The 92,455-nt window shown below is 67.0% G+C and carries 85 protein-coding genes; 38 read left to right on the top strand and 47 right to left on the bottom strand.

Annotated features, from left to right (window positions below; genetic code table 11):
* Positions 1–95: 95 nt before the first annotated feature.
* The 6 genes from FQU96_RS36980 to FQU96_RS36955 all read right to left on the bottom strand — a co-directional run bounded on the left by FQU96_RS36980 (position 96) and on the right by FQU96_RS36955 (position 8,750).
* On the bottom strand, positions 96–2,147 hold the full coding sequence (locus tag FQU96_RS36980; RefSeq protein WP_146546440.1) for a hydantoinase/oxoprolinase family protein: 2,052 nt from the start codon (positions 2,145–2,147) through the stop codon (positions 96–98).
* 150 nt (positions 2,148–2,297) lie between these two features.
* A complete protein-coding gene (locus tag FQU96_RS36975; protein ID WP_146546439.1) occupies positions 2,298–3,023 on the bottom strand; it encodes an ABC transporter ATP-binding protein in 726 nt (241 codons plus the stop codon).
* The gene (locus tag FQU96_RS36970; RefSeq protein ID WP_146546438.1) at positions 3,013–3,780 is read right to left on the bottom strand and encodes an ABC transporter ATP-binding protein; all 768 of its coding nucleotides are present in this window, start codon (positions 3,778–3,780) and stop codon (positions 3,013–3,015) included. The genes FQU96_RS36975 and FQU96_RS36970 overlap by 11 nt, the downstream gene beginning before the upstream one ends.
* Complete coding sequence (locus FQU96_RS36965) at positions 3,777–5,831, bottom strand: ABC transporter permease (RefSeq protein ID WP_146546437.1); 2,055 nt, start codon at positions 5,829–5,831, stop codon at positions 3,777–3,779. Before FQU96_RS36965 ends, FQU96_RS36970 begins: the two co-directional genes overlap by 4 nt.
* Before the next feature lie 138 nt (positions 5,832–5,969).
* Positions 5,970–7,172, bottom strand: a complete 1,203-nt coding sequence (locus FQU96_RS36960; protein ID WP_146546436.1) for an ABC transporter substrate-binding protein — start codon at positions 7,170–7,172, stop codon at positions 5,970–5,972.
* 162 nt (positions 7,173–7,334) lie between these two features.
* Complete coding sequence (locus FQU96_RS36955; RefSeq protein ID WP_146546435.1) at positions 7,335–8,750, bottom strand: short-chain fatty acyl-CoA regulator family protein; 1,416 nt, start codon at positions 8,748–8,750, stop codon at positions 7,335–7,337.
* A 136-nt stretch (positions 8,751–8,886) separates the two neighbouring features.
* Here FQU96_RS36955 and FQU96_RS36950 point away from each other — a divergent pair, with 136 nt between their 5' ends.
* From FQU96_RS36950 to prpB, 4 genes are read left to right on the top strand one after another with little or no spacing between them, the layout of a single operon-like run.
* A complete protein-coding gene (locus FQU96_RS36950; RefSeq protein ID WP_146546445.1) occupies positions 8,887–9,315 on the top strand; it encodes an acyl-CoA thioesterase in 429 nt (142 codons plus the stop codon).
* The gene (locus tag FQU96_RS36945; protein ID WP_146546434.1) at positions 9,312–10,832 is read left to right on the top strand and encodes an MmgE/PrpD family protein; all 1,521 of its coding nucleotides are present in this window, start codon (positions 9,312–9,314) and stop codon (positions 10,830–10,832) included. The genes FQU96_RS36950 and FQU96_RS36945 overlap by 4 nt, the downstream gene beginning before the upstream one ends.
* Before the next feature lie 18 nt (positions 10,833–10,850).
* Positions 10,851–12,023, top strand: a complete 1,173-nt coding sequence (gene prpC, locus FQU96_RS36940; protein WP_146546433.1) for a 2-methylcitrate synthase — start codon at positions 10,851–10,853, stop codon at positions 12,021–12,023.
* Positions 12,024–12,030: 7 nt separating this feature from the next.
* Entirely contained in the window at positions 12,031–12,954 is a 924-nt protein-coding gene (prpB, locus tag FQU96_RS36935) for a methylisocitrate lyase (protein WP_146546432.1), read from the top strand.
* Positions 12,955–13,030: 76 nt separating this feature from the next.
* On the opposite strand, the gene FQU96_RS36930 is transcribed toward prpB, so the two are convergent.
* Positions 13,031–13,987, bottom strand: a complete 957-nt coding sequence (locus tag FQU96_RS36930; RefSeq protein ID WP_146546431.1) for a LysR family transcriptional regulator — start codon at positions 13,985–13,987, stop codon at positions 13,031–13,033.
* A gap of 103 nt (positions 13,988–14,090) precedes the next feature.
* Between FQU96_RS36930 and metE the strand changes: the two genes are divergently transcribed.
* From metE to FQU96_RS36915, 3 genes are all read left to right on the top strand, one after another.
* Positions 14,091–16,382 carry a 5-methyltetrahydropteroyltriglutamate--homocysteine S-methyltransferase gene (metE, locus tag FQU96_RS36925; RefSeq protein ID WP_146546430.1) on the top strand — a complete coding sequence of 764 codons (2,292 nt, stop codon included), beginning with the start codon at positions 14,091–14,093 and terminating at the stop codon, positions 16,380–16,382.
* 135 nt (positions 16,383–16,517) lie between these two features.
* Positions 16,518–17,030 carry a GNAT family N-acetyltransferase gene (locus FQU96_RS36920; RefSeq protein ID WP_146546429.1) on the top strand — a complete coding sequence of 171 codons (513 nt, stop codon included), beginning with the start codon at positions 16,518–16,520 and terminating at the stop codon, positions 17,028–17,030.
* A gap of 35 nt (positions 17,031–17,065) precedes the next feature.
* Complete coding sequence (locus tag FQU96_RS36915) at positions 17,066–18,115, top strand: class I SAM-dependent methyltransferase (protein WP_146546428.1); 1,050 nt, start codon at positions 17,066–17,068, stop codon at positions 18,113–18,115.
* 157 nt (positions 18,116–18,272) lie between these two features.
* Here the strand turns inward: FQU96_RS36915 and FQU96_RS36910 are convergent, their stop codons facing one another.
* Positions 18,273–18,503, bottom strand: coding sequence for a hypothetical protein (locus tag FQU96_RS36910; RefSeq protein ID WP_146546427.1), 231 nt, complete (start codon positions 18,501–18,503; stop codon positions 18,273–18,275).
* 25 nt (positions 18,504–18,528) lie between these two features.
* Positions 18,529–20,148 carry an isocitrate lyase gene (locus tag FQU96_RS36905; RefSeq protein WP_146546426.1) on the bottom strand — a complete coding sequence of 540 codons (1,620 nt, stop codon included), beginning with the start codon at positions 20,146–20,148 and terminating at the stop codon, positions 18,529–18,531.
* Positions 20,149–20,299: 151 nt separating this feature from the next.
* On the opposite strand from FQU96_RS36905, the gene FQU96_RS36900 reads away from it, so the two are divergent.
* The gene (locus FQU96_RS36900) at positions 20,300–21,718 is read left to right on the top strand and encodes a short-chain fatty acyl-CoA regulator family protein (RefSeq protein WP_146546425.1); all 1,419 of its coding nucleotides are present in this window, start codon (positions 20,300–20,302) and stop codon (positions 21,716–21,718) included.
* Between the two features lies 1 nt (position 21,719).
* Here FQU96_RS36900 and FQU96_RS36895 read toward each other — a convergent pair whose 3' ends face one another.
* Both FQU96_RS36895 and FQU96_RS36890 read right to left on the bottom strand, forming a co-directional pair.
* Positions 21,720–22,304 (bottom strand): amino acid synthesis family protein, encoded by a 585-nt coding sequence (locus FQU96_RS36895; protein WP_146546424.1) that lies wholly within the window; start codon positions 22,302–22,304, stop codon positions 21,720–21,722.
* A gap of 255 nt (positions 22,305–22,559) precedes the next feature.
* Positions 22,560–23,720 carry an FAD-dependent oxidoreductase gene (locus tag FQU96_RS36890; protein ID WP_146546423.1) on the bottom strand — a complete coding sequence of 387 codons (1,161 nt, stop codon included), beginning with the start codon at positions 23,718–23,720 and terminating at the stop codon, positions 22,560–22,562.
* Between the two features lie 81 nt (positions 23,721–23,801).
* Here FQU96_RS36890 and FQU96_RS36885 point away from each other — a divergent pair, with 81 nt between their 5' ends.
* Positions 23,802–24,494, top strand: a complete 693-nt coding sequence (locus FQU96_RS36885) for a hypothetical protein (protein WP_146546422.1) — start codon at positions 23,802–23,804, stop codon at positions 24,492–24,494.
* Positions 24,495–24,666: 172 nt separating this feature from the next.
* On the opposite strand, the gene FQU96_RS36880 is transcribed toward FQU96_RS36885, so the two are convergent.
* The 5 genes from FQU96_RS36880 to plsY all read right to left on the bottom strand — a co-directional run bounded on the left by FQU96_RS36880 (position 24,667) and on the right by plsY (position 27,909).
* The gene (locus tag FQU96_RS36880; protein WP_218575019.1) at positions 24,667–25,128 is read right to left on the bottom strand and encodes a GNAT family N-acetyltransferase; all 462 of its coding nucleotides are present in this window, start codon (positions 25,126–25,128) and stop codon (positions 24,667–24,669) included.
* A complete protein-coding gene (locus FQU96_RS36875; RefSeq protein WP_146546421.1) occupies positions 25,125–26,126 on the bottom strand; it encodes an ornithine cyclodeaminase family protein in 1,002 nt (333 codons plus the stop codon). The genes FQU96_RS36880 and FQU96_RS36875 overlap by 4 nt, the downstream gene beginning before the upstream one ends.
* Complete coding sequence (locus FQU96_RS36870) at positions 26,126–26,536, bottom strand: lipopolysaccharide assembly protein LapA domain-containing protein (protein ID WP_146546420.1); 411 nt, start codon at positions 26,534–26,536, stop codon at positions 26,126–26,128. The genes FQU96_RS36875 and FQU96_RS36870 overlap by 1 nt, the downstream gene beginning before the upstream one ends.
* Before the next feature lie 61 nt (positions 26,537–26,597).
* Complete coding sequence (gene ihfB, locus FQU96_RS36865) at positions 26,598–26,942, bottom strand: integration host factor subunit beta (protein WP_146546419.1); 345 nt, start codon at positions 26,940–26,942, stop codon at positions 26,598–26,600.
* A gap of 298 nt (positions 26,943–27,240) precedes the next feature.
* Positions 27,241–27,909 (bottom strand): glycerol-3-phosphate 1-O-acyltransferase PlsY, encoded by a 669-nt coding sequence (gene plsY, locus FQU96_RS36860; RefSeq protein WP_146546418.1) that lies wholly within the window; start codon positions 27,907–27,909, stop codon positions 27,241–27,243.
* A 40-nt stretch (positions 27,910–27,949) separates the two neighbouring features.
* Between plsY and FQU96_RS36855 the strand changes: the two genes are divergently transcribed.
* Complete coding sequence (locus FQU96_RS36855; protein WP_146546417.1) at positions 27,950–28,696, top strand: leucine-rich repeat domain-containing protein; 747 nt, start codon at positions 27,950–27,952, stop codon at positions 28,694–28,696.
* A 21-nt stretch (positions 28,697–28,717) separates the two neighbouring features.
* Here FQU96_RS36855 and FQU96_RS36850 read toward each other — a convergent pair whose 3' ends face one another.
* A complete protein-coding gene (locus FQU96_RS36850; protein ID WP_218575018.1) occupies positions 28,718–29,149 on the bottom strand; it encodes a hypothetical protein in 432 nt (143 codons plus the stop codon).
* 133 nt (positions 29,150–29,282) lie between these two features.
* On the opposite strand from FQU96_RS36850, the gene FQU96_RS42370 reads away from it, so the two are divergent.
* A complete protein-coding gene (locus FQU96_RS42370) occupies positions 29,283–29,459 on the top strand; it encodes a hypothetical protein (RefSeq protein WP_178131007.1) in 177 nt (58 codons plus the stop codon).
* A 138-nt stretch (positions 29,460–29,597) separates the two neighbouring features.
* Positions 29,598–31,370 (top strand): YbaL family putative K(+) efflux transporter, encoded by a 1,773-nt coding sequence (ybaL, locus tag FQU96_RS36845; protein ID WP_146546416.1) that lies wholly within the window; start codon positions 29,598–29,600, stop codon positions 31,368–31,370.
* Here ybaL and FQU96_RS36840 read toward each other — a convergent pair.
* A complete protein-coding gene (locus FQU96_RS36840) occupies positions 31,367–32,212 on the bottom strand; it encodes an RMD1 family protein (protein ID WP_146546415.1) in 846 nt (281 codons plus the stop codon). The genes ybaL and FQU96_RS36840 overlap by 4 nt on opposite strands.
* A 186-nt stretch (positions 32,213–32,398) precedes the next feature.
* On the opposite strand from FQU96_RS36840, the gene FQU96_RS36835 reads away from it, so the two are divergent.
* The 7 genes from FQU96_RS36835 to FQU96_RS36805 all read left to right on the top strand — a co-directional run bounded on the left by FQU96_RS36835 (position 32,399) and on the right by FQU96_RS36805 (position 40,165).
* On the top strand, positions 32,399–33,982 hold the full coding sequence (locus FQU96_RS36835; protein WP_146546414.1) for an ABC transporter substrate-binding protein: 1,584 nt from the start codon (positions 32,399–32,401) through the stop codon (positions 33,980–33,982).
* Between the two features lie 99 nt (positions 33,983–34,081).
* Positions 34,082–35,080: an ABC transporter permease gene (locus FQU96_RS36830; RefSeq protein ID WP_146546413.1), complete on the top strand. Its 999-nt coding sequence runs from the start codon at positions 34,082–34,084 to the stop codon at positions 35,078–35,080.
* Positions 35,077–36,006, top strand: coding sequence for an ABC transporter permease (locus FQU96_RS36825; RefSeq protein WP_146546412.1), 930 nt, complete (start codon positions 35,077–35,079; stop codon positions 36,004–36,006). The genes FQU96_RS36830 and FQU96_RS36825 overlap by 4 nt, the downstream gene beginning before the upstream one ends.
* 111 nt (positions 36,007–36,117) lie before the next feature.
* On the top strand, positions 36,118–37,083 hold the full coding sequence (locus FQU96_RS36820; protein WP_255468779.1) for an ABC transporter ATP-binding protein: 966 nt from the start codon (positions 36,118–36,120) through the stop codon (positions 37,081–37,083).
* Positions 37,084–37,312: 229 nt separating this feature from the next.
* On the top strand, positions 37,313–37,924 hold the full coding sequence (locus tag FQU96_RS36815; RefSeq protein ID WP_146546410.1) for a class I SAM-dependent methyltransferase: 612 nt from the start codon (positions 37,313–37,315) through the stop codon (positions 37,922–37,924).
* Between the two features lie 41 nt (positions 37,925–37,965).
* On the top strand, positions 37,966–38,961 hold the full coding sequence (locus FQU96_RS36810) for an ABC transporter ATP-binding protein (protein WP_146546409.1): 996 nt from the start codon (positions 37,966–37,968) through the stop codon (positions 38,959–38,961).
* 118 nt (positions 38,962–39,079) lie between these two features.
* Positions 39,080–40,165 (top strand): M14 family metallopeptidase, encoded by a 1,086-nt coding sequence (locus FQU96_RS36805; RefSeq protein ID WP_146546408.1) that lies wholly within the window; start codon positions 39,080–39,082, stop codon positions 40,163–40,165.
* Here FQU96_RS36805 and FQU96_RS36800 read toward each other — a convergent pair.
* On the bottom strand, positions 40,162–41,166 hold the full coding sequence (locus FQU96_RS36800) for a LysR family transcriptional regulator (protein ID WP_146546407.1): 1,005 nt from the start codon (positions 41,164–41,166) through the stop codon (positions 40,162–40,164). The genes FQU96_RS36805 and FQU96_RS36800 overlap by 4 nt on opposite strands.
* A gap of 112 nt (positions 41,167–41,278) precedes the next feature.
* Here FQU96_RS36800 and FQU96_RS36795 point away from each other — a divergent pair, with 112 nt between their 5' ends.
* From FQU96_RS36795 to FQU96_RS36765, 7 genes are all read left to right on the top strand, one after another.
* Entirely contained in the window at positions 41,279–41,677 is a 399-nt protein-coding gene (locus FQU96_RS36795; protein ID WP_178131005.1) for a cupin domain-containing protein, read from the top strand.
* A gap of 111 nt (positions 41,678–41,788) precedes the next feature.
* On the top strand, positions 41,789–43,069 hold the full coding sequence (locus tag FQU96_RS36790) for an ArgE/DapE family deacylase (RefSeq protein WP_146546405.1): 1,281 nt from the start codon (positions 41,789–41,791) through the stop codon (positions 43,067–43,069).
* 109 nt (positions 43,070–43,178) lie between these two features.
* Positions 43,179–43,997, top strand: coding sequence for a M48 family metallopeptidase (locus FQU96_RS36785; protein ID WP_146546404.1), 819 nt, complete (start codon positions 43,179–43,181; stop codon positions 43,995–43,997).
* An 88-nt stretch (positions 43,998–44,085) separates the two neighbouring features.
* Positions 44,086–44,877, top strand: a complete 792-nt coding sequence (locus FQU96_RS36780) for an alpha/beta hydrolase (RefSeq protein WP_146546403.1) — start codon at positions 44,086–44,088, stop codon at positions 44,875–44,877.
* Between the two features lie 57 nt (positions 44,878–44,934).
* A complete protein-coding gene (locus FQU96_RS36775; RefSeq protein ID WP_146546402.1) occupies positions 44,935–45,180 on the top strand; it encodes a sulfurtransferase TusA family protein in 246 nt (81 codons plus the stop codon).
* An 88-nt stretch (positions 45,181–45,268) separates the two neighbouring features.
* Positions 45,269–46,468 (top strand): phosphoglycerate kinase, encoded by a 1,200-nt coding sequence (pgk, locus tag FQU96_RS36770; RefSeq protein WP_146546401.1) that lies wholly within the window; start codon positions 45,269–45,271, stop codon positions 46,466–46,468.
* A gap of 40 nt (positions 46,469–46,508) precedes the next feature.
* Positions 46,509–47,102 carry an NUDIX hydrolase gene (locus FQU96_RS36765; RefSeq protein ID WP_146546400.1) on the top strand — a complete coding sequence of 198 codons (594 nt, stop codon included), beginning with the start codon at positions 46,509–46,511 and terminating at the stop codon, positions 47,100–47,102.
* Between the two features lie 122 nt (positions 47,103–47,224).
* Here the strand turns inward: FQU96_RS36765 and FQU96_RS36760 are convergent, their stop codons facing one another.
* The 9 genes from FQU96_RS36760 to FQU96_RS36720 all read right to left on the bottom strand — a co-directional run bounded on the left by FQU96_RS36760 (position 47,225) and on the right by FQU96_RS36720 (position 57,642).
* Entirely contained in the window at positions 47,225–47,764 is a 540-nt protein-coding gene (locus tag FQU96_RS36760; RefSeq protein ID WP_146546399.1) for a YcxB family protein, read from the bottom strand.
* A gap of 9 nt (positions 47,765–47,773) precedes the next feature.
* A complete protein-coding gene (locus tag FQU96_RS36755) occupies positions 47,774–48,619 on the bottom strand; it encodes a UPF0280 family protein (protein ID WP_146546398.1) in 846 nt (281 codons plus the stop codon).
* 7 nt (positions 48,620–48,626) lie between these two features.
* Complete coding sequence (locus FQU96_RS36750) at positions 48,627–50,081, bottom strand: 6-hydroxynicotinate reductase (protein WP_146546397.1); 1,455 nt, start codon at positions 50,079–50,081, stop codon at positions 48,627–48,629.
* A gap of 147 nt (positions 50,082–50,228) precedes the next feature.
* Positions 50,229–53,006 carry a molybdopterin cofactor-binding domain-containing protein gene (locus tag FQU96_RS36745; RefSeq protein WP_146546396.1) on the bottom strand — a complete coding sequence of 926 codons (2,778 nt, stop codon included), beginning with the start codon at positions 53,004–53,006 and terminating at the stop codon, positions 50,229–50,231.
* Positions 53,003–53,860 (bottom strand): xanthine dehydrogenase family protein subunit M, encoded by an 858-nt coding sequence (locus tag FQU96_RS36740; RefSeq protein ID WP_146546395.1) that lies wholly within the window; start codon positions 53,858–53,860, stop codon positions 53,003–53,005. The genes FQU96_RS36745 and FQU96_RS36740 overlap by 4 nt, the downstream gene beginning before the upstream one ends.
* Before the next feature lie 134 nt (positions 53,861–53,994).
* On the bottom strand, positions 53,995–54,438 hold the full coding sequence (locus FQU96_RS36735; RefSeq protein WP_255468777.1) for a MarR family winged helix-turn-helix transcriptional regulator: 444 nt from the start codon (positions 54,436–54,438) through the stop codon (positions 53,995–53,997).
* A gap of 304 nt (positions 54,439–54,742) precedes the next feature.
* Entirely contained in the window at positions 54,743–55,297 is a 555-nt protein-coding gene (locus tag FQU96_RS36730; RefSeq protein ID WP_146546393.1) for a DUF3592 domain-containing protein, read from the bottom strand.
* Entirely contained in the window at positions 55,297–56,481 is a 1,185-nt protein-coding gene (locus FQU96_RS36725; protein WP_146546392.1) for a LanC-like protein, read from the bottom strand. Before FQU96_RS36725 ends, FQU96_RS36730 begins: the two co-directional genes overlap by 1 nt.
* Before the next feature lie 3 nt (positions 56,482–56,484).
* Positions 56,485–57,642, bottom strand: a complete 1,158-nt coding sequence (locus tag FQU96_RS36720) for a CaiB/BaiF CoA-transferase family protein (RefSeq protein ID WP_146546391.1) — start codon at positions 57,640–57,642, stop codon at positions 56,485–56,487.
* 165 nt (positions 57,643–57,807) lie between these two features.
* Between FQU96_RS36720 and FQU96_RS36715 the strand changes: the two genes are divergently transcribed.
* On the top strand, positions 57,808–59,628 hold the full coding sequence (locus tag FQU96_RS36715; protein ID WP_146546390.1) for a PQQ-binding-like beta-propeller repeat protein: 1,821 nt from the start codon (positions 57,808–57,810) through the stop codon (positions 59,626–59,628).
* A 94-nt stretch (positions 59,629–59,722) separates the two neighbouring features.
* The gene (locus tag FQU96_RS36710) at positions 59,723–60,613 is read left to right on the top strand and encodes an MBL fold metallo-hydrolase (RefSeq protein WP_146546389.1); all 891 of its coding nucleotides are present in this window, start codon (positions 59,723–59,725) and stop codon (positions 60,611–60,613) included.
* A 33-nt stretch (positions 60,614–60,646) separates the two neighbouring features.
* Here FQU96_RS36710 and FQU96_RS36705 read toward each other — a convergent pair whose 3' ends face one another.
* Positions 60,647–61,849, bottom strand: coding sequence for a glycosyltransferase family 4 protein (locus FQU96_RS36705; RefSeq protein ID WP_146546388.1), 1,203 nt, complete (start codon positions 61,847–61,849; stop codon positions 60,647–60,649).
* Positions 61,850–61,906: 57 nt separating this feature from the next.
* Positions 61,907–62,686, bottom strand: a complete 780-nt coding sequence (locus FQU96_RS36700; protein ID WP_146546387.1) for an NUDIX domain-containing protein — start codon at positions 62,684–62,686, stop codon at positions 61,907–61,909.
* Positions 62,687–62,859: 173 nt separating this feature from the next.
* Here FQU96_RS36700 and FQU96_RS36695 point away from each other — a divergent pair, with 173 nt between their 5' ends.
* Complete coding sequence (locus FQU96_RS36695; protein WP_146546386.1) at positions 62,860–63,501, top strand: hypothetical protein; 642 nt, start codon at positions 62,860–62,862, stop codon at positions 63,499–63,501.
* A gap of 139 nt (positions 63,502–63,640) precedes the next feature.
* Positions 63,641–64,126, top strand: a complete 486-nt coding sequence (locus FQU96_RS36690; RefSeq protein ID WP_146546385.1) for a hypothetical protein — start codon at positions 63,641–63,643, stop codon at positions 64,124–64,126.
* A gap of 62 nt (positions 64,127–64,188) precedes the next feature.
* On the opposite strand, the gene FQU96_RS36685 is transcribed toward FQU96_RS36690, so the two are convergent.
* From FQU96_RS36685 to FQU96_RS36675, 3 genes are all read right to left on the bottom strand, one after another.
* Positions 64,189–66,525 (bottom strand): xanthine dehydrogenase family protein molybdopterin-binding subunit, encoded by a 2,337-nt coding sequence (locus FQU96_RS36685; RefSeq protein WP_218575017.1) that lies wholly within the window; start codon positions 66,523–66,525, stop codon positions 64,189–64,191.
* Positions 66,526–66,641: 116 nt separating this feature from the next.
* A complete protein-coding gene (locus FQU96_RS36680; protein WP_146546384.1) occupies positions 66,642–67,559 on the bottom strand; it encodes a VOC family protein in 918 nt (305 codons plus the stop codon).
* Between the two features lie 105 nt (positions 67,560–67,664).
* Positions 67,665–68,393 carry a GntR family transcriptional regulator gene (locus FQU96_RS36675; protein WP_146546383.1) on the bottom strand — a complete coding sequence of 243 codons (729 nt, stop codon included), beginning with the start codon at positions 68,391–68,393 and terminating at the stop codon, positions 67,665–67,667.
* Between the two features lie 414 nt (positions 68,394–68,807).
* Here FQU96_RS36675 and FQU96_RS36670 point away from each other — a divergent pair, with 414 nt between their 5' ends.
* Positions 68,808–69,677: a fumarylacetoacetate hydrolase family protein gene (locus tag FQU96_RS36670; RefSeq protein ID WP_146546382.1), complete on the top strand. Its 870-nt coding sequence runs from the start codon at positions 68,808–68,810 to the stop codon at positions 69,675–69,677.
* Between the two features lie 175 nt (positions 69,678–69,852).
* Positions 69,853–70,656, top strand: coding sequence for a 2-oxo-hept-4-ene-1,7-dioate hydratase (gene hpaH / locus FQU96_RS36665; RefSeq protein WP_146546381.1), 804 nt, complete (start codon positions 69,853–69,855; stop codon positions 70,654–70,656).
* A 77-nt stretch (positions 70,657–70,733) separates the two neighbouring features.
* On the opposite strand, the gene larB is transcribed toward hpaH, so the two are convergent.
* The 7 genes from larB to FQU96_RS36630 all read right to left on the bottom strand — a co-directional run bounded on the left by larB (position 70,734) and on the right by FQU96_RS36630 (position 77,652).
* Entirely contained in the window at positions 70,734–71,402 is a 669-nt protein-coding gene (larB, locus tag FQU96_RS36660) for a nickel pincer cofactor biosynthesis protein LarB (protein WP_146546380.1), read from the bottom strand.
* A 2-nt stretch (positions 71,403–71,404) separates the two neighbouring features.
* Positions 71,405–72,190, bottom strand: a complete 786-nt coding sequence (locus tag FQU96_RS36655; RefSeq protein WP_146546379.1) for an adenine nucleotide alpha hydrolase — start codon at positions 72,188–72,190, stop codon at positions 71,405–71,407.
* Positions 72,190–73,392, bottom strand: coding sequence for a LarC family nickel insertion protein (locus FQU96_RS36650; RefSeq protein ID WP_255468775.1), 1,203 nt, complete (start codon positions 73,390–73,392; stop codon positions 72,190–72,192). The genes FQU96_RS36655 and FQU96_RS36650 overlap by 1 nt, the downstream gene beginning before the upstream one ends.
* A 187-nt stretch (positions 73,393–73,579) precedes the next feature.
* Entirely contained in the window at positions 73,580–74,872 is a 1,293-nt protein-coding gene (gene larA, locus FQU96_RS36645; protein ID WP_146546378.1) for a nickel-dependent lactate racemase, read from the bottom strand.
* A 115-nt stretch (positions 74,873–74,987) separates the two neighbouring features.
* The gene (locus FQU96_RS36640; protein WP_146546377.1) at positions 74,988–75,374 is read right to left on the bottom strand and encodes a RidA family protein; all 387 of its coding nucleotides are present in this window, start codon (positions 75,372–75,374) and stop codon (positions 74,988–74,990) included.
* Positions 75,375–75,504: 130 nt separating this feature from the next.
* Positions 75,505–76,101: a VOC family protein gene (locus tag FQU96_RS36635; protein WP_178131003.1), complete on the bottom strand. Its 597-nt coding sequence runs from the start codon at positions 76,099–76,101 to the stop codon at positions 75,505–75,507.
* Positions 76,102–76,209: 108 nt separating this feature from the next.
* The gene (locus FQU96_RS36630; protein ID WP_146546375.1) at positions 76,210–77,652 is read right to left on the bottom strand and encodes a 4-hydroxyphenylacetate 3-hydroxylase family protein; all 1,443 of its coding nucleotides are present in this window, start codon (positions 77,650–77,652) and stop codon (positions 76,210–76,212) included.
* Positions 77,653–78,034: 382 nt separating this feature from the next.
* On the opposite strand from FQU96_RS36630, the gene FQU96_RS36625 reads away from it, so the two are divergent.
* Positions 78,035–78,466, top strand: coding sequence for a response regulator (locus tag FQU96_RS36625; RefSeq protein WP_178131001.1), 432 nt, complete (start codon positions 78,035–78,037; stop codon positions 78,464–78,466).
* Positions 78,467–78,468: 2 nt separating this feature from the next.
* On the opposite strand, the gene FQU96_RS36620 is transcribed toward FQU96_RS36625, so the two are convergent.
* The gene (locus FQU96_RS36620) at positions 78,469–79,401 is read right to left on the bottom strand and encodes a LysR family transcriptional regulator (protein WP_178130999.1); all 933 of its coding nucleotides are present in this window, start codon (positions 79,399–79,401) and stop codon (positions 78,469–78,471) included.
* Between the two features lie 374 nt (positions 79,402–79,775).
* On the opposite strand from FQU96_RS36620, the gene FQU96_RS36615 reads away from it, so the two are divergent.
* On the top strand, positions 79,776–80,180 hold the full coding sequence (locus tag FQU96_RS36615; protein WP_146546372.1) for a PsiF family protein: 405 nt from the start codon (positions 79,776–79,778) through the stop codon (positions 80,178–80,180).
* A 155-nt stretch (positions 80,181–80,335) separates the two neighbouring features.
* On the opposite strand, the gene FQU96_RS36610 is transcribed toward FQU96_RS36615, so the two are convergent.
* Entirely contained in the window at positions 80,336–80,773 is a 438-nt protein-coding gene (locus FQU96_RS36610) for a hypothetical protein (RefSeq protein WP_146546371.1), read from the bottom strand.
* A gap of 117 nt (positions 80,774–80,890) precedes the next feature.
* Between FQU96_RS36610 and FQU96_RS36605 the strand changes: the two genes are divergently transcribed.
* Both FQU96_RS36605 and FQU96_RS36600 read left to right on the top strand, forming a co-directional pair.
* A complete protein-coding gene (locus tag FQU96_RS36605; protein WP_178130997.1) occupies positions 80,891–81,880 on the top strand; it encodes a LysR family transcriptional regulator in 990 nt (329 codons plus the stop codon).
* Positions 81,881–81,992: 112 nt separating this feature from the next.
* Entirely contained in the window at positions 81,993–83,042 is a 1,050-nt protein-coding gene (locus FQU96_RS36600; RefSeq protein WP_146546369.1) for an aromatic ring-hydroxylating dioxygenase subunit alpha, read from the top strand.
* Positions 83,043–83,186: 144 nt separating this feature from the next.
* Here the strand turns inward: FQU96_RS36600 and FQU96_RS36595 are convergent, their stop codons facing one another.
* Positions 83,187–83,906, bottom strand: a complete 720-nt coding sequence (locus FQU96_RS36595) for a DNA-3-methyladenine glycosylase I (RefSeq protein WP_146546368.1) — start codon at positions 83,904–83,906, stop codon at positions 83,187–83,189.
* Positions 83,907–84,090: 184 nt separating this feature from the next.
* Between FQU96_RS36595 and FQU96_RS36590 the strand changes: the two genes are divergently transcribed.
* Entirely contained in the window at positions 84,091–85,833 is a 1,743-nt protein-coding gene (locus tag FQU96_RS36590) for an amidohydrolase family protein (RefSeq protein ID WP_146546367.1), read from the top strand.
* On the opposite strand, the gene FQU96_RS36585 is transcribed toward FQU96_RS36590, so the two are convergent.
* The 4 genes from FQU96_RS36585 to FQU96_RS36570 all read right to left on the bottom strand — a co-directional run bounded on the left by FQU96_RS36585 (position 85,830) and on the right by FQU96_RS36570 (position 90,642).
* Positions 85,830–86,297 carry a lipocalin-like domain-containing protein gene (locus tag FQU96_RS36585; protein ID WP_178130995.1) on the bottom strand — a complete coding sequence of 156 codons (468 nt, stop codon included), beginning with the start codon at positions 86,295–86,297 and terminating at the stop codon, positions 85,830–85,832. The genes FQU96_RS36590 and FQU96_RS36585 overlap by 4 nt on opposite strands.
* A 73-nt stretch (positions 86,298–86,370) precedes the next feature.
* A complete protein-coding gene (locus FQU96_RS36580) occupies positions 86,371–87,138 on the bottom strand; it encodes an SDR family NAD(P)-dependent oxidoreductase (RefSeq protein ID WP_146546365.1) in 768 nt (255 codons plus the stop codon).
* A 119-nt stretch (positions 87,139–87,257) separates the two neighbouring features.
* Entirely contained in the window at positions 87,258–88,880 is a 1,623-nt protein-coding gene (locus tag FQU96_RS36575) for an AMP-binding protein (protein WP_146546364.1), read from the bottom strand.
* Positions 88,881–89,040: 160 nt separating this feature from the next.
* Positions 89,041–90,642, bottom strand: coding sequence for a gamma-glutamyltransferase family protein (locus FQU96_RS36570; protein ID WP_146546363.1), 1,602 nt, complete (start codon positions 90,640–90,642; stop codon positions 89,041–89,043).
* A 329-nt stretch (positions 90,643–90,971) separates the two neighbouring features.
* Between FQU96_RS36570 and FQU96_RS36565 the strand changes: the two genes are divergently transcribed.
* Positions 90,972–92,069 carry a TRAP transporter substrate-binding protein gene (locus FQU96_RS36565; RefSeq protein WP_146546362.1) on the top strand — a complete coding sequence of 366 codons (1,098 nt, stop codon included), beginning with the start codon at positions 90,972–90,974 and terminating at the stop codon, positions 92,067–92,069.
* Positions 92,070–92,455 lie beyond the last annotated feature (386 nt).

Below are 92,455 nucleotides of genomic sequence, written 5' to 3'. Positions count from 1 at the left end.
GAGAAAACTGTTACCCATGTGGTGAGCACAAACTGTTACCCATGTTGCGGCTGAAGACCTTCGGGCACCTCCCCCAACTGCGTTGGGGGAGGAGATCATACGACCTCCAGCACGAGGTTGCCGAGGGTATCGAGGGAGACTTTGTTGCCGGGCTCGACGACGATGGTGGTGTCGAGCTGCTCGATGATAGCGGGGCCCTCGAAGCGCGCGTCGAGCGGCAGGCGGTCGCGCGACAGGATCGGGGTGTCGCGCCAGCCGCCCGGCTCGAACCACACCTTGCGGGTGCCCACCGTCGCGCCGGCCACGTCCTTGGCCTTGTCGCCGCTGGTCAGTGCCCCGAGTTCGATCGACGGACGGCGGCCGATCACGGCGGTATGCAGGTTCACCAGCACGGCGCGGATCTCGGGCAGCTCGACGCCGAAGCGACGCCAATAGGCAGTCTCGAACGCGGCGCGCAGGTCGGGCACCGACACGTCGATGCGCGGCAGCGTCACGGTGAGCATGTGGCTCTGGCCCTGGAACTGCATGTCGGCGAAGTGCAGGCGCGTGATACCGTCGATCGCGACACCCTCCTGCTTCAAGGTCGCCTCGCCCTCGGCGATCTGCGCCTCCAGGATGGCGCGCACGCGGCCCTCGTCGAGCGCCGGCAGCGGCGTGTTGACGGTGCGCACGTAGTCATGGCGCAGGTCGGCCACGACGCAGCCCAGCGCATTGGTGATGCCCGGGCGGGCCGGCACCAGCACCTTGGGGATCGCGAGCTCGCGCGCCAGCGCCACGGCATGCAGCGGGCCGGCGCCACCGAAGGCGAACAGCGCGAAGTCGCGCGGATCGTAGCCCTTGGCCAGGGATACCAGTCGGATGGCGCCGGCCATGCGGTCGTTGGCCACGCGCAGGATCGCCGCCGCGGCCGCCGTCCAGTCGAGACCGAGCTTGTCACCAATGTCGGTCGCGATGCGGGCGCGCACGTGGTCGAGCGACACCGGCGTGTCGACCGACAGCAGGTGGTCGGGATTGAGCCGGCCCAGCGCCAGGTTGGCATCGGTGATAGTGGGCCGCTCGCCGCCGCGGCCGTAGCAGATCGGCCCGGGCCGCGCGCCGGCACTGTGCGGACCCACCCGCAGCATGCCCGACGGATCGACATGCGCGATCGAGCCACCGCCGGCGCCGATCGTGTGCACGTCGACCATGGGCACGTGGATCGGCATGCCGTATTCGAGGTCGAGCTCGCTCGACACCTGCGGCACGCCGTCCTTGATCAGGCCGACGTCGGTCGAGGTGCCGCCCATGTCATAGGTGACCAGATTCTCCTGCCCGCAGGCGCGGCCGGTGTAGGCCGCCGCCATCACGCCTGAGGCAGGACCCGACATCACGGTGTTGACGGCGTGGCTGGCCACCAGACCCGCCGTCACGGTGCCGCCGTTGCCCTGCATCACCAGCAGGTCACGCGCGAAGCCGCGGTCCTTCAGCTCGCCGACCAGACGGCCGACATAGCGGTCGAGGATCGGCTGCACGGCGGCGTTGATGCTGGCTGTGGTGCCGCGCTCGTACTCGCGGTACTCCGACACGATCTGGTGGCCGGCGGTGACGTAGGCGTTGGGCCACACCGTGCGTGCGATGTCGGCGGCGCGCCGTTCGTGGGTGGGGTTGATGTAGCTGTGCAGGAAATGGATCAGCAGCGCCTCGCAGCCGGCGTCGCGCAGATGCTCGGCGGCGGCGCGCACCGCCGTCTCGTCGAGCGCCGTCACCACCTCGCCTTCGGCATCCATGCGCTCGGCCACTTCCAGCCGCAGCTCGCGGGGAATCAGCGGCTCGAAGCTGCCCGTGAGGCCATAGGGCTTGGGCCGGGTGCGGCGGCCCAACTCCAGCACGTCGCGAAAACCCCTGGTCGTGATCAGGCCGACTTTGGCGACCTTGCGTTCCAGCAGGGCGTTGGTGGTGGTGGTCGTGCCGTGCACGATCGCCTGCAAGGCGCGCGGATCGAGTTTCGCCTGCTCCAGCGCCGCGACGAAACCGAAGGCCTGATTGTCGGGCGTGGTCGGCACCTTGGCCAGCGACACCGCGCCGCTCTGCTGATCGACCGCGATCAGATCGGTGAAGGTGCCACCGACATCGATGCCGACGACGATGGTGGGCGCTTGGTGGGTCATTGTATTCCCATGGTCGGGCAGTCCGTCATCCCGAGCGTCGCGAGGGATCTCCCACGGAAGACGCACGGTGCGCCACGCGCAGGAGATCCCTCGCTACGCTCGGGATGACAGGGGCCTGGATGACGATAAGAACGTGGCATGCCCCGGCCCTCACACCGACAGATACTGCTCGCGCACCGCCGGATCGGCGCGCAGGTCATCCATGGTGCCGGCGAAGCGCACCCGGCCCTTCTCGACGATCACGGCATGGTCGGCGACCAGCGATGCGAAATGCAGGTTCTGCTCCGAAAGGATCACGCACAAGCCCTCCGACCGCATGGCGCGGATGGCCTGCGCCATCTGCTCGACGATCAGCGGCGACAGACCCTCCGACGGCTCGTCGAGCAGCACGCAGCGGGGGTTGCCCATCAGGGTGCGCGCGATGGTCAGCATCTGCTGCTCGCCGCCCGACATGCGCCCGCCCGGCCGGCTTTTCATGCGGCCGAGATTGGGGAACAGCTCGAACAGCTTGTCGGGTGTCCAGGTCGGCGCGCCGTCGCGCGCCTTCTGGCGCCCGACCTCAAGGTTCTCCAGCACCGACAGGTCGGTGAAGATGCGGCGGTCCTCGGGCACGAAGCCCAGTCCCAGCCGCGCGATGCGATAGGGCGCCAGGCGATCGATGCGGGTGCCATCGAACACGATCGTACCTTCCGCCGGCGGCACCAGGCCCATGATCGACTTCAGTGTCGTCGACTTCCCGGCGCCGTTGCGACCCAGCAGCGCCAGCACATCACCCACGCGTGCCGTGAGCGCCACGTCGGCCAGGATGTGAGCCCGTCCATAGAAGGCATGCAGGCCGTCGACCTGCAGCAGGGTGTCGCGCGCTTCAGTGGGCATGGCCGTACATCGCGCCGGAGCCGAGATAGACAGCCTGGACCTGCGGATCGGCACGCACCTCGGCCGGCGTGCCCTGCGCGATCAGTTTGCCGCGGTCGAGCACGATGATGCGATCGGCATGGGCGAACACCACGTCCATATCGTGCTCGGTGAACAGCACCGCGACCTGCCGCTCGCGCGCCAGGCGGGCCGCCAGTTCCATGAGCTGCACACGCTCCTTGGGCGCCATGCCGGCGGTCGGCTCGTCCATCAGCAGCAGCTTGGGATCGTTGGCCAGCGCCACCGCCAGCTCGACCCGCTTGAGATCGCCGTAGGCCAGCACACCGCACACGCGCTCGGCCTGGTCGCGCATGGCGACCCGCTCCAACAATGCATCGGCCTCGTCGCGGTAGAGATCGCCGGCGCGCGCGAAGACGGCGCCGATGCGCCGGTGATGCGACAGCAGCGCCATCTGCACGTTCTCGCGCACCGTCATCGACACGAAGGTGGCCGTGATCTGGAAGGTGCGGCCGACGCCCAGCCGCCACACCCGCCGCGGCGGCAGGCCCACGATGCTGCGGCCATTCAGCTGCACACTGCCGCCATCGGGACGCAGCTGCCCATTGAGCATGTTGAAGCAGGTCGACTTGCCCGCCCCGTTGGGCCCGATCAGCGCCAGCAGCTCGCCCGCCGCGATGGTGAAGTGCACGTCATCGACCGCGCGCACGCCACCGAACGCCTTGGAGAGACCGCGCACGTCGAGGACGGTTGCGGTCATATGCCCCCTCCCCGCTCATCACCTCCCCCCTTGCGGGGGAGGTCGGCGGCGCGCAGCGCCGACGGGTGGGGGGTCTGCACACGAGGCACCTGATGTGAGGCACCCCCCTCCCCAGCCCTCCCCCACAAGGGGGGAGGGGGCGTGAGAAGACGCCGCAGGCGGTGCCAGAGCTGGCGGGTACCGCCGACGATGCCTTGCGGGAAGAGCAGCACCAGGGCGAGGATCACCAGGCCCAGCAGCGCGCGCCAGAATTCGGTGCGCCGGGCCAGCTCGTCCTTCAGCCAGGTGAAGACGGCGGCGCCGGCCACCGGGCCGGTCAAGGTCTCGACGCCGCCCAGCAGCACCATCACCAATGCATCCGTCGACAATGCGATCGACGTGAGCTCGGGCGAGATGCTGCCCTTGGAAAAGGCGAACAACGCGCCGGCCAGGCCACCCAATGCGCCGGCCACCGCGAAGGCGAACCACTGCTGGCGCCGCAGGTCGATGCCGATGGCCTCAGCGCGCAACGGCGAGTCACGGCCGGCGCGCAGCGCGTAGCCGAAGGGCGAGAAGAGCAGGCGCCACAGGAAGGCGATGCCGATGCCGCACAGGGCCAGCGCCAGCCAGTAATACGCGCTCTTCGACGCCAGCCAGCCCGACGGCCAGACGCCGATCATGCCGTTGCTGCCGCCGGTGAAGGAGTCCCACTGGAAGATCACCGACCAGGCGATCTGCGCGAACGCCAGGGTCAGCATCGCCAGATAGACGCCCGACAGGCGCACGCAGAACCAGCCGAACAGCAGCGCGAAGCCGCCGGCGACCGCGGGCGCCGCCAGCAGCGCCACTTCCATCGGCAACGCGGCGCGCTTCAGCAGCAGCGCCGCGGCGTAGGCGGCGATGCCGAAATAGGCGGCGTGGCCGAACGACACCATGCCCGAGGGCCCCATCAGCACATGCAGGCTGACGGCAAACAGCGCGAAAATGAAGATGTCGGTCAGCAGCACCATCAGGTAGCGGTCGTGGCCCATCACCAACGGCACCACCGCCAGCAGCACCATGACCGGTGCCCATACCGGCCAGCGCGGCAAGGAGAGCGGCGGCGCGGCCTCGCCGGCGGCGCGCTGCAGCACCGGCGGCCGGCCCAGCAGGCCGTAGGGCCGCGCCACCAGGACAGCGGCCATCACCAGGAATTCGACGACCAGGGTGAGCCGCGAGAACGAAACCTCGAAGCCGAGAATGCTCTGCGTGCCCAGCGCGACGCAGAATGCCTTCACCACGCCGATCAGGATCGCCGCCAGGAAGGCGCCGGGCACGCTGCCCAGCCCACCGACCACGGTCACCACGAAGGCATCGGCGATCAGCGCCAGGTCCAGTCCCAGATGGGCCGGCTCGCGCGGCAACTGCAGCGCGCCACCCAGCCCCGCCAGCATGGACCCAATGAAGAAGACACCGGTGAACAGCCAGGTCTCGTTGACGCCCAGCGCGCCCACCATCTCGCGGTCCTGCGTGGCAGCGCGCACCAAGGCGCCCCACCGCGTGCGACTGAGCGCCAGCCACAGCGCCAGCAGCACCACGGGCGCGATCACGATCAGGGCGAGGTCGTATTGCGGCACGCGGCGGTCGAGGATGGTGACGGTGCCGCTCAGCCCCGGCGCGCGCGGACCCACGAGATCCTCGGCGCCCCACACCGCGAGCGCGATGTCCTTGACGACCAGCACCACGGCGAAGGTGGCCAGCAGCTGGAACAGCTCGGGCGCACGGTAGATGCGGCGCAGCACCAGCACTTCGATCAGCACGCCCACGATGCCGACCAGGACGGCGGCGATCACCACCGCGGCCCAGAAGCCCAGCGGCGTGCGGCCGAAACCGCCGAAGGCGAACAGCTGGGTCGTCAGGCCTTCAAGCAGGGCATAGGCGCCGTACAGGCCCAGCATGTAGAGCGAGCCGTGCGCGAAATTGACGATGCGCGTGACGCCAAAGATCAGCGACAGGCCGGCCGCCACCATGAACAGCGACGAGGCACCGGCCAGACCGTTGAGAAGCTGGGCAATGAAACTGGCGAAGGTCACGGGGTTATTCCCTCCCCCAACGCAGTTGGGGGAGGTGGCCGAAGGCCGGAGGGGGACCGGACGTGGTCTCCGTTACATAGACCACGTGGGGTCCCCTCCGCCCCTTCGGGGCACCTCCCCACTGCGTGGGGAGGAGGATCAGTTCGTGGGCCGCATGCGGCGGATGTCGTCGTCGGACGGCATGGCGTCCTTGCCGTCGACGTAGCGCCAGTTGACCATCACGCCCTTGCCGTCCTTGACGCCGAGCTGGCCGACATAGGCGCCCATGGTCGACTGGTGATCGAGCGGCCGGTAGGTGATGTCGCCGAACGGCGTGCTGTGGGTCAGGCCCGACATGGCGTCGACCAATTTCTCCTGGTCCAGCGCAGCAGCCTTCTTGATCGCCGCCGCCGCCGACATCACGGTCGAATAGCCCACGATCGAGCCCAGGCGCGGGTAGTCCTTGAACTTCGCCTGGTAGGCGGCCAGGAACTTCGCGTGCTCGGCGGTCTTGATCTCGGACCACGGGTAGCCGGTGACGTACCAGCCGCTGGGCGTCTCCTCCTTCAACGGATCGAGATACTCCGGCTCGCCGGCCAGGATGTTGAACACCTCGACGCCCTTGAACAGCTCGCGCTGATTGCCCTCGCGCACGAATTTCGCAAGGTCGGGCCCGAACAGCGAACTGAAGATCGCGTCCGGCTTGGCATCGGCGATCGCCTGCGCCACTGCGCCGGCCTCGATCTTGCCCAGCGGCGTCGCCTGCTCGGTGACGAACGTGGCGTCGGGCTGCTGCGCCTGCAGGAGCTTCTTGAAGGCGGCGGTGGCTGACTGGCCGTATTCGTAGTTGGGGTAGACGATGGCCCAGCGCTTCTTCTTCAGCTTCACGGCGTCGGGGACCAGCATCGCGGTCTGCATGTAGGTCGAGGCGCGCAGGCGGAAGGTGTAGCGGTTGCCCTGGTCCCAGGTGATCTTGTCGGTCAGCGGTTCGGCGGCGATGAACAGCGTCTTGCGCTGCTTGGCGAAATCGGCCACCGCGAGCCCGACGTTGGACGGGAAGGTGCCGATCAGGAAGGCGACGTTCTCACGGCTCAGCAGCTCCTCGGCCACGCGCACCGCATCACCCGGCGTGCCGCCGTCGTCGCGCGAGACGATCTCGATCTTGCGTCCCAGCACGCCGCCCGCGGCATTGACCTCCTCGGCCGCCAGCTCCCAGCCCTTCTTGTAGGGCTCGAGGAAGGCGGGAAAGACCTTGTAGCTGTTGAGCTCGCCGATCTTGATCGGACCGGATTGCGCGCGCGCCGGCAGCGTCAGTCCCGCTGCGGCACCGGCGGCAAATCCGAGGACAGTCCTGCGTTTCATAGTGTCGGATCCCCTGGTTCGAATAAACGCAGATTGACGAGAAAATGACGCACCGCACAAGGCTTACGGAAGATCGTTCGTAAGCAAACGATCTCGCATTCTATCGCTGTGCCGCAATGCCGGTAAAGACCCTACGAAGCGTCGGTGCTCTCCCGAAGGTGTTCATGCCGTCCTGTAGGGAACGAAGCGGTGCCGGTTTTCGTCGATCGCGAGCGCCTTGCCGATCGGCGGGAAGGCACGCTGGGGGCACACGGGCCGCTCGCAGATCTTGCAGCCGGCACCGATCGGCGTCGCCACCCGTGTATGGCCGAGGTCGAGCCCCTTCGAGTAGACCAGTTTGGCCGCGTGCCGCAGATCGCAGCCCAGGCCGATGGAGAATGTCTTGCCCGGCGCGCCGTATTCGCCGTGTCCGCGTGTGACGGTCCGCGCAACCCAGAGGTAGGTGCGTCCATCAGGCATTTCGGCGAGCTGTGTCAGGATGCGGCCGGGGTGCGCGAAGGCTTCATAGACATTCCACAGCGGGCAGGTGCCGCCCACGCGCGAGAAGTGAAAGTCTGTTGCCGACTGTCGCTTGGAGATGTTGCCCGCTCGGTCGACGCGAACGAAGAAGAAAGGCACACCCTTGGCTTCCGGCCGTTGCAGCGAACTCAGGCGGTGGCACACCGTTTCGAAGCCGACGCCGAACTGGCGGCCCAGGCGCTCGATGTCGTAGCGCAACGATTCGGCGGCCCGCAAGAAGGGGATGTAGGGAAGCACCAGCGCGCCGGCGAAGTAGCTGGCAAGCCCGATGCGCGCCAGCGCCCGCGCCTCCGGTCCGGTCAACGATGCGGCATCGACCAGCGCGCGGATCGTGTCCTCCATTTCCAGAAAGGCAAGCTGGGCCGCCATCTGAAACGCGTGCTGGCCGGGCCGCTGGCCGGGCGACAGGTGCAGGACCCGGCTGCGGGAATCATACAGGCGCTGTGTGCCCTCGCCGTCGTCGGACGCGTCGAAGGCGACCCGAATGCCGTGGCGTTTCGCGAGATAGGCGGCCAGGTCGACATGCAGGCTGCCCGGCACCAACGAAGCACGTGCATAGAGCGCTTCCGCTGCCTGGTCGAGCTCGGCAATGTGGTTGTGACGGACATAGAAGAAATCGCGCACTTCCTCGAACGGCATCGGCGGCAGGCCGTTCGCCGGCCGGTCATCGCCCAGCCGCGTTGCCAGGGCTTGCGTACGCTCGATCGCCTGACGATATCGGCCGTGCAGCGTCACCAGCGCGCGTCCTACCGCCGGCATGTTCGACGCCAGTTCGCGGATCTCGGCCAGCGCCACGCTCTCGCCGGTCTGCGCCTCGGACAGCGCATCGCGCAGATCGGCAATCAGCCGCGCTTCGTCGTTTTCGGAGAAGAGCTGCACGTCGACACCGAAGACCGCGTTGATCTTCAGCAACACCGGCACGGTGAGCGGCCGCTGGTTCTTCTCGAGCTGGCTGAGATAGCTGTTCGAGAGGCCCAGCGCCGTCGCCAGCGCGGCCTGGGTCAGGCCGCGTTCCTCGCGCAGGCGTCGCAGCCGGACCCCCATGAAGGCTTTGCTCATCGACCATCCACAAAGTTTGCAAATTCACCGTATGGACTACACAAATGTAAGCAAATTCAGTCATTTTACGCAGTCGCTCATTTGCGCATATTGCGAGCATCCGCAGCTTCCGCAAGCCCCTGGAGCGACCCGATCGATGCATACCGCTCTGGTGAACAGCTACCTTGAGGCCGGTGAGGAAACACGATTCGTCGAAGTCGTCTTTCCGGAGCAGGCCAATCATTACGGCACGCTCTTCGGCGGCTCGGCGCTGAGCCTGATGGGCAAGGCCGCCTTCGTCGCCGCCAGCCGTCGCGCCCGACGAACCGTCGTCATGGCCGGCACCGAGACGGTCGATTTCCACCAGCCCGTTAAAGTCGGCCAGGTCGTCGAGCTGACAGCCACCGTCGTGCGCGTGGGGCGCACGTCGATGACGGTCGCGGTCGACGTCATTGCCGAAACGCTGCTCGACGGTCGGCGCGAGCTTGCCATGCGCGGCCGCTTCAAGATGATCGCTCTCGACGCCACGGGACGACCGACGCCGATCCCCGACGCCTCACCCCTCAGCCAGGAAGACGCCTCGTGAAGCTGCACCGTGTTCGTACGTACAAATCAGCCGAAGCGCTGCCGCGCGAGGACCAGCTCGCCTGGAAGATCGCCACGGTCGCCGCCGATCCCGTTGCGGTGAGCGACGACGTCGTCGAGATGATCGGCAACCGCATCATCGACAACGCAGCGGTCGCGGCGGCATCGCTGAACCGCGCGCCGGTGGTGAATGCGCGCGCCCAGGCGATGGCGCATCCTTACCGACCCGGCGCCACGGTCTACGGCCTCACATCCTATCCCAACCGACGGGTCTCGCCGGAATGGGCGGCATGGGCCAACGGCGTGGCGGTGCGCGAGCTCGACTACCATGACACGTTCCTCGCCGCCGACTACTCGCATCCGGCGGACAACATTCCGCCGGTCCTCGCCGTCGCCCAGCATTGCGGCCTCAGCGGCGCCGACCTCGTGCGCGGCCTGGCCGCGGGCTACGAGATCCAGATCGATCTCGTGACGGGCATCTGCCTGCACGAACACAAGATCGACCACATCGCCCATCTCGGGCCGTCGGCCGCCGCCGGCATCGGCGCAGCGCTCGGCCTGCCGGTGGAGACGATCTACCAGGCCGTGCAGCAGGCGCTGCACGTGACGACAACGACACGCCAGTCGCGCAAGGGCGAGATCTCGAGCTGGAAGGCCTACGCGCCTGCCTTCGCGGGCAAGATGGCGGTCGAAGCGGTCGATCGGGCGATGCGCGGCGAGGGCGCGCCATCGCCGGCCTACGAGGGCGAAGACGGCTTCATCGCCTGGCTGCTGGGCGGTCCCGGCAAGACCTACGAGGTACCATTGCCGGCGCCCGGCGAAGCCAAGTGCGCCATTCTCGACAGCTACACCAAGGAGCATTCCGCCGAGTATCAGAGCCAGGCGCTGATCGACCTGGCGCGACGCATGGGCCCGAAGGTCGGTGACGTCGCACGGGTCAAGGACATCCTGATCCGCACGAGCCACCATACACACCATGTGATCGGCACCGGCGCCAACGATCCGCAGAAGATGGATCCGAACGCGAGTCGCGAAACCCTCGATCACTCGATCATGTACATCTTCGCCGTGGCGCTGCAGGACGGCGGCTGGCATCACGTACGCTCCTACGCGGCAGAGCGCGCGCAGCGGCCCGATACCGTGGCGCTGTGGCACAAGGTGCGCACTGTCGAGGATCCCGCTTGGACGCGGCGCTACCACTCGACCGATCCGGCCATCAAGGCGTTCGGCGGCCACGTTGCCATCACGCTCGACGACGGGCGCGTGATCGAGGACGAACTCGCGGTTGCGGACGCGCACCCGCTCGGCGCCACGCCGTGGCAGCGTCCCGACTACGTGAAGAAGTTCCGGATCCTGGCGCAGGGCGTCGTGCCCGAAGCCGAACAGAACCGCTTTCTCGACACGGTCGCCCGCCTGCCCCGCCTGGCGGCCGAGGAGCTCGGCGGCCTCACGTTCGCGGTCGACATCGACCAGCTCGCGACGGTCAACACGCGCGCCATCTTCGCGCCACCGGCCTGAGATCAGGGAGTTCCCCGCATGGCCCAGCCTGTCACCAATACCCCGAAGAAGTCGGTCGCTCTCTCGGGCGTGCCGGCCGGCAACACCGCGCTGTGCACGGTCGGCCGCAGCGGCAATGACCTGCACTATCGCGGCTACGACATCCTCGACATCGCCGAACGCTGTGTCTTCGAGGAGATCGCCCATCTCCTGGTCCATGGCGCACTGCCGACCCCGTCACAGCTCGCGGCCTACAAGGCCAAGCTGCGGTCGCTGCGTGGGCTGCCGGCCGCGGTGAAGCGCACGCTGGAAGCCATCCCGGCGGCGGCGCACCCGATGGACGTGATGCGTTCGGGCGTTTCGGCGCTGGGCTGCGTGCTGCCCGAGGCGCACGACCACAATCATGCCGGTGCGCGCGACATCGCCGACCGTTTGATGGCCTCGCTGGGCTCGATGCTGTTGTACTGGCACCACTACGCCCATCACGGCCGGGTCGTCGATGTCGAAACCGACGACGACAGCATCGCGTCGCACTTCCTGCATCTGCTGCAGGGCGCGCGGCCCAGCGCCTCGCATGTGCGTGCGATGGACACCTCGCTGATCCTCTATGCCGAGCACGAGTTCAACGCCTCGACCTTCACCGCCCGTTCGATCGCCGGTACCGGCGCCGACCTCTACTCGGCGGTGACCGGCGCCATCGGCGCCCTGCGGGGTCCCAAACATGGCGGCGCCAACGAGGTCGCCTTCGAGATCCAGCAGCGCTATGCCGACGCCGATGAGGCGGAAGCCGACATCCGCCGGCGCATCGCCGCGAAAGAGGTGGTCATCGGTTTCGGTCACCCCGTCTACACGATCGCCGATCCACGCAACGAGGTGATCAAGCGGGTGGCGCGCACGATCGCTGAGGAAGCCGGCTCGATGGCGATGTTCGCGGTCGCCGACCGGATCGAATCGACCATGGCGGAAGCCAAGAAGATGTTCGCCAACCTCGACTGGTTCAGCGCCGTCTCCTACCACCTGATGGGCGTGCCGACGGCGATGTTCACGCCGCTGTTCGTGATCGCACGCACCTCGGGCTGGTGCGCCCACGTCATCGAGCAGCGCATCGACAACAAGATCATCCGACCGTCGGCGATCTATACAGGCCCCGAGAATCGCACGTTCGTCCCCCTGGCGCAGCGCGGTCCGTCGTCCGCGACACGCGCGGCATGAGGTATCGATGACCTACCTCGTCGCCGACGATCTTCCCGATCAGCCTGCCGGGCATCGCTTCCGCCAACGCCTCGCGCGGCCGGGCGTTCTCGGCCTGCCCGGCACGCACAACGGCCAGGCAGCTCTGCAGGCGAAAGCGGCCGGCTTCGAGGTGGCCTATCTCTCGGGCGCGGCGATGACGGCGTCGATGGGCCTGCCCGATCTGGGTATCATCACCGTCGACGAGGTCTGCTTCTTCATCCGCCAGGTTGCGCGCAGCGGCCTGCCAGTGCTGGTCGATGGCGACACCGGACATGGCGAAGCTCTCAACGTCATGCACATGGTGCGCGCCTTCGAAGAAGCGGGCGCTGCCGCCGTGCATGTCGAGGACCAGCTCCTGCCCAAGAAGTGCGGACACCTCAACGACAAGAAACTGGCAGATCCGCACGACATGGCGGCCAAGATCGCGGCCGCCGCCAAGGCGCGACGGCACCTGTATCTGATCGCGCGCACCGACGCGGCAGCCAGCGAGGGGATCGAGGGCGCCGTCGCGCGGGCGAAGCTCTATCTGCAGGCCGGCGCCGACGCGATCTTTCCCGAGGCGCTGATCGATGCCGAGATGTTCCGCGCCTTCGCCCGCGCGATGCCCGGTGTGCCGCTGCTGGCCAACATGACCGAGTTCGGCCGCACGCCGTTCTTTACCGCCTCGGCGTTCGAGGCGATGGGCTACCGCATGGTCATCTGGCCGGTATCGTCCCTGCGCGTCGCCAACAAGGCGCAGGAAGAGCTCTACGCCGCCATCCGACGCGACGGCGGCGCGCATCGCATGGTCGAGCGCATGCAGACCCGCGCCGAACTCTATGCCACCATCGGCTATCATGACTACGAAGCGCTCGACGCCTCGATCGTGCGCACCGTCCTGCCGAACGGGCCACCGGGTCGTACCGACTGACCCAGCGGAATACATCAGTATTCCTGGGAGCGCGGGCGTCCCGCCCGCATCAAGGCGAAAGCTCCGCTTTCGCGCGTCATGAGCGGGCCGGAGGCCCGCGCTCCCAGGGCTCGCTTCGCTCGCGATGACATGTCTCGCGCTCAGCCAAACCCGATGAGCCGCGCGCCAGATCGATGAATGCCTTCACATAGTCGGTATCGATGTCGGCCTCGCGGATGCCGAGGAAAATCTGCTTGGCGATACCGTGCGGCCCCAGACGGACCGGGACGACTTCCATCTTGTCCGCGTACTCCAACGCCAGCCAGCGCGGCAGGGCCGCCACGCCGCGACCGCTGGCGACCATCTGCAGCATGATGTCGGTGGTCTCGATCGTCTTGTGGCGCCGGGGGCTGATACCCACCGGCTGGAGGAACTGGTTGTAAATGTCGAGCCGGTCGATGGCGACGGGGTACGTGAGCAACACTTCCTGGGCCAGCTGCTGCGGCTCGACATACGGGGCCGCAGCCAGGCGATGGCGGCTGCCGACGACCAGCACCTGCTCATAGTCGAAGACAGGCTCGAAGCGCAGCCCCGGCTTGTGCATCGGATCCGGCGTCACCAGCAGGTCGATCTCGTAGGCGAAGAGCGCGCCGATACCGCCGAACTGGAACTTCTGCTTCACGTCGACGTCGACATCAGGCCAGCGCTCCAGGTACGGCGACACCACCTTGAGCAGCCATTGGTAGCACGGGTGGCATTCCATCCCGATGCGCAGGGTACCACGCTCGCCCTGGGCGAACTGGCGCACGCGTTCCTCCGCCAGGTCGAGCTGAGGCAATACCCGGTTGGCGACCGCGAGCAGATACTGCCCCGCCTGCGTCAGCCGCAGGTTGCGGCCCTCGCGCAGCCAGATGTCGGTGCCGAGATTGGACTCCAGCTTTTTCACCGCGTGGCTCAGCGCCGACTGCGTGAGGCACAGCACATCGGCCGCGGCAGTGAGCGAACCCTGCCGCTCGACCTCGCGAATGATGGCGAGATGTGTCCGCTCGAGCATGGTCAATGAAGCCTACTCATGAGTCTCTGAATTAAGACCATTATACTTCATATGCCAGATGCCACAGGTTGCCCAGAATCCTTTGGAAATATGGGAACCATCCATGATCACGACCCACAATCTGGGCTTCCCCCGCATCGGTGCGAAGCGCGAACTGAAATTTGCGCTGGAGTCCTACTGGAAGGGTGAATCCGCGCGTGACGATCTGACATCACAGGGTGTCGATCTGCGGCGCCGTCACTGGGCGCACCAGGCCAGGCTCGACCTGGTGCCGGTCGGCGATTTCGCCTTCTACGACCAGGTGCTTGATATGAGCTTCACGCTGGGCAACCTGCCCGAGCGCGTGCACGGCTTCCACGGCGATGCGCTCGACAACTACTTCCGTGTCGCGCGCGGCCGCTCCGCGCAGTCCGCGGAAGACCATGCGGCATGCTGCGGCGGCGTTGCGGCCGGCGAGATGACCAAGTGGTTCGATACCAACTACCACTACATCGTTCCCGAGTTCACGGCGGCCACCGCATTCAAGCTGGACGCGTCGCGCCTGCTAGAACAACTGGCCGAAGCCACGACGCAAGGCGTCAAGACCAAGGCCGTGATCATCGGTCCGGTCACATATCTGGCGATCGGCAAGGCCAAAGACGAGTCCGACAAGCTCGCGCTGCTGCCGCGCCTGCTGCCGGTGTACGCCGAGTTGCTGGCGACGCTGGCTGCCCAGGGCGTGGAATGGGTACAGATCGACGAACCCATCCTCGTCACCGAGCTCTCCGCCGCCTGGCAGCAGGCCTTCCGCACCGCCTATGCCGCGCTGTCGACTGGCAAGGTCAAGCTGCTGCTCGCCACCTACTTCGGCCAGTTGCGCGAGAACCTGCCGCTGGCATGCGCGCTGCCGGTGCAGGGAGTGCACCTGGATGCCGTCAATGCGCGCAGCGAGGTCGAGACGCTTCTGGCTCAGCTGCCAAAGGACCGCGTGGTGTCGCTGGGCGTGATCAACGGCCGCAACATCTGGAAGACCGACCTGAACGCCGTGCTCGCCTGGCTCGAGCCGGTGGCCAAGCAGCTCGGCGACCGTCTGTGGATCGCGCCATCATGCTCGCTGCTGCACGTGCCGGTGGACCTCGCCCGGGAACAGAAGCTGGACTCCGACGTGAGGTCGTGGCTGGCGTTTGCGCTGCAGAAGCTGGACGAACTGAAGGTGCTGGCCGACGCGCTGAACAACGGCCGCGACAGCGTGAAGGACGCACTCGCCGCCAACCAGGCAGCCATCGATGCACGCCGCAACTCGCCGCGCGTGAACAACCCCACTGTCAAGGCGGCCATCGACAAGCTCGACCCGGCGGCGGGCCAGCGCCGGCACGTCTATGCGCAGCGCGCGCCCAAGCAGGCGGCGCTGCTGAAGCTGCCGGCCTATCCCACCACCACCATCGGCTCCTTCCCGCAGACCGGCGAGGTCCGCCACGCCCGCAGCCAGTTCAAGGCGGGCCAGCTCGACGCGGCCGGCTACAAGGCCGCGATGCAGGCTGAGATCGCGCGCAGCGTGCGCGAGCAGGAAACCCTGGGCCTGGACGTGCTGGTGCACGGCGAGGCCGAGCGCAACGACATGGTCGAGTATTTCGGCGAGCAGCTCGACGGCTACGCTTTCAGCCAGTTCGGCTGGGTGCAGTCGTATGGCTCGCGCTGCGTGAAGCCGCCGATCCTGTTCGGCGACATCAGCCGCCCCAAGGCGATGACCGTGGGGTGGATCAGGTATGCGCAGTCGCTGACCAGCAAGCCGATGAAGGGCATGCTGACCGGCCCGGTCACCATCCTCAACTGGTCCTTCGTGCGCGACGACCAGCCGCGCTCGGTATCGTGCCGCCAGTTGGCGCTCGCGATCCGCCAGGAGGTGCTGGACCTGGAGAAGGCCGGCGTGCGCGTGATCCAGATCGACGAAGCCGCGCTGCGCGAGGGCCTGCCGCTGCGCAAATCGCAATGGGCGGACTATCTGGACTGGGCGGTGGAGTCCTTCCGTATCACCGCCAACGGCGTGGCGGACGAAACGCAGATCCACACCCACATGTGCTATTCGGAGTTCAACGACATCATCGCGTCGATCGCCAACATGGATGCCGACGTCATCACCATCGAGACATCGCGTTCGGACATGGAACTGCTCGACGCCTTCGACAACTTCAAGTACCCGAACGAGATCGGGCCGGGTGTCTACGACATCCACTCGCCGAACATCCCGACGCGGGAGCACATCGAGCAGCTGATGAAAAAGGCCGCCGAGCGCATTCCGGCCGAACGACTGTGGGTCAATCCGGATTGCGGGCTCAAGACGCGCCAGTGGACGGAAGTCGTCCCGGCGCTGGCGAACATGGTGGCGGCGGCCAAGGCCCTTCGCGCTCAGGGTTGAGGCCGGCAGCCAACGGACACACAAAGCCCGCAGCGCCAGCGGGGCTTTGTGACTAGCGTGACGGTGCCAGCGTCTCTCTCACGATGAGGCGCTGGCGGGAAGGATCATGGCGCCAAGGTTGTGTACGATGTCGCAATGATCACAATCCGAACCGCCTCATATCAAGACGTTGCCAACCTACCCGCCATCGAAAAGAGTTCCGGCTCCATTTTTGAGCAATGGCGTGGCCTGGAATGGATCGCCAACGATGACGTCCAATCAGAAGACGAACATCGATTCGTCATCGCAAACGGCGTTGCGCTCGTCGCCGAGCACAACGAACAAGGGCTCGTCGCATTTTTGAATGGCGAGTTCATGTCGAATGAACTGCATATCTGGCAGATTGCTGTTCATCGGGACCATCAAGGACAGGGTATCGGGCGAAAGTTGATCGAGGCCGTGCGTCGCATTGCGATCGCGAAAGGAGGCAGGGCTCTTACCTTGACAACCTTTCGGGACGTGCCCTGGAACGAACCTTACTATAGACGCCTCGGTTTCGATACTTTGGACGTTAATGACGTTCCCCCGCGATTGGCGGACATTCTGAACAAAGAGGCTCACGCGGGCCTGCCTCCAGAACAGCGCTGCGCTATGGTGATGGCGCTCTAACCCGTGAGCGACATCTGCCCGCAGCAAGCAACCTGATGGAGCAAGTAGTGACGTTGGGCTCGCACGAACTGTGGCGCCGCGCGAGAGCCGTGGCAGATGTTGCCCGCTATGGCTTGTCTTATGCGATGGTGCGCTATTTCGTGAGCGCCCCGGTGCCGTTGGACCCTGACCATGTCTGGGGGTTCCTGACGCGCCCCGGACCGGCCTGGCAGGATGCTTTCATCCAGGGATATCCTTTCCGGTTTCAACGTCGGTGGCTGCTCGCGCGCCGATTTTCCCGAAGTCACGCCGACGGTATTGAAGAGCACTATGATGTTTCCAATGCTTTTTATCGCCTGTTTCTCGACCGCGATCTCATGCTCTACAGCTGCGCCGATTTTGACCGTCCGGACGACACAATCGAAACCGCTCAAGTCCGCAAAGCCGACTATCTGCTCAACCTGATCCAGCCCCGCGCGGGAGAACGGATTTTGGACCTCGGATGTGGCTGGGGCGGCATGATGCACCACATCCATGCTCATACGGGCGACCGCGCCGGACTTCGCGGCATGACCCTGTCCCGAGAGCAGGCTCGCTACGTCAGCGAAAAATTCGGCTACGACGTGGTGCTCGAAGACTTCATCACGGCGGCGTTCGAGCCCGCTTCCTATGACAAAATTTACGGTATCGGCTCGATGGAGCACGTCAGGCCGAACGAGGTGCTGCCGCTGTTGCGGCGCTTGCACCAGGCGCTGGCGCCGACCGGCCGGCTGGTGCTGCACTTCTTTTCCCTGAACGGTGACGATCTGCCCACCAGCACGATCACCGGACAGATCTTCTTTCCGGGATCGGCGCTGTCTCGCTACGAGGACTTCCTGCAGGCGGCTGGCGATGCCGGCTTCACCATCACCCACGATTCGACGCATGACTACAGGCCCACGCTGCGCGCCTGGTTCGATCGGCTGGTGCAGAATCGGGACGAGGCCATCGCCCTGGTCGGCGTACAGACCTATAATCGCTATCTGACGTTCTTCCCGGCGTCGTGGACGTTTTTCGATCAGAAGCAGGCAACCCTGCATCGATTTGTTCTGGAAAAAGCGCGATGAAGGGACGGGACTATTGCGTGGCCCTCCGCTCCGTGAGCGTTTGCATGTCTGCGCGTGGGATGGCCGTCGCTCCAGGACGCCAGAAACGCCGGCCTATCAGGCTCTGAGAAGGCGGATCGCCGCCCGTGGCAGGGCGGCGATCCTCAAGGGCCCGTTCTCAGGCGGCGCCTCGCGTCTTGGCATCGCGCACCATGGGGATCATCTGGTCGCCCCAGTTGCCCTTGCCATCGTGGTGCCGTGAGACTCGCATCAGCTCGATCGACAGGCCGTTGTTCACGGCGCGCGCGATGGCCTCATTGAGCCGATGCACCGCATCGGCGACCCGGTTGACGGCGCGGTCCTGCTCGGAGAGGTCGGCCGGCGCGACCGGTTTGAATTCGCTGTCCATCTCTAGTCTCCTTCGGGCTTGGGGTTCACTCCGCGGCAAACTGGTTCATCGTGTTGGCGTGGCCGCCCGCCTTCAGCGCGCGATCGCCGGAGACCATCTCCTTGAAGGTGTCGCCGAGATCGGAGCCGACCTCGTGCTGATGCTTCACCGCCGCGACGCCGCGACGGATCTCCTCGCGCTGCACCGTGTTGACGTAGGCGCGCATCCGGCCTTCGCCGAAATAGTCCCGCGACAGCTCGTCCACGCTCTTGGCGGTCAAGTGGAACGTCGGCAGGGTGATCAGGTTGTGGAAGACGCCGGCCTTCGCCGAGATCTCGACCTGGAAGCGGGCCAGGCGCGCGTCGGTCTCGCGGCCCAGCTCGGTGTCGTCGAGTTCGGATGACATCAGCGCCTGTCCGGACGGATAGGCATCGCGCGTGATCCGGCCCGCGGCCACCCATTCCTCGACCACCTGCTTGCGCAGGTTCAGCGTCCAGTTGAACGACGGCGAGTTGTTGTAGGCCAGCTTGGCGTGGGGCGCGACCTTGCGGATCTCTTTCACCATCGCGGCGATCTCGGTGACGTTGGGCGTGTCGGTCTCGATCCACAGCAGGTCGGCGCCGCCCTCGGTCAGGGCCGCGACGCAGTCCTCGATGACGCGCGCGCGTCCGGATCCCTCGGTGAAGGCGAAGAGGCCGTTGGCCATGCGCACGGGCTTCACGAAGGCGCCGTCCTTGTACAGCGCCAGTTCGCCGTCGCGCACAGGGTTGTCCTTGCCGATGGGCTCGGTCTTCAGCCACTTGATGTATTCGGCGGCATGATCGCCAGGATGGCGGCTGACCGGCACCTTCTGCGTCAGGCCGGCGCCGAGGCTGTCGGTGCGCGCGACGATCACGCCATCGTCGACACCGAGTTCCTCGAAGGCGAGGCGGCAGGCCCGCAGCTTCTCGATGAAGTCCTCGCGCGGCACCGTCACCTTGCCGTCCTGGTGCCCGCATTGCTTGGCGTCGGACACCTGGTTCTCGATCTGCAGGCAGCAGGCGCCTGCCTTGATCATCTCCTTGGCGAGCAGATAGGTGGCGTTCTCGTTGCCGAAGCCGGCGTCGATGTCGGCGATGATGGGCACGACGTGGCTCTCGAACGCATCGATGGCCTTGATCGCCGCCTGTTCGCGGACGTCGTCGCCCTTGGCGCGCGCCTCGCGCAGCGCCTTGAAGAGATCGTTGAGCGCCACTTCGTCGGCCTGGCGCAACGAAACGTAGATCTCGTTGATCAGGTCGGCGACGGCGGTCTTCTCGTGCATCGACTGGTCGGGCAGATGGCCGAAGCGGTTGCGCAGGCCCGCCACCATCCAGCCCGACATGTAGACATAGGCGCCCTTGGTCGTTCCGCGCAGCCGCTTGACCGACTTGATCATCTGCTGGGCATGGAAGCCCGACCAGCAACCCAGCGACTGCGTGAACTTCGAGCTGTCGGCATCGTAGGCCGCCATGTCGGCACGCATGACGCTGGCCATGTCGCGGGCGATGTCGAGATGCGTGGCGTAGGTGTTCTGCATCTTGAGCTGGATGATGTCGTCCACCGCGACGCCACCGGGCGTCACACCCTGCGGGTATCGGCGCAACAACGTCGTGCGGTGTTCTGCGTAGGTCTTGCGGGGGCTCATGCTCGATGCTCCGAAGGCGTCGCACCGGCGGGGTGCCGGTCGCTGATGCCTCCGACTTAACCCCGACGCCCGAAAGGTCTCACGTCTGTTGGGGCCAATTTGTCACGATATGACATTGTATGGCGTGTAAATTAATGACAAAGTGACAACCATGGACAGCGGTAAGAAGCTCTTCCTGGGTGGCCGGTTGCGGCGGCTGCGCCGCGACCTTGGTCACAGCCAGGCACAGATGGCCACGGAACTGCGTATCTCCGCGAGCTACCTGAACCTCCTGGAGCGCAACCAGCGGCCGGTGACCACCCAGGTCCTGCTGCGGCTGGTCGAGGCGTACGATATCGACCTCAAAAGCCTGACCCTGGACGGGCAGGACGGCGGGTCGAATCTGGAAGAAGTGTTGGCCGATCGCCTCTTTGCCGACCTCTCGATCAGCCGCCACGAGATCGCCGAATCAGCCGAAGCGGCGCCGGGCGTAACGGATGCTTTCGTTCGTCTCTATCGCGCCTACCTCGAACGCGGCCGCTTGATCGATCTCGGTGCGTTCGATCGCGATCGACGCGCCCCCCGCGCGACCATCGAGCCCACCGAATGGGTTCGCGACCTGGTCGGCGCCCAACGCAATCATTTTCCGGAGCTGGAGCAGTACGCCGAGTCCATTCTGGCGGCGCTGGCCGTCGAACCTCAGGACCTCGCGGCGGCGGCACAGCAGCGCCTCCAGGCCGCCCACGGCACAAGGTGCCGCGTCATGCCCATCGAGGTCATGGGCGGCCTGCTGAGGCGTTACGACCACCATCGCCGCAGACTGATGCTGTCTGAAACGCTGGCGCCGGCCGGCCGTGTCTTCGGCATGTGCTACCAGCTCGCCCTGCTCGAGCATGGTGCGGACGTCAAGGCCCTGGCCGACCGATTTGCGCCACCCGACGCCACCAGCCTGAGGCTTCTGAAGGTATTCCTGACGAACTACATCGCCGCGGCGCTGATGATGCCCTATGCGAAGTTCCTCGCGGCGATGGAAGCAAGCGCCTACGACATCGAACGCGTTCGCCCCCGCTTCGGCGTCAGCTTCGAGCAGGCCGCACACCGTCTGACAAGCCTCGGGCGCCAGGGCGCCCGCGGCATTCCTTTCTTCATGGTGAGGATCGACGCGGCGGGCAACATCTCCAAGCGCTACGCGGCGGAGACGTTTCCCTTCTCGCGCTTCGGCGGCACGTGTCCGCGCTGGAACGTGCATGACTGCTTCCGCACGCCGGGGCGCATCCTCACGCAGATCATCGAAACACCGGACGGACAGCGGTACTTCACCGTGTCGCGCACGGTCAGGCGGGTCTCCGGCCTGCTGGCCTCGCAGGACGACGAACTCGTGGTCGGGTTGGGCTGCGACCTGAGATACGCCAGCAAGCTGCGCTACGCGCGGGGCTTCGACCTTGCCGCGCCGCTGGTCGTCGAGATCGGACCCTCCTGTCGGATTTGCGAGCGACCCGCCTGTCCGCAGCGCGCCGCCGCCCCCATCAGCAAGAACCTGATCATCGAGGAAGCCAGCAAGTCGCTCGCGCCCTTTCCGTTCGGCCGATAGCTCAGCGCTGGCCGTCCCACAGCTTGATCTCCTCGACGCGCAGGCCGCCGACCCGCGGGTGCGGCCGGCCGCCGGTCGACAGGCCGACGATGAAGACGATCTCGTCGGGCTTGGGGCCGTCGGGCACGCAGAATTCGATGGCGTCGAAATGGCTGCGCACATAGGCAGCATTGACGTGGTGCAGCGGGATGTCGATGCGCGCGCCCGCCGAGGCGACCTTCACGGTCGAGGGCACGAGCGCCTTGGCGCCACCCATCGCCTCGCGAATGCCCCAGCCGCTGGGTTGATGCCACAGCGCGGCATGCTCGAGTTCACCGGCGATGCCGACGACGACGCCCTTGCCGTAGGCCTCGATCGCCGGCCCCTGCGCATCGAGCGCGGCGATCAGGCGGCGGGTGATGTCGAGCGCCAGCGGTTTCAGCGCATCCATCATGGGCGCGATGTCGGGCACGTAGCGGCCGGCATAGGGATTGCGCACCACGGCGCCGATGGCGCCCTTGCGCACCGGATCCTCCAGCGGCGGACCGCCGTCGTGCCAGACCTCCTCGATCCCGGTCACGATCTTGCGGATCTCGATATCGGCCATGGCGTTCCCCGTGTTGTTTTCTGCCGCCATCGCATATGGCGCGCCATGAAAGCTAACCACAGAGACACAGAGGCACAGAGACAACACAGAGGAAGATGAGCTGCGCGCCTTTGGCGCGCGATGGCGTTTTTTCTCTGTGTAACCTCTGTGTCTCTGTGCCTCTGTGGTTCGTCTTCCGGCCGGCGGGCCGCTCGTGCCTATGCGATCGCCTGTCGTCCAGGGGAAAGATAAAGCGACATACGCCGCGCGCCAGCCCTAAAGACTCCTCGCTGCGCTCGGAATGACGGATGCCTCGCCCGCCGCATACTGCGTGAAGGCCTCGGCGCTGCGGCGGCCGGCCACCATGTCGGCGAAGGCCTCGCCCAGGCAGGCACCGAACTTGAAACCGTGGCCCGAGCAGTTCGACATCGCCCACGCCGCCTTGCCCAGCGGCAGGGACTGGAAGGTCTCGCGGCCCGGCCGGCGGTCGACGGTATAGAAGCAGACCTTGCCCTCGGCCATGCGGTAGCGGTCCAGCCCGCGCAGGCGGCCGCGCGCCTGGTCGAACACGGCGCGGGTTTCGTCGATGCCGGCAATGCGCGGATCGCTCTCGGCATCACCGGTCCGGCTGAACAGGTGATCGCCGATCTTGAGCCGTGTCTGGATGCCATCGGGCGCCACGACCGGCGGCACGAGATAGAAGCCGGTGGCGCGCTCGGCGCACAGCAGCGACGGGTGCGTTGCCCAGGCGCGCGCCAGATCGTCGGGCAGGTCGACATAGGCCAGCACCTGCCGTGACGGCTCGACCTTCGGCGCCAAGGCCGGCGCCAGCGCCGCTGCCCAGGCGCCGGCGGCCACCAGCACGAGGTCGGCGCCGAGCGTCTCGCCATCTGCGAGCCGGATCGTGCCGGTATCGGCATCGACGGACGCGACCGGGGCGTGCGGCCGCAGGACGGCGCCCTTCTCCGCCAGCCAGCGGGCCAGCGCCGCGATGATGCGGTCGGCCAGCAGCACGCCGCCTTCGGGCGAGAAGAACGCGACCGCGATGCCGCGCGGCTCGACCAGCGGGAAGCGCTCGGCCAGCTGCCTGGCGTCCAGTTCCTCGACCGGCAGCCAGTCGGCCTTGAGCGCCTGCAGCGACGTCGCCACCCAGTCGTCGGTGAGCGCACTCATCGACAATGCGCCGGTGTCGATGCGCAGCTTCACGCCAAGATCGGCCCACATCCGGTCCCAGGCGGCGTAGGCATGCGTGATCATCCGCATGTAGCCGGTCTCGGCGCCATAGGCGCGGCGGATCAGGCGATGCGAATCGACCGACGTGCCACGCGGGTTGGGGATCGCCCCCTGTTCCAGCACCGTCACGCGATGGCCGTCCCGCACCAGCGCCCACGCCGCGCCCAGGCCGGCGATGCCGGCACCTACAATCAGGACGTGCATGCCGGTATGTCTCCTTCTCTCCGCCCGTTTACCCGTCTACAGTGCCTGACCAGATCGAATGACCTTCCAGGCGTCACATAAATGATCGAGCGTCGTCAAGCGGCCCTGTTTGCACTCGCGTTCTGCGCCAACGCTTTTTCCCTCGGATCCAGCAGCGCCCAGATCACTGACGCGATGAGGCGGCCGGACAATCTTATGATTGTCCTGCGCGAATCTGGCGGCAGCAACAAGCCAGACGAAAGCCTCAAGCCGGTGGGCAAAGGGAAGGTGATTTTCGACGGCCAGGAGCGTGAAGTGCAGTTCGCTTGGTTCTTCTATCTCGGCGATATGCACGTGCGCTTCGTGTACGACAGCACAAACGTCATGGCGAACCTCACGATTGAGGACTTTGAGAAGTTGAGGCTCAGTCCCGACGAAGCGCTCCGTTTGGCAGTTGCCAACATCAAGCGTGTCTATGGGAAACCGGGCATTGTGCCGTGGACCGGGGGCCTGATGCAGGTCAAAGGCAAATCGCCCGATGTGGACAGCAGCTATTTTCTGGACCGTGAATTCTGGCGTGGGCTGCTGAAACAGAACCCCGCAGGTGTAGTTGCGGCGGTTCCCAAACGCGGCGGTTTGCTTTTCGCACCGCTGTCCGACGCGAAGGCGGTGGACGGCCTGCGTAAGGGCATCGCTTACCTGCACAGCAGCAGCGAGCGCATGCGTGTTTCATCGGCGCTCTATTTGTTCAAAGACGATCACTGGACCGTTTTCCAGGCACCCCAAGCGCAATAGCCGACCGCATCACGCGATCAAGTGGTGGTCAGATCAATCAGGATGGCGCTGGCGACGGCTGGGACCGCGCCGCTCCAGCGGCGCTCAGGCGAAAGCAAAGCCAGAAGAGCGTCGCTGGAGCGACGCGGTCCCAGCCGTCACCAGCAGTATTGAGCCCTACATTGACACCATCTCACGGCGGCGCCGTCCACCGCATCACGAGATCGGGCTCGCGTTCCTCATTGGTCGCGCCGTCGCTGAACGCGGCCTCGACGAAACCGCGGTTCAGGTAGAACGCACGGGCGCGCTGGTTGCGTTGGAAGACGTGGAGCTGCAGCGTCCCGCCCGCCAGGCGCTTGGCGTCATCGAGCAATAGCGAGCCGGCGCCGCTGCCCTGATGCGCCGGCGCGATGTAGAGATGGTCGAGCCAGCCGTCATGGACCACGGCGAAGCCGGCGACCTGGCGGTCGGCCTCGGCGATGCGCACGCGCCGGTCGCGCAGCAGGACATGGGTGATCCAGGCGCGCGTGTCATCGTCGCTGTGCACGACCGCCAGCCACGGCATGGCGGCGCGCCGCGCGGCGAGGAACAGGTCGGTGGTGGCCTCGGCATCGCGCGGCGTCGCATCGCGCAGTTGGTACGCCGCCGCGGTCACGAAGCGGTCTGCTCGACCGCCAGCTCCGCCGCGGCAAGGTCCTCCAGGGCGGCGCCGACCGACTTGAACAGGGTGATCGACTGATCATCGCCCGGCTCGCGGCCACGATGCTCGCCGCGACACAGTGCGAACAGGTCGGCCAGCACGTCATCCTCCTCCAACTCGCCCGACTGCAGCGGCTGGACGATGTCCCCGGCCTCCTTCAGCGCGCCGGCGCGGGTGTCGACGAAGACGCGGGCGGCGCGCACAGCGGCATCGTCGCTCTCGCGCATCTGCGGCGTGTAGGCGCCGACCAGATCGACATGCTGGCCCGGATGCAGCCAGGCGCCCTCGACCAGCGGCGTCTTGCTCAGCGTGGCGCACGAGATGATGTCGGCCGCGCCCACCGCCGCGGCACGATCGGCGACGCTGCGCACCTGCACGGCGCGGCCCAGCGCCCGGGGCAACGACTCGGCCAGGCGGGCGGCCAGCGCCTCGGCATGGGCCTGCGTGCGGCCCCAGATCGCGACCTCCTCGATCGGCCGGATCTTAGCGTGCACCCGGATCAGCTCGGGCGCCAGGGCGCCGGTGCCGATCATCAGCAGGCGGCGGCTGTCGGGCCGCGACAGGAAGCGCGACGCCAGGCCCGAGGCACAGGCCGTGCGCCGCTTGGTCAGCACGGTGCCGTCCAGCAGCGCCAGCGGCGCGCCCGTGGCGCTGTCGAGCAGCAGATACTGGCCGTAGATTGCGGGCAGGCTCTTGAGCCCGTTGTCGGGGAAGACCGTCACGATCTTCACGCCGATGTGGCCGGCCGGCTGGCCGCGCTCCCGAGGGGGCGTGGTCCAGGCCGGCATCAGGAGCAGCATAGCGTCGGCCGAGCCCGGGCCGGTCGGCGCCGGCATGGGGTGATGGTGTCGCACCGGCATTTCAACGCCGGCCCGGAAGGTGGCGGCCAGCCGGTCGACCAGCGCGATGTCGTCAAGCGCGGCGTCGACCTGCGCGGCGTCGAGCAGGCGCATCAGCCGCGCGCCCGCGCCGGGTCCATGCCCTCGGGATCGACCAGGGCCTGCTGGCGCTCCAGTGCCCGTACCTCGGCCACAGGCGGCTCCTTGGCCGCCGCCACTTTTTTGGCCGCCTTGTCGCGCGCGGCGATATCGGCCTTCAACGCCGTGACCTCACCGGTCAGGCGCTCGGCTTCCCGCCGGCGATCCCGCGCCAGCCGGCGATGCGCCCGGCCGGACACCCAGCCCATGGCCAGGCCGACCAGCACGCCGACCAACAGCAGCAGGACAATCGCCAGGTAGAGCGGCATGACCACGAAATCGGTGAACGGCCACAGATGCAGTTCGACCGGCGCGGTGTTGCTGACAGCAATCAGCGCGCCCACCAGCAGCACAATGCCGAGACAGATGCGGGACAAGGTTTTCATGCCGGCACCCTAGGATAGCCGGCGCCTGCCTGTCATCCCGCCCTTGGGGACGACAGTCACCTCAGTCGACGTCGTCCTGGTCGGTCTGCGGACTGATCTGCAGGCCGGCGGCCAGCTGGGCAGCGAACTCGCGGTTGATGCGATCCCGTAAGTCCTTGCCCGTCTTGAAATAAGGCACTCGCTTTTCGGTGACCGAGACGGCCTCGCCAGTGCGCGGATTGCGACCAGTACGCGAATCGCGCTGCTTCACCGAGAAGGCGCCGAAGCCACGCAACTCGACCCGATCACCACGCGCCAACGCGTTGGTGATCTCGTCGAAGATCGTCGCCACGATGCGCTCGACATCCCGTTGATACAAATGAGGGTTGAGCGCAGCCAGTTTGGCGATGAGTTCCGACTTGGTCATTGAGGACGATGCCTTCACTCCGACTGTTCCCGCAGGATCCCAGTGAAACAACAGGTTGTGTGATTATGCCGCCCCGGACCCCAAGCGTCAACCCTATGTCATTGGAATATAGAGATATTTTTGGAGTGTCAATCCCCGGGTAAAATGTGCTTCGGCGGCGCATTGCCGTGTTGGAGGTCACAAACGTGTGTGATCAGCGCTGAGATGGAAGACCGACATCGTTGGGTTTTCACCCCTGCCCTTCTTCTGTTCCGGCATCGGGAAAATCAAGAGAGCGCTCTCCTTCAGCACGAGAGCCTCACCGGACAGGATTACCTTGCCCCAGACGCGGCTCCGTCCCGGCCAGCAGCCGCTGAATATTGGCGCGATGGCGCACGATCACGTAGAGGCCACCGGCGATCACCAGCAACCGATAGGGCAATGGTTGCTCCAGGCCGCAGATCAAGGCGATCGCCGTCACCGCCGCGAGCATTGAACTCAGGGAGACAATCCGGGACGTCGCCAGCACGGCGCCGAAAACCGCCGCGGCGCCCAAACCGACCGGCCACGATATCGCCAGCAGCACGCCCAGCCCCGTCGCAGCGGATTTGCCGCCCGTGAAATTCAACCAGACCGAACGACCATGCCCCAACAACGCGGCAAGGCCGGCCAGGCCAACAGCCCATGGCACCCCGCTGGGCAGGTCAAGCGCAGCCGGCGGCGTGATGGACGACGATGCATGGAGCCAGGGATAGAACCAGCCGGCAAAGACGATTGCCCCGGCGCCTTTCAGCACATCCACCAGGAGCACCACCAAGGCAGGCCATTTCCCCAGGGTTCGCAACACGTTTGTGGCGCCCGTGGATTTCGAGCCGTGCTCCCGGATGTCGATGCCCTTGAGCAGTTTTCCCGCCCAATACCCCGTGGGCGTCGACCCCAGGAGATAGGCGATCACCAGCCCGGCCACACTCGCGATCCAGAAGACCATAGGATTTCACCTCGGCGCTTTCATTTCAGACCAATCATGCGTGACCTTCTCACTGCCGTCTTGGCCAAGCTGCAGCGGCACCAGCCCCCTTGAAAAGGGTTCGAGGCCGGCTCAGGGTCGGCCGATGACGAGCACCACGGGACCGCATCTCTCGCTTTGGAAACAAGGTCTCGGTGTCGTTCCCGATGCGATCTGGGATCGAACCGACCTTCGCAGCCTGGTGCTGGCGGACAACGGCCTGGCCCGGATATCCGAACGCGTTGGCGCATTGCGCAACCTGCGCATGCTCGATCTCGGTCACAACCAGCTTCACGACGTTCCGTCCGAACTGGGACACCTCGAAGCCCTGAGCGATTTCCTCTACCTGCATGACAACCGGCTCTCGACGCTGCCCGCAACCCTGGGCCGCCTGACCGCGCTGCGCTATCTCAACATCAGCGACAATGCCTTCGAGGTCCTGCCCGAGGCAGTCACCCAGATGTCAGGCCTGATCGAGTTGCGCGTTACCGACAACCAGCTCACGCACCTGCCGCCGTCCATGGCGCGACTGACGCGGCTGCGCGAACTGCACCTGCGCAACAACCGGCTTACCGAGCTCCCGGCAGCGATCGGCTCAATGCTCGAGCTCCGCCAGATCGACCTCCGAGGCAACCCCATCACCCAACTGCCCGACGCCTTGCTGGCGTTGCCGCGTCTCGAAAAAATCGACCTGCGCTGGGTAACCACCCTGAGCCCACCCCGATGGTTCGCCGAACTCGAAAGTCGCGGTTGCGCCATATACCTCTAGCCACGAAGCAAATGCTCTTTTTCATCGTTTGGTCTCGATCGAAACCGGTCGTTTTGCGCCGATGATGATCTGGTACTCCGCTTGTGCGGCGAACTTCGCCAGCGACCATACGGCGGCGAGGCCGACCCGGCGACTGAGATGGATGGCCTGGTCATCGCCAACATAGACCGCAACATGTGCGCCCCAGGCACTGCGCGTACGATTGAAGAGCAGCAGATCGAGCGGCTCATATGCATCGGCCGCGATCGTGTGCGCCGTGTCGTCCCACAGATCACTTGAGCGCAGATGGGGGACATACCGTCCGAAGTGGCGCAGCAACTCGTAGGCGAAGTTCTGGCAATTCGCGCCGGCTTCAATGCCCACCAGGATGGGCGAGCCGCGATCATGGGCGGTGTCGTAGGGTATCTTCCAGAACCGATCTGGAATATCAGAAATGATCGTGCTGACGGTCATGGCGCCCTCACATCCTGCCTCGGCACCGGCGCAGTGTATCCGAGAGGGGCTACGCTGGAGCCACCGCAATGGCGTGAGCGTGTCGCGACCCGGTAACAGGTGTGTGCCAAGCCACTGATAAGGTGAAGGACACGTGACGAAGGACACAGGCGATGAGGACCGCAGGCGGCACGAAAGCTTCACGCCCTACTTCGATTGGCGCCACAACCTTTTCGGCAACAACCTGGGCGCGGCTACGCTTCAACTGGTGGCGGGCGCCGCCATCGTATCAGTCATCTTCGCGCTGATCTGGACCTGCGTCGTCGGCTAGGCGAAACCAGCCGTCCGCATCCCTGACATGGCCGTTTCGCGGCTCGCATGACACCGTGCGATGTGGCACGGTGCCGGGGGCGGCATCGGTCGTCTCTCCACCCATCCCTTGATCGAACGGGGAGCGCGCCGCCGACACATGCCGCATCACACACCGCTGATCGAGACCATCGTCGCCGGCATCGGGCTTGCCTTCCTCCTCGGCGCGCTGGCCAACCGGCTGCGCCTGTCGCCGCTGGTCGGTTATCTGATCGCCGGTGTGCTGGTCGGGCCGCATACACCCGGGTTCGTTGCCGACCAGACCCTGGCGCCGGAACTGGCGGAGATCGGCGTCATCCTGCTGATGTTCGGCGTTGGCCTGCACTTCTCGCTGAAGGACCTGATGTCGGTGAAGGCGATCGCCATTCCCGGCGCCCTGGTCCAGATCGGCTTCGCAACCCTGCTGGGCATGGCGCTGGCCTGGGCCATGGGCTGGGGCCTGGGCGCCGGCATCGTGTTCGGCCTAGCCTTGTCAGTGGCCAGCACGGTGGTGTTGCTGCGGGCGCTGGAGGAGCGCCGCATCCTGGAGACCGATCGCGGCCGCATCGCCGTAGGCTGGCTGATCGTCGAAGACCTGGCGATGGTGCTGGCCCTGGTGCTGCTGCCCGCCGTCGCCGGCCTGCTGGGCGGCAAGGGGGCTGACGGCACCACCGCACAGGGCGCACCGGCCATCCTGGAGGCGCTGGCGATCACGCTGGCCAAGGTCGCAGGCTTCGTGGCCCTGATGCTGGTGGTCGGCCGCCGGCTGGTGCCCTGGATCCTGCACCATATCGCGCATACCGGGTCGCGCGAACTGTTCCGTCTGTCTGTGCTGGCGATCGCGCTGGGCGTCGCCTACGGCGCGGCGTCGTTGTTCGGCGTCTCCTTTGCATTGGGCGCTTTCTTCGCCGGCATGGTGATGAGCGAGTCCGATCTCAGCCAGCAGGCCGCCGCCGAGGCGATGCCGCTGCGCGACGCCTTCGCGGTGTTGTTCTTCGTCTCCGTCGGCATGCTGTTCGACCCGATGATCGTGCTCCACGATCCGCTGCCCATGCTGGCGGTGCTGCTGATCATCCTGGTCGGCAAATCGATCGCCGCCCTGCTGATCGTGCGTGCCTTCAAGCACCCCATGGGAACGGCGCTGACCATTTCCGCCAGCCTGGCCCAGATCGGCGAATTCTCCTTCATCCTCGCCAGCCTGGGATTGAGCCTGGGCCTGCTGCCCAAGGAGGGCCAGGACCTGATCCTCGCCGGCGCCATCCTGTCGATCCTGGCCAATCCGCTGATTTTTGTGGCTGTCGACCGGTTCGGCCCGCGCCTGGAGCGACGCGCCACGACGACCGCGACCGTCGAGGTTCCGACGCCAGCGGAACCGGAAGATGACCTGCCGATGACAACGCAGACCGACCATGCCGTCATCGTGGGCCACGGGCGGGTCGGCAGCGTGATCAGCGAGGCCTTGCGCGAGGATGGCTGGCCGATCCTGGTGATCGAGGATCGACGCGAGGTGGTCGAGGCGCTGCGCGAACGCAATATCGCCGTGATCCGCGGCAACGCCGCGGCGCCGCCGGTGCTGGCGGCGGCCAATCTCGCCGCGGCGCGCTGCCTGTTCGTGGCCATTCCCGATGCCTTCGAGGCTGGCCAGATCGTGCAGCAAGCGCGGGCCCAGCGTGCCGATCTCGAGATCCTCGCCCGCGCCCATTCCGACGCCGAGATCGAGCACCTGCGCGCCTGCGGCGCCACCGCCACCGTCATGGGCGAGCGCGAGATCGGACTGGGCATGGTGGCGCGCGCCAAGGAAACGGCAGCGGCGTCGGCTAAGGCGGGCGTGTCGCCCGCTTCTGGTTCGACGCCCGGCACCGATGCGGGCGAGGCGCCCGCGCTCCCGGGCTAGTGCGCGCCCTGAACGAAAAGGCCGTACAGGCTGAGCAGGATCTCGAACGCGATCAGCAGGATGATGGCCCACTCCAGGCGAAGGGCGTGGCGCGTGTCGACGACCTGCAGCAGCGAGGTGACCGACTCGTTGATCAGCGTGAACTTGCGACCCAGCGCGCGGCTGCGTTCGACGATCTCGTATTCGTCGGCCAGGCGGGCATACAGGCGCTCGAGCTGCGGGTGGTCCCACAGCAGGTCGGGCTTGTCTTCCGCCTCGACCCTGACCGTCATGCGCTGCATGGCCGACAGCACGTGGCCGACCTGCCGCAGCAAAGCGGCACCCTTGGTCACCACGCCGCCGCGGTCACGCAGCTGGAAGACGAAGGGTTCGATGCGATCCAGCGCCGCGGCAACGGCATTTTCCTGATGCGCCAGCACGACGCTCTTGGAGAGCGCGCTGGCCACGATCTGAAGATGCTCCATCGTGGCGTCCGGCAGGACGATCGCCTCCGTCGTCGCGGCGGCATCGGCCGCGGCACCGCCCAGCACGATTTTGACCTCCTCCGTCGCCGGGGACACCTCCGGCGCAACGACGCGCCCGTGCAGGGACTCGAGGAGCCGGCGTTCGGCGACCGCGTCGAGGCCCACCAGGGCGACCACGCCATAGCGGAAGACAAACACCAGACCGCCATCGGGCGGCTGCAGGGTCACCGGCGTCGTGGTGGCCCCGGTCGCCGCACCCAGGCCGCGTGTGTCGATGCGCTCGCCCACCAGGATCGCCTTCAGGGTCCATTCCGTACGTCCTGCCAGCATCCTGAGTGCCTGCGCAGGCCCATCTGCCGCCACGCCGCCGTCGGTCATGGGTCACCCCTATCGCCAGTACCGAAATGTTACGTGGGAACGGCCGCAGCGACATGACAGAGGACACGGGGCACATGACACAGGGGTGAACGCGATCGCCTTGCCAAGGACGCGCCGGCTGCCTAGGAATCGCAGGACGAACGAAACGACGGCGCAGCGTAGGGTGCCGGGTACAGGGAGCTTGTCATGATCCATCGCAAGGCTGGCGCGGTGCTGGCCGCCGCCGTCTTTTCCGTCGCTCTGGCGGCGTGGCCCGCGGTCGCACAGGAGCTGAAAATCGGCCTGTCGACCGAACCCAGTTCGCTCGATCCGCAATACCACAACCTGTCGCCCAACAATCAGATCGCGCTCAACATGTTCGAGGCGCTGGTGGCACAGGATCCGGAACAGAACCTGCAGCCGGCACTGGCGGTGTCGTGGAAGGCGGTCAACGACACGACCTGGGAATTCAAGCTGCGCGAGGGCGTCAAATTCCATGATGGCTCGCCGTTCACCGCCGAGGACGTGGTGTTCACCATCGAGCGTGCCGCCAAGGTGCCCAACGCGCCCTCGCCCTTCACGCAGTTCACCAAGCAGATCGTCGGCATCGACGTGGTTGATCCCTTGACCGTACGGCTGCGCACGGCGGCGCCGGCACCGCTGCTGCCGGTCGACATGGTGGCGATCCGCATCCTGTCCAAGAAAGCGGCGTCCGGCCCAGCGCCGGAAGGCAAGACCACCGAGCAGCTCAACCGCGGCGAAGGACTGGTCGGCACCGGGCCGTTCAAGTTCGTCGAATGGTCGCGCGGCAACCAGCTGGTGGTCGAGCGCTACGACGGCTATTGGGGTGCGAAAGCGGCATGGAAGAAGGTGATCTTCCGGCCGCTGACCAACGCCGCCACCCGCGTCGCCGGCCTGCTGTCGGGCGATGTCGACTTCATCGAGAACCCGCCGACGGTCGACCTGCCCAAGCTGGCGACCAACGAGCGCGTGACCCTGGCGCGGGCGCTCTCCAACCGCATCATCTACATCCATCTCGACCAGTTCACCGAGCCCACATCAGGCATTCCCGACGCCGGCGGCAAGAACCCGCTGAAGGACAAGCGCGTGCGCCAGGCGTTGTCGCTGGCGCTCGATCGCAATGCCATCGTGCAGCGCATCATGGAAGGCTTCGCGGTGCCGGCCGGCGACCTGCTGCCCTACCCGATGTTCGGTACGCGCAAGGACACGCCGGTCGAGAAGGTCGACGTGGCGCAGGCCAAGAAGCTGCTGGCCGAGGCCGGCTACCCCAACGGCTTCTCGATCACGCTCGGCACACCCAACGGCCGCTACATCAACGACGCCAAGGTGGCCGAGACCATCGCCGCCCTGTGGACCCGCGTCGGCGTGAAGACACAGATCGAGGCCTCGGCGCCGCCGGTGTTCTTCAAGAACCGCGACGAGTTCAAGTACAGCGCCTATCTGGCAGGCTGGGGTGCCAGCACCGGCGAGATGTCCGATCCGCTGCGCGCCCTGGTGGCGACGCCCAACCCCGAGCGCGGCATGGGCGGCACCAACAAGGGCCGCTATTCCAATCCGGCCATGGATGCCAAGCTGGTCGAGGCGCTGCGCACGGTCGACGACGAGAAGCGCCGCACCCTGCTGCAGGAGGCGAGCAAGCTCGCCATGGACGATCATGGCATCCTGCCGCTGCACTTCGAGGTTTCGGTGTGGGCCATGAAGAAGGGCCTGACCTACAAAGGCCGCGCCGATCAGTACACGCTGCCCTACATGGTCACGCCGGCACCGTGAGGCCTATGAACTGGATACCGCTCACCTGTCATCCCGAGCGCAGCGAGGGATCCAGGGTGCGGCGCCTAGATCCCTCGCTACGCTCGGGATGACAGCACGATGCTGGTCTTCATCATCCGCCGTCTGATGCAGGCCGTCGTGGTGATGGTCGTGATGTCGGCGCTGGTGTTCGGCGGCATCTACCTGATCGGCAACCCGGTGGCGATGCTGATCAGCGACCAGGCGAGCGAAGCCGATCGCCTGGCCGTGATCCGCGACCTGGGCCTCGACCAGCCGATCTGGCAGCAGTACCTCACGTTCGTCGGCAAGGCCCTGGTCGGCGATTTCGGCAAGTCGTTCCGCGCCGGCGAGCCGGCGATGCGCCTGATCTTCCAGCACATGCCCGCCACCCTGGAGCTGGCCGTGATCGCCATGACGATCGCCGTGCTGATCGGCGTGCCGCTGGGCCTGTACGCCGGCCTGCGGCCCGACAGCTTCGGTGCGCGCAGCATCATGACGGTCTCGATCCTGGGTTTCAGCCTGCCGACGTTCTGGGTCGGGCTGATGCTGATCATGCTGTTCGCGGTGGCGCTGCCCGACTGGATTCCAGGCTGGCCGCGCCTGCCCTCGTCGGGCCGCGGACCGACCGTCGATGTCTTCGGCCTCAAGCTGAGCTTCCTGACAGCGCAAGGCTGGCTGCATCTGCTGCTGCCGGCGATGACCCTGGCGCTGGCCAAGGGTGCGCTGATCATCCGGCTGACGCGCGCCGCCACCCGCGAAGTGCTGCCGATGGACTATGTGAAGTTCGCGCGCGCCAAGGGACTGCGCGAACGGCGCATCGTGGGCGTGCACGTGCTGAAGAACATCGCCATCCCGATCGCCACGGTCACCGGGCTGGAGCTGGGCCAGGTCATCGCGTTTGCCGTCGTCACCGAGACGATCTTTTCGTGGCCGGGCATGGGCAAGCTGCTGATCGATTCGATCCTGCTGCTCGACCGGCCGGTGGTGGTGGCCTATCTCGTGATCATCGTGTTCTTCCTGGTGTTGCTGAACCTGCTGGTCGACATCCTCTATTCGGTGCTCGATCCGCGCGTGCGCCTGGACGCGACCGCCCGATGACCGATCTCGCCGCCGACAAACTGCCCACCACGACGAGCCCCGCGGCCAAGGTCGAAACGCCGCTGCGCCGCTTCATCAGCGCGTTCTGCGAAAGCAAGCTGGCGCTCTTCGGGCTGGTGCTGGTGATCATCATCGCCATCGCGGCGGTGCTGGCGCCGTGGCTGGCGCCGCAGAATCCCTATGACATCGCCAAGCTCGACATCTTCGATTCGAAGATGCCGCCCGGTTCCGCCAGCAGCGACGGCACGCTGACCTACTGGCTGGGCACCGACGGACAGGCGCGCGACATGCTGTCGGCCATCATGTACGGGCTTCGGGTGTCGCTGCTGGTGGGCGCCGTATCCGTCGTGGCGGCGCTGGCGATCGGCACCATGGTCGGGCTGGTGGCAGCGTATTTCGGCGGCCGGGTCGATGCCTTCCTGATGCGCTGCGTCGACATCCAGCTGTCGTTTCCCGCCATCCTGGTGGCGCTGATCCTGCTGGCCGTGCTGGGCCAGGGCGTCGACAAGGTGCTCTACGCCCTGATCGCGGTGCAGTGGGCATATTTCGCGCGCGCCGCGCGCGCCGCCGCCCTGGTCGAGCGCGAGAAGGAATATATCGAAGCGGCACGCTGCCTGGCGCTGCCGCAACGACGCATCCTGTGGCGCCATCTGCTGCCCAACTGCCTGCCGCCCCTGATCGTGATCGCCACCGTCGAGATCGCGCACGCGATCGCGCTCGAGGCCACGCTGTCGTTCCTCGGACTGGGTGTGCCGGTCACCGAACCGTCGCTGGGCAAGCTGATCGCCAACGGCTTCGAGTTCCTGATGGCCGGCAAGTACTGGATCGCCCTGTTCCCCGGCGTAGCGCTGGCCATTGCGTTGATCGGTATCAACCTGGTCGGCGACCACCTGCGCGACATCCTCAATCCGCGGAACGCGCGGTGAGATGTTGTCATGTCATCCCGAGCGCAGCGAGGGATCTCCTGCGAACGGAGGCTCTGTTTCGGCGAGATGTCTCGCTGCGCTCGACATGACGGACTGAAGGGACGACAGCCAGTGACCGCTCCCACCCTGAAACTCGTGAACCTCAAGACGCACTTCTTCACGCGCGAGGGTGTCGTGAAGTCGGTCGACGGCGTCGACTTCGAGGTCAAGGCCGGCGAGGTTCTCGGCCTGGTAGGCGAGTCCGGCTCGGGCAAGAGTGTCACCGGCTTCTCCATCCTGGGCTTGATCGACCCGCCGGGCCGCATCGTCGACGGACAGATCCTCTATCGCGGCGAGGACCTCACCAGGGCGACCCCGGAGCGGCTGCGCGCGCTGCGCGGCAAGAACATCGCCATGGTGTTCCAGGATCCGATGATGACGCTCAACCCGGTGCTGCGCGTCGATACGCAGATGATCGAGGCTGTGCGCGCCCATGACGATGTCGATGATGCCGCGGCGCGCGCCCGCGCGCTCGCGGCGCTGGCCCAGGTCGGCATCCCCTCGCCCGAGGCACGGCTGCGCAGCTATCCGCACCAGTTCTCCGGCGGCATGCGCCAGCGTGTCGCCATTGCCATCGCGCTGTTGAACCGGCCTGATCTGATCGTTGCCGACGAACCCACGACGGCGCTCGACGTCACCATCCAGGGCCAGATCCTGTTCGAGATGCGCAAGCTGTGCCGCGATACCGGCACGGCACTGATCTGGGTCACGCACGACCTCGCCGTCGTGGCCGGACTCGCCGACCACATCGCGGTGATGTATGCCGGCCGCATCGTCGAGCACGGGCCGACTGCGACGATCCTCGAACAGCCGCGTCATCCCTACACGCGAGGCCTGATCGGCTCGGTGCCGACGCGCGGTCATCGCGGCCAGGCGTTGTTCCAGATTCCCGGCATGGCGCCATCGCCCCTGCGGCTGCCGCCGGGCTGCGCCTTCCAACCGCGCTGCGATCGCGCCAGTGATCAATGCGCGACAATGCCCGACCTGCGCGACATGGCGCCTGATCATCACGCACGCTGCTGGCATCCCGTCGCGTGATGGACGTCGACGCGTCCCAAGAAGTCTGCACGGCAACGCAATCTCGGATGCACCAGTAGCCGACCGCGGCGCTGCGACTTTCGCATCTGCACCATCACGCGGTTGACACCGGATCGTGGTGCGCGTGTGCTGCGGATATCGCGCACCGCCGCCTCACCCAGTGGGTTGCCGACGCAACGCATTGTGGCTGGTGGCGTTGATGGAAGAACCACAAAGACCGGGGGTCACCATGCGAAGCATCACCACCAGTCGCAAGCCGATCTTCGCCGACCCCTGGCATTTCCTGCGCGGCTGGTGTCGCGCACCGTTGGCCGTCGGTTGGCCGCTGGCCAGCAGCTGGTGGTCGGCCGAGCGCATCGCCGAGGCGACACTGCAAGCAGCGCGCGGCAGCGGTCCCGTCGTCGAGCTGGGTGCCGGCACCGGCCCGGTTACCGAAGCCCTGCTGCGGCTGGGTTGCGCACTCGATCGACTGGTCGTTGTCGAACGCGATGCCGAGATGTGCCGGTTCCTGGAGGCACGCTTCCCGGGCCTGCGCGTCCTGCAGGGCGACGCGTTGCGCCTGAAGGAAACCTTGGCACGCGGCCGTGTCACATCGACCAGCGTGACGTTATGCGGCCTGCCGATGCGTGTCGTGCCGCCGGACGCCTCGACGCGATGCTACGGCGACGCCTTCGCACTGATGCCGCAGGATGGCGCCGTTATTCAGTATACCTACGGCCTGCGTTCGCCGCTGGCACCCGCTGCCCTGGCAGCGCTCGACCTGCGCGCCACCTTCATCGGCCGCGAATGGCGCAACGTGCCGCCGATGGGTGTATGGCGCTACCAGCGGCGTGTGGTGTAGAACGCTGGGGGTCAGCATCCGTACGACCTGAACAGCGCTGCATGGCCCAACCCATCGTCGATCTCTCCGGCATCACCAAGCGCTTCACGCAACGCGTCGATCTCGCCGGCCGCGTCGCCAACCTGTTCGGTGCCGGTCTGCGCGAAATCGTCGTGCAGGCCGTGTCCGATATCGACCTGGCGATCGCCGAAGGCGAGGTGGTGGGCCTGGTGGGCGAAAGCGGCTGCGGCAAGAGCACGCTGGGGCGCATGGTCGCCGGTATCCTGTCGACGAGCGACGGCACGATCCACTACCGCGGCACGGCGCTCGATGCCATGACGCCGGATCAGAAGCGGGCCTGGGCGCTGGGTGTGCAGATGATCTTCCAGGACCCGTTCGCCTCGCTCAATCCGCGCCTGCGGGTGGGCGAGATCATCGGCGAGGCGCCCGTCGTGCATGGGCTGGTCGACCGCGGCGCCGCCAGCGACTACGTCGCCGAGCTGATGCGCCGCGTCGGCCTCGATCCCGCCTACGCGCGCCGCTATCCGCACCAGTTCTCCGGCGGCCAGCGCCAGCGCATCGGCATCGCCCGCGCGCTGGCGGTGAAGCCGTCGTTCCTGGTGTGCGACGAGGCCACGGCGGCGCTCGACGTCTCGATCCAGGCGCAGGTGCTGAACCTGTTCATGGAACTGCGCCAGTCGCTGGGCCTCACCTACCTGTTCGTCAGCCACAACCTCGCCGTGGTCGAGCATCTCAGCGACCGCGTCGCCATCATGTATCTGGGACGCATCGTCGAGATCGCGCCGACGGAAGCGCTGTTCGACGCGCCCAACCATCCCTACACCCAGGCGCTGCTCAGCGAGGTGCCCAAGCTGGCCGCCGGGCGACGCGAGTACCGGCCGATCCAGGGTGAGCTGCCGTCACCGATCGACCCGCCGTCCGGCTGCGCCTTCCATCCGCGCTGTCCGCATGCCGGCGCCCGATGCCGCAGCGAGCGCCCGGCCCTGCGGGAGATCGCGCCCGGACGCTTCAGCGCCTGTCACCTCAATGATTCGTAGACCGGCACGCCGGTCCATTCTTTGTCATTGACCAGCGCCGGCTCCTTCGCTTGGCTCTGGCGTGTGTGATGATCCTTCCCCCGGAGGGGGAAGGCTTAGAAGCTGCCGACAGGTGCCCATGTCGCATCATGATCATTTTTCGCCCGACTATCAGACCGCACGGGACGCGTTCCGCACCGCCTGCGGCGAGGCCGGCGTGGCGGTCACCAGCTGGCTGCATCCGCTGCGCGGCATGCAGGGCGAAGAACTCGCCACCGATACCGCCTGGATCGGACCGAAGATGGCCAGCCGCGTGCTGGTGACATGCTCCGCCACGCATGGCGTCGAAGGCCACTACGGCAGCGGTTGCCAGGTGGGCTTCCTGCGCGAGGGACACCACAGGAACCTGCCGGCCGACACGGCGGTCCTGCTGGTCCACGCCACCAATCCCTACGGCTTCTCGTGGACGCGCCGCGTCAACGAAGACAACATCGATATCAATCGCAACTTCATCGACTTCGGCAAACCGGTCTTCGAGAACGGCCTCTATCTCGAGCTGGCGGCTCTGCTGGCGCCGCAGACCTGGGACGCCGCGGTCGAAGCCCGGACCCGCGACGCGCTGGCCGCCTATGTCGCCAAGGTCGGCGTCGCCGGTTTCGGCAAGGCCGTGGTCGCCGGCCAGCGCACGCATCCCAACGGCCTGTTCTTCGGCGGCACCAGCCCGTGCTGGTCCAACCGCACCATCGGCAAGATCGTGCCGCACTACCTCGAGGACGCAAGCCATGTCTGCGTGCTCGACTTCCACACCGGCCTGGGACCGTCGGGCTATTCCGAGATGATCTGCCGCCACCCGCCCGGCTCCGAGCCGCTGGCGTTGGCGCGGCGCTGGTTCGGTGACGCCGTCACCTCACCAGCGGCGGGCGAGAGCGATTCGCCGGTCATCGAAGGCAACCTACGCATGGCCTTCGTGCGCCTGCTGCCCGAGGCCGTGGTCGTCGCCTCGGCGATCGAGGTCGGCACCCTGCCGGCCGACGAGGTCAACATGGCGCTGATCGCCGACAACTGGCTGCATATCCACGGCGATGCGCACTCCGAACAGGGCCGCGCCATCCGGCAGCGCGTCCGTGACGCGTTCTATGGTGATCGCGATGATTGGCGCGACGCCTGTTACCCGCGCGCCGTCGAGATCCAGAAACAGGCTCTGGCCGGACTGGCGGCGGTCTAAGCCCGCGAGCGCGGGCGCCCCGCCCGCTCATGTCCTGATGCCATCCGCAATGGCGACGTTCTGCTTTCGTGGGAGGTGCGGGCGGACCCCTTCGACGCGATCGGGGCAGGCTGCCCGCGCCCCCGCGTAGTGTCGGCGAAAATGCGCACGATGCCGTCGACGGTACGCCGGAACGCAGGACGGCGCAGCAGTTGCTTGTGCACGATCAACCAGTAGTCACCCGAGTGCAGGCCGTCCATCACCGCGCCGACGCGCACGCAGCGCGGATCGCGGTCGGCGAGCAGGCATGGCAGAATGGCGAGACCGCCACCGGCGGCGACGGCTTCGTGAATCACGGCCGTGGTCGAGCCGCGGAACCGCGGCTTGCGGTCCCCGAGCTGCGCCGACAGCCACAGCATGATCGGGTAGTGGGCCTGCTCGTGGGTGTACATGATCCAATCACAGGCGCCGTAACGACGCTCCGTCCGCGCCGCCGGGTGCGCGGCGACGTACGTGGCGGCGCCGTAGACGGCGCAGGCGATCGCGCCGAGCTTACGGGTGACGAACTCGCCCGACGACGGGATCTCATGGCGGATCGCGATGTCAGCCTGGCGCATGGACAAGGCGGCGGTTTCGTCCGACACATCGATTTCCAGGCGCGCCGCCGCGAGCTCTTCCAGCGCGTGAATTTTGTCGGCGTTGGTCGCCAGCAGCGTCGCCGGCCACTCGAGCGCCGAGATCCGCACGTCGATGGGCGACAGCGCATCTCCTGGCAACGACCGGTGCTGCAGGCCCTGGGCCGCCGCGTCCATCGCCTCCGCCATGGCCACCAGCTCGGTCCCCTGCTTGGTCAACACGTAGCCGTCGCGCGAGCGGTCGAACAGCGGCGCCCGCAGGTCGCGCTCCAACCGCTCGACGCGCCGGCCGATGGTGGGCTGGCTGATGCCCAGCTGCTCGGCCGCCGCCCGCGCGCGCCCGGTCCGGGCGACAGCAAGAAAGACGGCAACGTCATCCCAGTTCATGCGTACTCCCCACGATACGATTTCGTATCACGATACGCCGACGTTGCCACTTGATGATACACTTGCGTTATCGAGAATGACGGTGCACTGCGACCACGGGAGAGCACCCGATATGAGCCACAGCCAACCGAAAGCGGTCGACATCCAGGCGGCGCTCGCCCCGCTACCCGTGCTGCACAACCGCCGGCCGGACACGCCGGGCCCCGAATCGGCCGCCGCTTTTGCCCGGCTGATCGAGACCCGCGACGGCGCCGTCTTCACGGGATCGTTTGACGGACAGAGCCCGTGGGAGCGCCATCGCAACGGCGACGAGCTGGTGCAGGTCCTGGCGGGCGAGACGGAACTGACGATCCTGACGCCGGACGGCGCCTGCGTGCTGACCCTGAAGGCGGGCATGCTGACGATCGTGCCGCAGGGATGCTGGCACCGGTTCCATGCACCGGGCGGCGTCACCGTGCTCACCATGACGCCGCAGCCGACCGATCATTCAACTGCCGAGCATCCCGGCTAGAGCGTTGCGCTGGCCGCACATGCGGCATCTGGCGCGGAGGACCGGATCGTCTTGTATGCAGACGATTCCACGCTAGGCTCAGCCCGACGATTCCTCTCAGGGGCCGACCCAATGCTCGACGCTACGCTCACCACGCAGATCATGACCGCGGTCGACGAGACGTTCGACCGCCAGACGTCGGTGCTGGCCGATCTCGTGCGCATCCCGTCGGTGCGCTACAAGGAGGCGCCGGCGCAAGACATGATGACGCGGCTCTTCAAGGAGGAAGGGCTGGGCATCGATCGCTGGCAGATCCATGTCGACGACATCAAGCACCTGCCGGGCTATTCGCCCAAGCACGTCGACTATGACGATGCCTGGAACGTGGTGGGCGCCTGGCGGCCCAACAACCCCAAGGGCCGCTCGCTGATCCTCAACGGGCACATCGACGTGGTGCCGGAGGGCCCGCACGACATGTGGACGGCACCGCCGTTCGAGCCGCGCATCAAGGACGGCTGGATGTATGGCCGCGGGTCGGGCGACATGAAGGCCGGCCTGATCCTCAATCACTTCGCGCTGATCGCGCTTAAGCGCCTGGGCTGGCGGCCGGCGGCCGACGTCTACATGCAATCGGTGGTCGAGGAGGAATGCACCGGCAACGGCGCGCTGGCCTGCCTGCAGCGCGGCTATCGTGCCGACGCGGCGCTGATCCCCGAACCATCCGGCGGCACCATGACCATCGCCCAGGTCGGCGTGATGTGGTTCCAGGTCCGGGTCACCGGCCACCCCGTACACGTCTACAAGGCCGATGCCGGTTCCAACGCCATCGAGTCGGCCTTTCGCCTGATCCAGGCGCTGCGCGAACTGGAGATCCAGTGGAACGCGCGCAAGGTGAATGATCCGCACTTCCACGACCATCATCACCCGGTGAACTTCAACGTCGGCCGCATCGAGGGCGGCGACTGGGCGAGCTCGGTGCCGGCGTGGTGCACCTTCGACATGCGCGCGGGCGTGCTGCCGACGCAGACGCTGGCCGAGGCGCGGCGCGAGATCGAGGATTGCGTGCGCCGCGCGGCGGCCAACGATCCGTTCCTGGGCAACGCCCCGCCGACGGTGACCTGGGAAGGCTTCCAGGCTGAGCCGTTCGTGCTGAAGAACCACGAACAGGTACGCGCCGTGCTGGCCGATGCACACCAGACCGTGTTCGGCGAGGCGCTGAAGGACCGCACCCAGACCGGCACCGCCGACAACCGCTTCTTCGGCCTCTACGCCGGCATCCCGGCGCTGGTGTACGGCCCGCAATCCGACGACGTCCACGGCTTCGACGAGCGCGTCAACCTGGAGTCGGTGCGCAAGATCACACAGTCGACGGCGCTGTTCATCGCCCAGTGGTGCGGGCTGGAAAGGGCCTGATCGCCGAAACATCGGTTGTAAAACCGAAGGTGACTCCTCTTAATAGGTGCTCCGATCCAACAAGGATCGGCGCAAACGGCGCGCGACGACGCCGTGAGTTGGGGGCGTCATGATCATCAGCGGACGCGTTTTCACGGCCATGGCGGTACTGGCCGTCGTGGCGGCATGCGAGTCGGCGCCGATCACCGGCCGCGACCGGCTCGTACCCATGGCCGAGGAAGCGCTGCAGATGCAAGCCGTCACGGCCTATCAGGAGCAGATGGCAAAGCAGCCACTGTCGAAAAACCCCGAGTACACGGCGATGGTCCGCCGCGTCGGCGAGCGCATCGCCAAGGCGGCCGAGAACCCACCCAATGGTCTTTGGACAGCGCCCGGTTTCAAGTGGGAGTTCAACGTCATCGACAAGCCCGACGTGATCAATGCCTACTGTCTGCCGGGGGGCAAGATCGCCGTATACACCGGCATCCTGCCGATCAGCCAGGACGAGGCGGGGCTAGCGATCCTGATGGGGCATGAGGTGGCGCACGCATTGATGCGCCACCACGCTGAACGCCTGTCCAACCGCACCGCCGTTCGCGCCGGCACCGCCCTTGCGGGCGCCATCGTCGGTGCCTTGATCGGCGGCCGCAGCCACCGGGGCATCGGCGTGGCTGCCGGGATCGGCCTTGCCGTCGCGGGCAACGTCGTGGCACTCAGCTTCTCGCGCGACCAGGAGGCGGAAGCCGATCGCGTCGGCCTGATCCTGGCCGCCCACGCCGGTTACGATCCCGGCGCCGCGGTCGGCTTCTGGGAGCGCATGAAGGCCGCCAACGCCCACCGCGACCGGCCGCCCGAGTTCTTCTCCACGCACCCGGCGGCGGATGCACGCATCGCCAACATCCAACGCTATCTGCCGGAAGCGCAACCGTACTATAAGCCGTCGCCCTGATTGCGCCGACAGCCCTTCCGGTTGGCCGGTACCACGCTGTATCGTCACGGGACGCGCGAACCAGTTCATCACGCCGTCGGAGCACACGATGCGGCGCACCCTCGTCATGCTTGCCCTTGCGGGCATAGTCGTCGGCGGAACGCCAAGCCGCGCCGCCGACACGCTGTTGACGCTGACGCCGCGCCCCGGCGCGGAATTGCGGGTCGTCACCGACCGGCCGGCCGCGCCGGTCGGCAGCGTGGTCCTGCTGGCGGGCGGCTCGGGCGTGCTCGACATCGATGCGCAGGGGCGCATCAACCAGCTCGCCGGCAACCATCTCATCCGGACCCGCGCCGCTTATGTGCGTGCGGGCTATGCGGTGTTCGCGCCCGATATCGCCAGCGACCTCAAGGGCACGCAGCGCTATCGCTACGGCGCCGCGCACGCGGCTGACCTGGCGCTCGTCGTCGCGGCAGCCCGCAAGGTGGCGTCGCCGGTCTGGCTGATCGGCACCAGTCGCGGCGCGGTGTCGGCCGCCAACCTCTTCGCGCAGCAAGCCGCGCCCCTGCCCGACGGGCTGGTGATCTCCTCGGGCGCGTTGATGAATCACAACGTACCTGGTGCCGCCGCCACCGGCGACATGGGGCGCATCCGGGTGCCCGTCCTGCTGCTGCGCCATCGCGACGATAGCTGCCGGATCACGCCGCCCGCCGACGCCGATCGCTTCAAGGCTTTGCTGACCGGCGCGCCGAAGGTCGACATCGTGACCCTGACCGGCGGCAGTCCCGCCAGTGCGCGCGCCGATCCGTGCGAGGCCAACCACTATCACGGCTTCCATGGAATCGACGACCAGGCAGTGGCCGCGACGGTCGCGTGGATGCGCGCCAACGCGCGTCGCTAGTCTAGGCGGTCCACACACCCCTAGTCGGCAGGCGACAAAGCTCCCTATATAGGCATCATGGATGGCGACCTGAACGGCGACCGGACCTACGACGCAAGCGGCCTGCTGTGCCCGCTGCCGGTGCTGCGCGCCAACCGCATCATGCGCGACCTGGCGCCGGGACAGACGCTGAAGGTGCTGGCGACGGACCCGGCGGCCGAGGCCGATTTCCCGGCGTACTGCCGGCAGACCGGCCATGCGCTGGTCCACACGGCCCGCGACGGCGACACCCTGGTGTTCCTGATCCGCAAAAAAGACGCCTGAACGCGTCGTTGCACGCCCTTGCATCTGGCGCCGCCGCCCGCTAGCCATGCGGCGAACCACGATTTCCGCGCCTTTGCCTGAGGTTTGCATGCCCGCTTTCAAGACCATCGACGACATTACGCCCGCCGGCAAGCGCGTGCTGATCCGTGTCGACCTCAACGTGCCGATGGAGAACGGCAAGGTCACCGACATGACCCGTATCGAACGGGTGGCGCCGACCATCGCCGAACTCGCCGACAAGGGCGCCAAGGTCGTGGTGCTGAGCCATTTCGGCCGCCCCGGCGGCAAGGTGGTGCCGGAAATGTCGCTGAAGGCCCTGGTCGAGCCGCTAGCCACGACGCTGAAGCGACCGGTTTCGTTTGCCGAAAACGCTGTCGGCCCGCTGGCACAGCAGGCCGTATCGGGCCTAAAGAACGGCGATGTCGTGCTGCTGGAGAACCTGCGCTTCCACAAGGAAGAGGAAAAGAACGAGCCGGCCTTCATCGACCAGTTGGCGGCGCTGGGCGACATCTACGTCAACGATGCCTTCTCCTGTGCCCACCGCGCGCACGCCTCGACCGAGGGCATCGCCAACCGCATGCCGGCGGTGGCCGGGCGGTTGATGCAGGCCGAACTGGAAGCGCTCGACAAGGCGCTGGGCACGCCGCGGCGGCCGGTGGCGGCGCTGGTCGGCGGCGCCAAGGTATCGACCAAACTGGAACTGCTGGGCAACCTGGTCGGCAGGGTCGACCGGCTGATCATCGGCGGCGGCATGGCCAACACCTTCTTGCACGCGCAGGGGGTCAATGTCGGCAAGTCGTTGTGCGAGAAGGACCTGGCCGACACCGCGCGCGAGATCCTGGGCAAGGCCGCGACGGCCAAGTGCAAGGTGCTGCTGCCGGTCGATGCCGTCGTGGCCGCCGAGTTCAAGGCCGGTGCCGCCAGCCGCACGGTGGACATTGCCGCCGTGCCCGACGACCAGATGATCCTCGACATCGGCCCGAAGTCGATCGCGATGTTGAAGGCCGATCTGGCGGAATGCGCGACCCTGGTCTGGAACGGGCCGCTGGGTGCCTTCGAGGTCGCCCCGTTCGATGCCGGCACGACGGCGGTCGCGCGCGAGGCGGCAGCGCTGACGCAGGCCGGCAAGCTGCTGTCGGTTGCCGGCGGCGGCGACACCGTGGCCGCGCTGGCGCACGCCGGTGTCGACGAAAAGTTCAGTTATGTCTCGACGGCCGGCGGCGCCTTCCTCGAGTGGATGGAAGGCAAGACATTGCCCGGCGTGGCGGCGCTGATCCGCGCGGCGTAGAGTTCCGGTACGCTGCCCTCCTGCGCCGGAGTTGAGTCCGATGAGCGATGTTGAGCGACCACCGCCGCGCCTGCCGTGGGATCCACCGGATAATTTCAAGAAGCGGATCCCGGAGGGCGACAACCGCGAGCGGCTGGTGTGCGACGATTGCCAGTTCGTGCTGTACCAGAATCCCAAGATCGTGGCCGGCTCGGTGGTGACGTGGGAGGACCGCATCCTGCTGGCGCGCCGCGCCATCGAGCCGCGCAAGGGCTTCTGGACCCTGCCGGCCGGCTACATGGAGATCGGCGAGACCACGGAACAGGCCGCGCAGCGCGAGGCCGTCGAGGAAGCCTGCTGCACGATCGAGATCGACCGCCTGCTGGCGGTCTACAGCATCGCGCGCATCGGCCAGGTGCAGATCATGTACCGCGCGCGGCTGGCGTCACCCGATTTCGCGCCGGGACCCGAGAGCGCCGAGGTGAACCTGTTCCGCTGGGACGAGATCCCCTGGGAGAACCTGGCGTTCCCCACGGTGGTGTGGGCATTGGCGCACTTCCATCAGACGCGCGACAGGCACGATTTTCCCACGTTCAGCAATCCGACCGGCGATCTCGCCCGCATGTGGCCGCCCCGGAAACCGGCCGGCGTCTAAGCCCGACCCCGGGAGCGCGGGCGTCTCGCCCGCATCTTCACTTCGGAACATCACGACGGGGCGTGGACCTCGGTCGCCTGAGATGCGGGCGAGACGCCCGCGCTCCCAGGGTTTCGCTTTGCTCAGGGCTGTCCCGGCTTCGACAGCAGGAAATCGATCTGCTCCGGCGTCAATAGACGCGCGGGGATGGCAAAGGGCGGCTCGGCCTCCAGCCAGAGGATGATCAGATCATTATCGCGGCTGATCCGCTCCACCGCCGACCAGGCATAGTGGACCCATGAACGGGTATGGCGGCTGCGCAGTCCACGCGCGGTCACCCGGATCGTTGTGCCAGCCCACCGGGTTCGAAAGGCCGTCCAGCGCGACTGCCGGGTCCGGGCGGACAACACCCACGCCCAGAACGTGGGCGTCCACATCCCGAGATAGAAGCCCACGAAAACCAGGCCGGCGACGACGCCGCCATCGTCGCGACGCGCGACGCCCAGCAGCATGGCCAACGCCGCAACGATGATCGCAATGACCGCGCCGGTCGCGATCCCGGCCCACGAATACGACGGGTAGCGATCCGCCTGTGATTGCTGGTGGCGCAGGACGACCGCCTCATAGGCGAGCAGTTCCTGATCGGAGTACGCAAGATCGATGCGGAACGGTGCGATATCCACGACGCATCTCTATCGCGAAACATCCGGCATCACCAGCCGCCAGGCGCCCTGCAGGCTGAGCGCTGCACCAACGATCAGGCCACGCGCCTGAAGGCGATAGGCCTCGGCCACGCCGGCGTCGAGCGCCGCCGCGACGGCATGCGCCGGCAATGGCCCAACCGCCGTCGTCACCGGCAGATCGCCGAGGTCGGTATCGTCGCGCCGCGACGATGCCGGCTGGCGCTCGACAGCGGGATGGTCGACCGTGACCGCATTGCCGACGATGGTGGCGCCGGCATCCGCCTCGGCCGCCGAACGCGCCAGAATCGTTGCCGAATCGGCGATCCCCAGCGAGAACGAGCGGCCGCGCCAGCCCGACGTCGCCAAACCGCGGATCGGCATGTCGGCAGCCAAGGTCGCGATCGCATCCAGCGCCGGCATGTCGACATTGCCCACCACGGCCGTGCGCAGGCTCTCGCCGGCCGACAGATGAAAGGCGATGTCGCCGCCGTTGTTGACATAGGCCTTGGCGAGCACGCGGTCCTTCACCATCGCCGACAACATTTCGTCAGCGACGGCGCCGGCCACCGCGGCCATCGGCGTGATGTAGACGTCACGATACGGCCACACCGCCCGGGCCATGCGTTGCGCAACGGGCCCCGTCAGCGCCGGGACAGTGTTGCCCACGGGCGTGCGCAGGATCGCGAGTTCGCGCACCAACGTCGCGAGCACGTCGTCGAAACGCGCGATGGCCTGGCGATAGGCGGCATCGATCTCAGCTGGAGCGCCCCACGCCTGGATAATCAGGTCGATGGGGCCGTGTTGCAGATGCAGGCGGTCATCGGCCAGACGGACGATCTGCGGGCCCTGCCGCATGCGCCGCTCAACCGCCGGCCGGCGGCGGCAACGGCCAGGCCCGCGTCTCGCGCTTGCCCGACTTCAGGACGTCCTCCAGCGCCACGGCGCGATCGGCGTAGCCGCCCAACGCGACATAGTCGTCGCGGCGCAAGGTGAACTCTATCGGCGCCACCAGTGCCGGCGTCGGCACGTAACCGAAGGACTTCTCCGGCATGCGCATGACGTCGACCATCAGCGTGATGCCGCCGCCGGGCCAGATATAGGCCGGCGCACCACCGCAGGTGACGCGGGTCAGCGTGTCCTTCACCGAGCGCGTCAGCCGCACCGGGTTCTCGGTGACGCCGGCGCGCAGCGAGCCGCCGGCACCGGCCATGAACATCACGGTGCACAGCGCGGGCTCGCAGTTCTCGGCGATGCGTTCGACCACCTTGCGCACCGGCGCCGGCATCTCGGCCGCGACCGGCTTGAGCGCGTCGTCCAGCACATACCACGCGGCATGCTCGCCGGTGGTCGACACCATCAGCAGCTTCAGGCCGGGCCACGCCGTCCTGGGATCAATCTTGTCGATGATCTCCAGCGGTTCCTTCACGTCGGTGCCGCCCCAGCCCAGGCCCGGTTCAGCGACCTGGAAGTAGCGACCCGGCGTCGACTTGCGGCCGCGCACGCGGATACCGGCCGGTTTCATGTCCAGGAAGCGGCCGCCCTGGTGCTCGCTGAGCACGCCGGTGATGTGGTCATCGACCACGATCACCTCGTCGACATGGCCATGCCACTGCGGCGCGAACATGCCGATGGTCGCCGAGCCGCAGCCCACGCGCATGCGTTCCTCGCGCGCGTCGTTGACCACGGGTGCCTGGCCGGCCTGCACGACCACCGTCGCACCCTGGTCGATGGTGAGCGCCACCGGCGCGCGATTGCACAGCGCCAGCAGCGCATCGCAGGTGGCGACGCCCTCCTTCTTGCTGCCGCCGGTGAGGTGGCGCACGCCGCCCAGCGACAGCATCTGCGAGCCGTACTCGGCGGTGGTGACATGGCCGACCTGCTCGCCGTTCAGGCGCACCGCCGCCTGCTCGGGCCCGAGGAAGCGGTCGGTGTCGATCTTCACCTTCACGCCGCAGTAGCTGAAGATGCCTTCGGTCACCACCGTGACCATGTCGATATTGTCGACCCGGCTCGACACGATGAACGGCGCCGGCTTGTAGTCGGGATAGGTGGTCGTGGCACCGATGCCGGTGACGAACGCACCGCGGCCCAGCGTGCCATCCCACGCCTCGTCGCCCTGCGCGAACGGCACCCGCGGTGCCTCGCTGCGTTCCAGCAACACCAGCGGATCGACGCGGACCAAGGTGCCGGCCTCATTGGCGTAGCGATCGCAGGCGCCGGACTTGCCGGGCCGGATGCGGCACAGCACCGGGCAGGCATCGCAACGCACGATACCGGCATCGACCTCGGCGCTGGAGAGCGTGATGTCATCGCTCATGGCCGCCTCATAGGCCTGTCATCCCGAGCGTAGCGAGGGATCTTATAAACATGACGCACGGGTACACCTGCATCGAAAGATCCCTCGCTGCGCTCGGGATGACAGGCGTCATTCCTCGATGTCTCGCTACGCTCGACATGACAGAGCTCATCGCCGTTCCTTCGCCTTCAGGGCCGCTCGTAGCCGGTGCGGCAGCACGGGGACACGCGTCATCCGCACGCCGGTGGCATGATCGATGGCGCCCAGGATCGCCGGCGCCGTCGGCACCAGGCCGGGCTCGCCGACGCCCTTGGCGCCCGACGGTCCCAGCGGATCGCGATCCTCGACCAGGATGACCTCGATGGCCGGCATGTCGCCCACCGTCGGGATCAGGTAGTCGTGCAGGTTTTCGGTGCGTCCCGGCAGGTATTCCTCCATCAGCGCCAACCCAAGGCCCTGCGCGATACCGCCCTCGATCTGTCCTTCGACCTGCATGGGGTTGATGGCGCGGCCGACATCGTGGGCAGCGACCATGCGCAGCACCTTCGTGGTGCCCAGCTCGAGATCGACCTCGACTTCCGCCATCTGGGCGGCGAAGGCGTAGCTGGCGTAGGGAATGCCCTGCCCGTCGGCGTCCAGCGGCGTTGTCGGCGGATCGAACGTGCCCTCGCCAACCAGCACGTCGTCGCCGGACACGAGCGGCAGTTCGGCAAGATCGATACGGCGCACGCTGTCGCGGTCCGACACGCAGAGAACGGCGCCATCGAGCGTCAGCGTCGCCGCGGCGCCGGCATTGGCCAGGCGCAGGATGTGTCGGCGCAGATCGGCACCGGCCAGTTCGGCGGCTTTGCCCGACACGAACGTCTGGCGTGACGCCGAGGTCTTGCCGGCGTCGGCCGTAAGATCGGTATCGCCGGCGACCAAGGCGAACTGCGCCAGCGGCAGGCCCACGGCATCAGCCGCGATCTGGGTCATGATGGTGTTGCTGCCCTGCCCGATATCGACGGCACCGCTGTAGAGCGTCAGCACGCCAGCGCGCGACAGGCCGACCCGCATGATCGACGGGTTGGACATCGACGTGTTGCCGATGCCGTACCACATGCAGCCGACGCCGACGCCGCGACGGTGCGGCCGGTCATGCGACCGCGCCTCATCATTGAATGCCGCCACATCCGCCCGTGCCCGGTTCCAGTGCGGCCGCAGCGCGTCCAGACAGGCGGCAAGCCCGGCGGAATGCGTCAGGACCTGGCCAGTGGCGGTGGCATCACCGACCCGCAGGGCGTTGCGATGCCGGAACTCGAGGCGATCGATGCCGAGCTGGTCGGCCAAGCTGTCCATGGCCGCTTCATGCGCGATCGCCGCCTGCGGCACACCGAAGCCGCGAAACGCCCCCGCCGGGGGATTGTTGGTGAAGATGGCGGCACCCCAGGTGCGCACGTTGGGCACCCGGTACGGTCCCGTGGCGTGCACGGGTACGCGATTGGCGACGGTGGGTCCCCACGACGCATAGGCGCCGGTATCGAAGGCCGCATCCACATCGCAGGCGCAAAGCCGGCCATCGGCGGTGGCGGCAAAGCGGGCACGCACGCGGGCCGGATGGCGTTTGGTGGTCGCGGCCATGCTTTCGGGCCGCGTGTAGACGCACGCCACCGGTCGATCGAGCAGCCACGCCGCCAGCGCCACCAACGGCTGCACCGACTGGTCGAGCTTGCCGCCGAAGCCGCCGCCGCAAGCCGCCGGTACGATCCGCACCTGCGTCGGCTTCAGGCGCATGACGCTCGCCACCTCGTCGCGGTCCATGTAGGGCGTCTGGGTCGTGACGTGGATTTCCAATCGATCGCCGGTGCGCCGCGCCCAGCCGGCTTCGGGCTCGATATAGGCATGCTCGACGAACGGCGTTTCGACCGCCACGTTGGCCACTGCTGCCGCCTGCGCCCACGCCGCCGCGGCATCGCCGCAACGCACGCCGCCATCGATCAGCAGGTTGCCCGGCTTGTCGGCCTGCACGCGGCCGGCATCGACCGCCCGCGCGGCGTCGATGTCGGCGATCGGTGCCAGCGGTGTCCAGGCGATCGGCAAGGCGTCGTCGCGCAGCCCCAAAACGGCGGTGCGCGATCCCACCAGCGCCAATACCGCTTCGCCACGGTAGCGCACCAGCCCGTCGGCCAGCACCGGCTGGTCCTTGATGTCGGGATAGATGCCGAAGCCGTTGAAGGGCACGTCACGCGCCACCAGGATGCGCACCAGCCCGGGATGCGCCTGTCGCACGCGATCGAGATCGCCCAGCACGAAGCGGGCATGGGCGTGCGGCGAGCGCACGACACGCAGCCACAGCGCGTCGGCGGGAACCGCGTCGGCGCCGTACGAAGCGGTGCCCACAACCCGCGGCCGGCCATCGACGCGCTCGACGCGCGCACCGATCACTTCGCCGACGCCCGGCGGCGACGGCATGGCCGGCGCCTGTGCGACGGACAGCACCGCATCGACGATCTTCTGGTAGCCGGTGCAGCGGCACAGCGTGCCGCCGACGGCATCCAGCACCTGCTGGCGCGACGGGGATTCTTGCCGCCGCAGCAGATCGACAGCAGACATCAGCATGCCCGGCGTACAGATGCCGCACTGCGCAGCGCCATAGGTGAGGAATGCCTGCTGCAAACGCGACAGCGTTCCATCCCGCGCCGCCAGTCCCTCGACCGTCTCGACGGCACGGCCCTCGGCCTGCGCCAGCGGCGTCAGGCAGGCGCAGACCTGTTGACCGTCCAGCAGCACCGTGCAGGCGCCACAGTCGCCGGCATCGCAACCAATCTTGGTGCCGGTCAGGCCGAGATCGTCGCGCAACACCTGGGCCAGACGCTTGAGGGCGAACGCCGCCACCGCGACGGGCTTGCCGTTGACCGTGAAACACACGGCCTGCTCGATGGTCTCGCGCGCGTCAGGCGGCGTCATGCCGGTGCCCCTGTGATTCTCCCAGCCAGGACTGACAGCAGGCGCCGGGTCAGCGTCTCGGCCGCGTCGATCCGGTATCCGGCACTGCCGCGCACATCATCGACCGGCGCCAGCGGCGCGAAATGCGCGGCACGCACCCGCTGTGCGAGTGCGCTGTCTATCGACAGGCCGATCAGCGCCTGCTCCAGATCAGGCAGACGCCGCGCCACTTCGGAGCAGGCACCAATCGCCAGGCGTGCCGCGGTGATCCGGCCCGCGTCATCGACCTCAATCGCGCCGGCCGCCATGGCAATGGAAATCACCAGATAGCGGCGCGCCCCCAGCTTCAGGAAATGGCTGGCGATCCGCGTGGTGCGTTGCGGCACGGTGATCGCCGTCATGATCTCGCCGGCCTGCAGTGCCGTGCGTCGGTTGCCGCGGATGAAGTCGCCCACAGGCACCGTACGACTGGCACCGGCACGTTGCAGCACCACGGCGGCATCGAGCGTCAGCAGCACCGGCGCGCCATCGGCCGCCGGCGATGCGTTACACAGATTGCCGGCAATCGTGCCGGTATTCTGAATCTGGGCGCCGCCGACTTCGCGCGCCGCCAGCTTCAAACCATCGAACAGCGGCGGCAGGTCGGCATCGATGATGTCGCGCCATGTGGTTGCGGCCCCGATGCGCCAGTGCTCGCCAGCCACCGTGATGCCGCGCAGGCCGTCGATCGCGGTGACGTCGAGCACATCATCGTCGAGCGCGCGACCGACCCGTGCGGGATAGAAATCGGTGCCGCCGGCCAGCACCGTCAGTTCGTGCGCGGCCAACGCCGCGACGGCTTCCTCGATGGTGCGGGGACGCAGATATAGACCCATGGTGCGTGGCGTCCGCGGAGATCGTTCGTAAGCGAACGATAGGCGGATTGTAGAACGCTCCGGCGGCGCTGGAAAGATCGATGATGAGCTCGCTCCACCTGTACCTTCCCCGCAAGCGGGAAGGGACACGGGCGTCAGGCGATGCGGGCCAACAAGGTGACGAGTTGGCGCTGTTCGTCCGGATTGAGCGGCTTGAGCGTTTCGGTGGTGACGCGGGGACCCGCGGTCATCAGGCGTTGCACCAGCCGGTCGCCTTCGCCGGTGAGCCGCAGCAGCGTGCGACGCGCATCGCCCGGGTCGGCGCGCGCCGACACCAGGTTGCGGGCCTTCAGGCGCCGGATCACGCCCTGCGTCGTGGCCTTGTCCATGCCGACCAGACGGCCGAGCTGATTCTGCGAGACCTCGCCATCTTCATGCAGCTTCACGAGGCTGGAGAACTGCGTCGGCGTGACGTTGGGATCGCCGATCTGTTCCTGGAAGATCGCCGACGCCCGCTGATGCGCGCGTCGCAGCAGATAGCCGATCTGTCGTTCAACACGATAGCGCTGTTCACCCGGATCGACAGGAGGCAGAGTCACGCGTCGATCGTTGCGACCTGACCGGTGCGCGGCAGTCCCGCGATCCGCCTGGGTGTCCATGCCTCGTCCCCTGGCCGTTTCCCGCGCAGTACAACCGCGCTTATGGTTGGACGCAATTAGGACGTGCAGGCGCGTTTCGATCAAGAGCGATCCCGAAGAAATTTTCGTACCCGGCGTCAGGACGGACTCTATCGCGGCGCAATGTCAAGCCGCATCAGCACGGCAGCCGTCATGTGTCGAGCGCGTCGCGAATGCCGGGCGTGATGCCATTGTCGACAAACCCATCAGTATCGACGATGTCGCGTCATTCCGGCCGAAAGCGCTTCTCCATCAGCGTCCCGATGCCGATGACCAGGCCGGCGACAACGACCGTGGCGGCGAAACCGGCCATGAAACCCCACGAACCGTCCGGTACGCGGGCGATATCAAACCGCAATTTGAGACCGTTCACTGTCGGATCGGCCGGCAGGTACATCACCGGCACGCGGGCATCGGAACGGAAGCCGGCCGGACCGGTCGGATCGCGCAACGCTTCGAACGCCGCGCGCGCGGCGCTGTTGGGCGACACGGTCACGCCGTCGCGCCCCGTCACCATGCGGTTCTGCGCATCCGTGAAACGATAGGTGATGTCGTAGTGATAGCTGCGCTTCTGCCAGTCCAACGCGCCCGTCAAAGCGATCGGCGTGGCATCGATAACGACCCCTTCACCGCGCATGCGCTCCAGCGCCGCCGTGCGGGTCACGAAGAGATAGTGCGACGTTGCCCAGACCAGCGGCCACGCCACCAGCGCCACCACCAGGCCGATGCGGGTAAAGAGCCTGATGGTCCGGCGGGTGAAGCTGATCGGACGGCGTGCCATCACAAGACGTCCGTGGTGGGGAAGCGTGGCTTGGCCGTCACGCAGTCCCACAGGTAAACGGCCAGGCCGATATCGCCGGTCCACAGCGAATAGCGCCCCTGGCCATAGCGCGCGCGTGCCGCGCGGCACTGCGCAATCGCCATCATGGCAAACGCCCGGGCGCGCGCCAGCCACAGCGGCGTGCCGAACCGGCGATAGAGCTTGAGCAGCGCATAACCATTGCCACCGGTGCCATGGCACAGGTTGGAGCCTTTGGCCAATGGCCCCGCGAACCACGTGAAGTCGCCACCCGCCCGCAGCACATCGTCCACGGCCGGAACATGGAACGGCGCATCGGCGAAGACCGACACCATGCCCGGCGCACCGTGGCAATACTGCACCAGGACGGGCCTCTCGCCCGGCGCATCCACGGCCGGCCAGTTCGCCCCGTGCGACGACTGCCCGGCGGTCGCGCACAACGTCGCGGTGATGCCGTCGCTGATCCTCTGGTGCTGTTGTGGATCCAGCCACGACCAACCGCGCAGCAGGGCCAGCATGTTGCCGGCGTAGCCATGCACCGGCCCAAGATAGCGGCAACGCTCGCCGTAGAGCGCCTGCGTCCAGATCGGCCCGCGGTCGGTGTCTTCAAGGTCGGCCAGCAAGCGGTCGGCCTGCGCCCGATAGACATCGCGCCAGCGCACTTCGCCGGTCATTTCCGCCATGAAGACACACGCCAGCATCGTTCCCGGCATGCCCCACATCAGCTCCAGGATCGGTCGGGCCAGGTTGTTCTCGACGCTGCGAAAGAGCGCATCGGCGATTGCCGCGTCGGGCGCCAGGCGCATGGCGATCAGGTCGACACCGACGGTGCCGAACAGCAGGGAGCTGTGGTCCGGATAAGCCTCGTGGACGTAATGGGCGGCGATGCCCGAACGTACGCGGGGCAGCGCCGCCGTCAGATCATGATCGAAGGCAACGGCGCCCTGCCGCCGCAGATAATCCAGCGCCCACAGGACACCGGCAGCACCCCAATAGAGGCAGCAAGCACCGTCGGTGCGGTGGGACTCCTGTGGATGCACCGGCCATAGGCGCTGCGGGTCGAAGCGATCCAGCGCGTCGTCGACGATGTCCTGGATCGCCGCGCGCGCTGTCGCCTCGTCCCAGGGATCATCGCGCAGAGCAACGTGTCGGCGCGGATCGTGCATTGATCACGGCTGGGCGCCGATGACGCCCGCCTTGGTCAATTCGGCGATCTCGGCCGACGAGAAGCCGTGTTCGGCCAGGACCGCGTCGGTGTTGCTGCCGCGCTTGGGCGCCGGGCTTCCCACCGTCTCCCTGGTGCGGCTGAAACGCGGCGCCGGCGCCGGCTGCATGAAGCCGCCGACGTCGACATAGGCATTGCGCGCCTTGGCGGCGGGATGCTGTGCCGCCTCGCTCATGGTCAGCACCGGCGCGAAACAGACGTCGCTGCCTTCCATGATGGCGCACCACTCGTCGCGGGTCTTGGTCTTGAAGACCCCTTCCAGCCGCGACTTCATCTGCGCCCACGCCTTGCGGTCGTGCTGGGCCGGCAGGTCCTGGCCCTTCAGGCCGGTCTTCTCCAGCAGCAGGTCGTAGAACTGCGGCTCGATCGAGCCGATCGAAACGTACTTGCCGTCCTTGGTCTCGTAGGTGTCGTAGAAGTGCGCGCCACCGTCGAGCATGTTAACTTCGCGTTCCTTGTCGTTCCACAGGCCGGCGCCATTCATGCCGTACAGCGCCCCCAGCAGAAGCGCCACGCCATCGACCATGGCGGCATCGACCACCTGGCCCTTGCCGGATTTCTGCGCCTCGAGCAGGCCGCACACCATGCCGTACGCCAGCAGCATGCCGCCGCCGCCGAAATCACCGACCAGGTTCAGCGGCGGCACCGGCTTCTCGCCCTTGCGGCCGATGGCATGCAGGGCGCCAGTGAGCGCGATGTAGTTCTGGTCATGGCCAGCGGCCTTGGCCAGCGGCCCATCCTGGCCCCAGCCCGTCATGCGGCCATAGACCAGCTTGGGGTTGCGCTTGAGACAGACATCGGGGCCGATACCCAGGCGCTCGGCGACGCCGGGACGGAACGGCTCCATCAGGCCATCGGCCTTGGCGCACAGGCGCAGCACGACTTCGGCGCCCTCGGGTTTCTGCAGGTCGACCGAGATCGAGCGCCGGCTGCGGCCATGCACGTTGAACTTGGGATCGGCGAAGCGGTCCATGACGTGCGACTTCGTGCGATCGACACGGATGACGTTGGCGCCCATGTCGCCCAGCATCATGGCGGCCATCGGCCCCGGGCCGATGCCCGCGACTTCGATCAACGTATAGCCGGTCAGCGGTCCGGACATGGTCGTCTCCTCATTCCTGCTGGTCTCGATCCGGCGGAGATGTTAGCCGATGGTGCGTGCTTGGAAAGACCGCGATGCTGACGATGTCGCGGCGCTTCCACCCGGCGGAACGGCAGTCTACAGTCCGCTGCATTTCCACATCAGGTGCGCAGAGGGTCGTCGCGCATGCCTTCTTTTTTTGCTGTCCTTCGCGCCTCCCTTGCTGGCGCCGCAGCCGCGGCGCTGATCGCCGTGCCGACCCTGGCGCAGGACGCCAAGCCACCGGCTGGCCCGGCGCACCCCACGCCGAAGGCACCGGCAGCCCCTGCTCCCAAAACACCGGGACCGCCCGCGGCCGGCGCCACGCCAGCCCCGGCGCAGCCGATGCCGGTGCCGACATCATTCGTACAGCAGATCCTGGTGCCCGGCTCGTACTTTCACGGCGTGCACGGCCTTGCCTTCAACAAGGACGACCAGCTGTTCGCCGGCAGCGTCGTGGGCCAGACGATCTATCGGGTGAACGTCGACAGCGGCGACGTCGACATCGTGGTCGATGCGCCGGTCGGCATGGCCGACGACATTGCCATCGGGCCCGACGGCACCATGGCCTGGACGGCCTTCCTGACCGGCACGATCTATGTGCAGCGGCCTGGCCAGAAAGAAGCCCGCGTCATCGCCACCGGCTTGCCGGGCATCAATTCGCTGGCGTTCAAGGTCGAGAAGGACAAGGAGCCGCGGCTGTTCGCGACCCAGGTCTTCCTCGGCGACGCGCTGTGGGAAATCGACATCAAGGAGCTGAAGAACATCGACAAGCCGGACTTCAAGCCGGTCAACTACGGCGACGGACAGCGCAAGCCGATCATGAGCGATGTGGGTGGCCTGAACGGTTTCGATTTCGGACCCGATGGCCAGCTCTACGGTCCGCTGTGGTTCCGCGGCCAGGTGGTGCGCATCGACGTCGACAAGGTGACGATGACCGTGGTGGCGGACGGCTTCAAGATACCGGCCGCGGTCAATTTCGATCGCAACGGCAACCTGTTTGTCGTCGACACGGCGCTGGGCCAGCTGGTGCAGGTCAACGCCGCCAGCGGCGACAAGACCCTGGTCGCGACGTTGAAGCCGGGGCTGGACAATCTTGCCATCGACAACCGCGGCCGCGTGTTCGTGACCAACATGGTCGACAACGGGATCTACCTGGTCGATGTGAACACGGGCACCTCGCGCACCATCATCGACGGCAAGCTGGCGATCCCCGGCGGGGTCGCGGTGTTCAGCGAGGGCGACAAGGACACCCTGCATCTCGCCGATATCTTCTCCTATCGTACGATCGATGGCGCCACCGGCGCGGTCGATACCCGGTTGCGCATGCAGGGCGACACGCTGGAATACCCGATGGCCGCCGCGGTCAACGCCAAGCACGTCATCCTGACGAGCTGGTTCACCAACAGCGTGCAGAAGGTCGACCGGCTGACCGGCAAGAGCATCGCGATCCTGCATGATTTCAAGGCACCGATGGACGCCATCGAGACGGCCAAGGGCGAGCTCTTCGTGCTGGAGGCCGGCGGCAACCTCGTGAAGGTGAGCGGTGATCAAGGGCAGGAGCGCACCGTCATCGCCAAGGACATGGCGGCACCGACCGCGATGGCCGAAGGTCCCGACAACGTCGTCTACGTCACCGAGAACGCCACCGGCACGATCGTGCGCATCGATCTCGCCTCCGGCGCGCGCATCATCGTGGCCGACAACCTGAAGGGACCCGAGGGTATCGCCCTGGGCCCCGACGGCCGGCTCTATGTCGCCGAGGTCGGCACCGAGATGGTGCTGGCCATCGACCCCAAGGACGGCGCGCGGACGGAAGTGGCGCGCAACGTCAAGATGGGACTGAAGCCGACGCCAGGCTTGCCGCCGGCCTACGTGGTCACCGGAGTCGCGGTGGGCCGGACGGGCAACGTTTACGTGACATCCGACAAGCGCAACGCCATCTACAAGCTGATCCCGCAGCGTTAAGGCGACCCGTCATCCCGAGCGCCGCGAGGGATCCAGGCGGGGCCCTGGATGTTTCACTGCGCTCGACATGACATTGGCGATTGGAGTACCGGCCATGGCGATTCCCTTCATCAAGGAACTCGATTTCCAGTACGGCGAGCCCAAGACGGTCACGCCCAACGTGCGCCGCGTGGTGGCGCATAACCCCAATGCCTTCACCTTCAAGGGCACCGGCACCTACATCATCGGCCACGGCACCGTCGCCATCGTCGACCCCGGCCCCGACATGAAGGACCATGTCGATGCCGTGCTGAATGCCGTGCGCGGCGAGACCGTCAGCCATATCCTGGTGACGCACACGCATGTCGATCACTCGCCGGCCACGCCGGCACTGAAAGCAGCGACCGGTGCGACGGTCTATGCCTTCGGCCCCCACCCCAAGCCACCCGAGGGTGTCGCCACCGAGCAGGGTGGCGATCACGCCTTCAAGCCCGACGTCACGCTGCGCGACGGCGAGGTGGTGAACGGCACGGGCTGGACGGTCGAGGCGATCCACACGCCGGGGCACATCTCCAACCACCTCTGCTTTGCGCTGCGCGAGGACAACGTGATCCTGAGCGGCGACCATGTGATGGGCTGGTCGACGGCGGTGATCTCGCCGCCGGACGGCAACATGCGGTCCTACTTCGAGTCCCTGCGCAAGCTGCTGCCGCGCGAGGAAGCCATCTACATTCCCACGCACGGCGCCGAGATCCGCAATCCGCAGCCGTTCGTACAGGCCTATATCGATCACCGCCTCGACCGCGAACGGCAGATCCTGGCCTGCCTGCGCGACGGCCTGGATACTGTGCCGGCGATGGTGGCCCGCATGTACAAGGACGTACCGGCGATCCTGCATCCGGCAGCCGGCCGTTCGGTACTGGCGCACCTGATCCAGTTCGTTGCCGACGGCCGCGTGCACAGCGACGGCCCGCCCACCGTGGCGGCTCGATTCAAGGTGGCGTGACGTTATCGCCACCCCACGCCGCGGGAATGATGTTCACCCGCCGAAGGCGCGGGTGAACGCTTCCATGTACAGCTGCTCGAAGGTCGACTGCGCGTAGCGCTCGCGGATCAGCGCGACGCCCGACTCGGCAAGGCGCCGGCGCAGCGCCCCATCCTCGATCAGGGCGATCAGGCGATCGGCATACTCACGCGGCGTGAAGCCCGACAACAGGCCGGTTTCGCCGTCGAGAACGAAATCCTGCGGTCCGCCGCATCGTGTCGACAGCACGGCGCAACCGCTGGCCATGGCTTCGGTGCCGACGATCGACAGGCCTTCCTGGTGCGAGGGAATCGCGAAGATGTCGAGCGAGCGATACCAGTCGGGAAACTCCGCCGGCTTCACTGGCGGGCCGACGGTGAGCCGGTCGCCGATGGCAGCCGCGTCGTAGCGCGCGATGAAGGCGTCGCGATCCAGCGGCCCGCGCACATGCAGTTCGATGTCGCCATGCGCCTGGGCTGCCAGGTCGAAGGCCCGCACCAGAAGTTCCATGTTCTTGCGCGGATCATCGATGCGGCCATTGAAGCCGATCCGAAGCTTGCGCTGCGCGCCCTGGTCGCGACCCTGCGGCGTGAAGCGCTGCGTGTCGACAGGGATCGGCACCACACCGAACAACCGGGCCCGGGGCGTCAGCGCCGCCAGCCCGTCGAGCGTATAGCGGCTGATGGCCACGGTATCGGCGCGTTCCAGGCTGCGCCGCTCATGCTGGCGCCCCATCCAGGCATTCAATGTCGCGTCATAGACGCGACGCCACACCGGCCATTTCGCGGTGCGATCGACACGATCCGCCATATAGGGCGTGGCGATCCACTGCATCGACGGCAGGCCGAGCGCCGTGGGTCCCCAGCCGGCGAGATTGTTGCCCGACACGATGACGTGCCGACTGTTGTTCTCCAGCAGCTGCCGCCATGGCGCCCAGGGCTGATGGTGCGCCCACTCGAACTCCGGCAGCCAGGTGCCGACCGCAACGCGGCGGCATGACCAACCGGGGACCTCGAGTACCGCAGGCTTGCGCCCTCGGGGTATCGTCCAGCTCGGCGCCGACAGCTCGGGCTGATCCTGGAAATACGCACGCCACGTCACCGTGACGTCATAGCCGTGCCGCTGCAGCAGATCGACGACCAATCGCCCCTGCGAGGTAACGCCGCCCAGGATCGGCGGCAAGGTCAGCAGCAGAACGGAATTCGAAGGAGGCGGCATCGCGCCCGCGTTGTAGCCCGTTCGGACCGCGCGCGTCCACGCGCGCGGTCCAAAAACCTATTCCTCCAGCAGCATGTGCTTGCGGTGAATGGTCTTGAACAGCGGGATCTTGCGCGGCACCCCGATGACCGGGGGTTCGCGGATCAGACGGCCGACCTCGCCCAGGATCAGGCCGGTGATGGTGGGCAGCGGCAGCTTCTGCGCCTCGTCGAGGCGTACCCAGCGGATATCGCCCAGTTCGCTGCTGTCCTTGATCGTGCCTTTCAGCACCTCGGCATCGGTCATCATGAAACGGGCATTGAAACGCCTGGGACGACCCGGCGGCGTGACGGCGCGCGCAATGTAGTCGAGATGATGCAGCGCCGGCGCCAACCCCTGATCGAGGAAGCCCTGCCAGTGCTTGTCGACGGCACCGGAGGCGCCGTCCCACGCCTCGCCGATGATCAGTCCGGTTTCCTCGAAGGTCTCGCGGATGGCGGCAATCGCCAGCGCCCTCGCTTTCTGAGCGCTGGCAGCCCGCCGCAGGCGCTCGTCGACTTCGGCGCGCAGCGGCGTCGCCACCGGCACGCGGGCATCGGCGGGATCGACCCGTCCGCCGGGAAATACGTACCGGTTGGGCATGAACGCATGACCCGCATCGCGACATCCCAGCAGCACTTCGGGCATGCCGGCCGGATCGTTCGGCTTGCGCACGATGATCAAGGTGGCCGCATCGCGCGGCTTCATCGCCGGCGCCTTCTGGCCTTCGTAGACAGCGTCCACCGGACGCTCCTGGCCGACTTTCAATTCCGGCGCGTCCGGCGCCAGGACCTCGGCCGCGGTGGCGGTTTTCGCCATTCGGTATGTCTCCTTTGGTCGTTACCCGTCACGATAAACCGCCGTTTACGTCGCTGGTAGACCGCCAGCGCCGCAGGGCTATGCGCATGGTGCGCTGCAGCAACAACCCTTGGACCGGAGGAACCGGGACAGCCTCCAGGCGTTATTAATGGCTGCAGAGGAGATCCGGGCAAATGCCGCGCCAGACGACCCTAACAACCGTGAGTGCTGCCCTGTTGGTTTTGGGTACCACCGGTGTGGCTTTCGCCCAGGCACAGCCCAATTGCGCCAATATCGCCGACCCGACCGCGCGTCTGGTTTGTTACGACCGTATGTCGACCACCGGCCAGCCGCCGGCACCGCGGGCGCAACCGCAGCCGCGGGTGGTTCAACCACCGCCTGCGCCGGATCCCACGACAGTCGGCAAGGACCACATTCCGGTGGCGCCGGAAGATCGCGCGTTCGATCCCCGCCAGCAGCAGGTGCCCACCGATCACATCGGCCTGGTCGTACCACCGTTGCGTCATGTCGGCGTGGTGCCTGTACGCTCCGTCCCCGGCTCGAATGTCCCGGTCGTGACCCTGGGTCCCGCTGCGTTGCGGCCGATACCCGGCGATCGCTGGCAACTGTCGCTGACATTGGACAACAACAGCCCGCGCAACATCGATGTGCGCATCGCGTGCGCGTTCCGTAACGGCAACCGCGTTGTCGGCGATATCGCGGTGCTGATGCGCAACGTGCGGCCGGGCGATCGCGTCGCCACCGAGGTCGCCGGACCACCGGTGACCGACTTCGTCGACAACGCGCCCTGCCGCGTTCTGTCTCCCTTGGAGTGACGTCCTGTAAATTACGTCAGTTCATTTTCGGAATAAATTTGCGCCCTCGCGATCTGTTCTGGATCGTTCATGACCTTCCACTCAACCAGAACACGCATTAGCATCGAGAGTGTGAACAGCGTCCCAGGAGGATCAGACAATGCGTGCACTGACGATCGCCAGCATCGCCATGGTCGTTGTTTCCATCGTCCCTGTAGCACAGGCACAAACGCCCGCGACGGCCGGTCGGGACACGCGGCCGGTGCCGCCACGCGATCGCGCCTTCGACCCCACGGCGCAACAGGTTCCCTTGCAGCGCCTGGGCGAAGTATCGCCGGCCTTGCGTCCGCTGGGCAGCGTGCCCGTCACGTCGGCGCCGGGCACATCCGTCCCGCTCGTCACGCTGGATCCGACATCGTTGTCGCCGGTTCCCGGCGGCAGCTGGCAGCTGACACTGGGGTTGGCCAACAACAGCGCCCGCAATCTCGATGCGCGCGTGATGTGCACGTTCCGCAACGGCGACCGTCCCGTCGCCGACGTTACGGTTCTGATGCACAACGTGCCGGCAGGCAGCCGCGTCGCGGCCGATGTGTCGGGCCCGCCGGTCACGACGTTCGTCGACAACGTGCCGTGCCAGATGCAGTGACCGACGCCATCGCCTGACGCGCGGAAACAACCGGCCGCGGGAGCACCCCGCGGCAGTTTTCTTTAGGCCTGGTTCGCGCGCGCGTCCTGGATCGCCTGCCAGACACGATGGCTGGTGGCCGGCATGTCGAGTTCCCGCACACCCAGCGGCGCCAGGGCGTTCATGATCGCGATCATCACCGATGGCAGGGCGCCGACACAGCCCGCCTCACCAGCCCCCTTGGCGCCCAGCACGTTGAACTTCGTCGGTACCGGCTTGCTGGTGACGGTGATGTCGCACAGCGTATCGGCGCGCGGCATGGCGTAGTCCATGAAGCTGCCGGTCAGGAGCTGGCCCGACTCGGGATCATAGACCACCTGCTCCATCAGGATCTGCCCGACGCCCTGGGCAACGCCGCCGTGAATCTGTCCTTTCAGGGTCAGGGGGTTGATCACCGTACCGACGTCGTCGACCACCAGGTACGACATGAGCTGCACCGTCCCGGTTTCCGGATCGATCTCGACTTCGCAGACATGGCAGCTGTTGGGATAGGTATCGTGGGTCGGCGTAAAGGTCGCATGCTCGAAGAAGCCGGGCTCGACACCGGGCGGTACGCGGCCGGGCTGGAACGACGCCATCGCTACCTGTTTCAGGGTGACGGCACGATCGGTGCCGGCGACCGTGAACTTGCCATCGGCGAAGGTGATGTCGGCGGCCGCCGCTTCCAGCAGATGGGCGGCGATGAGCTTGCCTTTGGCGACCATCTTGTCGCTGGCCAGCACCAGCGCCGAGCCGCCGATCACCATCGAGCGCGAGCCGTTGGAGCCCATGCCGAAGGCGACGCGATCGGTGTCGCCATCGATGTATTGCACCTCACGCGGATCGATGCCCAGGCGCTGGTGCAGGATCTGCTTGAATGCCGTCTCGTGGCCCTGGCCATGTGTCTTGGTGCCCATCAGCAGCATCGCGGTGCCGCTGGGATTGAAGCGGATCTCGGCGTACTCCGGCTGCGCGCCCGCCGCCTGCTCGATGGCATTGGCCAGCCCGAAGCCACGCAGCTTGCCGCGCCTGGCCGACTCGGCCTGGCGCGCTGCGAAGCCCGCGTGGTCGGCGGCCTGCAGCGCCATGTCCATGCCCTTCTCGAACTCGCCGCAGTCGTACAACGGCCCCAACGGGCTTTTATAGGGCATCACCGCAGGCGGGATGATATTGCGCCGGCGCAGGTCGATGGGATCAATACCCATCTCCTGCGCCGCAGCCTCGATCGCGCGTTCGATCAGGTAGATCGCCTCCGGCCGCCCCGCGCCGCGGTAAGGCGCCGTCGGGTTGGTGTTCGACAGCACGGCATCGATGCGCACATAGGCGCAGGGTGTGCGATAGACGCCGATCACGGTGCCGATCATGCCGAAGGGCGTCAGCAACTGGCGGTCCGACGCAACATAGGCACCGAGGTTGGCCTGCATGTTGAGCCGCAAACCAATGAAGACGCCGTCCTTGTCCAGCGCCAGCTCGATCTCGCCGATATTGTCGCGGCCATGCTCGTCGGCCATCACCGTTTCCGAGCGCTCGCAGGTCCAGCGCACCGGGCGGCCCAGCTTGCGCGCGGCCCACAGGGTCAAGCGATGCTCGATGTACTGCCAGCCCTTGATGCCGAAGCCGCCGCCGACATCGTGGCACACCACCCGCACCTTGCTCTCGGGCACCTTGAACACCTGGTTGGCCAGCATGTTGCGCACGCGGTGGGGGTAGTTCACGTCGGCGTACAGCGTGAAGCGATCCTCGCCCGGATCGTAGGAGCCCAGCGCACCGCGCGGCTCCATGTACTGCGCATGAACGCGCGTGATCACGTAGCGGCGACGCACGATGTGATGTGCACGGGCGAAGGCCGCCTCAGTGGCGGCGCGATCGCCGCGCTCGTAGGTGTGCGAGATGTTGTCGGCATTCTCGTCCCATACGCGCGGCGAGTCCGGCTCAGCCGCGGCCGCCGTCGAGGTGACCGAGGACAGCGCCTCGTAGTCGACGGCGACCAGCTCTGCCGCATCCTTGGCCTGCGCCAGGCTGTGCGCGATCACCATCGCCACCGGATCGCCGACATAGCGTACGCGATCGATCACCAGGGCCGGCCGCTGCGGCGCGAACATGGGCGAGCCGTCCGCTTTCTTGCGCGGCATGGTCGCCTTGGGCATGCCCATGCCGTCGGCGGCATAGTCGGCGCCGGTGTAGATCGCCACGACACCGGGCGCTTCCAGGGCCGCTCTCGTGTCGATTGACCGGATGCGCGCGTGTGCGTGCGGCGAGCGCAGGAAGACGGCGTAGACCTGGCCGTGCAGATGGGTATCGTCCTGGAAGCGTCCCTGGCCACGCACCAGCCGCGTGTCCTCGAGCCGCCGCACGGGCTGGCCGATGCCGAACTTCATCATCGCAATGTGCCTGTCGCAGTGGAGCATTCAGTTCGCAGCGAGACATCTACCACGCCGGATGTGTTCATGCGGGTAGAGACCTCGCTGCGGTCGACGGAGCCACGATTTCCGGTCCGCTACTCGGCCGCCTTGGGAACGTCGAGCGCGTCCCAATTGGGCGTCAGCACATGGGGCTGGAATTCATGGCCGTAGAAATCCTCCTGATAGTATTCGCTCTGATGCGATGCCGGCCGGGCGCCCCAGCCATATTCGATCAGCCAGCCCGACGGATTGAGGAAATAGAACGAGTACTGGTGGTCGTTCGAGTGCTTGCCCAGCGTGATGCCGATGGGGATGTTGTGCTTCTGCACCAGTTCATAGGTGTAGGCGAGATCGTCGAAGCTCTGCGACTCGATCATCACATGATTGATCCGCTTGCTGCCGCCGATGCCGAACGCCAGCGTGTGGTCGCGCTCGTTGCAATGCATGAAGAGCGCCTCGCCCACCGAGCCGTCGGGCCGCGGAATCCTGTATTCGATCCCGCCCCGCATGCCCAGCAGACGATAGAAACTGTAACTCGCCGCCAGGTCCAGGTTGCGGATGATGCAATGGCCCAGCCCGCCGTCGCCGGTGGCGAAACGGCCATACATGCGCCGGCCGGGATGAAACGGCTTGCTGTACTGCACGTGCGGGCCATGGAAGATCTCGAGCGGATTGCCGTTGGGATCCTCGAGCTTCATCAGCTCCAACACGTGGCGATCCTGGGCCTCGGCGCGCGAGCAGACCTGGTGGCTGACACCGGCCTCGCGCAGCACCTTCTGCAGGGCACCGAACTCCTCGTGACCGGCCACGCGCAGGCCCAGGCACCGCAGATCGTCGCTGCCGTCCTCCTCGACGATGAAGCGATGGTGCCAGAAGTCCATCCGCAGGTAGCAGCGCCCGGGCTCGCCCTCGTCGACGACTTCCATGCCCAGGATTTCGCTCGCGAACGCTTTCCATCGGCTCAGGTTCTTGACCCCGATCACCATATAGCCGAGCTCCGTGATCGCACTCATTTCCTCACCTCTCGCGTTCTCGTTATTGCCGATACTAGTCAGGAATATCGATAATTTGCAACGGCAAGCCCCGGCGATCGCGGCGCATCGAAAACGCATCGCGGATCAGTCGGGGTCGAGGATGTCCTTGGGAATGTGGGAGACCGTCGCGAAGCCGCGTTCGATATGCTCCTCGGCCAGGCGGCACGCGAGATCGGCGTTGCGCGCCAGCGCCGCATCCATGATGGCTTTGTGTTCCTGCCCGACGCCGGGACGTACATTGAGGATGGAGATCGACAACGCCCGGTAACGCTCCGCGCTGTGATAGAGAATACGCCGGAAATGACGCACCCACTGCGAGCGGGCGGCACCGATCAAGGCTTCATGGAAAGCATGGTTGCGCCGGTCCCACTCGCGCGCCACTTCGTCGGATTTGCGCATGCGGCGCGTGTCGATGAGGCTGAGCTTGTGAAAGGCCGCGACGACCGCCGACTCCCAGTTGTCGTCGCCCAGCGCGATCGACTCCCGCAATGCCATCGTCTCCATCATCTTGCGCAGCGTCGTGATTTCGCGCAGATCGTCCAGCGATACCGGCGCCACGCGAAAGCCGCGCTGGCCCTCCGACGTCACCAGGGCATCGGCGACCAGGAGCAGCAGAGCCTCGCGAATCGTGCTGGAACTGACCTGAAACCGGGCCCGCAGTTCCTCGACTCGCAGCTTCGCGCGCGGGCGGAGCTGGCCACGCACGATGTCCTGCTTGAGATCGCCGTACACTTTTTCGATCAGCGTCTTGGCGCTTGGCGTATCGACGGCGTGAATTTTCGGCGTGATCTGCCTAGCTTGCGGGCTTCTCATGTCGTGACGGGTCTCCCAACTCCCCTGCAACAATGCTTATAGCATTCCTGCGGCGATGCCACATCGCGTACCGCGCCACGCGGCATTAAGAATAGCCGCACTATCGAGTGTCAATTAAAATATCGATAATCTAATTGACCATCGATTTTGGCCATGTTGAGATGCCGGCGATCGAGGGCCGGCGTCAACTGCCATGACGACGGGGCCCTTCGATCTCGGGAGGAACGCGCGTGCGTCCCATCGCACTCGACACGGGCGTGTCGGGCGCCGACATCCGGTGCGTCGGCGCGACAATGCGCTCAAGGTCGATCCCGATCGTCACCGCAGCCGGGCATGGGGGGGAGCACGCATGACCGGCCCGGACGGGAGCGCCGTTCCTACGGTTAACGGGAATTGCCACGGAGAGGGAACATCATGAGTGTGTTGGACGGCCCACGCAAAGAGTTGCGGCGCGTGCTTCATGGCGGCAGCGCCTATTGGGCCGAGGTCCGTGACGGCCAGCTCCATCTGGAGGACGGACGCGTCGTCGCCGAGGCGAGCGTACAGCACCTGCCGCCCTGCACACCGGGCAAGATCCTCTGCGTCCACGTCAATTACCGGTCGCGCTACTGGGAATTCACCGGCTCCGACACGCCCCCCGAAACACCGACCTACTTCCAGAAGCCGACCACGGCGCTCAATGCGCATGGTGGTGAACTGATCCGGCCGGCAGGCTACCAGTTCCTGAACTACGAGGGCGAGGTCGCGGCCGTGATCGGCAAGGTCACGCGCAACGTCAGCCGCGAGCAGGTATGGGACCACCTGCTGGGCTTCGCCGCCGCCAACGATGTCGGCCTGCACGACATGCGCGACACCGACGCCGGCTCCATGCTGCGGGTCAAGGGGCCCGACGGCTTCTGTCCGATCGGACCCGGCATCGTGTCGGGTATCGACATCCGCCAATCGACCCTGCGCACATACCGCAACGGCAAGCTGGTGCAGGAAGGCGCCATCAGCGAGATGATCTTCGGCATCGACTACCTGGTCGCCGACCTCGCCCGCCACATCACCCTGATGCCAGGCGACATCATCCTGACCGGCACGCCCGCCAACTCACGCCCGATGGACGTCGGCGATCTCATCGAGGTCGAGGTGTCCCAGGTCGGCCGGCTGGGCAACCGCGTGGTGACGGCGCCGGCACCGCGGGCCGCCGTCGGCCACCAGCCGACCGACACCGAGGGCGTGCGCCGCGTCGCGCTGGGCAACGAGGAACGCCTGCCGGCACAGTTCAAGAAGCCGCGCTAGCCCCGCTCGTCCGGGAGATGCCTTCATGGTGAGCTTGTCGAACCATGAAGGCACGCGCACGACGGTTGGTGCGAAACGCTTCATGGTTCGACAAGCTCACCATGAAGCGTTGCCTGTAGCGCCGGCCTGCGTTCGGCGCTAACTACGGCGCTGCGAGCGCCACTGAGGACCCGTCATGCTGGACCAATCGACGATCGAATCCATCGCCCGTGCCTATCACCGGGCCGAGAAGACCCGCGAGCGCGTGCGGCCGCCGACGTCGCAGTATCCGGGCTTCTCGATCGACGATGCCTACGCCGTGCAGCGCCACCTGGTGAAGCTGATGCTGGCCGACGGCCGCAAGATCCGCGGCCACAAGATCGGGCTGACATCGCGGGCGATGCAGAGCATCACCGGCATGAACGAGCCGGACTACGGCGTGCTGCTGGAGGATATGTTCTATCCTGACGGCGGCGAACTGCCGGTCAGCCGTTTCATCGAACCGCGGCTGGAATGCGAGCTGGCCTTCATCATCGGCAAGCCGCTGTCGGGGCCCAACTGCACGATCTTCGACGTGCTGAGCGCCACCGACTACGTGGTGCCGACGGTGGAGATCGTCGATTCGCGCACCCTGCCGGTCGATCCCGAGACCAAGGCCGGACGCCGGGTCGAGGACAGCATCGCCGACAATGCCGCCGACGCGGCACTGGTGATGGGCGGCCGGCCGGTGAAGCCGACCGAGGTCGATCTGCGCTGGGTCGGCGTGCTGTGCTATCGCAACGGCATCATCGAGGAGTCGGGCGTGGCCGCCGCGGTGATGAACCATCCCGCCAATGGCGTCGCCTGGCTCGCCAACAAGCTGGCGCCGCACGGGATCAAGCTCGAACCGGGCCAAGTCGTGCTGGGCGGCTCCTTCACCCGCACCGTGCCGGCCCGCGCCGGCGACAAGTTCCACATCGACTACGGCCCGCTCGGCGCCATCACCTGCCAGTTCGTGTGATGCACAGGGTCATCCCGAGCGCAGCGAGGGATCTCCCGCGTATGGCGCACCGGATGTCGTTCGCGGAAGATCCCTCGCTACGCTCGGGATGACGGTATGTCCTGCCTCCCCGCTGCGTTCAGCATCTTGATCGCGGCGGTGGCGGCGCCGAAGCCGTTGTCGATGTTCACCACCACCACGCCGGGGGCACAGCTCGCCAGTGCCGCGTGCAGCGCGGTGGTGCCGCCTGCGGCCACGCCGTAGCCGACGGATGTCGGCACGGCGATCACCGGCGCCGCGACAAGGCCGGCGACCACGCTGAACAGCGCGCCTTCCATGCCGGCAACGGCAATCACGACCTTCCAGCGGCGGATGTCATCCAGGCGGCTGGTGAGCCGCCACAGACCGGCGACACCGACATCGGCGATCACCGGTGCCTGCCAGCCGCTGAAGGCGAGCGTGCGCGCCGCCTCGCGCGCCACCGGCATATCCGATGTGCCGGCGGCGACAATGCCGATGCCCTCGCGCGACAGCAGGCTCTGCGCACCCAGGATGGCGGTGCCTGACAGCGGATCGTAGTCGAGGCCGGCCGTCGCCGTGAGCGCCGCATGCCGTCCGGCATCCAGCCGCGTGAGCAGCAGCCGGTGTCCTCCGACTCGCGCCGCCGCCAGGATGGCATCGATCTGTGCGGCGCTCTTGTGGGTACAGAACACCGCCTCCGGCACGCCGGTGCGCTGCTCGCGCTCGTGGTCGAACTGGAACTCCACGCCTAGGTCCGCACGAACATGGCGCCACGCCGGTAGCGCCTGACGCCGACAAAGACGCGACCGTCATCGCGGCAGAACCGCGCCGCCATATCGGCCAGGATGTCGCTCTGCGCGATATCGTTGCCGATCTCGATCGCCACGCCGGCATGGGTGATACGGCACCGTACCGTCGCCGCCGCCGGCAGGGCGTGCGCCAGGGCCGTCTCGACGCGATCGACGAAGGCGAGGTCCGATGCGTCGATGGCGATGCCGGTCTCGACGCGGCTGGCGAGGCACGGCTGCGCCGGCAGCTCCGCCACGTCATCGGCACCCAGCGCACGGGCGAGCGTGCGCACCGCCGCCTTGTCCATGCCGGCCTCGATGTACGGATGGACCACCGCGCGTTCCGATGCCGCGAGCAGCCCGGGCCGATAGTCGCCGAGGTCATCGAGATTGGCACCCGACGCGATGGGATGCGACGAGAGCGCACGGATGCGGTCGTAGAGGTTGGTCTTGCAGAAATAGCAGCGATCGACGGGATTGTTGCGGTAGCGCGGATCGTCGAACTCGCCGGCGCCGGTGATGGTAAGCGCCCAGCCGTCCACCGCGGCGCGCGCCTGCACGCGCTGCGTGGCGGCCGGCGGCACGGCAGGCGAGACGGCGTGGATCATCGCGACCGGCGCCGCCGCCAGGCGGTGGGCGAAGGTCGCCAGGGTCATGCTGTCGACACCGCCGCTCACGGCGACCGCCAGTCCCGCGTGACGCGCGATCGCCGCGACGAGCTGGTCATGCAGAGCGGCCACGCTCATCAGCCCTCCCCATGCTCGACGCGGTGCTTCAGGTGCCGGCGCTCGGCCAGCGTTTCGCCGTCGAGGTCATCGCTCTCGGCCTTCACGGTCTGCACACCGCCGGGTCGCCGCACCGCCTTCACACCGATCGCATCGGTCGTCGACAGTCGGCGCGGCAGTACCAGTCGGCTCTCCTCGCGCACGCGCAGGCCGATGGTCGAGGTCTCGGCGAAGCAGCGCTCGGCCACGCTCTGCACGGCCTGCGGCTGCACCAGCAGGCGGAAGGACTGCATGGCGCGGCCCTTCTTGCCCAGCCGCTGGCCGATGGAGAGGTCGAGCACACCGGCCACCGCGCGCAGGCGATCGGCCGCGACAGCGATCTCCTCGCCGGTCATGTCATCGATCTCGAAGCTGAGGATGGTGACGCGGTCCTGCGCCGCCACGTCGGCCGTAGCGAAGACCAGCGCGCGCAGCACGTTGGGGATGCCGGGCAAGGTACGGGTGCCGGCGCCAGTGCCGACCGCATCGAGCCGACCGCCGGCGCCGCCCACGGCACCGGGATCGACGAGATGGCGCAGGATCGCCGCGCCCGTGGGCGTGACGCGCTCGCCACTGACGCCATCGTCGCGCCAATCGAAGCCGGTCAGGATCGCGGCCGTGGCCGGCGCCGGTACCGGCAGCAGGCCATGCCGTGTCTTCACCAGGCCGCCGCCGCGCGGCAGCGGCGAGACCGTCCAGCGCGCGCCCGCCAGCGCCGCCGCGATACTGCCGGCCGCCACCACGTCGAGCAGGGAATCCCAGTCGGCGATCTCGTGAAAGTGCACGTCGTCGACCGGTACGCGGTGGATCGCCGCCTCGGCCTCGGCCAGCAGGGTGAGGATCGCCACGGCGTGGTCGGCCGTGCCGGCGTGCAACGACGCCGCACGGATGCGACCCACCATGTCGCGGAAGCTGCCGGCATCGCCGGCGTGGCGGTGCGTGTCGCCGTGATCATGGTCACGATGATCGTGATCTGCCGGCGCGGCCTTCAGTCCGAAGCGCAGCGCTCGCAGCGCGCCGTTGCTGGTCTCCACCAGCTCAGGCTGTCCCGCGTCGGGCGGCAGCACAGCGGCGGCATCCGCGATCACACGCACCCGCAGGTCCGGCTGCGCATCCAGCAGCGCGGCAACGAACATGTCGCCGGCGACACCGCCGACCGCATCGAGATGGATAGCGCGCGTCACTGGAGGCGCACCCGCCGTTGCAGCAACGCTTCATGGTGAGCTTGTCGAACCATGAAGCGTCTCGCACCAACCGTCGTACGAGGGCCTTCATGGTTCGACAAGCTCACCATGAAGGCTTTTCCCATGCCGCCCTGCATCCTCGAGGGAAGGACAATCGCAGCCTCGGGATGACGGGCAGCGTCCATGCTCATGGCCTGTGCACGGGGACGACGTAAGGGCCTTCCGGGATGATCGCCACCGCGGGATCGCCATGGTGCGCAACGCTCTGGGCGATCGCCGCATCGAGCGAGGCGATGTGCTCGACACCGGTGATGCGCCGCTCCTCGGCATCCAGCCCTTCAGTGTAGAGCTGCACACGACCCAGTCGCATCGGCTTCAACTGCATCTCGGTCTGCCACTCATCGATCTCGGCCAGCGACTTCGCGGTCAAGGTCGCGAGGAACCGCGTCGGGCCGAGCTCGACCAGCTTCACCTGCGCGTCGCGGAACTCGGGCGAGCCGAACCCCTCGGAGCACTGCGAGGCGATGATCAGGGTGCCGCCGGGTTCGAGGATATCGAGCGGTGTCACCATGCCCTTGATGGTCTGGTAGTAGGTCTTGTCGAGCGGGTAGCCGGCCGACGACGTCACGATGGTCTTGAACTTGCGCCCGACCGGAATGCGCGTGGCGTCCTGGATGAAGTCGACCGCCGCCAGGTGCGAGGCGATGATCTCGCCGAACGTGACGTGCACGAGGTCGCGGTCGTCGTCGATCACGGTGTTGAGCGCATAGATCTCGCCCAGCATGCGCACGATCTCGAGCTGCTCCTCGTGCAGCGGATTGCCGGCGAGATTGCACTGCACCGCCAGCGGGTCCTCCATGAACCGCGCCGAGTGGAAGGTGCGGATGGTCTCATGGCCGGCGACACCTGGCGCCACGACCTTGCGGCCGCCCGACCAGCCGGCCATGAAATGCGGCTCGACCAGGCCGGTGGCGATGCGCAGATCGGCGTCGACGAACAGCCGGTTGAGCCGCACCGGCGTGCCGCGCGTGGCGGTGACACCGAAATCGATCTGGTCCTGGGTGTTGCGCGCATAGTGGTTCTCGACCCGCACGTGCTCGAGCACCCAGGGATCGCCCACCAGCTCGGCGAGCTCAGCGTCGAGATTGGGACGGTGCAGGCCGGTCGCCACCAGCACGCTGATGCGGTCGATCGGGATGCCGCCTTGCACCAGCGTCTCGATCATCGGCCGCAGGAACAGGCGGTTGGGGACCGGCCGCGTGATGTCGCAGATCAGGATGCAGGCGCTGCGGCGGCCCTTGGCCAGCGCGTGCAGCGGCCTGGCATCGACGGGATGGTCGAAGACGTGCCGGATCGCGGCATGGGCGTCCGGCAGCTTGGGCAGCACGGCCTTGCGGATGACTGTCGGCTGGATGTCCGCCGACAGCGTGATCGGCAGGGCGCCCCGGCCATAGGCGATCTCGATCCTGTCGTGTCCCATGGTGGCCTCCACAGCGCGCACCGACGGTACCACCTGGGAGCGCGGGCGTCTCGCCCGCATCAAGGCGAAAGCTCGGGTTCACCATGAGCGGGCCGGAGGCCCGCGCTCCCAGGATCTACCCGAACACCGCGACGAAATCGCAGGTGATCTGGGACGGGCCGTCGCCGGCCATGGCCAGCGTATGACGGGCCGGCCGCGAGGCGGGGTCGGGGAACATCTTTTCCCACTCGCTGTTGATCGCGGCGCGCCCGGTGGCCGGATCCTTTACCCAGAACGTGATCTTGATGATGTCGTCGGGGCTGCCGCCGGCCGCCTCGACGGTGGCCTTGATGTGGCTGAACAGGTTGGTGATCTGCTTGGCGAGCTCCGGCGGCAGGTTGCGGGTACCAGGATCGACGCCGCTGGTGACGCTCGACATCAGGATGTTGCCGATCCGGCTGGCGACGGGGATCGGGTTCTGATGCTTGAAGCCAGGGATCTCGATGCTCTTGCGCTTGGCCATGGTGATGCTCGGTTGGAGAGGAAGATCTCGTCGTCCTGAGCGTAGCAAAGGACCTTGCGGTGGACCGTTCAGCGCAGGGGCTGAACGAACGACCGCAAGGTCCTTCGCTACGCTCAGGACGACGGTGAGACTACGACGCGACGGCTTCCGTCCGCTTGAAAATCGGGTTCTTCTCGGCCTCGTCGACCAGCGCCTCGGCGCCCTCGGTCGGCAGGATGCGGGCGAAATTCAGGGCGGCGTCGATATCGCCCGACCAGACTTCGGCCGGCAGTTCGTAGAGCAGCTCCACGCCGTAGCCGTTGGGGTCGTGGATGTAGACGCTGTGCGTCATGCCGTGGTCGACGCGGCGGTCGAACTTCACGCCGCGGCCCTGGAGATACTCCAGGTGCTGCAGCCAGGACTCGCGGTCGGGCAAGGTGATGGCGATGTGGTTCACCGCCAGCGGCGCGCCGCCATACATGCTCCAGTCCTTGGGCGGCTCGGGCAGGTCGCGCTTCTCGACCAGCGCGATGTCGTGATGATGCGTCTGGCCGCCGCGGTCGCCGCTGTAGAAGCGCATACGCGCCGGGTTGGGACGCTGCGGCGTCGGCTTCAGCTCGCCGACCTGCTTGAAGCCCACGATCTCGGTCCAGAACTGGTGCGACTCATCAAGATCCCGCACATTGAGCACCAGGTGATTGATCCCGCGCGGAGTCACCGGCGCCGCGGCTGGCTTGGCTTTGTCCATGGCATCCTCTTCCCTGCCGGACGGCGGTCTGTGCCGCGGTCCTTTTTCGGGCCGCATCATACCCCAAACACCGTAAAAAGCGCGCCATCCCAGTCGGCCGCAAGGCTGTTATGCCTCCAGGGGCTCGGTCAGGAACCGGTCGACCAGGCGGTTGCCCCGGCCGCGATCCAGCAGGGTCTGCGCCATGGTCAGGTTGCGCCCGACCGAGCCGAGATAGAAGCGCTCGTACTGCTCGTTGCGGCTGCCCAGTGCCGTGCCGGCAAAGTCCCAGGCCAGGCGGAACAGCCGGCTGCGCTGTTCGGCATCAACCCCAACGCCAGTAAGGTATTGATCGATCAGCGGCCGCAGCTGCGGATCGGCCAGCGCCGCGCGCGCCGGCGTGGTGAGCAGGTTGTGGGCGCCGATCTGGCGGATGATCTCGTTGACCCGCGGGAACCAGGTCGGCAGTGCGGCGCGCAGCGCCACCAGCGGCCGCACATCGCAGCACCACAGGCCGTTGCCGTACTCCCGTGCGCCCTGCTCGCCGGCATAGACCGCCGTGCGCGCGAACTCGGCGAACATCGCGATCTCGCCCAGCATCTGCTGGGTCTGCGGCTGGTTGGCGTTGATGGCCTCGGCCATGCGGCTGGCCAGCGCCCAGGCGAACTCGAGCTTGGTCTGGGCACGAATCATGGTCTGCTGCATGATGTTGGCCCACCAGCTCGACTTCATCACCGTGTTGTAGACGTCGAGATTGGCGTCGATGAACAGCCGCTCGCGCGGCACCTCGACATTGTCGAAGATCACGAAGGCATCCTGCTCGTCGAACCGGCTCGACAGCGGATGCTCGAAGCGGTTGGTGTTCACCGCCACGCTGTCGCGACAGATGAACGTGAGCCCCGGCGTGTCCATGGGGATGCAGAACGACAGCGCATGCGCGTCGGCGGCGTTGGGCATGGGGGCGCCGGGATAGACCGCCAGCTCGTCGGCGAACGGCGCCAAGGTGGCCAGCACCCGCGAGCCGCGCACGACGATGCCGTGCTGGGTCTCCTCGACCTTGTGCAGCTGCACCGGATCGAAGCCGGTCGGGTATTTGCCCTTGGCCACGTCGATGGTCGAATGCACGATGGTGTGGGTCAGCGATATGTCCTCGCGCGCCAGCTTCTTCTGGTAGCGCACCAGGTTGTCGGCGCCGCGCTCGTTGCCGTTGATGGCCCATTCATCGCAGCGACCGGCGAACCCCGCGTAGGTGACGTTCATGTAGTCGGGCGTGCGCCCCATCAGGCCGACGGAGTATTCCGCGATCCGCTCCAGCCCGCGATGGCGCCGCTGCAGGTCCTCGCGCGAGCGCGGGATCATGTGGCTGACGTTGATGGGCTCACCCGTCTCGGGATCGGGCATCAGGCAGACGTCGGCCGCCTGGTGCTGCAGGTCGAAAACCGCGGCCAGCGCCCGCGCCGCGCCGGCCAGCGCCGGATGATCGGCGATCGAGCCGATCTTGTCGCCGCCGACCCACACGGTGCGGCCATCCCTGAGGCCGCGCAGGAATTGCTCGCCCGTCCGCGCCGCCATGGCTCCTCCCGGATTCTCGCTTCAGCGCCGGCTCAGCCTAGTCAGGCCCCGCAGTGGCTGGAACGATGAAAGCAATCATGCCGTACATAACCATTGGTTATCGAAGACGGCGGCAGGCACCAGCCGAGCGAAGCCGTGGCGGGGACGGGTGTCGCGCACTGAGGTTCCCGCAATCTCCCCGGCACTGCCGACGCTTCCTTGTATGAAACTTTTTCATGACGGAATCCGCTTATGATTTTATCGGAATAACTGATCCGCGCTTGCGTCCGTATACTTCGCCTTCGAACGGGCGCGGATGAAAGCTCTCCCAGACATCCTGAGACGACCGACGATCGTCGCGGCCCGTGGCTTCCATCGCACCCGGGTATCGAGAGATCACGCGATGAGGTTGCTTCTCGTCGAGGACGATTTTGTCATCGCGACCGAGATGGAACACACACTGTCATCCGGCGGGCACACCGTCGTGGGCACCGCCATCCATTCCGGCCAGGCCCTGGCGCAAGCGCAGCACCATCGGCCCGACCTGGCGCTGGTCGACATCATGCTGGCCGACGGCGGAACCGGGCCCTACGTGGCCCAGCGTCTGTGGGAGGCGTTCGGCATTCCGGCGCTGTTCGTTACGGCCAGCGTCGACGCCGCACGCGATGCCCGGGCGACCGCGGTCGGGCTGCTGGAGAAACCGGTTCAGGCCGCGACATTGCTGGCCGCCCTGCGCGCCGTCCAGGCGATCCTGAAAGGCGAGGATCGCGAGCCTGCTGCTGCGATCAAGGGTCTGGACCTGTTCCGCACCCGCCTGCCGGAACGACGGGCGTAAACTCAGGCCAGAGGCGCGCGCCACAGGCGTACGAAGTTCTGGCGCAGCCGGCGATGGCCCTCGTCGTTCGTGCGCACGCGCAGCCACGTCATGTATAGAGGCGCCGGCGGCGTTTCGACCGGGCACTTGAGAATGCGTAGCCCCAACTGCTTGGCGTAGAACAGCACCTCGCGCGACTTCCCGGTGCCGACATGATCGCTCTGGCTGGCGACAAGCGCGGCGTGGAAGTGGGTGTGCACCCGCGCGCCGATGACCCGGCGCAACCCCGCGGCCTGCAGGGCGACCCGCAGCATCGAGCGGGGACTCGCGTCCGGCGCATCCATGATGACATGCGTGGCGGCGAGATAACGCTCCAGCGTGAACTCGCCCTTGGTCAGGGGATTCTCCGGCCGCACGAAGCAGCTGAAGTGGCGTGCCTCGACCAGCATCGACTCGAGTTCGCCATGGCTGGCCGCCTCGTGATCGAACACGATATCGAGCTGCCGCAAGCGCAGCATCTTCTTCCAGTCGCTGTCGCCGACATAGGAGAACGCCGGCGATGCTTCGGACGAGACGGCCCGCAACGCCTCCACGATGGTGGACACGAACACCGGCCCTTCGTCCAGCGTGTCGGTCACGCCGCAATGGAACCGCGGCCCCAGGGACGGGCTCTTGGCCGCCGTGGATGAGCGGACGCCGCGCCGCACGAGATCGAGCGCCTGTGCGATCGACGTGCTGAGTTCGAGCGCCTTGGCGGTCGGCTCGACGCCTTTGCCGGAGCGGACGAACAGCGGATCCCTGAACTGCAGGCGCAGCTTGGCCAGCGCATGGCTGACGGCGGACTGCGACATGCCCAGAATGTCGGCCGCGCGCGAGAGGTTCGATTCGTGCACCAGAACCTGGAACACCGGCAGCAGGTTCAGATTGACGGTGCGCAGGCTGATTGCGACGTCCACGTCCTCCTTGGGACGATCGTCCGTACTGGCTTGAGATACGGCGCTCTTGGCGCGTCTTGCGGCTGACCTGTCGTGCACACCCGGGCGAACACTGCGTTTAGGCATGCGAGAAGCCGACTTACCCATGTCATGAGTATGGGCTGCCTTGACCACGAAGTCTACGCGCGGAACCGAAGACTGTCGGTCACGACAGGTCGCGTGATCGGCATCACCCGCCGTTGACTGTCGTACGAATGCGACTCCGTCTCCATGACGCCGGCATAACGGGCGGCTATGGCGTCTGACGCCGCGTCGATTGACCGAAGCCGTTCTCACATGCATCATGCACCATTGCCTCATTTGCCTGCTCTGTGTGGAAGAGGGAGAAGCACATCATGCGAATGTTCGGCATTGCCGTCGTTGTGACGGCCGCATTCCTTGGCACCGTCGTGCAGGCCCAGCAGGTATCGCCCGGTGCCGTCCAGACCTGCGCCGAGCAAGGGCGCCAGCAGAAGCTGGCAGGCTCGGCCCTGACCGACTTCCTGACGCGGTGCGCCAACACCAGTACGCCGATGGCGGAAGGAAACCTGATGCAACGCTGCGAGGCGGAAGCACGCCGGCACGCGCTGTCGGGCGAGGACCGCACCGCCTTCATGCGGCGCTGCGGCGCCGGCCAGGTGGCGCTGCCGCCCATGGCCAGCAGCGGTCCGCCCACCTGCGAGGAGCGCGCCCGCGTACGCGACCTGAGCGGCGAGATGCTGACCAGCTTCATGACGCGCTGCAAGGCCGGACAGATCTAGCCATCCGCACCTGCAACGGACGATCGGCAGCCTGGCGCGCCGTCGCTCGCCCGTTGCTGCTTTGCCGCCACGTCCGACCCCGTGCTGCGGGGCGGCCGGCTGGCATTGTCATGGGCAACATCGCGCCAGGGCATTGGCGCGATGCCCCGTCCCGATCAGGCCTGCGGCGGCTCGCCGAAGATGGCGAGCTTGCCGCCGCCCAGCGCAATCACCAAAAGGTCCTGACTCCCGAATTTCCAGCCTTCGTAGCCGCTCGACATGTTCAAGACCTCGAGCGTCTTTCCGCCACTGAACCCGATGGCAAGATCAGCCGTGCCCGGGCGGATGCTGACGGTCTCAATCGTCTCTTGTGACAGCAGGCGATGACTGTCCCGTTCGCCATCGACAGGCTCGGGAAGACCGAAGGGTTGATTGTGATCACCCCCTCCCAGGGCAACCCCGCCGTCACACAGGATGCGCCAAGGGCACTCGACGGTCAGCTGCACGCGGGGAGTGAAGTGGAATACCCAATCGTGCGTTCGCCACTGCGTTCGTATGAGCGACGTGCCGACCAACTGGGCGGCGATCTCACGAGCAGCATCGTCTTCTTCCATATGCTCACCACGAGCCGACCGGCCGGCACACGAGCCACTACAACATATCGGTGCGAAAGCGTCATAGTATGACTCTGACGGTCGTTGACCAAGAGCGACGGAATGAGTGGAGCGGCGATGACGCGGCGACGGGGAAGCGCCGGCCGAACGGACGGCGAGCGCGCGCCGGGGGTCGATGCCGAGCGCGATCTCGTAGCGCGCCTGCACCGGGTGAACCTCGACCTGCTGCCGATCCTGCACGAACTGTTGCGCACGCGCAGCGTCACGCGCACGGCGCGGTCGTTCAACATGACCCAGCCGGCGATCAGCCGGGCGCTGCGCCATCTGCGCGCCGCCTTCGATGATCCGCTGCTGATCTCGGCTGGCCGCGCCGCCGGACTGACCAGTCGCGCCGAGGCGCTGAGCGCGCCGCTGCATCGGGCGCTGGCCGAGCTCGACATGCTGCTGACGCCGGCGCGACCGTTCGACCCGGCGCGCGAGCAGGTCCACATCGTCATCACCACGGCCGACTATGTAAGCCTGATGGTGGCACCCGTCCTGGCCGAGATCTGCGCCGCGGAGGCGCCCGGCGTGGTGCTGGAGTTCACTGAGATGGGCGTGCGCACCGGCGAGGACCTGGGACGCATCGATTTCCTGATCGGCCCCCGCGCCTTCGGCGAAACATTGGGCAAGCGCGTCGGATCGATGCCGTTGTGGCGCGACGAGATGGTCTGCATCGCCGCCGCCGACAACACGGCTATCGGCGCGCGCATCACGCCCGAGCAGTTCCAGAAGGTGCGCTATGCCGCCTTCCAGCGCAACCCGCGCGTCTCGCTGGAGATCCGTCTGCTGCTGCAGCCCACCGCCGTCCTGGAGACGGCGCCGGTGTGCACCGGCCCCAGTTTCCTGGTGCTGGGCGCGATCGTCGAAAAGGCGGACTGCATCGCGCTGGTGCCGCGCAAGGTGGCACAGGAGCTGGTGAAGGTCCGCGCGCTGCGCATCGTCGAACTGTCCTACCCACGCAAGCGGCTCGCCATCGATGCCTATTGGAGCCTGGCTGCCAACGCCAAGCGCGGCCATCCCTGGTTCCGCCAGGTTCTGGCGCGGGCGGCCAGCCGGCTGCAATAGCACGCATAACCGGCCTTTATGGCTGGAATGACGGTTTTCGCGGTTCCGGCCCGCCGGGCGTTGTTTTAGCGTGGGCCAAACGGCGTTGCTGCAGAACGCCCGGGAGGAAGCCATGTGGGTCCGCAATGCCTGGTACGTCGCCGGCTGGTCGCACGAGCTGGCAGCCGGCAAGGTCATCGCGCGCAGTATCATCAACGAGCCGCTGGCGCTCTACCGCACGCAGGACGGCACGGCGGTGGCGTTCGAGGACCGCTGCTGTCATCGCTTCGCGCCGCTGTCGAAGGGCCGCGTCGAGCAGGACGACCTGCGCTGCATGTACCACGGCCTGAAGTTCGCACCCGACGGGCGCTGCATCGAGATCCCCGGCCAGGCGCTGATCCCGCAGAGCGCCGCCGTGCGGCGCTATCCCACCGCCGAGAGCGGCAGCTGGGTCTGGGTGTGGATGGGCGATGCGGCACAGGCCGACCCGACTCTGGTCCCGCCCTCGATCGCGCTCAGTGATCCTGGCCACCGGCTGAAGGCCGGCCAGATGGACTACGAAGCCGACTACCAACTCATCGACGACAACCTGCTCGACTTGTCGCACCTCTCCTACGCGCATGAAAAGACACTGGGCCTGGGATCGCCGGAATGGGCCAACGAACGGCCGCGCATCACCCGGCTCGATCGCGGCGTGCGCGTCGAGCGCTGGCTGCGCAACCAGGTGCGCGGCTATGTGCGCAATGAAACCTACGACATGTGGAACGCCTACGACTTCCTGGTGCCCGGCATCTTCCTGATGCGCACCGCGTGGTATGCGCCAGGGACCGCCGACCGCCTGCAGCTCAAGCCGCCGACCGAACCGCCGGTCTTCCTGCGCTGCGACGAGCAGGCGGTCACGCCGACGACGGCCCGCACGTCACGCTATTTCTTCGCCACCGGCGCGCGCAGCGGCGATATCGACCCGCAGCAGCTCGAGCGCATGTACGGCGTCGTCGCGGCGGCCTTCGCCGAGGACAAGGACATCATCGAGGCGCAGCAGATCGTGATCGACCGCGACCCGACGCGGCGCATGCTGCCGACCAGCTTCGACGCCGGCCCGACCCAGTTCCGCCGCGTGCTGGAGGAGATGGTCGCGCGCGAGACACAGGCGCCGCAACGGGCGATGGCGGTGGCGGAGTGATGAGAGGATCCCCTCCCCCACGCAGTGGGGGAGGTTGGCCGAAGGCCGGAGGGGGATCCGACGTGGTCTCAGTTACCAAGACCACGTCGGCTCCCCTCCGCCCCTTCGGGGCACCTCCCCAGCAAAGCTGGGGAGGAAGATTACCTACTCCTCCCCGCCAACCCGTCGGCGCAGGGTCTCGGCGTCGTAGTTCTGGCCGATCGACATGGCGCAGATGCGCGAGACGTGGACCAGCGGCAGACCGCTCTCGGCAGCCCAGGCATTGAACTGATCCTGGATCTTGCGCCGATCCTTCTTGGATGTCGGCGTCTCGGCGATGTCGAGGCCGGCATCGCGCAGGCAGAACACCACGTCGCGTGACAGGATGTAGCTGTCCTTGCCGACGAAGCGCAGGAAATACTGGCCCGTATTGCCGCCGAGCCGCGCGCCGCGCTTGGCCAGCAGGTCGAGCAGACCGATCTGGTCGGTCGCCGGCCAGGCCGCCAGGAACTTGCCGAAGCTGCCGTGCTCGGCCGCGATCTCGGTGATGAACTTGGCGTTGTCGCGCACCGCCATGATCTTGGCGCCGTTGCGCACGATGCGTGTATCGCGCGTCAGCGCGTGCCAGAAATCCTCGGACTGAAACAGCAGCGGCCGCGGCACAAAGCCGAGGAAGGCTTCCTCGAAACCCGGCCACTTGTTCTCGATCACGCTCCACACGAAGCCGGCCGAGAAGATGCGCTTGGTCATCTCGGCCAGCGCTCGGTCATCCTTCAGCCGCGTCAACGCCTTGGCATCGGGCACCGGCGGCAACAGCGCGGCGAGCGCCCGATCGCCGCCCTTGCGCTTGGCGGCGCGCGCCCGGATCGTCTTGAAGGATGGCATGGCTCGGTTTCGTCCTCTCCCGAAGGCAATGGTGCGTCCCGGCCAACGCATGCGCCCGCCGGTTCGCGCCGCGGTCGACTTGTGGGACCATCACTATTGCATCAGCAGCGCAGGGGCACAAAGCAGCCGCTGCAGCGTTGTTGTGACGCGCGGGCTCGCGCGATCGTCTGCCCCGGAGGGTGCCATGGCTGCCCAGTTCGACCTGGTGGTGCGTGACGGCACGGTGTTCGACGGCACGGGCGGTGCGCCGCGCGCGGCCGACATCGGCGTGCGCGACGGCCGGATTGACGCGATCGGCCGCTTCGCCGGCGCCGGTCGCGAGGAGATCGACGCGCGCGGCATGGCGGTAACGCCAGGCTTCGTCGACATCCACACCCACTACGACGGCCAGGTGACCTGGGACGACCGGTTCACCCCGTCCTCGGGACACGGCGTGACCACCGTGGTGATGGGCAACTGCGGCGTCGGCTTCGCGCCCTGCCGGCCGCAGGACCGCGATACCCTGATCAAGGTCATGGAGGGTGTCGAGGACATCCCCGAACTGGTGATGCGCCAGGGCGTGCCGTGGAACTGGCAGAGCTTCCCCGAATATCTCGACGCGCTGGCGGCGCGGCGCTGCGACATCGACTTCGCCACCCAGGTGCCGCATGCGCCGCTGCGCGTGTTCGTGATGGGCCGCCGCGGCGTCGATCGCGAGCCCGCCACGGCCACCGACATGGCGGCCATGGCGTCGATGGTGGAAGAAGGGCTCGAGGCCGGTGCACTGGGCTTCACCACCTCGCGCTCACTGTTCCACCGCACACCCGACGGCGCGCTGACGCCCACCATCACCGCGGCCGAGGAGGAACTGGCGGCGATCGCACGCGGCATGGGCCGCATCGGCAAGGGTGTGATCCAGCTGCTCGACGACTTCCAGGACACCACGGCAGACGGCGCCACCGAATTCGCCATGCTGCGCCGCCTGGTGACGCTGTCGCGGCGCCCGTTGTCGTTCACGCTGCTCGACATCTCGCTCTATCCCGGCCGTTGGGAGACCCTGCTGCGCGAGGTGGAGCGCGCCAACCGCGACGGACTGCCGATCCGCGGGCAGGTCGCGGCACGCCCGGTCGCCATCCTGTACGGGCTCGAGCTGTCGTTCCATCCCTTCTCGACCTGCCCGAGCTATCGCGCCATCGCCGATCTGCCGCTGCCACAGAAGCTCGCGCGGCTGCGCGATCCTGCCTTGCGGGCGCGCCTGCTGGCCGAGGAGCCGGTCTACAGCAACCCGCAGATGCTGGCGTTCATGCGCAACGTCGGCAGCATGTTCGTGCTGGGCGACCCGCCGGACTACACGCCCGCCGCCGATCGCCGGCTGGACGCACGCGCGGCGGCGCTGGGCGTCTCGCCGCTGGAACTCGCCTACGATCTGCTGGTGGCGAACGACGGCCGCACGATCCTGTTCCATCCCGGCGCCAACTACAGCGACTGCTCGGACGCCAACATGGCGCGCATGCTGCGGCACGAGCACACCGTGATGGCGCTGGGTGACGGCGGCGCGCACTACGGGCTGATCTGCGACGCCAGCTACACCACGCACGCGCTCACCTACTGGACGCGCGATCGCCGGGGCGAGCGCTGGCCGCTGGCGTGGACGGTGCAGCAGCTCACCGACGTGCCGGCGCGCACGGTGGGCCTCGGCGATCGCGGCCGGCTGGCGGTCGGCTACAAGGCCGACATCAACGTGATCGACGTCGACCGCCTGCGGGTCGCAGCACCGCATCCCGTGCATAACCTGCCGGGCGGCGGGCGCCGGCTCGAGCAGAAGGCCGAAGGCTACCGCGCTACCATCGTCGGCGGCAACGTCACGTACCGCGACGGTGCCTTCACCGGCGCCTTGCCGGGACGGCTGGTGCGCGGGGCGCGGTCTGGCCCCAGCGCGCTCGGCTAGGCGCGGGTGCCTGCCCGTATCCAGGTATTGCGGATGAAGCCCCAGGGCATTGCCGCCTCGAGAACGAGGCGGTCCTCTTCGAGGCGAAACGTCCGCACCTGGGCCTTGTTCTCGAGATTCGGAATCGAGGCGCCGTCGATGAAATGCGTCACCGTACTGGCGACGGCGTCAACCGTGTAGCGCCCGAAGTATCCGAAATACTGCTGAAAGGCCTCGGCGAGAATTTCGATCGGCGCGGCGCGATAGTCGTCCGAGGCGAAGGCGGCACGACCGGCGCGCACGAGTTGCGCCGACATGCGTCCGTCGGCGGTATAGATCACCTGTCCCAGGGCACGGTCACCAAACGGCAAGCGCTTGGCGCCGTCCTGCATGACTTCCGCGCACTCCAGGAGAGACCAGGCGCCGACCAGGACCTCGCTAACGGCGCGTGCTTCATCAGGTACATGATCCGTCGCGCCAGACATCGATAGCTCCTTCGGCGGTTTCCCGAGAACCGGACGCCCTATCTTTTCACTCCAGCCTTCGCGGTCGCAGGGTTCAGAGCGTCCGGAAGCCGCCATCGGCCATGATGATACAGCCGGTGACGTAGGACGACATGTCGGACGCGAGAAAGACCGCGGGTCCCGCGACGTCCTCGGGCTTGCCGGTGCGATTGAGCGGCGTGTGGCGCATGACGGCGGCGACCATGTCGGGGTTGTTGGCGCGCGCCGCGGCATTGATCCGGGTCTCGATCAGTCCAGGCCCGATGGCGTTGACGCGGACACCGTCCTTGCCGAGCTCCGCCGCCAGTGCCCGCGTGAAACCGAGCACGCCATGCTTGGAGGTCGTATAGGCGGCCGAGTTCGGCCAGCTCGCATGCACGAACGACTGGATCGAGCCGATATTGACGATCCGGCCCCGGGTAGCGCGCAGCTGCTCGAGGAAGGCGTGCGTGACGTTGAACACGCCGTCGAGATTGATGCCGAGGATATCGTCCCAGTCCTTGGCCACCGCGGCCGGATCGCCGGTGATCGGATTGCGGCGGTTGATGCCGGCGTTGTTGACGAGGACCGAGACATTGCCGCCCTTCGCGATGTCGGCGGCCGCCGCCTTGCAGGCCGCGCGGTCGGTGACGTCGAGCGCCACCGCCGACGCCTTGCCGCCGGCCGCCGCGATCAGGCCGATGGTCTCATTGGCGCCCTCGAGGTTGACGTCAAGGACGACGACGCGCGCGCCTTCCCGGGCATAGGCCTGGCATATGCCCTGTCCGATGCCGGATCCACCGCCGGTCACGGCGGCGATGTGTCCCGCGAGAAGTCCTGCCATGAGTGCCTCCTGTTCTAACGGCTGTCATCCCGAGCGCAGCGAGGGATCTTTTGATGCAGACGCACGGTGCGCCACTTCCGGAAGATCCCTCGCTGCGCTCGGGATGACGACGGTAACGTTTAGCTACCGTCGCGCCGCTTGAATGCCCGCAGGTCGTGCGCATCGGGCAGTGTCCGGGGATCCCGGCCATCGGCGAACAGCCGGTACTTCTGGACCTTCTGGGTTCCCGTCACGGGCAGTTCGTCGACGAACACCACCCATCCCGGTGCCTTGTAATAGGCCATCTGCCGATAACAGTGGTCGAACAGCCGGCGCGCGAGAGCGGCGTCGGCCGGCGCATCGCGCGCCACGACGCAGGCCAGCACCTCCTCATCGCGCATCTCATCCGGGGTAGCGACGACCGCCACCTGAGCCACGCTCTCGTGCCCCTGCAGGCAGGCCTCGACCTCCGCGGCGGCGATGTTCTCGCCCGACCGTCGGATGATGTTCTTCTTGCGGTCGACGAAGTACAGCATGCCCGAGTCGTCCCGGCTGACGACGTCGCCGGTGTGGAACCAGCCGCCGCGCCATGCCGCTTCCGTCGCGTCGGGCTGGTTCAGGTAGCCGCAGAAGGCGGCGCGCCGCGGCTCGTCCGCCGAATGACGCACCAGCAACTCGCCGGATTCGCCTGGCGCCACGTCATGATCGTCGGCATCGACCACACGCACCTCCAATCCCGGCTGTGGGCGGCCCATGGCGCGGCTGTGCACCTGTCGCGGCTCATGGCAGTCAGCCAGCACGCAGCACATCTCCGTCATGCCCCAGACCTCGATCAGGGGAAAGCCGAAGCGCGCCTCGAATGCGGCGTGCAACGTGGGCTCGACACCGGCCCCGAGCCCCCACTTGATCCGGTGTGCCCGGTCCTGCTCGCCGGGTGGCTCGTTCATCAGGACGGGCACGATCACGCCCAGGTAATGAATGGCCGTGGCGCCGGTCTCGCGAATCTCGTGCCACCAGTCGGTCCGGCTGAACCGCTCGGGGATGACGTGACAGTTGCCGCTCAGCACCATGGCGAAGAACAGGAAGATGGCGGCGTTGACGTGGAACAGCGGCAGCGGGCAGTACACACGCTCCTGTTCTTCCTCGATCGTGAGCCGCCCACCGAGGTTACGATACCAGTTGCCGACCGTGAGCTCGTACCCGTGGCTCAGCATGCAGCCTTTCGGCCGGCCGGTGGTCCCCGATGTGTAGAGCAGGCTCGCCTCGGTGCGCGGGTGCACGGCGCCGGACAGCGGCACCGGACGGGATGCCGGCGAGAACCCCGCGGCCAGCACCTCGAGCCGGTCGACAGCGATGCTGCGGCCGCTGGCGGCGATGCCCTCGTGCAGTTGCGCCAGACGGGCATCGACCGTCACCACCAGGTCGGCCTGCGAGTCCGTCAGGAGATGCGCGATTTCGGCCGCCCGGTAGTCGGGATTGATCGGCACCCAGGAGATGCCGAGCACGTTGCACGCCACCTTCAGCAGCAGCATCTCCGGCCGGTTCTCCAGCAGGAAGGCGATCCGGTGGCCGTGGCCGTAGCCGGCACCCCGCAGCGCCGAGGCATAGCTGGCGACGCGACGCCCGGCCTCGGCATAGCTGACGGTCGCTCCTTCAGGCAGGTAGGCCCGCTCGGGATCGCGCGGCACCATCAGCAGCGGGTTGTCGCCATAGCGCTTCACCGCTTCCGAGAACACCGCGCCGATCGTCCGGTCCAGGAACATGGCCGTCACCCTCCGCTGCGCGGTCCGCGCCGGCGCGCCTGAGAGCGCGGGCCTCTGGCCCGCATCAAGGCGAAAACTTTACCGTCGCCTGTCATGAGCGGGCGGGACCCTTCGGCAAGCTCAGGGCAGGCTGCCCGCGCTCCCAGGGCATGCTGGTCTATCACGCCGTCGCCACGTAGCCGTCGCGGCGGGGATCGCAGGCGCCGGTCATCGCGCCGGTCGCGGCATCGATGGCGATCGCCTGCATGCCGCCGACCCGCATGTGCCAGGCCGGCAGCGGCGAGACATCGTGGCCGCGCTGGCGCAGCGCCGACAGGGTCTTCTCGTCGATGCGCGACTCGGGATGCACGGCGCGGCCGTCCATCAATCGCGTCCGCGGCGCTTCGATCGCCTCCTGCAGCGGCAGGCCGAAATCGAGGTACTGCACCAGCGCCTGGACCTGGGTCTGCAGGATGCCGTAGCTGCCCGGCGTGCCCAACGCCAGCGCCGGCTTGCCGTCATCGCGCAAGCCGATGGATGGCGCCATGCACACCGGCAGCACGCCGCCCGGCACCGAGCGGTTGGGGCTCTTCGGACTGACGTCGGCCCAATAGAGGAAGTTGTTGAGGCAGACGCCGGTGCCGGGAACGATGACGCCGGAGCCGAACGGGCTGCCCAGGCTCTGGGTCACGCACACCACGTTGCCGTCCCGATCGGCGATCGAGAACGAGGTCGTGTGGTGCTCGGCCGCCGGATCGGCGGTGGGCGTCCACTGCTCCGTCGGACCGACGATCGGCTGGCCGTTGCGCAGCCGCGCCCGCAATTGCGCGACATGCTCGTCACCCATGAGCCACGCAAGCTTTTCCGGCGTGGGGTGATTGTGGGCGATGCGCACGCCGGCGGCGATACGGATGGCACGCAACACCACATCCAGGTGCTCCACGCCGTTACGCTCCAGGCGCTTCAGATCGACATCGTCCAGCAGGCGCAGGGTCAGCAGGAACTGGAAGCCTTCGCAGGGCGGCGCCAGCGTGTGCAGCCGCAGGCCGCGATAGGTGACCGCGATCGGCTCCAGCCATGTCGGCTGCACGGCCTCCAGGTCTTCCATCGTCAGGCAGCCGCCGGCGGCTTCCAGGTGCGCCACGACGGCGCGGCCCAACGCGCCGCCGTACAGCAGGCCCGGCCCCTCGGCCGCCAGCAACTCCAGCGTGCGGGCGAGATCGGGCTGGCGCAGGATGAAACCCGGCGTCACACGCCCGCTGCCGTCGGTGTAGGTGCGCGCCCAGGTGTCGAACAGCGCCGTATGCCGCCGCAACTCCGGCGCCGTGCCCGCGGTCTCCTCGACGTTGAACTCGATCAGCGGGTAGCCGTCGCGCGCCAACGCGATCGCCGGCGCGAAGATCTCGGGCAGTGCCTTGCGGCCATGCGCCCGCACCATCTCGCACCAGCCGGCGAGGTTGCCGGGCGTGCCGACCGACAGCGCGCCGCGCTGCAGGTCGTCGCGGCGCGTGAAGCGTTCGACCGGGAAGCGCCGCGGGATCGGGTTGACGAAGTTGAGCGTGCGCACGCGGCTTTCCGCCGCCACGTAGCAGGTGGCGTAACCCAGGCCACCGAGGCCGGACATGTAGGGCTCGACCACGTTGAGCGCCGCGGCGGTGGCCGCGGCGGCATCGAACGCGTTGCCGCCATTGCTCAGGATGCGGGCGCCGGCCTGTGCAGCAAGCGGATGGGCGGCGGCGACGACGCCATGCAGCGAGGAAATCGTGGGACGTTTGCCGTGCAAGAGTTGGATCCTCCCATGGGGTGCCTGATCTTGCCTCGACGCCGCGACGGGCGACCACCCGCGATTCCGCCGTGGCTGGGGCGCACAGGCGTGCTGTGATCGGTGTCCCTGGGAGCGCGGGCGTCCCCGCCCGCATCAGGGCGAAAGCGTTGCGTTCGCCTGACATGAGCGGGCCGGAGGCCCGCGCTCCCAGGGCTCGCTTCGCTCGCGATGAGGCATCCCTCCGGGAGAAGGACAAGCACGCCGGGGAACGTGCTAATCTCCCGCGCGATGCCGCGGTGTCGAGGGTTGGCGCCAGCGATCGTCACCATAATGAGGGAGAGCCATACATGCCCACGTCAAACCGGCGCGTCTCACGCCGCACGCTGGCCCCGCTGGCTGCCACCGCGGCCGTCGCGCTCGCCGCGCCGGCCATCGCCCAGCAGAGCGACACGGTCAGATGGCGCATGGTCTCCAGCTTTCCCAAGAGCCTCGATACGCTCTATGGCGCCATCCAGACCATTTCACGGGTGGTGGGCGAGCTGACCGAAGGCAAGTTCGTGCTGCAGCCGTTCGCGGCCGGCGAAATCGTGCCCCCGCTGCAGGTGCTGGATGCGGTCTCCAACGGCACGGTGGAGTGCGGTCACAGCTACAGCGGCTACTACATCGGCAAGAACCCGGCGCTGGTGTTCGATGGCTCGGTGCCTTTCGGCATGACGCCGCGCCAACACAACGCCTGGCTGATGTATGGCGATGGCCGCAAACTGGCAGACGAGATCTACGACAGCTTCAACGTCGTCGCCTTGCCGGCCGGCAACACCGGCGGCCAGATGTTCGGCTGGTTCCGCAAGGAATTGAAGACGCCGGCCGACTTCCAGGGCCTGAAGATGCGCACCGCGGGCTTCGGCGGCAAGGTGATCGCCAAGCTGGGCGCGGTGCCGCAGCAGATCCCCGGCGGCGAGATCTACTCGTCGCTGGAGCGCGGCACCATCGACGCCTGCGAATGGGTGGGTCCGTACGACGACGAGAAGCTCGGCTTCCACAAGGTGGCCAAGTACTACTACACGCCCGGTGTCATGGAGCTGGAAGCGCTGCTGCAGCTCTTCGTGCAGAAGCAGGCGTGGAATGCCCTGCCGCCGCGTTACCAGACGGCGCTGCGGATGGCCTGCCACTACGCCATGACCGAGATGATGGCGGCCTACGACGCCAAGAACGCCACGGCGATCGCCCGCCTGGTCGCCGCCGGCACCCAGCTCACGGTGCTGCCCAACGACGTGGTGAAGGCGCTGCGCGGTGCCCTGGAAGCGGTGCTGGACGAGGAAGCCGCCGCCAGCCCGCCGTTCAAGAAGATCCTGGAGAACTGGCGCCAGTTCCGCGCCGACCAGCATCGCTGGTTCTCGATCGCCGACACCCGCGCCGAGTTCGCGGTCTACAACTCGGCCAGGTGAGCCTCCCACTGCGTGCGGAGGCGAAGCAAGACGGGTTGCGGAAATTGCCGAAACCCGTGGCCAAGACAGCGGTGACAGAAACGACAGAATCGCTCCATGACAGCGATTCCAAGGTGTGAGCGGGTTTTCCGGACCTGACAGAAAAGCGACAGAAAGCGACAGAAAACTCCCGGCGTTCTCCCGCGCCGGCAGCCCGTGCGCGACGCAGAAGAGGTTGCGGAAATTGCCGAAAGCCGTCCGCCGGGCGTGCTGCGCCTTTCCCTGCCATCGGCGCTCTACCGGTAGAAACCGAAGGACGGGGAACCGACTCGGGCTCATCGAACGCTCCTGCCACGACAAAGGCCTGCCGGATCAGGGACGCGGCAGCGGATCATCCCGTGTGCCTG

Origin of the sequence: Reyranella sp. CPCC 100927, assembly GCF_007859315.1 — a bacterium.
Lineage (GTDB): Bacteria > Pseudomonadota > Alphaproteobacteria > Reyranellales > Reyranellaceae > Vineibacter.
The sequence above is the reverse complement of the archived record's forward strand: the minus strand, read 5'-3'. Positions and strand labels throughout refer to the sequence as shown.

Coding starts and splice junctions, on each gene's coding strand:
- FQU96_RS36815 (WP_146546410.1), top strand. CDS start 37,313: ATGCGAAGCATCACCACCAGTCGCAAGCCGATCTTCGCCGACCCCTGG.
- FQU96_RS36600 (WP_146546369.1), top strand. CDS start 81,993: ATGTGGGTCCGCAATGCCTGGTACGTCGCCGGCTGGTCGCACGAGCTG.
- FQU96_RS36765 (WP_146546400.1), top strand. CDS start 46,509: ATGAGCGATGTTGAGCGACCACCGCCGCGCCTGCCGTGGGATCCACCG.
- FQU96_RS36715 (WP_146546390.1), top strand. CDS start 57,808: ATGCCTTCTTTTTTTGCTGTCCTTCGCGCCTCCCTTGCTGGCGCCGCA.
- FQU96_RS36840 (WP_146546415.1), bottom strand. CDS start 32,212: ATGACCGACGGCGGCGTGGCGGCAGATGGGCCTGCGCAGGCACTCAGG.
- FQU96_RS36960 (WP_146546436.1), bottom strand. CDS start 7,172: ATGAAACGCAGGACTGTCCTCGGATTTGCCGCCGGTGCCGCAGCGGGA.
- hpaH (WP_146546381.1), top strand. CDS start 69,853: ATGCTGGACCAATCGACGATCGAATCCATCGCCCGTGCCTATCACCGG.
- FQU96_RS36685 (WP_218575017.1), bottom strand. CDS start 66,525: ATGATGAAGTTCGGCATCGGCCAGCCCGTGCGGCGGCTCGAGGACACG.
- FQU96_RS36700 (WP_146546387.1), bottom strand. CDS start 62,686: ATGGCGAAAACCGCCACCGCGGCCGAGGTCCTGGCGCCGGACGCGCCG.
- FQU96_RS36930 (WP_146546431.1), bottom strand. CDS start 13,987: ATGCTCGAGCGGACACATCTCGCCATCATTCGCGAGGTCGAGCGGCAG.
- ybaL (WP_146546416.1), top strand. CDS start 29,598: ATGCCGCATCACACACCGCTGATCGAGACCATCGTCGCCGGCATCGGG.
- FQU96_RS36830 (WP_146546413.1), top strand. CDS start 34,082: ATGCTGGTCTTCATCATCCGCCGTCTGATGCAGGCCGTCGTGGTGATG.
- FQU96_RS36585 (WP_178130995.1), bottom strand. CDS start 86,297: ATGTCTGGCGCGACGGATCATGTACCTGATGAAGCACGCGCCGTTAGC.
- FQU96_RS36980 (WP_146546440.1), bottom strand. CDS start 2,147: ATGACCCACCAAGCGCCCACCATCGTCGTCGGCATCGATGTCGGTGGC.
- FQU96_RS36790 (WP_146546405.1), top strand. CDS start 41,789: ATGCTCGACGCTACGCTCACCACGCAGATCATGACCGCGGTCGACGAG.
- FQU96_RS36785 (WP_146546404.1), top strand. CDS start 43,179: ATGATCATCAGCGGACGCGTTTTCACGGCCATGGCGGTACTGGCCGTC.
- FQU96_RS36565 (WP_146546362.1), top strand. CDS start 90,972: ATGCCCACGTCAAACCGGCGCGTCTCACGCCGCACGCTGGCCCCGCTG.
- FQU96_RS36695 (WP_146546386.1), top strand. CDS start 62,860: ATGCCGCGCCAGACGACCCTAACAACCGTGAGTGCTGCCCTGTTGGTT.
- FQU96_RS36595 (WP_146546368.1), bottom strand. CDS start 83,906: ATGCCATCCTTCAAGACGATCCGGGCGCGCGCCGCCAAGCGCAAGGGC.
- FQU96_RS36905 (WP_146546426.1), bottom strand. CDS start 20,148: ATGAGCCCCCGCAAGACCTACGCAGAACACCGCACGACGTTGTTGCGC.
- FQU96_RS36675 (WP_146546383.1), bottom strand. CDS start 68,393: ATGAGAAGCCCGCAAGCTAGGCAGATCACGCCGAAAATTCACGCCGTC.
- FQU96_RS36580 (WP_146546365.1), bottom strand. CDS start 87,138: ATGGCAGGACTTCTCGCGGGACACATCGCCGCCGTGACCGGCGGTGGA.
- FQU96_RS36795 (WP_178131005.1), top strand. CDS start 41,279: ATGAGCCACAGCCAACCGAAAGCGGTCGACATCCAGGCGGCGCTCGCC.
- FQU96_RS36610 (WP_146546371.1), bottom strand. CDS start 80,773: ATGGAAGAAGACGATGCTGCTCGTGAGATCGCCGCCCAGTTGGTCGGC.
- FQU96_RS36780 (WP_146546403.1), top strand. CDS start 44,086: ATGCGGCGCACCCTCGTCATGCTTGCCCTTGCGGGCATAGTCGTCGGC.
- FQU96_RS36800 (WP_146546407.1), bottom strand. CDS start 41,166: ATGAACTGGGATGACGTTGCCGTCTTTCTTGCTGTCGCCCGGACCGGG.
- FQU96_RS36805 (WP_146546408.1), top strand. CDS start 39,080: ATGTCGCATCATGATCATTTTTCGCCCGACTATCAGACCGCACGGGAC.
- FQU96_RS36950 (WP_146546445.1), top strand. CDS start 8,887: ATGCATACCGCTCTGGTGAACAGCTACCTTGAGGCCGGTGAGGAAACA.
- FQU96_RS36720 (WP_146546391.1), bottom strand. CDS start 57,642: ATGTCCGGACCGCTGACCGGCTATACGTTGATCGAAGTCGCGGGCATC.
- FQU96_RS36575 (WP_146546364.1), bottom strand. CDS start 88,880: ATGTTCCTGGACCGGACGATCGGCGCGGTGTTCTCGGAAGCGGTGAAG.
- FQU96_RS36775 (WP_146546402.1), top strand. CDS start 44,935: ATGGATGGCGACCTGAACGGCGACCGGACCTACGACGCAAGCGGCCTG.
- FQU96_RS36870 (WP_146546420.1), bottom strand. CDS start 26,536: ATGAAAACCTTGTCCCGCATCTGTCTCGGCATTGTGCTGCTGGTGGGC.
- FQU96_RS36705 (WP_146546388.1), bottom strand. CDS start 61,849: ATGCCGCCTCCTTCGAATTCCGTTCTGCTGCTGACCTTGCCGCCGATC.
- FQU96_RS36590 (WP_146546367.1), top strand. CDS start 84,091: ATGGCTGCCCAGTTCGACCTGGTGGTGCGTGACGGCACGGTGTTCGAC.
- FQU96_RS36910 (WP_146546427.1), bottom strand. CDS start 18,503: ATGGACAGCGAATTCAAACCGGTCGCGCCGGCCGACCTCTCCGAGCAG.
- FQU96_RS36915 (WP_146546428.1), top strand. CDS start 17,066: ATGGAGCAAGTAGTGACGTTGGGCTCGCACGAACTGTGGCGCCGCGCG.
- FQU96_RS36955 (WP_146546435.1), bottom strand. CDS start 8,750: ATGAGCAAAGCCTTCATGGGGGTCCGGCTGCGACGCCTGCGCGAGGAA.
- FQU96_RS36615 (WP_146546372.1), top strand. CDS start 79,776: ATGCGAATGTTCGGCATTGCCGTCGTTGTGACGGCCGCATTCCTTGGC.
- FQU96_RS36690 (WP_146546385.1), top strand. CDS start 63,641: ATGCGTGCACTGACGATCGCCAGCATCGCCATGGTCGTTGTTTCCATC.
- FQU96_RS36835 (WP_146546414.1), top strand. CDS start 32,399: ATGATCCATCGCAAGGCTGGCGCGGTGCTGGCCGCCGCCGTCTTTTCC.
- prpB (WP_146546432.1), top strand. CDS start 12,031: ATGACCTACCTCGTCGCCGACGATCTTCCCGATCAGCCTGCCGGGCAT.
- FQU96_RS36975 (WP_146546439.1), bottom strand. CDS start 3,023: ATGCCCACTGAAGCGCGCGACACCCTGCTGCAGGTCGACGGCCTGCAT.
- FQU96_RS36640 (WP_146546377.1), bottom strand. CDS start 75,374: ATGGCCAAGCGCAAGAGCATCGAGATCCCTGGCTTCAAGCATCAGAAC.
- FQU96_RS36885 (WP_146546422.1), top strand. CDS start 23,802: ATGATCGAGCGTCGTCAAGCGGCCCTGTTTGCACTCGCGTTCTGCGCC.
- FQU96_RS36850 (WP_218575018.1), bottom strand. CDS start 29,149: ATGACCGTCAGCACGATCATTTCTGATATTCCAGATCGGTTCTGGAAG.
- FQU96_RS36605 (WP_178130997.1), top strand. CDS start 80,891: ATGACGCGGCGACGGGGAAGCGCCGGCCGAACGGACGGCGAGCGCGCG.
- FQU96_RS36755 (WP_146546398.1), bottom strand. CDS start 48,619: ATGCGGCAGGGCCCGCAGATCGTCCGTCTGGCCGATGACCGCCTGCAT.
- FQU96_RS36970 (WP_146546438.1), bottom strand. CDS start 3,780: ATGACCGCAACCGTCCTCGACGTGCGCGGTCTCTCCAAGGCGTTCGGT.
- ihfB (WP_146546419.1), bottom strand. CDS start 26,942: ATGACCAAGTCGGAACTCATCGCCAAACTGGCTGCGCTCAACCCTCAT.
- FQU96_RS36670 (WP_146546382.1), top strand. CDS start 68,808: ATGAGTGTGTTGGACGGCCCACGCAAAGAGTTGCGGCGCGTGCTTCAT.
- FQU96_RS36875 (WP_146546421.1), bottom strand. CDS start 26,126: ATGCGCCTGCTCGACGCCGCGCAGGTCGACGCCGCGCTTGACGACATC.
- FQU96_RS36825 (WP_146546412.1), top strand. CDS start 35,077: ATGACCGATCTCGCCGCCGACAAACTGCCCACCACGACGAGCCCCGCG.
- FQU96_RS36725 (WP_146546392.1), bottom strand. CDS start 56,481: ATGCACGATCCGCGCCGACACGTTGCTCTGCGCGATGATCCCTGGGAC.
- FQU96_RS36900 (WP_146546425.1), top strand. CDS start 20,300: ATGGACAGCGGTAAGAAGCTCTTCCTGGGTGGCCGGTTGCGGCGGCTG.
- FQU96_RS36655 (WP_146546379.1), bottom strand. CDS start 72,190: ATGAGCGTGGCCGCTCTGCATGACCAGCTCGTCGCGGCGATCGCGCGT.
- FQU96_RS36635 (WP_178131003.1), bottom strand. CDS start 76,101: ATGGACAAAGCCAAGCCAGCCGCGGCGCCGGTGACTCCGCGCGGGATC.
- metE (WP_146546430.1), top strand. CDS start 14,091: ATGATCACGACCCACAATCTGGGCTTCCCCCGCATCGGTGCGAAGCGC.
- FQU96_RS36895 (WP_146546424.1), bottom strand. CDS start 22,304: ATGGCCGATATCGAGATCCGCAAGATCGTGACCGGGATCGAGGAGGTC.
- FQU96_RS36810 (WP_146546409.1), top strand. CDS start 37,966: ATGGCCCAACCCATCGTCGATCTCTCCGGCATCACCAAGCGCTTCACG.
- FQU96_RS36630 (WP_146546375.1), bottom strand. CDS start 77,652: ATGGCGGCGCGGACGGGCGAGCAATTCCTGCGCGGCCTCAGGGATGGC.
- pgk (WP_146546401.1), top strand. CDS start 45,269: ATGCCCGCTTTCAAGACCATCGACGACATTACGCCCGCCGGCAAGCGC.
- larA (WP_146546378.1), bottom strand. CDS start 74,872: ATGGGACACGACAGGATCGAGATCGCCTATGGCCGGGGCGCCCTGCCG.
- plsY (WP_146546418.1), bottom strand. CDS start 27,909: ATGGTCTTCTGGATCGCGAGTGTGGCCGGGCTGGTGATCGCCTATCTC.
- FQU96_RS36740 (WP_146546395.1), bottom strand. CDS start 53,860: ATGGGTCTATATCTGCGTCCCCGCACCATCGAGGAAGCCGTCGCGGCG.
- FQU96_RS36710 (WP_146546389.1), top strand. CDS start 59,723: ATGGCGATTCCCTTCATCAAGGAACTCGATTTCCAGTACGGCGAGCCC.
- FQU96_RS36625 (WP_178131001.1), top strand. CDS start 78,035: ATGAGGTTGCTTCTCGTCGAGGACGATTTTGTCATCGCGACCGAGATG.
- FQU96_RS36730 (WP_146546393.1), bottom strand. CDS start 55,297: ATGGCACGCCGTCCGATCAGCTTCACCCGCCGGACCATCAGGCTCTTT.
- prpC (WP_146546433.1), top strand. CDS start 10,851: ATGGCCCAGCCTGTCACCAATACCCCGAAGAAGTCGGTCGCTCTCTCG.
- FQU96_RS36745 (WP_146546396.1), bottom strand. CDS start 53,006: ATGACGCCGCCTGACGCGCGCGAGACCATCGAGCAGGCCGTGTGTTTC.
- FQU96_RS36680 (WP_146546384.1), bottom strand. CDS start 67,559: ATGAGTGCGATCACGGAGCTCGGCTATATGGTGATCGGGGTCAAGAAC.
- FQU96_RS36920 (WP_146546429.1), top strand. CDS start 16,518: ATGATCACAATCCGAACCGCCTCATATCAAGACGTTGCCAACCTACCC.
- FQU96_RS36890 (WP_146546423.1), bottom strand. CDS start 23,720: ATGCACGTCCTGATTGTAGGTGCCGGCATCGCCGGCCTGGGCGCGGCG.
- FQU96_RS36750 (WP_146546397.1), bottom strand. CDS start 50,081: ATGAGCGATGACATCACGCTCTCCAGCGCCGAGGTCGATGCCGGTATC.